This is a genomic window from Tsukamurella pulmonis (assembly GCF_900103175.1).
Classification (GTDB): domain Bacteria; phylum Actinomycetota; class Actinomycetes; order Mycobacteriales; family Mycobacteriaceae; genus Tsukamurella; species Tsukamurella pulmonis.
In genome coordinates this window covers 3,671,349-3,783,252 of record NZ_FNLF01000002.1, presented here as the reverse complement: position 1 = coordinate 3,783,252, position 111,904 = coordinate 3,671,349, and the positions used below count along the sequence as shown (strand labels likewise).

General features: G+C 72.1%; 111 protein-coding genes and 1 riboswitch (2 of these 112 only partly in view). Of the genes, 67 read left to right on the top strand and 44 right to left on the bottom strand.

Annotated elements, in window-relative coordinates; genetic code table 11:
- A protein-coding gene (locus tag BLQ62_RS18530) for a hypothetical protein (RefSeq protein ID WP_139184243.1) crosses the window boundary here: on the bottom strand, positions 1–639 show its start. Its footprint begins 699 nt before the window's first position; the window shows 639 of its 1,338 coding nt (coding positions 1–639); its start codon is at positions 637–639; the stop codon falls past the left edge of the window.
- Positions 640–928: 289 nt separating this feature from the next.
- Here BLQ62_RS18530 and rplM point away from each other — a divergent pair, with 289 nt between their 5' ends.
- From rplM to BLQ62_RS18495, 7 genes are all read left to right on the top strand, one after another.
- The gene (gene rplM / locus BLQ62_RS18525; protein ID WP_068528568.1) at positions 929–1,378 is read left to right on the top strand and encodes a 50S ribosomal protein L13; all 450 of its coding nucleotides are present in this window, start codon (positions 929–931) and stop codon (positions 1,376–1,378) included.
- Positions 1,375–1,878, top strand: coding sequence for a 30S ribosomal protein S9 (gene rpsI / locus BLQ62_RS18520; protein ID WP_068528571.1), 504 nt, complete (start codon positions 1,375–1,377; stop codon positions 1,876–1,878). The genes rplM and rpsI overlap by 4 nt, the downstream gene beginning before the upstream one ends.
- Positions 1,879–1,976: 98 nt before the next feature.
- The gene (glmM, locus tag BLQ62_RS18515) at positions 1,977–3,311 is read left to right on the top strand and encodes a phosphoglucosamine mutase (RefSeq protein ID WP_068528575.1); all 1,335 of its coding nucleotides are present in this window, start codon (positions 1,977–1,979) and stop codon (positions 3,309–3,311) included.
- Between the two features lie 41 nt (positions 3,312–3,352).
- A complete protein-coding gene (locus tag BLQ62_RS18510) occupies positions 3,353–4,042 on the top strand; it encodes an HAD family hydrolase (protein ID WP_082756804.1) in 690 nt (229 codons plus the stop codon).
- Between the two features lie 71 nt (positions 4,043–4,113).
- Positions 4,114–4,410, top strand: coding sequence for a hypothetical protein (locus tag BLQ62_RS18505; protein ID WP_068568070.1), 297 nt, complete (start codon positions 4,114–4,116; stop codon positions 4,408–4,410).
- A gap of 3 nt (positions 4,411–4,413) precedes the next feature.
- Positions 4,414–6,057 carry a hypothetical protein gene (locus BLQ62_RS23895; RefSeq protein ID WP_083350818.1) on the top strand — a complete coding sequence of 548 codons (1,644 nt, stop codon included), beginning with the start codon at positions 4,414–4,416 and terminating at the stop codon, positions 6,055–6,057.
- A 9-nt stretch (positions 6,058–6,066) separates the two neighbouring features.
- A complete protein-coding gene (locus BLQ62_RS18495) occupies positions 6,067–6,249 on the top strand; it encodes a hypothetical protein (RefSeq protein WP_068528588.1) in 183 nt (60 codons plus the stop codon).
- Positions 6,250–6,274: 25 nt separating this feature from the next.
- On the opposite strand, the gene BLQ62_RS18490 is transcribed toward BLQ62_RS18495, so the two are convergent.
- The gene (locus BLQ62_RS18490) at positions 6,275–7,120 is read right to left on the bottom strand and encodes a dienelactone hydrolase family protein (RefSeq protein ID WP_068568336.1); all 846 of its coding nucleotides are present in this window, start codon (positions 7,118–7,120) and stop codon (positions 6,275–6,277) included.
- Between the two features lie 37 nt (positions 7,121–7,157).
- On the opposite strand from BLQ62_RS18490, the gene BLQ62_RS18485 reads away from it, so the two are divergent.
- The 4 genes from BLQ62_RS18485 to tsaE are packed head-to-tail and all read left to right on the top strand — an operon-like array spanning position 7,158 to position 11,239.
- A complete protein-coding gene (locus tag BLQ62_RS18485) occupies positions 7,158–8,564 on the top strand; it encodes an NAD(P)H-hydrate dehydratase (RefSeq protein ID WP_068568074.1) in 1,407 nt (468 codons plus the stop codon).
- Between the two features lie 13 nt (positions 8,565–8,577).
- Positions 8,578–9,717 (top strand): alanine racemase, encoded by a 1,140-nt coding sequence (gene alr / locus BLQ62_RS18480; protein WP_082756807.1) that lies wholly within the window; start codon positions 8,578–8,580, stop codon positions 9,715–9,717.
- Positions 9,714–10,787 (top strand): alpha/beta fold hydrolase, encoded by a 1,074-nt coding sequence (locus BLQ62_RS18475; protein WP_068568078.1) that lies wholly within the window; start codon positions 9,714–9,716, stop codon positions 10,785–10,787. Before alr ends, BLQ62_RS18475 begins: the two co-directional genes overlap by 4 nt.
- The gene (gene tsaE / locus BLQ62_RS18470; RefSeq protein WP_068528606.1) at positions 10,784–11,239 is read left to right on the top strand and encodes a tRNA (adenosine(37)-N6)-threonylcarbamoyltransferase complex ATPase subunit type 1 TsaE; all 456 of its coding nucleotides are present in this window, start codon (positions 10,784–10,786) and stop codon (positions 11,237–11,239) included. Before BLQ62_RS18475 ends, tsaE begins: the two co-directional genes overlap by 4 nt.
- Before the next feature lie 54 nt (positions 11,240–11,293).
- Here tsaE and BLQ62_RS18465 read toward each other — a convergent pair whose 3' ends face one another.
- Positions 11,294–11,926 carry a VOC family protein gene (locus BLQ62_RS18465; protein WP_068568080.1) on the bottom strand — a complete coding sequence of 211 codons (633 nt, stop codon included), beginning with the start codon at positions 11,924–11,926 and terminating at the stop codon, positions 11,294–11,296.
- 90 nt (positions 11,927–12,016) lie between these two features.
- Here BLQ62_RS18465 and BLQ62_RS18460 point away from each other — a divergent pair, with 90 nt between their 5' ends.
- The gene (locus BLQ62_RS18460) at positions 12,017–14,152 is read left to right on the top strand and encodes an HNH endonuclease signature motif containing protein (protein ID WP_139184242.1); all 2,136 of its coding nucleotides are present in this window, start codon (positions 12,017–12,019) and stop codon (positions 14,150–14,152) included.
- 46 nt (positions 14,153–14,198) lie between these two features.
- Here the strand turns inward: BLQ62_RS18460 and BLQ62_RS18455 are convergent, their stop codons facing one another.
- Entirely contained in the window at positions 14,199–15,062 is an 864-nt protein-coding gene (locus BLQ62_RS18455; protein ID WP_068568084.1) for an alpha/beta fold hydrolase, read from the bottom strand.
- On the bottom strand, positions 15,059–15,415 hold the full coding sequence (locus tag BLQ62_RS18450) for a DUF2834 domain-containing protein (protein WP_068568086.1): 357 nt from the start codon (positions 15,413–15,415) through the stop codon (positions 15,059–15,061). Before BLQ62_RS18450 ends, BLQ62_RS18455 begins: the two co-directional genes overlap by 4 nt.
- Positions 15,416–15,495: 80 nt before the next feature.
- On the opposite strand from BLQ62_RS18450, the gene BLQ62_RS18445 reads away from it, so the two are divergent.
- From BLQ62_RS18445 to tsaD, 4 genes are read left to right on the top strand one after another with little or no spacing between them, the layout of a single operon-like run.
- Positions 15,496–16,122: a TetR/AcrR family transcriptional regulator gene (locus tag BLQ62_RS18445; RefSeq protein WP_068568088.1), complete on the top strand. Its 627-nt coding sequence runs from the start codon at positions 15,496–15,498 to the stop codon at positions 16,120–16,122.
- Positions 16,123–16,171: 49 nt separating this feature from the next.
- A complete protein-coding gene (tsaB, locus tag BLQ62_RS18440; RefSeq protein ID WP_068568089.1) occupies positions 16,172–16,747 on the top strand; it encodes a tRNA (adenosine(37)-N6)-threonylcarbamoyltransferase complex dimerization subunit type 1 TsaB in 576 nt (191 codons plus the stop codon).
- Positions 16,740–17,210, top strand: coding sequence for a ribosomal protein S18-alanine N-acetyltransferase (gene rimI / locus BLQ62_RS18435; protein ID WP_082756808.1), 471 nt, complete (start codon positions 16,740–16,742; stop codon positions 17,208–17,210). Before tsaB ends, rimI begins: the two co-directional genes overlap by 8 nt.
- On the top strand, positions 17,207–18,241 hold the full coding sequence (gene tsaD / locus BLQ62_RS18430) for a tRNA (adenosine(37)-N6)-threonylcarbamoyltransferase complex transferase subunit TsaD (RefSeq protein WP_068528626.1): 1,035 nt from the start codon (positions 17,207–17,209) through the stop codon (positions 18,239–18,241). The genes rimI and tsaD overlap by 4 nt, the downstream gene beginning before the upstream one ends.
- Positions 18,242–18,244: 3 nt before the next feature.
- Here tsaD and BLQ62_RS18425 read toward each other — a convergent pair whose 3' ends face one another.
- The gene (locus BLQ62_RS18425) at positions 18,245–18,673 is read right to left on the bottom strand and encodes a MarR family winged helix-turn-helix transcriptional regulator (RefSeq protein ID WP_068528629.1); all 429 of its coding nucleotides are present in this window, start codon (positions 18,671–18,673) and stop codon (positions 18,245–18,247) included.
- A 152-nt stretch (positions 18,674–18,825) separates the two neighbouring features.
- On the opposite strand from BLQ62_RS18425, the gene BLQ62_RS18420 reads away from it, so the two are divergent.
- The 3 genes from BLQ62_RS18420 (at position 18,826) to BLQ62_RS18410 (ending at position 21,650) form a co-directional block, all read left to right on the top strand.
- The gene (locus BLQ62_RS18420) at positions 18,826–20,259 is read left to right on the top strand and encodes an MFS transporter (protein WP_414929931.1); all 1,434 of its coding nucleotides are present in this window, start codon (positions 18,826–18,828) and stop codon (positions 20,257–20,259) included.
- 55 nt (positions 20,260–20,314) lie between these two features.
- Entirely contained in the window at positions 20,315–20,971 is a 657-nt protein-coding gene (locus BLQ62_RS18415; protein ID WP_082756811.1) for a TetR/AcrR family transcriptional regulator, read from the top strand.
- Positions 20,972–21,041: 70 nt separating this feature from the next.
- Positions 21,042–21,650: a hypothetical protein gene (locus BLQ62_RS18410; RefSeq protein WP_068528632.1), complete on the top strand. Its 609-nt coding sequence runs from the start codon at positions 21,042–21,044 to the stop codon at positions 21,648–21,650.
- Here BLQ62_RS18410 and BLQ62_RS18405 read toward each other — a convergent pair whose 3' ends face one another.
- Positions 21,651–22,109: a MarR family winged helix-turn-helix transcriptional regulator gene (locus BLQ62_RS18405; protein ID WP_068528636.1), complete on the bottom strand. Its 459-nt coding sequence runs from the start codon at positions 22,107–22,109 to the stop codon at positions 21,651–21,653. It lies immediately after the preceding gene.
- A 61-nt stretch (positions 22,110–22,170) separates the two neighbouring features.
- Here BLQ62_RS18405 and BLQ62_RS18400 point away from each other — a divergent pair, with 61 nt between their 5' ends.
- Complete coding sequence (locus tag BLQ62_RS18400) at positions 22,171–23,730, top strand: MFS transporter (RefSeq protein WP_068568091.1); 1,560 nt, start codon at positions 22,171–22,173, stop codon at positions 23,728–23,730.
- A 47-nt stretch (positions 23,731–23,777) separates the two neighbouring features.
- Entirely contained in the window at positions 23,778–25,568 is a 1,791-nt protein-coding gene (locus tag BLQ62_RS18395) for a DUF2339 domain-containing protein (protein WP_068568093.1), read from the top strand.
- Here the strand turns inward: BLQ62_RS18395 and BLQ62_RS18390 are convergent.
- Positions 25,532–25,975, bottom strand: a complete 444-nt coding sequence (locus BLQ62_RS18390; protein WP_068568095.1) for a hypothetical protein — start codon at positions 25,973–25,975, stop codon at positions 25,532–25,534. The genes BLQ62_RS18395 and BLQ62_RS18390 overlap by 37 nt on opposite strands.
- Positions 25,976–26,062: 87 nt before the next feature.
- On the opposite strand from BLQ62_RS18390, the gene BLQ62_RS18385 reads away from it, so the two are divergent.
- The 4 genes from BLQ62_RS18385 (at position 26,063) to groL (ending at position 30,526) form a co-directional block, all read left to right on the top strand.
- Positions 26,063–26,935 (top strand): MmyB family transcriptional regulator, encoded by an 873-nt coding sequence (locus BLQ62_RS18385; protein WP_231857707.1) that lies wholly within the window; start codon positions 26,063–26,065, stop codon positions 26,933–26,935.
- A 42-nt stretch (positions 26,936–26,977) separates the two neighbouring features.
- Positions 26,978–28,351 (top strand): DUF445 domain-containing protein, encoded by a 1,374-nt coding sequence (locus tag BLQ62_RS18380; RefSeq protein ID WP_068530321.1) that lies wholly within the window; start codon positions 26,978–26,980, stop codon positions 28,349–28,351.
- A gap of 169 nt (positions 28,352–28,520) precedes the next feature.
- Positions 28,521–28,820, top strand: coding sequence for a co-chaperone GroES (groES, locus tag BLQ62_RS18375; RefSeq protein ID WP_068528650.1), 300 nt, complete (start codon positions 28,521–28,523; stop codon positions 28,818–28,820).
- A gap of 98 nt (positions 28,821–28,918) precedes the next feature.
- Positions 28,919–30,526: a chaperonin GroEL gene (groL, locus tag BLQ62_RS18370; RefSeq protein ID WP_068528653.1), complete on the top strand. Its 1,608-nt coding sequence runs from the start codon at positions 28,919–28,921 to the stop codon at positions 30,524–30,526.
- 77 nt (positions 30,527–30,603) lie between these two features.
- On the opposite strand, the gene BLQ62_RS18365 is transcribed toward groL, so the two are convergent.
- On the bottom strand, positions 30,604–30,906 hold the full coding sequence (locus tag BLQ62_RS18365) for a WhiB family transcriptional regulator (RefSeq protein WP_068530324.1): 303 nt from the start codon (positions 30,904–30,906) through the stop codon (positions 30,604–30,606).
- Positions 30,907–31,282: 376 nt separating this feature from the next.
- Here BLQ62_RS18365 and BLQ62_RS18360 point away from each other — a divergent pair, with 376 nt between their 5' ends.
- The 3 genes from BLQ62_RS18360 to BLQ62_RS18350 are packed head-to-tail and all read left to right on the top strand — an operon-like array spanning position 31,283 to position 33,907.
- Positions 31,283–32,140 carry a hypothetical protein gene (locus BLQ62_RS18360; protein WP_068568097.1) on the top strand — a complete coding sequence of 286 codons (858 nt, stop codon included), beginning with the start codon at positions 31,283–31,285 and terminating at the stop codon, positions 32,138–32,140.
- A 20-nt stretch (positions 32,141–32,160) separates the two neighbouring features.
- A complete protein-coding gene (locus tag BLQ62_RS18355; protein WP_068528656.1) occupies positions 32,161–32,733 on the top strand; it encodes a sigma-70 family RNA polymerase sigma factor in 573 nt (190 codons plus the stop codon).
- 1 nt (position 32,734) lies between these two features.
- A complete protein-coding gene (locus BLQ62_RS18350) occupies positions 32,735–33,907 on the top strand; it encodes an anti-sigma-D factor RsdA (protein WP_068568098.1) in 1,173 nt (390 codons plus the stop codon).
- A 76-nt stretch (positions 33,908–33,983) separates the two neighbouring features.
- Here BLQ62_RS18350 and BLQ62_RS18345 read toward each other — a convergent pair whose 3' ends face one another.
- Positions 33,984–34,373, bottom strand: coding sequence for a DUF5319 domain-containing protein (locus BLQ62_RS18345; protein ID WP_068528661.1), 390 nt, complete (start codon positions 34,371–34,373; stop codon positions 33,984–33,986).
- A gap of 84 nt (positions 34,374–34,457) precedes the next feature.
- Here BLQ62_RS18345 and guaB point away from each other — a divergent pair, with 84 nt between their 5' ends.
- The 7 genes from guaB to BLQ62_RS18310 all read left to right on the top strand — a co-directional run bounded on the left by guaB (position 34,458) and on the right by BLQ62_RS18310 (position 42,803).
- Positions 34,458–35,999 carry an IMP dehydrogenase gene (gene guaB / locus BLQ62_RS18340; protein WP_068528664.1) on the top strand — a complete coding sequence of 514 codons (1,542 nt, stop codon included), beginning with the start codon at positions 34,458–34,460 and terminating at the stop codon, positions 35,997–35,999.
- A gap of 70 nt (positions 36,000–36,069) precedes the next feature.
- Positions 36,070–37,248, top strand: a complete 1,179-nt coding sequence (locus BLQ62_RS18335; RefSeq protein WP_068568099.1) for a GuaB3 family IMP dehydrogenase-related protein — start codon at positions 36,070–36,072, stop codon at positions 37,246–37,248.
- Between the two features lie 113 nt (positions 37,249–37,361).
- Positions 37,362–39,119 carry an FAD-dependent oxidoreductase gene (locus BLQ62_RS18330; RefSeq protein ID WP_068568101.1) on the top strand — a complete coding sequence of 586 codons (1,758 nt, stop codon included), beginning with the start codon at positions 37,362–37,364 and terminating at the stop codon, positions 39,117–39,119.
- 101 nt (positions 39,120–39,220) lie between these two features.
- Entirely contained in the window at positions 39,221–39,877 is a 657-nt protein-coding gene (locus tag BLQ62_RS18325; RefSeq protein WP_068568103.1) for a DNA alkylation repair protein, read from the top strand.
- A gap of 75 nt (positions 39,878–39,952) precedes the next feature.
- Entirely contained in the window at positions 39,953–40,333 is a 381-nt protein-coding gene (locus BLQ62_RS18320; RefSeq protein ID WP_068568105.1) for a hypothetical protein, read from the top strand.
- Positions 40,334–40,384: 51 nt separating this feature from the next.
- Positions 40,385–41,956, top strand: a complete 1,572-nt coding sequence (gene guaA, locus BLQ62_RS18315; RefSeq protein WP_068528680.1) for a glutamine-hydrolyzing GMP synthase — start codon at positions 40,385–40,387, stop codon at positions 41,954–41,956.
- A 40-nt stretch (positions 41,957–41,996) separates the two neighbouring features.
- Entirely contained in the window at positions 41,997–42,803 is an 807-nt protein-coding gene (locus BLQ62_RS18310) for an SDR family oxidoreductase (RefSeq protein WP_068568107.1), read from the top strand.
- Between the two features lie 167 nt (positions 42,804–42,970).
- On the opposite strand, the gene BLQ62_RS18305 is transcribed toward BLQ62_RS18310, so the two are convergent.
- Positions 42,971–44,371 (bottom strand): PspC domain-containing protein, encoded by a 1,401-nt coding sequence (locus tag BLQ62_RS18305; RefSeq protein ID WP_082756813.1) that lies wholly within the window; start codon positions 44,369–44,371, stop codon positions 42,971–42,973.
- A 325-nt stretch (positions 44,372–44,696) separates the two neighbouring features.
- Here BLQ62_RS18305 and BLQ62_RS18300 point away from each other — a divergent pair, with 325 nt between their 5' ends.
- From BLQ62_RS18300 to BLQ62_RS18290, 3 genes are all read left to right on the top strand, one after another.
- Positions 44,697–45,938: an ATP-binding protein gene (locus BLQ62_RS18300; RefSeq protein ID WP_068568341.1), complete on the top strand. Its 1,242-nt coding sequence runs from the start codon at positions 44,697–44,699 to the stop codon at positions 45,936–45,938.
- A 71-nt stretch (positions 45,939–46,009) separates the two neighbouring features.
- The gene (locus BLQ62_RS18295; RefSeq protein WP_082756816.1) at positions 46,010–46,384 is read left to right on the top strand and encodes a PAS domain S-box protein; all 375 of its coding nucleotides are present in this window, start codon (positions 46,010–46,012) and stop codon (positions 46,382–46,384) included.
- 169 nt (positions 46,385–46,553) lie between these two features.
- The gene (locus tag BLQ62_RS18290; RefSeq protein ID WP_068568113.1) at positions 46,554–47,225 is read left to right on the top strand and encodes a LuxR C-terminal-related transcriptional regulator; all 672 of its coding nucleotides are present in this window, start codon (positions 46,554–46,556) and stop codon (positions 47,223–47,225) included.
- A gap of 44 nt (positions 47,226–47,269) precedes the next feature.
- Here BLQ62_RS18290 and BLQ62_RS18285 read toward each other — a convergent pair whose 3' ends face one another.
- From BLQ62_RS18285 to BLQ62_RS18265, 5 genes are all read right to left on the bottom strand, one after another.
- Complete coding sequence (locus BLQ62_RS18285; RefSeq protein ID WP_068528695.1) at positions 47,270–48,442, bottom strand: serine/threonine-protein kinase; 1,173 nt, start codon at positions 48,440–48,442, stop codon at positions 47,270–47,272.
- A gap of 16 nt (positions 48,443–48,458) precedes the next feature.
- On the bottom strand, positions 48,459–49,007 hold the full coding sequence (locus tag BLQ62_RS18280) for a CGNR zinc finger domain-containing protein (RefSeq protein WP_170842924.1): 549 nt from the start codon (positions 49,005–49,007) through the stop codon (positions 48,459–48,461).
- A gap of 79 nt (positions 49,008–49,086) precedes the next feature.
- Complete coding sequence (locus BLQ62_RS18275) at positions 49,087–50,136, bottom strand: threonine aldolase family protein (protein WP_068568115.1); 1,050 nt, start codon at positions 50,134–50,136, stop codon at positions 49,087–49,089.
- Complete coding sequence (locus BLQ62_RS18270; protein ID WP_068528704.1) at positions 50,133–50,837, bottom strand: SDR family NAD(P)-dependent oxidoreductase; 705 nt, start codon at positions 50,835–50,837, stop codon at positions 50,133–50,135. Before BLQ62_RS18270 ends, BLQ62_RS18275 begins: the two co-directional genes overlap by 4 nt.
- Positions 50,834–52,951, bottom strand: coding sequence for a DUF6421 family protein (locus tag BLQ62_RS18265; RefSeq protein WP_231857708.1), 2,118 nt, complete (start codon positions 52,949–52,951; stop codon positions 50,834–50,836). Before BLQ62_RS18265 ends, BLQ62_RS18270 begins: the two co-directional genes overlap by 4 nt.
- Before the next feature lie 394 nt (positions 52,952–53,345).
- Here BLQ62_RS18265 and BLQ62_RS18260 point away from each other — a divergent pair, with 394 nt between their 5' ends.
- From BLQ62_RS18260 to BLQ62_RS18250, 3 genes are all read left to right on the top strand, one after another.
- A complete protein-coding gene (locus BLQ62_RS18260; protein WP_068568119.1) occupies positions 53,346–54,845 on the top strand; it encodes an amino acid permease in 1,500 nt (499 codons plus the stop codon).
- 382 nt (positions 54,846–55,227) lie between these two features.
- Positions 55,228–55,950 (top strand): hypothetical protein, encoded by a 723-nt coding sequence (locus tag BLQ62_RS18255; protein WP_139184241.1) that lies wholly within the window; start codon positions 55,228–55,230, stop codon positions 55,948–55,950.
- Positions 55,947–57,548: a DNA polymerase Y family protein gene (locus tag BLQ62_RS18250; protein ID WP_068568122.1), complete on the top strand. Its 1,602-nt coding sequence runs from the start codon at positions 55,947–55,949 to the stop codon at positions 57,546–57,548. Before BLQ62_RS18255 ends, BLQ62_RS18250 begins: the two co-directional genes overlap by 4 nt.
- 10 nt (positions 57,549–57,558) lie before the next feature.
- On the opposite strand, the gene BLQ62_RS18245 is transcribed toward BLQ62_RS18250, so the two are convergent.
- The 3 genes from BLQ62_RS18245 to BLQ62_RS18235 form a co-directional block, all read right to left on the bottom strand.
- Entirely contained in the window at positions 57,559–58,923 is a 1,365-nt protein-coding gene (locus tag BLQ62_RS18245; protein WP_068568124.1) for a serine/threonine-protein kinase, read from the bottom strand.
- A gap of 87 nt (positions 58,924–59,010) precedes the next feature.
- Positions 59,011–60,282: a serpin family protein gene (locus BLQ62_RS18240; RefSeq protein ID WP_068568126.1), complete on the bottom strand. Its 1,272-nt coding sequence runs from the start codon at positions 60,280–60,282 to the stop codon at positions 59,011–59,013.
- A gap of 23 nt (positions 60,283–60,305) precedes the next feature.
- Positions 60,306–61,214, bottom strand: coding sequence for an amidohydrolase family protein (locus BLQ62_RS18235; RefSeq protein ID WP_068528726.1), 909 nt, complete (start codon positions 61,212–61,214; stop codon positions 60,306–60,308).
- Between the two features lie 95 nt (positions 61,215–61,309).
- Here BLQ62_RS18235 and BLQ62_RS18230 point away from each other — a divergent pair, with 95 nt between their 5' ends.
- Entirely contained in the window at positions 61,310–61,768 is a 459-nt protein-coding gene (locus tag BLQ62_RS18230) for a MarR family winged helix-turn-helix transcriptional regulator (RefSeq protein WP_231857709.1), read from the top strand.
- On the opposite strand, the gene BLQ62_RS18225 is transcribed toward BLQ62_RS18230, so the two are convergent.
- Positions 61,769–62,809, bottom strand: a complete 1,041-nt coding sequence (locus BLQ62_RS18225) for an FAD-dependent oxidoreductase (protein WP_068568128.1) — start codon at positions 62,807–62,809, stop codon at positions 61,769–61,771.
- Positions 62,810–62,855: 46 nt separating this feature from the next.
- Here BLQ62_RS18225 and BLQ62_RS18220 point away from each other — a divergent pair, with 46 nt between their 5' ends.
- From BLQ62_RS18220 to BLQ62_RS18210, 3 genes are read left to right on the top strand one after another with little or no spacing between them, the layout of a single operon-like run.
- Complete coding sequence (locus BLQ62_RS18220) at positions 62,856–63,395, top strand: TetR/AcrR family transcriptional regulator (RefSeq protein WP_068528735.1); 540 nt, start codon at positions 62,856–62,858, stop codon at positions 63,393–63,395.
- A gap of 57 nt (positions 63,396–63,452) precedes the next feature.
- The gene (locus BLQ62_RS18215; protein ID WP_068568130.1) at positions 63,453–66,737 is read left to right on the top strand and encodes an error-prone DNA polymerase; all 3,285 of its coding nucleotides are present in this window, start codon (positions 63,453–63,455) and stop codon (positions 66,735–66,737) included.
- Between the two features lie 16 nt (positions 66,738–66,753).
- Complete coding sequence (locus BLQ62_RS18210; protein ID WP_068568132.1) at positions 66,754–67,155, top strand: nuclear transport factor 2 family protein; 402 nt, start codon at positions 66,754–66,756, stop codon at positions 67,153–67,155.
- Positions 67,156–67,233: 78 nt separating this feature from the next.
- Here BLQ62_RS18210 and BLQ62_RS23450 read toward each other — a convergent pair whose 3' ends face one another.
- Both BLQ62_RS23450 and BLQ62_RS23445 read right to left on the bottom strand, forming a co-directional pair.
- On the bottom strand, positions 67,234–68,109 hold the full coding sequence (locus tag BLQ62_RS23450; RefSeq protein WP_068568134.1) for a patatin-like phospholipase family protein: 876 nt from the start codon (positions 68,107–68,109) through the stop codon (positions 67,234–67,236).
- Positions 68,106–68,705, bottom strand: coding sequence for a CHAP domain-containing protein (locus BLQ62_RS23445; protein WP_068568136.1), 600 nt, complete (start codon positions 68,703–68,705; stop codon positions 68,106–68,108). The genes BLQ62_RS23450 and BLQ62_RS23445 overlap by 4 nt, the downstream gene beginning before the upstream one ends.
- Before the next feature lie 41 nt (positions 68,706–68,746).
- Between BLQ62_RS23445 and BLQ62_RS18200 the strand changes: the two genes are divergently transcribed.
- Positions 68,747–68,980, top strand: a complete 234-nt coding sequence (locus tag BLQ62_RS18200; RefSeq protein ID WP_068568138.1) for a DUF167 domain-containing protein — start codon at positions 68,747–68,749, stop codon at positions 68,978–68,980.
- A gap of 18 nt (positions 68,981–68,998) precedes the next feature.
- Here BLQ62_RS18200 and BLQ62_RS18195 read toward each other — a convergent pair whose 3' ends face one another.
- On the bottom strand, positions 68,999–72,385 hold the full coding sequence (locus tag BLQ62_RS18195) for a pyruvate carboxylase (protein WP_068568140.1): 3,387 nt from the start codon (positions 72,383–72,385) through the stop codon (positions 68,999–69,001).
- Between the two features lie 204 nt (positions 72,386–72,589).
- Here BLQ62_RS18195 and BLQ62_RS18190 point away from each other — a divergent pair, with 204 nt between their 5' ends.
- Positions 72,590–74,326: an alpha/beta hydrolase gene (locus BLQ62_RS18190; protein ID WP_068568142.1), complete on the top strand. Its 1,737-nt coding sequence runs from the start codon at positions 72,590–72,592 to the stop codon at positions 74,324–74,326.
- Between the two features lie 22 nt (positions 74,327–74,348).
- Here BLQ62_RS18190 and BLQ62_RS18185 read toward each other — a convergent pair whose 3' ends face one another.
- Together BLQ62_RS18185 and BLQ62_RS18180 are read right to left on the bottom strand one after the other, a co-directional pair.
- A complete protein-coding gene (locus tag BLQ62_RS18185; protein WP_068528760.1) occupies positions 74,349–74,813 on the bottom strand; it encodes a tRNA (cytidine(34)-2'-O)-methyltransferase in 465 nt (154 codons plus the stop codon).
- 49 nt (positions 74,814–74,862) lie between these two features.
- Positions 74,863–75,441 carry an HdeD family acid-resistance protein gene (locus tag BLQ62_RS18180; RefSeq protein WP_068528762.1) on the bottom strand — a complete coding sequence of 193 codons (579 nt, stop codon included), beginning with the start codon at positions 75,439–75,441 and terminating at the stop codon, positions 74,863–74,865.
- Positions 75,442–75,528: 87 nt separating this feature from the next.
- Between BLQ62_RS18180 and BLQ62_RS18175 the strand changes: the two genes are divergently transcribed.
- From BLQ62_RS18175 to BLQ62_RS18165, 3 genes are all read left to right on the top strand, one after another.
- A complete protein-coding gene (locus tag BLQ62_RS18175; protein WP_197467323.1) occupies positions 75,529–76,395 on the top strand; it encodes a bifunctional methylenetetrahydrofolate dehydrogenase/methenyltetrahydrofolate cyclohydrolase in 867 nt (288 codons plus the stop codon).
- A complete protein-coding gene (locus BLQ62_RS18170; protein ID WP_068568144.1) occupies positions 76,395–76,706 on the top strand; it encodes a DUF3017 domain-containing protein in 312 nt (103 codons plus the stop codon). Before BLQ62_RS18175 ends, BLQ62_RS18170 begins: the two co-directional genes overlap by 1 nt.
- A gap of 123 nt (positions 76,707–76,829) precedes the next feature.
- The gene (locus BLQ62_RS18165; RefSeq protein WP_068568146.1) at positions 76,830–78,233 is read left to right on the top strand and encodes a hypothetical protein; all 1,404 of its coding nucleotides are present in this window, start codon (positions 76,830–76,832) and stop codon (positions 78,231–78,233) included.
- An 18-nt stretch (positions 78,234–78,251) separates the two neighbouring features.
- On the opposite strand, the gene metX is transcribed toward BLQ62_RS18165, so the two are convergent.
- A complete protein-coding gene (metX, locus tag BLQ62_RS18160; protein ID WP_068568343.1) occupies positions 78,252–79,394 on the bottom strand; it encodes a homoserine O-acetyltransferase MetX in 1,143 nt (380 codons plus the stop codon).
- A gap of 14 nt (positions 79,395–79,408) precedes the next feature.
- Positions 79,409–79,525, bottom strand: a riboswitch (SAM riboswitch).
- 129 nt (positions 79,526–79,654) lie between these two features.
- Here metX and BLQ62_RS18155 point away from each other — a divergent pair.
- The 6 genes from BLQ62_RS18155 to yhjD all read left to right on the top strand — a co-directional run bounded on the left by BLQ62_RS18155 (position 79,655) and on the right by yhjD (position 84,615).
- A complete protein-coding gene (locus BLQ62_RS18155; protein ID WP_082756824.1) occupies positions 79,655–80,800 on the top strand; it encodes an MFS transporter in 1,146 nt (381 codons plus the stop codon).
- 10 nt (positions 80,801–80,810) lie between these two features.
- Complete coding sequence (locus BLQ62_RS18150; protein WP_068528774.1) at positions 80,811–81,251, top strand: guanyl-specific ribonuclease; 441 nt, start codon at positions 80,811–80,813, stop codon at positions 81,249–81,251.
- Entirely contained in the window at positions 81,248–81,676 is a 429-nt protein-coding gene (locus BLQ62_RS18145) for a barstar family protein (protein WP_068568150.1), read from the top strand. The genes BLQ62_RS18150 and BLQ62_RS18145 overlap by 4 nt, the downstream gene beginning before the upstream one ends.
- Positions 81,673–82,479, top strand: coding sequence for an exodeoxyribonuclease III (locus BLQ62_RS18140; RefSeq protein WP_068568152.1), 807 nt, complete (start codon positions 81,673–81,675; stop codon positions 82,477–82,479). The genes BLQ62_RS18145 and BLQ62_RS18140 overlap by 4 nt, the downstream gene beginning before the upstream one ends.
- 73 nt (positions 82,480–82,552) lie before the next feature.
- Complete coding sequence (gene trpS, locus BLQ62_RS18135) at positions 82,553–83,578, top strand: tryptophan--tRNA ligase (protein ID WP_068528783.1); 1,026 nt, start codon at positions 82,553–82,555, stop codon at positions 83,576–83,578.
- 38 nt (positions 83,579–83,616) lie between these two features.
- The gene (yhjD, locus tag BLQ62_RS18130) at positions 83,617–84,615 is read left to right on the top strand and encodes an inner membrane protein YhjD (protein WP_068528786.1); all 999 of its coding nucleotides are present in this window, start codon (positions 83,617–83,619) and stop codon (positions 84,613–84,615) included.
- A gap of 21 nt (positions 84,616–84,636) precedes the next feature.
- Here the strand turns inward: yhjD and BLQ62_RS18125 are convergent, their stop codons facing one another.
- Both BLQ62_RS18125 and BLQ62_RS18120 read right to left on the bottom strand, forming a co-directional pair.
- Positions 84,637–86,130 (bottom strand): APC family permease, encoded by a 1,494-nt coding sequence (locus BLQ62_RS18125; protein ID WP_068568346.1) that lies wholly within the window; start codon positions 86,128–86,130, stop codon positions 84,637–84,639.
- A 4-nt stretch (positions 86,131–86,134) separates the two neighbouring features.
- Complete coding sequence (locus tag BLQ62_RS18120) at positions 86,135–87,442, bottom strand: D-alanyl-D-alanine carboxypeptidase family protein (RefSeq protein WP_082756862.1); 1,308 nt, start codon at positions 87,440–87,442, stop codon at positions 86,135–86,137.
- A 31-nt stretch (positions 87,443–87,473) separates the two neighbouring features.
- Here BLQ62_RS18120 and BLQ62_RS18115 point away from each other — a divergent pair, with 31 nt between their 5' ends.
- The 4 genes from BLQ62_RS18115 (at position 87,474) to BLQ62_RS18100 (ending at position 91,017) form a co-directional block, all read left to right on the top strand.
- Positions 87,474–88,331 (top strand): ferredoxin family protein, encoded by an 858-nt coding sequence (locus BLQ62_RS18115; RefSeq protein ID WP_068568156.1) that lies wholly within the window; start codon positions 87,474–87,476, stop codon positions 88,329–88,331.
- A gap of 26 nt (positions 88,332–88,357) precedes the next feature.
- Complete coding sequence (locus BLQ62_RS18110) at positions 88,358–88,831, top strand: nitroreductase/quinone reductase family protein (protein ID WP_068568158.1); 474 nt, start codon at positions 88,358–88,360, stop codon at positions 88,829–88,831.
- Positions 88,832–88,937: 106 nt separating this feature from the next.
- Positions 88,938–89,519, top strand: coding sequence for a PadR family transcriptional regulator (locus tag BLQ62_RS18105; protein WP_068528795.1), 582 nt, complete (start codon positions 88,938–88,940; stop codon positions 89,517–89,519).
- Entirely contained in the window at positions 89,509–91,017 is a 1,509-nt protein-coding gene (locus BLQ62_RS18100) for a DHA2 family efflux MFS transporter permease subunit (protein ID WP_082756825.1), read from the top strand. The genes BLQ62_RS18105 and BLQ62_RS18100 overlap by 11 nt, the downstream gene beginning before the upstream one ends.
- A 67-nt stretch (positions 91,018–91,084) precedes the next feature.
- On the opposite strand, the gene BLQ62_RS18095 is transcribed toward BLQ62_RS18100, so the two are convergent.
- From BLQ62_RS18095 to sdhC, 9 genes are all read right to left on the bottom strand, one after another.
- Positions 91,085–91,855, bottom strand: a complete 771-nt coding sequence (locus tag BLQ62_RS18095; RefSeq protein ID WP_068568160.1) for an ABC transporter permease — start codon at positions 91,853–91,855, stop codon at positions 91,085–91,087.
- A complete protein-coding gene (locus BLQ62_RS18090; RefSeq protein WP_197467326.1) occupies positions 91,852–92,640 on the bottom strand; it encodes an ABC transporter ATP-binding protein in 789 nt (262 codons plus the stop codon). The genes BLQ62_RS18095 and BLQ62_RS18090 overlap by 4 nt, the downstream gene beginning before the upstream one ends.
- Before the next feature lie 31 nt (positions 92,641–92,671).
- Complete coding sequence (locus tag BLQ62_RS18085) at positions 92,672–93,526, bottom strand: DUF4097 family beta strand repeat-containing protein (RefSeq protein WP_068528804.1); 855 nt, start codon at positions 93,524–93,526, stop codon at positions 92,672–92,674.
- A gap of 95 nt (positions 93,527–93,621) precedes the next feature.
- The gene (locus BLQ62_RS18080) at positions 93,622–94,134 is read right to left on the bottom strand and encodes a toxin-antitoxin system HicB family antitoxin (protein WP_068568161.1); all 513 of its coding nucleotides are present in this window, start codon (positions 94,132–94,134) and stop codon (positions 93,622–93,624) included.
- A 103-nt stretch (positions 94,135–94,237) separates the two neighbouring features.
- Positions 94,238–95,392, bottom strand: coding sequence for a GDSL-type esterase/lipase family protein (locus BLQ62_RS18075; RefSeq protein WP_068568163.1), 1,155 nt, complete (start codon positions 95,390–95,392; stop codon positions 94,238–94,240).
- Positions 95,393–95,468: 76 nt separating this feature from the next.
- Positions 95,469–96,236 carry a succinate dehydrogenase iron-sulfur subunit gene (locus BLQ62_RS18070; RefSeq protein ID WP_068528814.1) on the bottom strand — a complete coding sequence of 256 codons (768 nt, stop codon included), beginning with the start codon at positions 96,234–96,236 and terminating at the stop codon, positions 95,469–95,471.
- Entirely contained in the window at positions 96,236–97,987 is a 1,752-nt protein-coding gene (gene sdhA / locus BLQ62_RS18065; protein ID WP_068528817.1) for a succinate dehydrogenase flavoprotein subunit, read from the bottom strand. Before sdhA ends, BLQ62_RS18070 begins: the two co-directional genes overlap by 1 nt.
- Before the next feature lie 25 nt (positions 97,988–98,012).
- On the bottom strand, positions 98,013–98,480 hold the full coding sequence (locus tag BLQ62_RS18060) for a succinate dehydrogenase hydrophobic membrane anchor subunit (protein ID WP_068528819.1): 468 nt from the start codon (positions 98,478–98,480) through the stop codon (positions 98,013–98,015).
- 14 nt (positions 98,481–98,494) lie between these two features.
- Positions 98,495–98,902: a succinate dehydrogenase, cytochrome b556 subunit gene (sdhC, locus tag BLQ62_RS18055; protein WP_068528822.1), complete on the bottom strand. Its 408-nt coding sequence runs from the start codon at positions 98,900–98,902 to the stop codon at positions 98,495–98,497.
- 241 nt (positions 98,903–99,143) lie between these two features.
- Between sdhC and BLQ62_RS18050 the strand changes: the two genes are divergently transcribed.
- Positions 99,144–99,542 carry a cytidine deaminase gene (locus BLQ62_RS18050; RefSeq protein ID WP_068568165.1) on the top strand — a complete coding sequence of 133 codons (399 nt, stop codon included), beginning with the start codon at positions 99,144–99,146 and terminating at the stop codon, positions 99,540–99,542.
- Between the two features lie 70 nt (positions 99,543–99,612).
- Positions 99,613–100,911, top strand: coding sequence for a thymidine phosphorylase (locus BLQ62_RS18045; protein WP_068568167.1), 1,299 nt, complete (start codon positions 99,613–99,615; stop codon positions 100,909–100,911).
- Here the strand turns inward: BLQ62_RS18045 and BLQ62_RS18040 are convergent.
- A complete protein-coding gene (locus BLQ62_RS18040; RefSeq protein ID WP_068568169.1) occupies positions 100,908–101,834 on the bottom strand; it encodes a D-2-hydroxyacid dehydrogenase family protein in 927 nt (308 codons plus the stop codon). The genes BLQ62_RS18045 and BLQ62_RS18040 overlap by 4 nt on opposite strands.
- A 97-nt stretch (positions 101,835–101,931) precedes the next feature.
- Here BLQ62_RS18040 and BLQ62_RS18035 point away from each other — a divergent pair, with 97 nt between their 5' ends.
- The 3 genes from BLQ62_RS18035 to BLQ62_RS18025 all read left to right on the top strand — a co-directional run bounded on the left by BLQ62_RS18035 (position 101,932) and on the right by BLQ62_RS18025 (position 105,050).
- Positions 101,932–103,194: a sensor histidine kinase gene (locus BLQ62_RS18035; protein ID WP_068568171.1), complete on the top strand. Its 1,263-nt coding sequence runs from the start codon at positions 101,932–101,934 to the stop codon at positions 103,192–103,194.
- Positions 103,195–103,260: 66 nt separating this feature from the next.
- A complete protein-coding gene (locus BLQ62_RS18030; protein WP_068528834.1) occupies positions 103,261–103,887 on the top strand; it encodes a response regulator in 627 nt (208 codons plus the stop codon).
- A 44-nt stretch (positions 103,888–103,931) separates the two neighbouring features.
- Positions 103,932–105,050, top strand: a complete 1,119-nt coding sequence (locus tag BLQ62_RS18025) for an adenosine deaminase (protein WP_068528836.1) — start codon at positions 103,932–103,934, stop codon at positions 105,048–105,050.
- A gap of 39 nt (positions 105,051–105,089) precedes the next feature.
- On the opposite strand, the gene BLQ62_RS18020 is transcribed toward BLQ62_RS18025, so the two are convergent.
- The 3 genes from BLQ62_RS18020 to BLQ62_RS18010 all read right to left on the bottom strand — a co-directional run bounded on the left by BLQ62_RS18020 (position 105,090) and on the right by BLQ62_RS18010 (position 107,949).
- The gene (locus tag BLQ62_RS18020) at positions 105,090–106,409 is read right to left on the bottom strand and encodes a primosomal protein (RefSeq protein ID WP_068528841.1); all 1,320 of its coding nucleotides are present in this window, start codon (positions 106,407–106,409) and stop codon (positions 105,090–105,092) included.
- Positions 106,410–106,471: 62 nt separating this feature from the next.
- The gene (locus BLQ62_RS18015) at positions 106,472–107,638 is read right to left on the bottom strand and encodes a C40 family peptidase (protein ID WP_068568173.1); all 1,167 of its coding nucleotides are present in this window, start codon (positions 107,636–107,638) and stop codon (positions 106,472–106,474) included.
- The gene (locus BLQ62_RS18010; RefSeq protein WP_133298575.1) at positions 107,635–107,949 is read right to left on the bottom strand and encodes a hypothetical protein; all 315 of its coding nucleotides are present in this window, start codon (positions 107,947–107,949) and stop codon (positions 107,635–107,637) included. Before BLQ62_RS18010 ends, BLQ62_RS18015 begins: the two co-directional genes overlap by 4 nt.
- A gap of 63 nt (positions 107,950–108,012) precedes the next feature.
- On the opposite strand from BLQ62_RS18010, the gene upp reads away from it, so the two are divergent.
- Entirely contained in the window at positions 108,013–108,642 is a 630-nt protein-coding gene (gene upp / locus BLQ62_RS18005) for a uracil phosphoribosyltransferase (RefSeq protein ID WP_068528847.1), read from the top strand.
- A gap of 4 nt (positions 108,643–108,646) precedes the next feature.
- Here upp and BLQ62_RS18000 read toward each other — a convergent pair whose 3' ends face one another.
- From BLQ62_RS18000 to BLQ62_RS17990, 3 genes are read right to left on the bottom strand one after another with little or no spacing between them, the layout of a single operon-like run.
- Positions 108,647–109,204 carry a hypothetical protein gene (locus tag BLQ62_RS18000; protein WP_139184240.1) on the bottom strand — a complete coding sequence of 186 codons (558 nt, stop codon included), beginning with the start codon at positions 109,202–109,204 and terminating at the stop codon, positions 108,647–108,649.
- A complete protein-coding gene (locus BLQ62_RS17995; protein ID WP_068568177.1) occupies positions 109,201–110,826 on the bottom strand; it encodes a phospho-sugar mutase in 1,626 nt (541 codons plus the stop codon). Before BLQ62_RS17995 ends, BLQ62_RS18000 begins: the two co-directional genes overlap by 4 nt.
- Positions 110,827–111,663 (bottom strand): purine-nucleoside phosphorylase, encoded by an 837-nt coding sequence (locus BLQ62_RS17990; protein ID WP_068528854.1) that lies wholly within the window; start codon positions 111,661–111,663, stop codon positions 110,827–110,829.
- 32 nt (positions 111,664–111,695) lie between these two features.
- Between BLQ62_RS17990 and BLQ62_RS17985 the strand changes: the two genes are divergently transcribed.
- Positions 111,696–111,904 carry the 5' end (the start) of an enoyl-CoA hydratase/isomerase family protein gene (locus tag BLQ62_RS17985; RefSeq protein ID WP_068530350.1) on the top strand. The gene runs 502 nt beyond the window's last position, so the window shows 209 of its 711 coding nt (coding positions 1–209); the start codon lies at positions 111,696–111,698; its stop codon lies beyond the right edge, outside the window.

The following is a 111,904-nucleotide window of genomic DNA, read 5'->3' as shown; positions in this document are numbered from 1 at the left end:
CTGCACCATGGAGACGATCGAACCGAGGGCGCCCAGGATCCAGGTGCGGCGGGAGAGCAGTAGGACGCCCGAGAGCAGTTCGACGAGGCCGGTCACGATGGAGTAGCCGTCCGAAGCGCCCATGAACCCCCACAGCATGTTCATGCGGTTGATGTCGCCGGCGGGCTGCAGTGCGTACGTGGGCAGCTCCATGAAGGCCATCTGCGTGGGAATGGCCTTGGCCATGCCGTAGAAGATCATGCCGCTGGCGAGCGCGATCCGGCCCACCTGCCAGAGCAACCCGCCGAGGCTGCGGTAGTCGGACCGGCCGCGATCGAGCATCGTCCATACCGCGGTGATCAGGACCGCGATCACCGCCCAACCGATGTGGTACTGCCAGATTCCCAAAGAATCGCCGGAGCTGTTCAGCTCGGGGAGTTGTACGTCGGTGCCGGTCGCGAGCGCGCCGACCCGCGCGAACGGGCCTTGGACGACCGACATCACGGGAGCGAACTGCAGGCTGCCGAAGACCGACAGGATCAGTAGTCCGCCGCCCGCGGTGAAGAGCAGTCGGAACGCGATCAGCTGGGCGGTGCTCCAGCGTGGGGTCGTGGTCTCGGGCTCGGGCGCTGGTGGCGCCGCCACGGTCGAAAAAGTCATACTGGGGACGCTATTTCGTCGAAAGACCACAACACATCGGGCAAGACCCGGGAGTAGACCCTGATTCCGGCACCCTCGGTCCCTGACCCCGTGCCGGGGTTTGCCCGCGCGCACCGTCGGCGACGTTTTGACCTGCGGGTGGGCACCCGCGTACTCTGGTCCGCTGGTGTGTGGCGTCGTGCTGCCCTTCGGGGGCGGTGCGGAGTCGAGTCCCGGGTCTCCGTTGGTCGCCGGGGGTGCTCTCGCCACGCATGGGACCGGCACCGAACCATCGAGCAGAGGATCTCCTGTGCCTACTTACACCCCGAAGGCGGGTGACGTGACCCACCAGTGGCACGTCATCGACGCATCTGACGTGGTGCTCGGCCGCCTCGCCGTCGCAGCTGCCAACCTGCTGCGCGGCAAGCACAAGCCGACCTACGCCCCCAACGTGGACAGCGGCGACTACGTCATCATCATCAACGCTGAGAAGGTCGCCCTCTCGGGCGCCAAGCTCACCGACAAGCGGCACTACCGTCACTCGGGTTTCCCGGGTGGCCTGAGCTCGCGCTCGGTCGGTGAGGTGCTCGGCTCCAAGAACCCGGAGCGCGTGGTGCAGAAGGCTGTTCTGGGCATGATCCCGAAGAACAAGCTGGGCAGCGCCATCGGCGGCAAGCTGAAGGTCTACGCCGGCCCGAACCACCCCCACACCGCGCAGCAGCCGGTTCCCTACGAGATCAAGCAGGTGGCGCAGCAGTGAGCGACACGATCGAGAACAACGAGTCCGACGCCGAGGTCGTTCCGAACGAGTACACCTCGGAGACCCCTGAGGCCGCTGCCGAGACCCGCGCCCCCCGTGGCCCGGTCGTCGTCGAGCGCCCCATCCAGACCGTCGGCCGCCGCAAGGAGGCCGTCGTGCGCGTGCGCCTGACCGCCGGCACCGGCAACTTCGTGCTGAACGGCCGCACCATCGAGGACTACTTCCCCAACAAGCTGCACCAGCAGCTGGTGAAGGACCCGCTGAACACCGTTGAGCGCCTCGAGTCCTTCGACATCGCCGCCAACCTCACCGGTGGCGGCCCGTCGGGCCAGGCCGGCGCCCTGCGCCTCGCCATCGCCCGCGCGCTGATCGAGGTCTCGCCCGAGGATCGCCCCGCGCTCAAGCGCGCCGGCTTCCTCACGCGTGACCCGCGTGCCGTCGAGCGCAAGAAGTACGGCCTGAAGAAGGCCCGTAAGGCTTCGCAGTACAGCAAGCGCTGATTGCAGGCTTTCACCAGGGCAGGCACCCGCATCCGTGCGGGCGCCTGCCCTGGTCTCGTTCGGTGACACTTTCTCTTTCTCTGCGAGGTACATGACCCATGGGGCGACTGTTCGGGACCGACGGTGTGCGCGGCCTGGCCAACAAGGATCTGACCGCCGATCTGGCGCTGCGCCTGTCCGCGGCCGCGGCGGCGGTGCTCGGCGCGCACGACCTCGACGGTGACTCCCGTCCGTTCGCCGTCGTCGGCTGGGACCCGAGGGCATCGTCGGAGATGCTCTCCGCAGCGGTATCGGCGGGCCTGACCAGCGCGGGAGTCGACGTGATGCTCGTCGGCGTCATGCCCACGCCGGCCGTCGCGCACCTGACGGCGGAGTACGACGCCGCGCTCGGCGTGATGATCTCCGCCTCGCACAACCCCATGCCGGACAACGGCATCAAGTTCTTCGCCCGCGGCGGGCACAAGCTCGAGGACGCGCAGGAGAACGCCATCGAGCTCGCCCTCGACGACCCGGCCCCGCCGCGCCCGACGGGTGCGAAGATCGGCCGCGTCACGCGCGCCTTCGATGCCGTCGACCGGTACGTCGCCCACCTCGAGGCTGCGGTGCACCACTCGCTCGCCGGCCTCACCGTGGTGGTGGACGCGGCGAACGGCGCCGCATCGACGGTGGCGGCCAAGGCCTACCGCGACGCCGGCGCCACCGTCGTCGCGATCCACGACGCGCCCGACGGCCTCAACATCAACCGCGACTGCGGCTCGACGCACCTCGAGAGCCTGCAGGCCGCGGTGCTCGAGCACGGCGCCGACCTCGGCCTCGGGCACGACGGTGACGCCGACCGCTGCCTGGCCGTCGACGCCGCCGGCCGCATCGTCGACGGTGACGCCATCATGGCGATCCTCGCCATCGCGATGGACGAGGCGGGCGAGCTCACCGATCACACCCTGGTCGCCACGGTCATGAGCAACCTGGGCCTGCACCTGGCGATGAAGGCCGCGGGCATCACCCTGCGCACCGCCGCGGTGGGGGACCGGTACGTGCTCGAGGAGCTGCGCACCGGCGGCTACGCCCTGGGCGGCGAGCAGTCCGGTCACGTCGTGCTGCCGGCGCTCGGCACCACGGGCGACGGTGTGCTCACCGGGCTCAAGCTCATGGAGCGGATGGCGCAGACGGGCTCGTCGCTGGCCGAGCTGGCCTCGGTGCTCACCGTGCTGCCGCAGGTGCTCGTGAACGTCAAGGTGATCGACAAGGCGGCGGCCATGGCCTCGTCCGATCTCGCGGCGGCGCTGGCCGCCGAGGAGGCCGCGCTCGGCGAGGCCGGCCGGATCCTGCTGCGCCCGTCGGGCACGGAGCCGCTGGTGCGCGTCATGGTCGAGGCGCCCACCGAGGAGGTCGCCCGCGGGACCGCGGAGCGGCTGGCCGGTCTCATTTCCTGAGCCCGCTCTCGAAACGTTTTCATAACCGGTAGCGTGTGGCTATGACCGGTTATGAGGGTGTGCTGTTCGACTTCTCGGGAACCCTGTTCCGCCTGGAGCCGGACCCGCAGTGGTTCGCCGGGCTCGTGGCCGACGACGGGCGACCGCTCGACGACGCCGCGCAGCGCGAGCTGCTGCACCGCATGACGGTGCCCGTCGGCCCGCCCGTCCCGATGGAGGGCGAGGCGCTGCGCACCTGGCACGCGCGGGACCTCTCCTCCGCCGACCACCGCGGCGCGTACCTGCACATCCTGGAGCACTCGGGCGTCGCCGACGAGGGCGAGCGCGAGCGTCTGTACGGCGAGTTCTCCAACCCGCTGAACTGGACGATCTACCCCGACACCGAGGTCGTGCTGCGCGCCGCCCGCGACGCCGGCCTGAAGGTGGGCGTGCTCTCCAACATCGGCTACGACATCCGCCCGGCCTTCGCGCGCGCGGGCATCGAGGACCTCGTCGACGAGTTCGTGCTCTCCTTCGAGGTGGGCCACGCCAAGCCCGACCTCGAGGTCTTCCGGGTCGCCTCGGCCGCCCTCGGGCTGCCGCCGGAGCGCGTGCTGATGGTCGGCGACAGCGCGGAGGCCGACGGTGCCTCACAGGAGATCGGGTGCGGGTTCGCGCAGGTCGAACCGCTGCCCGTCGACGCGCGCCCCGCGGGCCTGCTCGGCGCCGTCCGCGCCGCCGGCGTGATCTGAGAATCTCTCGGAACCGATCCGATCGCTCGTGCGTCCAATGAGTAAGGGGACTCGAGCGATGGGGGATCGCCATGGGCACGAAGATCGACACGGCCGCGGTCGCCAAGGCCGGCGGCAACTACTCCACGGTGGCGGACAACCTCGGCACCGTCGCGAGCCGGGTTCGCGGATTCACAGCGGAGGCCAGTGACTTCGGGCGGAAGTACCAGTCGCACGGGGCCGCCTACGCCTCCACGATGGAGAGTCTCGCGAAGGGTGTCGACGCGTGGCAAGTGGGTTCGCGTGCATGTGGGACCGGACTCACGGGTTCGGCGAGCGCCCACGTCACCACTGACGACAACGGTGCCGACACTGTCAACGGAGCGTGATCCGTGGCGGAGAAGACCGTTGATGCGATGCTCGACGGAGGATCGGCATGTCTGCAGTACTTCAAGGACATGCTGGACATCGCGAAATGGATTTCGTTCCGGACGTGGCCCGACTGGCGCGATCACGTCTGCCGCAATTACGACAACGAGCGGGGCATAAGCCTCGACTCGCTCCGCGGTGATGCGGTCATGCTGCGGCAGCAGGCGACAGCAGCGGGCCAGGCCGTGACCGACCAGGCGACGGCGCGGACCAATGTCCAGACCTCGTGGCCCGACAGCGCTGGCCGAGCCGCCGTCACCACGCTGAACACCCATCAGGCGCGCAGCGCAGGCGTCGCGGAAGTGCTGGACCGCACAGCGACGGCGGCGGAATCGGTCCCGGACGCGGTGGTTGCGGCAGTGGCGGCCAAGGTCGCGGCCCTCAGCGAATTCTCGACGAAGGAATTCAACATCGGCTGGGGGAGCGGCCTCAAGATGACGGTTCTGGGGGCGCTCACGAACGGCGTCATGACCGCGATCGAGCTCAACAATCTGCGAATTCGATTCGAGAACCAGTTGGGGAAGGATCTCGTCACGTTCAACAAGGCATGCGCGACCGCGAGCTCCGCGATCGAGGCGGCGTACGCCACCGTTCCCGCCGCGGCGAAGGGCGTCGACACATCGGCGTTCCCGGCACCGTCCTTCCAGCAGATCACCGGCACGGATGTTCCGACTGGCGGTGGTGGGAACGGCGGCGGCGGCAACGGCGGCGGTGGGAACGGCGGTGGCGGCACCGGAGGCGGTGGCACCGGCGGCGGATCGCCGTCGACGGGCTCCCCGTCCACCGCGACGCCCACCACCACGACACCCACGACGACGAGTCCGACGGCGACGAGTCCCACCACCAGCCCCACCACGACGAGCCCGACCACGACGCCCACGTCGACCAGCCCTGCGGCGAGCACCCCGTCGAGCGCGACACCGAGCTCGGGTACGGGCAAGGACTCCTCGTGGCTCTCGCAGCTCCTCCCGAAGATCGCGGAGCAGATGGGCCTGGGCGAGAAGGACAAGGACGGCAAGGACGCGGACAAGGACGCGGCCGGTAAGGACGGGGAGAAGGACGCGAAGGGCGAGAAGGTGCTGGGCACCGACGCGCTCGGCCGCACGATCACCGCGACACTGAGCCCCGACGGGAAGACCGTCGAGGTCACCGCCAAGAAGCCGGACGGCACGACGGAGAAGGTGACGCTCAAGGTCGGCGAGGACGGCAAGCTCACCCCCGTCGATCCGAAGACCGGTAAGCCCCTCGAGGGCACGGCCGAGGACGGCGCGGCCAAGAACGGCGAGACGAAGGACGGAGCGGGCAAGGACGGAGCTGCCAAGGACGACCCGAAGACCGGTGGCGCCACGCCGTCGGCGGGCGGCGCGACCCCCGCGACGACCACGGCGAACGGCACTGCCCCGGGCGCACCGTCGTCCTCGGAGGCGACGGGCTCGAACACCGGCGGCGCGACACCGTCGACCGTCGTGCCCCCGGCCCCGGCGGGTGCCCCGTCCAAGCCCCCGAACGGCGGCGGGCAGGGCTCGGCGCCGGCGGAAGAGCCGTGCCCGCCCGAGGCGCCGGCCGCACCGGGCACCGGTGCGGAGTTCGCGGTCAGTGGAACCTAGGAGGTCGAGATGAGCAGTAGGAACCCCGATCCGGAGGACCACGCCCGCGCGGTGCGGATCGCCGAGCGGCGCGACCTGTTCGACGAGTTGTTGCGCGTCACGGGCGTCGCGCCGGAACCCGCGGAGATCACCCAGCCGATCGCGGTGATCCCGCGCGCCGAGGAGCAGCGGTCCTGGCTCACCGCCTACTGACGCGGCGGGAGCCGAGGGAGGAGGATCAGACCAGGCTGCGCAGGCGCTGCAGTGCGCTGGGCTGCTCGGGCTCGGCGTTCGGATCCCAGACGAAGGAGCTGTCGCCCAGATCGGCTCCGACCTCGGTGAAGATCGCGTAGTCCTTGTCCTCGGCGAGCCCGCCGAGGAGGTAGCCGGTGAGCAGCGCGCGCACCATCTTCTGCGTCGACTTGTCGGACCCGCCGGCGCCGAGCGCCCCGCGCAGCGAGATGCCCTCCGCGAGCCCGCCGGGCTCGGCGCCCGGAACGATCCGCAGCTCGGTCGGTCCCGCGTAGCGCAGCGAGAGCACACCGGCGTTGGAGGACATCGAGTGCTCGTCGCCCGGTGCGCCGAGGATCTGCGCGTTCGCGTGCGTCTCGGTCGCGGCCTTCTCGGCCTGCGGCGACGTGGGCGCGGGGAAGAGGGCCGAGAGCCATTCGATGCGCGTGTCCGCGGCGGCGGCGATGAGTGCCGCGCCGGTGCCCCAGCCGTGGCCGACGACGGCCCGCTTGGCCTTGTTGACGGTGATGTCGCCGTCGCCGAGGCGGACCTCGGTGATCACGTCGAGCGCGGTGCCCAGGTCGATCGCGAGACGTCCGTCCGAGCCGAGCACGCCGCCCTCGGTGTCCGGGGCCGCGACCACCAGGCCCCACGAGGCGAGGTGCTGCAGCGTCTTGGCGTAGCGCTTGGGCGGGGTGAGCCAGTCGTGCGCGAACGCCACCGCAGGCAGGTTCGACCCGTTCTCGGGCGTGTAGATCACGCCGGGCAGACCCGCGACGCCCAGGTCGCCCTTGAGCACGCGGTGCGGCCCGCGGCGCTGCAACTGCTTCACCAGCTTGTTCGCATCCGTCACGCCGCTCACGTTAGCCGATCTGCCGTACCGTGGCGGCGTGCGGCACTATCACCATCCCGACTCCGTGCGTGCGGCGGAGGCTCCCCTCCTCGCCTCCCTGCCCGACGGTGCGCTCATGCGTCGCGCCGCGTACGGCCTGGCGCGGGTCTGTGCGCAGGAGCTCGTCGCCCGCACGGGCGGCACGGCCGGGCGCCGCGTGACCCTGCTCGTCGGCTCCGGCGACAACGGCGGCGATGCGCTGTTCGCGGGGGCCTACCTGCGTCGTCGGGGCGTCGCCGTCGAGGCTGTCCTGCTCGCCGCCGACCGCGCGCATCCCGCCGGGCTACGGGCCCTGCGCCGCGCGGGCGGCCGGGTGGTCGTCGCGCCGTCCCGTCCCGACCTGGTGATCGACGGCATCGTCGGGATCAGCGCCCGCGGGGCGCTCCGCCCCGGAGCCGCGGACCTCGTCGCGACGATCACCGCGCCGATCGTCGCCGCCGACACCCCGTCCGGCGTCGACGTGCGCACCGGCGTCGTGCACGGCCCGGCCGTCTCCGCCGCGGTCACCGTCGCCTTCGGCGTGCTCAAGCCCGTGCACGCGCTCGCGCCCGCTCACTGCGGCCGGGTGGAGCTCGTCGACATCGGGCTCGCACCCGGACCGGGCGAACTGCGCGCCTACGACGACGCCGACGTCGCCGCTCTCTGGCCCGTCCCCGGCCCCGCCGACGACAAGTACAGCCTCGGCGTACTCGGCGTCGTCGCCGGGAGCGACGCGTACCCGGGGGCCGCGGTGCTGGCCACCGGCGCGGCGATCCGCGCGACGTCCGGGATGGTCCGCTACGCCGGTTCCGCCCGTGAGGCGGTGCTCGCCGCCCGGCCGGAGGCCGTCGCGAGCGACGACGTCGCCGGTGCCGGGCGGGTGCAGGCCTGGGCCGCGGGCCCGGGGATGGGGACCGACGGTGCCGCCGCGGACCGTCTGGCCCAGGTGCTCGACCAGGACCTCCCGACGGTGCTCGACGCGGACGCGCTCACGCTGCTCGCCGAGCACCCGGGGTTGCTGGCCGGCCGCACCGCCCCGGCGGTGCTCACTCCGCACGCCGGTGAGTTCGCCCGGCTGGTCGGCCCGGTGGGCAACGACCGGGTCGCCGCCGCCCGCGAGGCGGCGCGCGAGTTCGATGCGACGGTGCTGCTCAAGGGGCACGTCACCGTGATCGCCACGCCCGACGGCGCCGCCGTGGCCGATACGGCCGGCTCGTCGTGGGCCGCGACGCCCGGCTCCGGCGACGTGCTCACCGGCCTGATCGGCAAGCTGCTCGCCTCGGGACTCGCGCCGCTCGACGCCGCCGCCTGCGCCGCGCGGGTGCACGGCCTGGCCGCGGCCCGCGCCGCCGACGGCGCCCCGACGCACGCTGCGGCGATCAGCGCCGCGGTGCCGGGCGTCCTGCGCGACGTGCTGCGCGGCTAGGCTGAGCAGCGCCATGAAGACATCGATTCCCGCGTCCGGCCTGGAGCACCTCACCGCGCAGATCGACCTGGGCGCGGTCGCGCACAACACGCGGATCGTCGCCGAGCACGCGCCGAGCGCCGCGACGATGGCGGTGCTCAAGGCCGACGCCTACGGCCACGGCGCGCTGCCCGTCGCCGGCGCGGTGCTCGCCGGCGGCGCCACCGAGATCGGCGTGACCACCGTCGACGAGGCCGTGGCTCTCCGCGAGGGCGGCGTCACCGTCCCGCTGCTGAGCTGGCTCAGCACGAGCGGGTACGAGCGGGCCATCGACGCCGACGTGCGACTGGGCGTGAGCTCGCCGCGCCAGCTCGCCGATGTCGTGGCCGCGGCGCGGGACGTAGGCCGGCCCGCCGTCGTGCACGTCAAGGTCGATACCGGACTCAGCCGCAACGGCGTCTCCGCCGCCGAGTGGGTCGAGGTCCGCGATGCCCTCGTCGCCGCCGAGCGCGCCGGCCACGTCCACCTGCAGGGCGTCTTCACCCACCTCGCGCACGGTGACGAACCGGAGCACCCGTTCCTCGACGTGCAGCGCGATGCACTCGCCGCCACCGTCGCCGATGCCCGCGCGCACGGCCTGGCGCCCACCCTCGTGCACGCCGCGAACTCGGCCGCGGCCCTCACCCGGCCGGACCTGCATTTCGACCTGGTCCGTCCCGGCATCGCGCTCTACGGCGGAATCCCGGTGCCCGGCAGGGACTTCGGACTCCGGCAGGTGATGACCTTCGCCGCGCCGGTGATCCTGATCAAGCGGATCCGCGCGGGCGACGGGGTCAGCTACGGGCACAGCTGGATCGCGCCCCGCGACACCGTGGTGGGACTGATCCCCGCGGGCTACGCCGACGGCGTGTGGCGACCGCTCAGCGGTCGTTTCGAGGTGGCGATCGGCGGCCGCCGCTTCCCGCAGGTCGGCCGGGTCTGCATGGACCAGAGCGTGATCGATCTCGGGCCCGACGGTGGCGGTGTCGCGGAGGGCGACACCGCCGTGCTCTTCGGCGACGCGCCCGCCGCGGACCGCGCGTCCGATTGGGCGCAGATGCTCGACACCATCGACTACGAGGTCCTCACCGGAGTGCGCGGGCGCTCGGTGCGGACGTACACGGGGGAGCCGTGAACGACGAGAGCCGTGGCCGCATCCACATTCCCGAGCGCATGCCCGGTCCCGCGCTGCTCGCGGGCCTGGGCACCGGTGTCGCCGTCGCGGCGCTGACCGGGATCGCCGCTGCAGCACGGGCTCTGGGCGTGCGCGGCGCGGGTGACGACCCCGTCGCGCCCGATGATCTGGTCTTCCGCGCCGACCGCGAATCGATCGTCATGAGCTCCGACGGAGTGCCGCTGCACGTCCGCGAAGTCGGCCCCCGCTCCGCCCCGATGACGGTGCTGTTCGTCCACGGGTTCACGCTGCGCACGGGATCGTGGGTCCTGGTGCGCAACGCTCTGCAGGCGCGGTGGGGCGACGACGTGCGCATGGTGTTCCCCGACTGCCGCGGGCACGGCGACTCCGGCGCGTGCACGCCCGAACAGAGCACCGTCGGCCTGCTGGGCGACGACATCGCCACCGTCATCCGGACCCTCGTCCCCGAAGGGCCCGTCGTGCTGGTCGGCCACTCGATGGGCGGGATGGCGATCTGCGCGCTCGCGACCGGGTTCCCCGAGCTGATCGGGCCGCGCGTCGTGGGCGCGTCGCTGCTGGGCACGGCCTCGCACGCGCTCACCGACGTGGGACTGGCTGCCGCGCTGCGTAATCCGGTTCTCGACGTGGTCCGCGCCGCGATCCGCTTCCTGCCCTCGGTCGTGGGCCGGGGCCGTGATGCGATCAGGCCGCTCGCGACGCCGTTCGTCACCGCCGGTGCCTACGCTCCGGGTGATCGCAGCGCGACGATGACCGACTTCTCCTCGACCATGAGCCTGTCCGCACCGCTCGGCACGTACGCGGGGTTCATGCCGGCGCTCGAGGACTACGACGAGCGCGCCGCTCTGCCGGTGCTGCGCCGCATCGCGACCTCCGTGGTCTGCGGCGACCACGACTGGATGACGCCGCTGCGCAAGTCCAAAGCGCTCGCGCAGGAGCTGGACTCGGAGCTGATCGTGCTCACCGAGACGGGCCACATGCTCATCCTGGAATCGGCGCCGCGGGTGGCGCGGGCGATCGCCGATCTGGTGGCGCGGGCGGTGCCCGCGTGAGCGCCGCGCTGCCGGGCGGAGAGCGGGTGCTGCCCGAGGTCGAGGACACCGAGGCGCTGGGCCGCGAGCTCGCCGCGCAGTTACGGGCCGGCGATCTGGTGATCCTCGACGGTCCGCTCGGGGCGGGGAAGACCGCGCTGACCCGCGGCATCGCGGCGGGACTCGGCGTGACGGGGCGGGTCTCCTCGCCCACGTTCATCATCGCGCGCGAGCACCGCGCCGGGACGCCGGGCGGCGCGGGGCTGGTGCACGTGGACGCCTACCGGCTCGGTGGTCTCGACGAGCTCGACGCGCTCGATCTCGACACCGATCTGGAGGACTGCGTCGTGGTCGTGGAGTGGGGCGAGGGCGTGGCCGAGCGCCTGACCGACAGGCACCTGATGGTGCGGCTGCGCCGCGCCGAGGGGACCGACGTCCGCACCGTCACCTGGGCCTGGTCCGACGGGGCCTGACCCGGCGCCCTCTCTTCTCGCGCGCAGGCGGGGGTGCCGTCGTGCGGGCGGGCCTCAGGACCGCCCGGTCGCGGTGCAGATGCACGCGTGATTGCCGTCGGGGTCCGCGAGCACCCAGAAACTGGGCGCGTGCTCGGCGGAGACGAGCCGGCCACCTGCGGCCACCGCGGCCTCGATGCGGCCCCGCGCCTCGCGCGGATCGACCCAGACGTCGAGGTGGAAGCGCTGTCGGGGCGTCTCATGCGGCTCGGTGTGCTGGAACCACAGGATCGCGTCGGCACCGTGCGCGCGGATCTCGAGATCGCCGTCGTCCTCCTGGATCTCGGCCCCCAGCACCGCCGACCAGAAGGGGGCGATCCGCGCCGCATCCGCGGTGTCCAGGCCGAGCTCGACCACCGACGACTCACCGGGGTTCGCGCTGACCTCCCGCTCGCGGGCGATCTCGGAGAACCGCGCGGCGAGCCGCCGGTCGCGGTCCGTGACGCCGCCGGCGTCGTGACTGTAGAGCAGCACGTCGACGGTGCCGTACCGGAGCGTGAGATCGGGGTGGTGGTTCGCCGCCTCCGCCTCGGCGGCGAAGGCCGTGACCAGCTCGAGCCCGGCGGCGAAGTCGCGGGTGCGGAACCGGGTGCGCAGTCCGTGGACGAGCGGTGCCCAGTCGGGGAGGGGGTCAGTGTTCTCGCTCATGACTCCATGGTGCTCCCCTGCACCGACAAGTTCGACGGATCTGCGATGTTCGCCCCTTGCTATTTCATCGAACTGACGTACGATGAAAACATGAACGGATCCGGCGCCCTGGCGAACCTCCCGGAGGCCTTGGTGCCCCGGGGGTTGCTGAAGGGCGCAGTGGGTTCGACGACGTTGGAGGCGGCGCTGCTCGAGCAACGACGGTGCGAGAACGTCGCCTTCTGCCGCACGATGACTGCGGTGTACGCGCTGTTCCGCGACCGGTACGGGGAGCGGGAGTCGGCGTTCCTGTCGTCGGACCCGATCGTCGGCGCGGACTTCTACGCCGTGCGCCGGGAGCTCTCGCTCGCGTACGAGGCGGTCAAGGCGGAGGTGTCGGTGGTGCTGCGGATCGGCCCCGCCGCGACCGAGACCGTCATCGAACAGGCGGTGGGTTTCGTCGAACGCCTGCCGCGCGTGTTCGCCCTGATCGGGCGGAACGTGCTCTCGCCGCGCGGTGGGATGGAGGCGCTCGGTCGCGCCCGCGCCCTGGCCTCGGGGCAGGCGATCGATTTCGACGAGCGGCTCGCTGCTCTGCTGACCGAGGATCCGCTGGCGCTGGTGTCGGTGCCGGCGTTGCGGGAGGCGGCGGATCGGATCGTGTACGAGATCGATCCCGTCGCGGCGGAGCGTCGCCGGCGCATGGCGGAGGAGGATCGTCGGGTCACGTTCCGCCCGGCGGAGGACGGAATGGCCGCCGCGTACGCGCTGCTGACCGCGCACGAGGGGCGTGAGCTCGGGGTGCGGGTGGACGACATCGCCGCCACGGTGTGCGAATCGGATCCGCGCACGGTGCCGCAGCGCAGGGCGGACGGGCTGATGATGCTGGCCCGCGGCTACGCGACGTTGGGCTGCTGGTGCGCGGTGCCGGGCTGCCCGCTGCAGGAGCCGCGCGCTGTCGGTGACGACGGGTTCGACGATGAGGGCGGGCGCGTGGTGATCCGGTACCGCACCCTGATCCAGGTGGTGGTCAACGAGAAGACCCTCGCCGATCCGCAGAACACCGATGCGGGGTACCTGATCGGGCACGGCCCGGTCACCGCTCAGCACGCCCGCGACCTCGCCGCCCGCGACGACGCGGTGCTCCGACCCTTCGGCGACGAGCTCCCCGCCACCGACGAGCCCGACGCGTCGCCGTCCGGTCCCACCGACTCGGATGCCACCGACCCGGGCGCCGTGCTGCCGGATGCCGTCCCGACGTCGACGCCCGCACCCGCGAGTCCGAATCGACCTCCGCGATCACCGCGCTTCCGTGGGGCCGGCGTCGACATCACCCACCGCGTGCCCGGTGGCATCCTGCTCGCCGCACGCTGCTGCCACGCGGGCGTCGTCGGGGTTGCCGACCGCCAGGGCACAGCTCTGCCCGCGACCGGCCGGGGCGGCGCTGGAGAGCCGACCGCAGTGCCCGATCAGACCGCAGTGCCCGATCCGATCGCAGCGCCCGATCCGATCGCAGCGCCCGACCAGACCGCAGCGCCCGATCCGATCGCAGCATCCGACCAGGCCGCATCGTCCGAGTCGACCGCATCGCTCGGGGTGGCGGAATCATCCACGCCGACTGTGGAACCCGCACGACCGTTCTCCGGCGCCGTGAGCCTGCGGGCGCTGGTGATCGCACGCGGCAGCGGTGGTTACCGCTTCTCCGCCGATCTGATCCGCTACCTCACGCTGCTCTACCCGCGCTGCGTGTTCCCGCTGTGCACCCGCCCCGCCTCCCGCTGCCAGATCGACCACTCCCGCGAGTACGACCACCGCGACCCGGCGCGCGGTGGCGCCACTACTGCGGGCAACGGCCAGCCGCTGTGCGTGCCGCATCACCAGCTCAAGACGGCGGGCCTGTGGACCGACGCCCGCCTGCCCGACGGCCGCATCCTCTGGATCGGACCCACTGGCCGGCGGATCGTCGTCGCACCCACGCGCACCGTCCTGGCGCTGTTCCCCGACCTGGCCCGCATCGCCTGGACTACGCCGCCCGCCCGAGGCGACGCCGGCGCACCTCCCGCGCCCGGCGGACCGACGCGGCTGCAGAAGGAGCACGACCGGCGCGAAGGGCTCCGCGCCGCGCACCTGGAGGCCCTCGACCGGCAGCGCGCGGCGGTCAGCACCGTCGAGCAGCGGCTCGAAGCGGTCCTCGCCGGAGGCGTCCCCGCACACCACCCGCCGCCGGACGGACCCCCGCCCTTCTGACGGGCGGCGCGATCGTGGTCATCGGGCGAGCCCTCCCGGGTGCGGCCTACCGCGCGGGGAGAGCGGCGATCCCGGTGATCGCCCGCGCCACGGCCTGCGGCTCGTCGAGGGAGACGAAGGTGCGGGCACCGTCGACCTCGACGAACAGGGCGCCGCCCGGCCGGGCGTCCCCGAACGCGGCGGCGAGCCGTCGGCCCAGCGCCGGCGTGAACGCGCGGTCGGCCATGCCCCAGACGAGGGTGACCGGACCGGGGAACTCGCGCATCGTCGGCGAGATCCGCGCCAGGTCCGACGGGTCGAGTCCGGCCAGGAGCGTCGCGAGGTCGGCACGGATCTTCGCGGCCACCTGCGTGGGACGGACCCACGAGGCGGTGACGCCCGGGTCGGGGTCGGTGACGAGCAGGCCGAATCCGATCGGCGAGTGCCGCAACGCGGTCGAGCGCATCGTGGACATCAACGGCCGGATGAGCGCGCGCCGCCGGAACAGGGCGAAGAGCGCTGCGAAGGGCTGCGGCGGGAAGACGTCGAAGGCGTCGCAATCGGTGAGCACGACCCGGCCGATCAGCTCGGGTCTCTCGTGCAGCAGGTACTGGCAGATCGCGCCCCCGGTGTCGTTGCCCACCAGGGTGCAGCCCTGCAGGCCCTGGTCCTCGATGAAGTCGGCGATCATGCGGGCGATGCCGCGCGCGCCGCCGGCCACGGCTGCGGGGCAGGCGATGCGGTGCGCGCCGAGCGGCCAGGTGACCGACCAGCAGCGGTGGCCGGCCGCGCCGAGGGCGCCCGCCACGCGGTCCCACAGCTGCAGGTCGACGAGCACGCCGTGCACGAACAGGACGGGCGGGTGGTCGGAGGTCTCGGGGCCGTAGACGTGGAAGTCGACGGTGCCGGTCGGTAGCGAGGCGAGGCTCATGCGGGAACTCCTGTCGGCGCGGCCGCGGCGGCGCCGGTGCCCTCCGGGCGGGGACGCGTCTCGCGCAGGTAGAGATACAGCGGGAACGAGAGTGAAAGCCCGACGAGGCACGTCGCGGGCAGCACCAGCCACCAGCGGCGCACACCGAGCCGGCGCGCGTCCGTCGCCGACCAGGCGAGGAAGACGACGATCGAGATCAGCACGTCGGCCGTGAACCCCGCCGCCGCGCCGTTCGGGAACAGGCTCGTCACGAACAGGGGCAGGTCGAGTCCCTCGGCGGCGAAGAAGCCGCCGAAGAAGATCCACGGCACCGCCGTGCCGATGACCATCATGACCAGGTAGAACCACCGCATGGCGCGCCCTTCGGGGAGTCGCGGGCTAGGGTCGGAGCGTCAGTTACGAGCACTCGGTATGAAAGTTACGTGCACCCTGTATGGAAGTCAATGGTGAGGGACGGGGAGGCCGCCGGACCCAGGCGGAGCGCACCGCCGCGACCCGCGCGGCACTCATCGTCGCGGCGCGCGCCCTGTTCGCCGAGCACGGTTACGCCGGTGTCGGTACGCAGGCGATCGTCGAGGCGGCGGGCGTCACCCGCGGCGCGCTCTATCACCAGTTCGGGGACAAGCGCGGCCTGTTCGAGGCGGTCTTCGATGCGGTCGAGGAGGAGACCATCGCCGGCGCCGCGCAGGCCGTCCTCGCGGCGGGGGAGCTGGATCCGGTGGAGACCATGCTGCTCGCGGTCGACGCCTTCATGGAGGCGATCGCGGCGCCCGGCATCACGCGGATCACGATGATCGACGCGCCCGCCGTCCTCGGCTGGGAGGGCTGGCGCGCCCGCGGTGAGAAGTACGGGCTCGCCGTGATCGAGGGGCTCATCGCCCGGGCGATCGAGCGGGACTGGATGGCCGCGCAGCCCGTCCGGCCGCTCGCCCACGTCATCCTGGGCATGCTCGACGAATCCGCGCTCTACGTCACCCGGGCCGACGACCGGGACGCGGCGCTGGCCGAGGTGCGCGCCGTGATCGCTCAGTTCGTCCGGGGACTGATGCGGCCGGGGTGAGCGTCCCGCGGATTTCGGGCGGGCGGCGGCGAGGCGGTAACCTGCAGGTATGTACGTCCTCGCCCTCGACACCGCCACGCCGGCGCTCACCGTGGGCATCGTCGACTCCGCGACCGGCGCGGTTCTCGCCCGCCGCGACCGCGTCCACGCCCGCGGCCACGCGGAGGTGCTCGTGCCGTATCTGCTCGAGTGCCTCGCCGAGGCGGGACTGCGCCGCGAGGACCTGGGCGCGGTCATCGTCGGCTGCGGCCCTGGCCCGTTCACCGGGCTGCGCGTCGGCATGGCCACCGGCGCCGCGTTCGGCGACGCGCTCGGCATCGAGGTGCACGGCGTGTGCAGCCTCGACGCCATCGCGCACGGGGAGGCGGGGGACGTCGTCGTGGTCACCGATGCCCGCCGCAAGGAGGTCTACTGGGCCCGCTACACCGACGGTGTCCGCACCGCCGGCCCGGGCGTGATCAAGCCCGCCGAGCTCGAGACCGAGGGCGCGCGCACCGTCGAGGGATCGCCGACCCCGGAGAGTCTCGTCGCGGTGGGCGCGCACCTGCTCGGGACCGAGCCGCAGCCGCTCGTGCCGCTGTACCTGCGCCGCCCCGACGCCGTCGAGATGGCCGCCCGTGCCTGACATCGTGATCGGCGAGCTGCGGCCCGACGAGGCGCAGCGCTGCGCGGAGCTGGAGACCGTCCTCTTCGAGGGTGACAGCCCCTGGCCCGCTTCGGCGTTCACGCCCGAGCGGCACACCCGCTTCTTCGCCGCGCGGGACGAGGCCGCGGACGGCAGGCTCGTCGGCTACGCGGGAATCGGATTGCTGGGCAACACCTTCTTCCCCGAGTCGGAGGTGCTCACCATCGGGGTCGATCCCGAGTACCAGGGCGGGGGAGTGGGGTACGCGCTGCTGCGCACCCTGCTCGACGAGGCCGACCGACACGGCGGCGCCGTCTTCCTGGAGGTGCGGACCGACAACGACCCGGCGCGGACGCTCTACGAGCGCAACGGATTCGCCACCGTCGGGGTGCGGAAGAACTACTACCGGCCCTCCGGGGCCGATGCCTACACGATGAAGCGGGAAGCGCAGGGACAGCGATGATCGTCATGGGTGTCGAGAGCTCGTGCGACGAGACCGGCGTCGGCATCGTGGAGTGGGATCCGCAGTCCCGCACCGCGCGACTGCTCGCCGACGAGGTCGCCTCCTCGCAGGACGAGCACGCCCGGTACGGCGGCGTGGTGCCCGAGGTCGCCTCGCGCGCGCACCTCGAGGCGATCGTCCCGACGATGCATCGCGCCCTCGCGAAGGCCGGTGTCGAGCGGCCGGACGCGCTGGCCGTCACCATCGGCCCCGGGCTCGCGGGCGCCCTGCTCGTGGGCGTCGCGGCCGCGAAAGCGTATGCGGCGGCGTGGGACGTCCCCTTCTACGGCCTCAACCACCTGGGCGGCCACGTCGCCGTCGACACCCTCGAGCACGGCCCGATGCCGCCGTGCGTCGCGCTGCTCGTCTCCGGCGGCCACACGCACCTGCTGCACGTGAGCGACCTGGGCGCGCCGATCACCGAGCTGGGCACCACCGTCGACGACGCCGCGGGGGAGGCCTTCGACAAGGTGGCCCGCCTCCTCGGCCTCGGTTATCCCGGCGGCCCGGTGATCGATCAGCTCGCGCGCGAGGGCGACCCGCAGGCGATCCGCTTCCCGCGGGCCATGACCCGGCAGCAGGACGCACGCCACGACTTCTCCTTCAGCGGGCTCAAGACGGCCGTCGCGCGGCACGTCGAGGCCGAGAACGCAGCGGGCCGGCCGCTGAACGTGCCGGACATCGCCGCCTCGTTCCAGGAGGCCGTCGCGGACGTGTTGACCTTCAAGGCGATCCGCGCCGCGCAGGACGTGGGTGTCGAGACGATGGTGCTCGGCGGCGGTGCCACCGCCAACTCCCGCATCCGCTCGCTGGCGCAGGAGCGGTGCGATGCGGCGGGCATCGAGCTGCGCGTGCCGAAGCCGCGGCTGTGCACCGACAACGGCGTCATGATCGCGGCGCTCGGTGCGCACGTCATCGATGCCGATCCCACGCCCACGGACCTCGGTGCCGCGACCGACCCGGGGCTGTCGGTCACCCTGACCAAGCTCTGAGGCTCAGGGCTCCCCGGCGCGGGCGGCCAGGGCCGCGTTCAGCGCGGTGAGGCCGGAGATCAGCGCTTCGCGATCGCTCTCCTCGAGGTCGGCCATGATCGAGCCGATGCCACGCAGCTTGACGTCGCGGTCGCGCTGGAAGGCCGCCCGCCCCGCCGCGGTCGCGCGGATGCGCTTCGGGCCGGAGAGCGCACCGTCGGCTTCGAGCAGCCCGTGCTCGATGGCCTTGTTGACCTGCCGGTTCACGGTGGACTGCTCCAGCTCGAGCTCGTGCGCGATCTCCTTGAGCGTGCTCGGCCCGGCGTAGTCGAGCAGCAGGAGGACGAGGTACGCGGACCGGTCGAGGTGCAGCTCCATCGAGCGCGGGCGCGCCCGCATGTGCCGCCCGAGGGCGTTGATCTCCCGCTCGAGGCGGCGCGCCGCGTCGTCCATGGTTCCTCCCTCGAGGCGTCGATCCGCCGATTCTGTCAGGCCGGTGGAATGTCCGTGTTGCACGGTGCGGACTCGAGGCATATGGTTGCACAGTTCAACGATATGTATGTTACACACATTCAATCGTTCCCCCACGTCGAGAGGCGGTCCTCGTGACCAGCACCGTTAGTACGGAGGAGGGCGCGCTCGCAGTGAGCGGCTCCCGCCGGAACCATCCGCTCGTGACCGTGATCATCCTGTGCTTCGGCGGCATGGTCGCGGCGCTCATGCAGTCGCTGGTGATCCCGATCCAGCCCGAGCTGCCGCAGCTGCTGAACACCTCGACGGCGAACGCCTCCTGGGTCATCACCGCCACGCTGCTCGCGGCTGCGGTGGCCATGCCCATCGGCGGCCGCCTGGCCGACATGATCGGCAAGCGCCGGGTGCTGATCCTCAGTGCCGTTCTGCTCGTGGGTGGTTCGCTCGCCGCCGCGCTCTCCGACGGCCTGCTGCTCATGCTGCTCGGCCGCGTGCTGCAGGGCCTGGCCATGGCGTTCATCCCGGTCGGCATCTCGATGATGCGCGAGGTCACCCCGCCTGCGATGACCGCGACCGCCGTCGCCGCCATGAGCGCCACTCTCGGTGTCGGCGGCGCCATCGGCCTGCCGCTCTCGGCGTGGATCGCGCAGACCTACGACTGGCACATGCTGTTCTGGGTCTCGACGGTGCTCGCCGCGCTCATCCTCGCCGCCGTCGTGTTCGTGCTGCCCGACGGTGCCCCCGGCGTCGGCGGCCGCATCGACGTGATCGGCTCGATCGGCCTCGCCGTCGGACTGGTCGCGACCCTCGTGGCGGTCTCCAAGGGCAACGACTGGGGCTGGACGTCCGGGACCACCCTCGGCCTGCTCGTCGGCGGCCTGATCGTGCTGCTCGCGTGGGGCTTCTACGAACTGCGCCACGACGATCCGCTGGTGGACCTGCGCACGTCGGCGCGGCCCCGCGTGCTCATCACCAACATCGCGACCGTGACCATCGGCTTCGGCATGATGGCGATGATGCTGTGCGTCCCGCAGATCATGGAGTACCCCACGTCGACCGGATTCGGCCTCGGCAAGAGCATGCTCGAGGCGGGGCTGTGGATGATGCCCGGCGGCATCATGATGATGATCTTCGCGCCGGTCTCGAGCATCCTGATCAAGAAGATCGGCCCCGCAGCGACTCTCGCGATCGGCGCCTTCGTGGTGGCCGGCGGTTACGTGCTCGCCTACTTCCTCATGGACGCCGCGTGGAAGCTCTCGCTCGCGTCGATCGTCGGCACCGTCGGCGTCGCGATCGCCTACGCCGCCATGCCGACGATCATCATGTCGTCCGTGCCGCAGAACGAGACCGGCGCGGCCATCGGCCTCAACGCGCTCATGCGCTCGCTCGGCACGACGATCTGTTCGGCCGTCGCCGCCGCGATCATCTCCGCCAAGTCCGTGACGATGGGCGGGCACGTGATCCCGACCCAGGGCGCTTTCGAGACGATCTTCGTGGTCGCCGCCGTGGCCGCGCTGCTCGCGGGTGTCATCGCGCTGCTGATCCCGAAGCCGGCGGCGCAGCAGTAGGCCGCTCCGCGCGTCGAGCCCGGTGCCGGCGGCCGTCGGCTGTGATACTGGCGCCATGAGCGATCGCGAAGGCGGGCAGCCGGGCACGGGCGAGGGCGGCGAGATCCGCCGTCGCTCCGGCGGGCGCAGTGCGCGCGTGCAGGCGGAGGTCTTCGCCGCGGTGCTCGCGGAGCTGGTGGAGGTGGGCTACGCGGGGCTCACCGTCCCCGGCGTGGCCCGGCGCGCGGGCGTGCACAAGACCACGATCTACCGGCGCTGGGAGGATCGCGACTCACTGCTGGTGGCCGCGCTCGCCGCGTTCACCGCCGTGCCCGTCGAACCGCAGGACACCGGGAGCCTGGAGCGGGATCTGCGGCGCTACGCGGAGGGGGTGATCGGCGTCGTCGCCGGTCCCTCGGGTCGCGTGCTGCGCGCTCTGTTCACGTCGGACGCCGGTGCGCTCGACGGCGTCTCCGCCGTGCGGGAGCAGATCTTCGCGAGCCGCCGTCCGCTGTCGGCGGCGATCATCGAGCGCGCCGTCGGCCGGGGTGACGTGCCGGCGGGGACGGATCCGTACGACACGATCGACTACCTCGTCGCGCCGATCTACTTCCGGCTGCTGCTCTCGGGCGGTGCGCTGGACGACGCCCTCGCCGGACAGGCCGCCGCGGCCACGGCCGCGGCCGCGCGTGCCGGGGCGTTCCGGCCCGGGGGTCCCGCGCCCGAAAGTTAATGCAACTCCGAGTTGCGATATGGTTCGAGTGCCGGCAGCCCCCTGTCCACTCGCTCATGAAGGAGCAACCATGTCCTCTCGGATCGTCAAGACCCTGGCCGCAACACTCGTGGCCGTGACCGCCCTGTCCGGTGCCGCGTGCAGCAGCACCAGCAAGGACACCGCGCCCACCTCCATCAAGGACGCCAAGGATCGGGCGGCGGACCGCACGGAGAAGGGCTTGACGGAGATCACCCCGGCGAGCCTGCGGAAGATCATCGACGCGGCGGCGACCAGGAGTGGGAAGAAGCCCGCGCGGATCACCGAGATCCAGCTCGCCGGAGGCGACATCACCGTCGACATCGTCGATCCGAAGAAGCCCTCCGAACTCAACTCCTGGCACGTGAGCAGCGACGGTGAGGTCAAGGGTGAGTCGACTCCCGTCGACTACGGTGGTGATGAGGAAGCACTGCGCCAGAACGCGTTCGGGTCCGACGAGGTGAAGACGCAGGCGGTCGTCGACGCGATCGCGGCGGCTCCCGGCGCGGCGAAGCTCGACGGCGGCAAGATCCTGGGCGTGTCGGTCTCCCGGCGCATCCCGGCCACCGAGGAGATCCGGAGCATGGTGACCGTGCAGAGCCCGCGCGGCACCAAGACCGTGTGGGCCGACATGACCGGCAAGGTCGTCACCGTGCGCTGATCACTCCTCGCCGCAGAGGTAGTCCCGCATCTCGCACTCGGCCGACTCGGTGCGCAATACCGCGCGCTGGGTCGGCCGCGCCGCGTCGTAGCGGCTCAGGCCGTCGTCGGTGATGGCGGTGAAGACCGACCGTCGATCGCTCTCGCACATGCTGCGGGTGGCGAGGCCGTCCTTCTCCAGGCGGGCCACCAGTCGCGACAGGGCCGACTGCGAGAGGTGCACGTGCTCGGCGAGGTCGGCCATGCGCACCTTGCCGCTCTGGGCCGTGCGAGCGCGGGCGAGCTGCTCGAGCACCTCGAACTCCGACGAGGTCAGCTCGTGCTCCGCCAGCGCTCGGTCGAGGGCGCAGGTCATCCGGGAGTAGTCGCGCATGAGCCGGTGCCACTGCTCCGCCAACGCGTCGTCCGCGGGGGTGCAGGTGCTCGCGCCGATCGTGTCGACGTCGCCGGTGGCGCTCATGCCCGCAGTCTACACCGGGCGGGCGCAATATATTCCTGAGAAATAAATGTAGACACATTTAATGCATACGCATAGAGTTGCCGACGTGACCACCACACACGAACCCCCGACAGCACCGTCGAACAGCGCGGACGCGCCCGCGGACCACGTCACCACCGCGAGCGGTTGGACCTCGAAGACCTGGCTCCTGCTGCTCGTGCTGTGCGGCGCACTGTTCCTCGACTCCCTCGACATCTCGATGGTCGGCGTGGCACTGCCCTCCATCAAGGCCGCGCTCGGCATGGATCCGTCCTCGCTGCAATGGATCGTCTCCGGCTACGTGCTCGGTTACGGCGGCCTGCTCCTGCTCGGCGGCCGCGCCGCCGACCTCATCGGCCGCCGACCCGTCTTCCTCGGCGCGGTCGCCGTCTTCGGCATCGCCTCCGTGGCGACAGCGTTCATCGACCTGCCCGCGGCGCTCGTCGCGCTGCGCTTCATCAAGGGCGTCGCGGCCGCGTTCACCGTGCCCGCGGGGCTGTCCATCATCACCACGACCTTCGCCGAGGGCCCGGCGCGCAACAAGGCGTTCTCCATCTACACCGTCTGCGGCGCTTCGGGATTCTCGCTCGGCCTCGTCTTCGGCGGCCTGCTCACCGAGGCCTCCTACCGGCTGACCCTGCTCTTCCCCGGCCCCATCGCGATCGCGCTCGTCGTCCTGGGCTGGAAGGTGATCCCGCGCACCGCACCGTCGGAGACCTTCTCCCTCAAGCGGTTCGACGTGGCCGGTGCCCTCACCTCGACCGGCGCGCTGTTGATCCTGGTCTACACCGTCGTCCAGGCCCCGCACCTCGGCTGGACGTCCCCGACGGTGCTCACCCTGTTCGCCGTGTCCGCGCTGCTCGCCGTGGCCTTCGTCGTCATCGAGGCCAAGCACCGGCACCCGCTGGTCCGGCTGGGCATCCTGCGCTCCGTGCGGCTGGTGCACGCCAACCTCGCCGGCTTCGTCATGTTCGGCGGGTACGCGGCCTTCCAGTTCCTGGTCACGCTGTACGTGCAGGACTCGCTGGGCTGGAGCCCCGTCGCCATGTCGCTCGCGTTCCTGCCCGCCGGCCTGCTGGTGGTGGCCTCCGCCACCAAGATCGACGCCGTCCTCGATCGGGTCAACAGCACCGTCCTCGTCGCCGTCGGCCTGACCGCCTTCCTCGGCGCGTACGTCTGGTTCCTCCGCGCGGAGGCCGGCGCCAGCTACTGGCTGTTCCTGTTCCCGACGATCCTGCTGCTCGGCGTGGGCTTCGCCCTCACCTTCCCGGCCGTGAACTCGCAGGCCACCGAGGGCGTCGACGACGACGAGCAGGGGCTGGCCTCCGGTCTGCTCAACACCTTCATCCAGGTCGGTGGCGCGGTGATGATGGCCGTGGTCACCGCGATCACCACCAGTGCCGGGACGCAGGCCCTGCCCGGTCAGTTACTGCCCGGGATGACCACCGCGATCGCCGTGGTCGTCGGGCTCACCCTCGTCGGTCTCGCCGGCACGGTGTCGGTGCTCGCCCTGGCCCGCCCGCGTCGCGCCGACGGTGCCGTTCCCACCGGACCGCAGGCCGACGCCTCGCCGGTGGGGGCGGGAAGTACCGCCGCGGACTGAGTAGTCCTACGCTGCCGCGCCGGCCTCCGGTGCGGCAGCGTAAGGGCATGCCACAGACCCTCGCGCAGACCGATCCCCGGATCGAGCGTCTCGCCACCGAACTCGACATCACCGTCCGGCGACTGCAGTGGATGCAGGCCCAGCTCGGCGCCCTCGCGCAGCCCGCCGCCGGACCCGTCCTCCTCGGCTCCGCGGCGCCCCGTCCGGCGGCGCCGCAGTCCCATCCGGCACCGCACCCGCGCCCCGCGCCGCAGCCCTTGTCGTGGTCGCCCGGGTCCGCCGCGCGCCGCCCCGTCGGGCCCGCGACACCGGAACCGCTCGCGCCCGTCCGCGCACCGTCGTCGTCGGTGTTCACCGTCGCGCGGGTCCTCGCCGGGGCGGGCGTGCTGGTCACCCTCATCGGCGTCGCACTGCTCCTCGTGCTCGCCGCGCAGGCGGGCCTGCTCGGGCCCGCCGTCCGGGTGGGCCTGGGCACCGTCCTTGCGGCCGGCCTGCTCGGCGCGGCGCTGTGGCTGCACCGCCGGCCGGGCGGCCGCATCGGTGCCACGGCTCTCGCGGCGACCGGCGTCGCCGCCGCCTACCTCGACACCGTCGCCGTGACCGGGATCTACGGGTGGGTGCACCCGGCGATCGGCCTCGCGCTCTCGGGACTGATCGCGCTGGCCGGGCTCGCGCTCGCCACCCGCTGGCGCAGCCAGTGGCTCGGGATCGCCCTGTACGCGCCGGTCTACGTGCTCGCGCCGCCCCTCGCCGACAACGCCCACCTGCTCGGCGGCTTCACCCTGATCCTCGCGATCGCCTCGATCGGCGTCTCCCGTCCCGCCGCCTGGCCGTGGCTGCACGTGGTCCGCGCGAGCGGCACCGCGCTCACCCTCGCGGTGCTCGCGCTCGCCGCCGGGCCGTCCGACGCCCTCCCGGTACTCGGAGCGACGGTGCTCGGCGCCGTCGTCGGGCTGCTCGCGGCCGCCGACGCGCAGGCCCGCGCGGGGCGCTCGTGGCCGCTGATCGCCGCCGGCGTCGTCACCGTCGCGCCCGTCCTGCTCGCGATGATCGGCGCGCCCGACTGGGCCGCGGCCTTCGCCGCATTCGCCCTCGTCGCCTCCCTGATCGCGCTCGCCCTGCTGCCCGGCACCACGCCCGCCGTGCGCGGAGTGTGGTTCGGCGTGGCCGCGTTCGCCGCCCTCCTCGGCGCCGTGATCACGGTGCCCGCGGCGTCGCTGCCCGCGGTCGTGCTCGTGCTGGGGATCGGCGCGCTGGTCGCGGCCCGGCGCGAACCGTCGGCCTGCTGGGCGGGCGCGGTGCTCGGCGGGGTCGGTCTCGCACTGGCACTCGAGCGCTACGGCGCGACGGTGGCCCTGCTCGACGAGGCCGGGCGGCGCGGCGCGGGCACCGCTCCCGCCCTCGTGACCGCGGCGCTCGCGCTGGTCTTCGCCGTCGTCGTCGCGTGGCGCCTCGTGCCGCGGGTGCCCGAGGAGAGCCGCACGCCGCTCGGCGTGGCCTGCGGCGTCGCGGCGCTCGGGGCGGCCACCGCGTTGTTGGCGAACGCCGGCTGGGCGATCGGCGGCGTCGACGGTGCGCGCTGGGGTCACGGGGCCGCCACCGTCGTCTGGATCGCGACCGGCGCCCACCTGCTGCTGCAGCGGCGCCACGACTGGGGTGCAGCGGGGAACGTCGCGGGACTGGCGCTCATCGGGGGCGCGGTGGCAAAGCTCTTCCTGTTCGACCTCGCGGCCCTCGACGGTGCGGTGCGCGTGATCGCCTTCCTGCTGGTCGGCGTGATCCTGCTCGGTGTGGGGGCGGCTTACGCGGCCCGGTCGGACCGCCCGCGTCGCGCCTGACGGGAGCGGGCGAGCCCGGCGGCGGCGTCCGCCAGCCCGACGGTCGCGTACGCACCGGTGATCGCCACCATCAGGCGTCCGGCGCGGCGCGACTGGGCGTCGTCCGCCGCGGCGAAACGGGCGAGCCCGTTGACGGTGTCCACCACGTCGATCAGCAGGCCGAGGCGGCGCCACCGGGCCCGGGTGGCGGCGTCGCCGGTGACGTAGCCGAGCCCGATCGCCAGCGCCCGCACCCCGAAAACGCCGATCAGGTAGTCCGTGTGCGGGGCGCCGAGCGACGGGGCGCCGGCGACGCGGAGGTTGGTCCGCGGCGCGAGGACCGCGGCGGCGCCCCAGGCGATGCGGCCGGCGGCCATTGCGGTGAAGGCGGGCGAGAGTCGGTCGGAGATGGTGATCGTGGTCGTCATGGCGACGAGTCTCGCGGCGAGCGGGTACGGCGTCGATTACCTCCGAGGTAATGCGGCCGCCTACCGAACGACGCTAGCGTCGAGATCGTGACCTGCGGCGAGATGATCCGGGACTGGCGCGTGCGGCGCCGCCGAACCCAGCTCGACGTCGCGTTGGCGGTGGGCGTCTCCGCCCGTCACCTGAGCTTCGTCGAGACCGGTCGCGCGCGACCGAGCAGGCGCCTCGTCACCGCACTGGGGGAACAACTCGACATGCCGCTCGGCGCCCGCAACGAGGCTCTGCTGGCCGCCGGGTTCGCCCCGGTGTACACGGCGCACGGCCTGGACGACGCGCCCATGCGCCCCGTGCGCGCGGCGCTCGAGACCGTCCTCGCCGCCCATGCGCCGTACCCCGCAATGGTTCTCGGTGCGGGATTCGACCTGGTGACCGCCAACACCGGGGCCGCGCTGTTCGTCACCGGTGTCGACGCGGCACTGCTCGAAGCGCCGCTCAACGTCATGCGACTGACGCTGCACCCCGATGGACTCGTGCCGCGCCTGCTCAACCACGCGCAGGTGCGCGATTCCGCACTCGCCAGGGTGCGGCGCAGCTACGAGCGCACCGCCGACCCCCGGCTCGGGGAGTTGTACCGCGAGCTGCGCGCCTACCCGGCGCCGCCCCGGGGCGGGCGCGACCCCGATCCCGCGCCCGGCGTCTTCGTCCCGTTCCGGATGCGCGACGACGACGGTGCCGAGCTCTCCTTCGTCAGCACCCTCACCACCTTCGGCGGCCCGCACGACGTGGTGCTCGAGAGCCTCGTACTCGAGGCCTTCTACCCCGCGGATCCGGCCACCCGCCGGCGTCTCGACGCCGGTGCCGGCCGGCGCCGCGAGCAGCTCGACGCCCTGCTGGCGCGGGCGCCGCACATTGCGTCCCATCTGCCGCAGGGGGAGTGGAACGGCGGCGGCCCGCTCATGTGATTCACATCACGTCGGGCGGGTGTCCTGCGTAGGGTGGCCGCCATGCAGTCGTGGGCCGAGATCACCGCGGACGTCCAGCGGAACTGGCTCATCTACGTCTCGATGCCGATCATCGCGGCCCTCATCGGGTACGGCACCAAGGTCGTGGCGATCCGGATGATGTTCCGGCCGCATCAGTTCAAGGGCATCGGCAAGCTCGGGTGGCAGGGCATCATCCCGAAGAGGGCGCCGCAGATGGTCGAGGTCCTCTGCGACACCCTCACCGACCGACTGGTCTCGGCCTCGGACATCCTCGAGAAGGTCGACGCCGACGAGTTGGGCGACCGGATGGAGCGGCAGCTGCGCCGCGAGGTCGCGCGGATCGTGCCGGTGGTCGCCGCGGAGTACCAGCCGGCGCTGTGGAACCTCCTCCCCGGCACCGCGCGTGATCTGGTGGTCCAGCGCGCGCAGGTGATCGCGCGCGATCTGGTCCCGAAGCTGGTGGTGGCGATCCGGGAGAACATCGACGAGGTCTTCGACCTCAAGGAGATGGTCACGCGGGAGGTGCTCGCCGACCCGGACGTGCTCGAGCGGATGTTCCTGGACGTCGGGCGACGGGAGTTCGCCTTCATCCGCAACAGCGGCCTGGTCTTCGGCTTCCTCATCGGCCTGCTGCAGGCGGCCTGCTGGGCCCTGTTCCGCAATCCGTGGATCATGCCGCTGTTCGGCCTGTTCACCGGCTGGTTCACCGACTGGGCCGCGCTGCGCTTGATCTTCAACCCGAAGGAGCCGACGAAGTACCTCGGCTTCATCCCGTGGCAGGGCCTGTTCCTCAAGCACCGCATCCCCGTCTCGGAGGAGTACGGCGCGCTCATCGCCACCCGCGTGCTCACCGCCGAGCGATTGGTGCGCTCGCTGTTCACCGGACCGCAGCGCGATCAGCTGGTGACCGTCGTCGCCGGGGTGCTGCGGGAGGCGATGGAGGACGAGCTGCCGAGCGTCGAGAAGGCGCTGCGCGGCAACGCGCAGAACCTCGGCCTCGACAAGGTCGGGGTCGGCCCGCTCACGGCGGGCAACCTCGTCGGGGTGGTGGCGGACGCCGTGGGCATGGTCGGCGGCGCGGTCGGCGGGCAGGTCGGGAAGGTCGCGGGCGGCCTGGACATGACGCAGATCGGCCCGATGTCGCGGGCGGGCGCGGACGACTTCGTCGCCGCGATGCCGGTCATGCTCGCCGACGCCAACGACTACCTCGACGCCAGGCTCGACATCCGCACGACGATGGTGCACAAGATGGCGGCGATGACCCCCGACGAGTTCGAGGGAGTCCTGCGTCCCGCGTTCCAGGCGGACGAGAAGACGCTGATCATGGTGGGTGCGATCCTCGGCTTCCTCGTCGGTGAGCTGCAGGTTCTGATGGTCGAGCATCTCACCCACTGATCTGTCGGAACACCGCCCTTGAGTGCTAGCACTCCCATCGGTAGAGTGCTAAGTGGTTCGTGCGAAGCGGGGTATCCCGCCCGCACAAGGTGACGCCGGCACCCGCGACGACGGCTGTGACTTTCGGGCCAGACAACATGACACCGATATCCATACATGGAGGCGAACTGTGGCAAGCGTGAACATCAAGCCGCTTGACGACAAGATCCTGGTCAAGGCCACCGAGGCCGAGACCACCACCGCGTCGGGCCTGGTCATCCCGGACACCGCCAAGGAGAAGCCGCAGACCGGCACCGTCGTCGCCGTGGGCGAGGGCCGCGTGACCGAGCAGGGCAACCGGGTTCCCACCGGCATCAACGAGGGCGACACCGTGCTGTTCAGCAAGTACGGCGGCACCGAGTTCAACTACGACGGCGAGGAGTACCTCGTGCTCTCCGCGCGCGACGTCCTGGCCGTCATCGGCAAGTAACGGCGCACACGTGCGAATTCCGGACCGCCCGGCCCCCTGGGAAACCGCCGGGGCCGGGCGGTCCGGCCGTTTCAGCAGAGCTTGAGGAGCTTTGAAATATGGCTAAGCAAATCGCATTCGACGAGTCGGCGCGCCGCAGCCTGGAGGCCGGTGTCGACCAGCTCGCCGACGCCGTCAAGGTCACCCTCGGCCCCCGTGGCCGCCACGTGGTGCTCGCGAAGGCCTTCGGCGGCCCCGTCGTCACCAACGACGGCGTGACCATCGCCAAGGAGATCGAGCTGGACGATCCGGTCGAGAACCTGGGCGCCCAGCTGGTGAAGTCGGTGGCCACCAAGACCAACGACATCGCGGGCGACGGCACGACGACCGCCACGGTGCTCGCGCAGGCGATCGTCAAGGAGGGCCTGCGCAACGTCGCGGCCGGCGCCAACCCGATGGAGTTCGGCAAGGGCATCGGCGCGGCCGCCGACAAGGCCTCCGAGATCCTGATCGCCCAGGCCACCCCGGTGGACGGCGAGAAGGCGATCGCCCAGGTGGCGACCGTCAGCTCGCGCGACGCCGAGCTCGGCGAGATGATCGGTTCGGCGATGACCAAGGTCGGCGCCGACGGCGTCGTCACGATCGAGGAGAGCTCGGGCGTGGAGACCGACGTGGTCGTCACCGAGGGCGTGCAGTTCGACAAGGGCTACATCTCCCCGAACTTCGTCACGGACCTGGAGTCGCGCAAGGTCGTCTTCGACGACGCCCTGGTGCTGCTGGTCCGCGAGAAGATCAGCTCGCTGCCCGACTTCCTGCCGCTGCTCGAGAAGATCGTCGAGACCGGCAAGCCGGTGCTCATCGTGGCCGAGGACGTCGAGGGCGAGCCGCTGTCGACGCTGGTCCTCAACACGCTGCGCAAGACGATCAAGGCCGTCGCCGTGAAGGCGCCGTTCTTCGGTGATCGCCGCAAGGCCTTCCTCGAGGACCTCGCCATCGTCACGGGCGGCACCGTCATCAACACCGACCTGGGCCTCTCGCTGGCCACGGCCGGCATCGACCTGCTGGGCAGCGCCCGGCGCGTCGAGGTGACCAAGGACGCCACCACCATCGTCGACGGTGCCGGCTCCAAGGACGCGGTCGTGCAGCGCACCCAGCAGATCAAGGCCGAGATCGAGAACAGCGACTCCGACTGGGATCGCGAGAAGCTCTCCGAGCGCCTCGCGAAGCTGGCCGGCGGCGTGGCCGTGATCCGCGTGGGCGCCAACACCGAGACCGAGCTCAAGGAGCGCAAGTACCGCGTCGAGGACGCCGTCTCCGCCGCGCGTGCCGCGGTCGAGGAGGGCATCGTCTCCGGCGGCGGCACCGCCCTGGTCAAGGTCAGCGCGCAGCTGGCCGACCTCGAGGACGGCGCCGAGGGCGACGTCAAGCTGGGCGTGCGCGCGTTCCGTCGCGCGCTGACCGCCCCGCTGTTCTGGATCGCCACCAACGCGGGCGAGGACGGCGCGGTCATCGTCAACGAGGTCACCGAGACCGGCAAGGGCTTCAACGCCGCCACGCTGGCCTTCGGCGACCTGATCGCCGACGGCGTCATCGACCCGGTGAAGGTCACCCGCAGCGCCGTGGTGAACGCGGCGTCGGTCGCGCGGATGATCCTCACCACCGAGGCCACCGTCGTCGACAAGCCGGCTGAGGAGCCCGAGGACGCGCACGCGGGCCACTCCCACTAGGAGAGGCCCGAGCGCGGCTCGGCAGCACGCACACGAGCGCCCCCGACCATTCGGTCGGGGGCGCTCGTCTGCGTCGGTCAGCCGGCGATCCGGCTGGTCTTCACGCGCGACTTGGCGGCCAGCGCGGCGCGCTCGGACTCGGAGAGCCCGCCCCAGATCCCGTACGGCTCGGCGACGCTGATGGCGTGTGAGCGGCACTGCGCGAGAACGGGGCACGTGCGGCACAGCTCCTTCGCGCGCCGCTCGCGCTGGGCGCGGGCGCGGCCGCGCTCCCCGTCGGGATGGAAGAACACCGAGCTGTCCACGCCGCGGCACACGCCATGCATCTGCCAGTCCCAGAAATCCGAGTTGGGACCGGGGAGCTCGTTGGGTTGAGGCATGCGCATTCTCCAGACACTCGGCGTTCTCGCGGGCGTGGAAACGTCGTTGTTCCTCTCGCGCTCTCACCGTAAGCAGTTCGCCAGACGAAGGTCAACCCGCTTAGACCTATCAGGGGGGTGTTTCGATCAGCGTGAGAATTTACGTCGTGTTCATTCATCCAGACGGTATGAACCTGAGGAATTGCGAACGTGAAGCATGCAGGTCGGCGGGGGTCTGCGCTGGTAGTGCTATGTTTTCAATTATCGTACGCCGTAACATCGTCGGTCCCCGGGTTCGGTGATGCACGGAAATCGTCTTACCTGGACGTTACGTCAGCGTCCGGGAACGACCATGGAGCACCATTGTGGCGGCTGCAAAACAAGGAAGGTTAAATCTTTGGAAACTGGACACTCGGACGCCGCGACGGAGGTTCTGCTCGCCGCGGCGTTCGGAGCGGACTGCGGTCCCGTCGGCCCGCTCGCGGCCCCCGGGGGCGCTGCGTGGCTGCGCGCGGTCGCGCTCGCGGGGGCCGGGCGGTTCGCCGCGGCGCGGACCGTGGCCGCCTCCGTCGGCGACGGGCCGTTCGCCGCCGCGGCGCGTTGCCTGGAGGCTTCCATGCTGCGCCAGTCCGGCCGGCACCGCACAGCGACCGGGCCCGACGGTGCGGCCCTCGCCCTTGCGGCCGCACAGCCCGGCGAACCCGCCTCGGGGTTGCGGACCGCGCTGATGGTCGACGCGACCGTCGGGCTGGCCGCGGATGCCCTCGGCACCGGGCGGTACCCGCTCAGTGCGCGGCTCCTGGCCCGCGCCGACGAGCATCTCGCCGCCCAGTGCGACGGGTCCGCGCCGGCATCGGTGCCGGAGCCCTGGTGGACGGTGCCCCGCGCGCGGCTGCGCCGCGACTGGGTGGCCGCGGAGCTGGCGGTGTACTCGGGCGACGCGGCCGGCGCGGGCGCGGCGGTGCCCGCCCTGCTCGCGGCCGATCCGGGGGAGTCCAGGCCCCGTCATCGTGCGAAGACCCTCCTCATAGCGGGTGCGGCGGCGATGGCCTCCGGCGACGGTGAGCGGGCGGAGGCTCTTGTGGGGAAGGCGTACCACGTCGCCACGGAGGCGGGGTTGAATCCTCTAAGGTGGGCCGGAGCGAAAATGATGAGTGGGTTGTCAGGAGCGGGGCAGGGGGCGCAGATGTCCCGCGTTGCAGCCGCCTTGGAGTCGGAATGGATTCGTGATGGCGCGGATCTGGCAGGGGTGTAACGGCGGAATGCAGGCTGGCGATGAATCTGACAGGTGAGGAGCTCGATCTGGCCGTGCGCGACGCTGCGCGCGGAGACCGGACCGCGCTCGCTGATGTTCTCGACACCATCCGACCCCTCGTCGTGCGGTACTGCCGCGCGCGGGTCGGCGGTGGCGAGCGTCACTCGCTGTCCGCAGAGGATCTCGCGCAGGAGGTGTGCATGGCTGTGATGACGGCTCTGCCCCGGTACGAAGACCAGGGGCGTCCGTTCATGGCGTTCGTGTACGGCATCGCCGCGCACAAGGTCGCGGACGGCTTCCGCAGCGCGACGCGTAACAAATCCGACCCCGTCGGCGAGATCCCAGAGAGAGCGTCGTTGGACGGCGGACCCGAAGGTCACGCGCTCGCCACGGAGGCGAGCCGGGACATGGCTCGCCTGCTCAGCACGCTCCCGGAGAAACAACGCGAGATCCTGATCCTCCGCGTGGTCGTCGGCCTCTCGGCCGAGGAGACCGCGGAGGCCGTCGGCGGCACCGCTGGTGCCGTCCGGGTCGCGCAGCACCGTGCACTGACCAAGCTGAAGAACCAGATCGCGAAAGAAGGTGAGAACTGACATGGCCGACGACGACCGACGGGGCGAGAACGGGTACACCGACCCGAACGACCCCGAACGCACGGCCGCTCACCGTCTGGGCCCGCCGATGCGCCCCATGCGCCCCGGCGCTCCTCGCGACATCGGCGCCGACGACACCGGCTTCGTGGATCGCGTCACCGACGACGGCGCGCCCGTCGACGTGGCCGCGGTGCGGCGCGACGACGACCTGATCGAGGCGCTCGCCGCCGGTGGTGCCGTCAGCACCGCCGATCAGACCGAGTTCGCCCTGGCCTCGCTGCTCGCGGACTGGCGCGACGAGATCGTCACGACGCCGGTTCCGTCCGGTCCGTCGGTCGACGAGCTGCTCGCCGCCACCGACGCGGGCCGCCGCGGCCGCGGTTTCCGGTCGTCCCGCTCGAGCCGCCAGGCCCCGCCTGCGGCTCCCGCGGCCGACGGCGGACCGTCGGGCGAGGGCGACGGCGCGGTCACCCCGATCGGCGATGCGCCCTCGCGGCGCGGCCGGCGCTTCGGCCTGGTGGCCGGGTCCGCCGCCGCGGCGGTGGCGCTCCTCGGCGGCGGCACCGTGCTGGTGAACTCCGCGAGCCCGGGCGACGGTGCGCTGTGGAGTGTCAAGGAGGTCGTCTTCTCGGACGCCGCATCGCAGACGATCGCCACCTCCGAGGCCAAGGCGCAGCTCGCCAAGGCCGACCAGGAGATCGACGGCAGCAACCAGGCCGCCGCGCAGACGGCGCTGGTCAGCGCCCGTCAGCAGGCGGCGAAGGTGAAGAACGAGAAGGACCGCGCCGCGCTCGAGGAGCGGATCCGCGCCGCGGAGGCGCGCGCCGGGCTGCCGGTCGGCTCGACCGACCTGCCCACGTCCACGCGTCCGTCGCCGTCGGTCCCGTCCACCACGCCGTCGGAGCCGACGATCACGATCCCGGTGCCCACGACGCCGACGACCCGGCCGACCACGCCGTGGCCCTCACCGACGACGACGGTGCCGACCACGACCCCGTCGCCGACGACGACGGAGCCGACCACGACGGAGCCGACGGAGACGACGACCAGCGGGTCGCCGTCGACCACGACGACCACGACGACCACGACGCGACCGCGGCCCACGTCCACCACGACGACCGCGGCGTCCACCTCGGTGCTGACCGTCGTGCCGGAGGAGTGGTTCCCGCGGTAGTCGCGCGGACGGACGAGCAAGGCCCCCACCGATCCGGTGGGGGCCTTCGTCGTCTCTCGATCGCGGCTGCGGCGCGTCACTCCTCGCCGGCGAGGTTCATCGCCGCGTCGGCGTAGCCGCGGCAGTAGTCCCACGTGACGTAGGCGTCGGGCGCGGGATCGTAGGCGGGCTCGTGCGGGCGGACGGTGCCGTCGACCAGCAGCTGCAGCAGGTTCGCGCGCAGCATGTCCCAGTCGTGGTAGTGGTCCTCCTGGCAGTCGTCGCAGCAGATCACCAGGCCGCGGACGCCGCGGTGGGCGAGCAGCGCCTCGTAGACGGACAGGTCCGCCAGGTCCTCCTCGACCGCCAGCCGCTCGGCCGGGTCGAGGGGCTGGCCGGGGTCGAGCGAGTCCAGCGCGGCCGTGGGATCGCTCGGATCGTCGGCGAACGGGTCCGGCGGGAGGCCGGGGGGAAGATTGTTGCGCACGCCTCCACGGTACGCAGAAACCGCCGGGGAAGGCCAGTCACACGCGCTGTGCGGGCGCAGGAATCCGCCGCGTACCATGGATACATGACGCGCTCCGCCTCTTCCGCGCCCGCATCCGGCAACGTTTTCATCGGGGGCGACGATCCCTCGAAGGTCGCCATGCTCGGTCTCACCTTCGACGACGTCCTGCTCGTTCCCGCCGCCTCCGACGTGATCCCGTCCGGTGTGGACATCTCCACCAAGCTCACCCGCGAGATCTCGCTCAAGGTGCCGCTCATCAGCTCGGCGATGGACACGGTCACCGAGGCCCGGATGGCCATCGCGATGGCCCGCAACGGCGGCATGGGCGTGCTGCACCGCAACCTGTCGATCGAGGCGCAGGCGCAGCAGGTCGAGACCGTCAAGCGCTCCGAGGCGGGCATGGTCACCGACCCGGTCACCTGCAGCCCGTCGAACACGCTCCGCGAGGTCGACGAGATGTGCGCCCGGTTCCGCATCTCCGGCCTGCCGGTCACGGACGACAAGGGCACGCTGGTCGGCATCATCACCAACCGCGACATGCGCTTCGAGGTGGACATGGACCGCCCCGTCGCCGAGGTGATGACCAAGGCGCCGCTGATCACCGCGCAGGAGGGCGTCACCGCCGAGGCCGCGCTCGGGCTGCTGCGCCGGCACAAGATCGAGAAGCTCCCCATCGTCGACGGCAGCGGCACGCTCACCGGCCTGATCACGGTCAAGGACTTCGTGAAGACCGAGCAGCACCCGAACGCCACCAAGGACTCCGACGGGCGGCTGCTGGTCGGCGCGGCCGTGGGCGCGGGCGACGAGGCGTGGGGGCGCGCGATGGCGCTGCGCGACGCGGGCGTCGACGTGCTGGTGGTCGATTCGGCGCACGGCCACTCGAGCGGCGTGCTCAACATGATCGAGAAGCTCAAGCTCGAGCTCGGTGACGACGTGCAGCTCATCGGCGGCAACGTCGCCACCCGCGACGGCGCCGCGGCGCTGGTCGCCGCCGGTGTCGACGGTGTCAAGGTGGGCGTGGGCCCCGGCTCCATCTGCACCACCCGCGTGGTCGCCGGCGTCGGCGCCCCGCAGATCACCGCGATCCTCGAGGCCACGGCGGCCTGCGCGCCGGCCGGCGTGCCCGTCATCGCCGACGGCGGCCTGCAGTTCTCGGGCGACGTGGCGAAGGCCCTCGCGGCCGGTGCCTCCACCGCCATGCTCGGCTCGCTGCTCGCCGGCACCGCCGAGTCCCCGGGCGAGCTGATCCTCGTCGGGGGCAAGCAGTTCAAGAGCTACCGCGGCATGGGCAGCCTCGGGGCCATGCAGGGCCGCGGCCAGGCCAAGTCCTACTCCAAGGACCGCTACTTCCAGGACGACGTCCTCTCCGAGGACAAGCTGGTGCCCGAGGGCATCGAGGGTCGCGTGCCGTTCCGCGGTCCGCTGAGCTCGGTGATCCATCAGCTCACCGGCGGCCTGCGTGCGGCCATGGGCTACACCGGCAGCCAGACCATCGAGGACCTCAACCGTGCCCAGTTCGTGCAGATCACCGCAGCGGGTCTGAAAGAATCGCACCCGCACGACATCACGATGACGGTCGAGGCGCCGAACTACACCACGCGCTAGGCCTGCTGAACAAGCTGCTGGACAGGCACACCCCGGGGCGCGCGCCCCGGCACCGGAAGGACTGAGCGCGTTGCGCGACATGGTTGAGATCGGCATGGGTCGTACGGCCCGGCGCACCTACGAGCTGCAGGACGTCAACATCGTCCCGTCGCGGCGCACCCGCTCCTCGAAGGAGGTGTCCACCGCCTGGCAGCTCGACGCGTACCGCTTCGACACCCCGATCCTCTCGCACCCCACGGATGCGATCGGCTCGCCGGACTTCGCGATCGAGCTCGGCAAGCTGGGCGGCCTGGGCGTGCTCAACGCCGAGGGCCTGTTCTCCCGCCATCGCGACGCGGAGGCGCAGCTCGAGCAGGTCGTCGAGCTGGCCGCGGGCGACATCACCGGGATCGCCGCCATCCGTCGCCTGCAGGAGCTGCACGCCGCGCCGCTGGACCCCGAGCTGCTGGCCGCGGCCGTCGGCCGGGTGCGCGACGCCGGCGTGACGGTGGCGGTGCGCGTCTCGCCGCAGCGCGCCCGCGAGCTGACGCCGGTGCTGATCAAGGCGGGCATCGACCTGCTGGTCATCCACGGCACGATCATCTCGGCGGAGCACGTCTCGGCCGAGGACTCGGCGGGGGAGCCGCTCAACCTCAAGACCTTCATCGGCGATCTCGACGTGCCGGTGGTCGCGGGCGGCGTGAGCGATCACCGCACCGCACTGCACCTGATGCGCACCGGCGCCGCGGGCGTCATCGTCGGGTACGGGTCGGCCGAGGGCGCCACCACCACCCGCGAGGTGCTCGGCATCGGCGTGCCGATGGCGACCGCGATCGCGGACGCGGCGGCGGCCCGTCGCGACTACCTCGACGAGACCGGCGGCCGGTACGTGCACGTCATCGCCGACGGCGACATCTACAGCGCCGGCGACGTCGCGCGTGCGATCGCGTGCGGCGCCGACGCCACGATGCTGGGCGCGCCGCTGGCCGTCGCGGCCGAGGCGCCGGGCAAGGGCTGGTACTGGCCGTCGGTGGCGGCGCACCCGTCGGTGCCGCGCGGCGCCGACGCGCCCGCGCAGCTGGGCGGTCTCGATGCGGGGGAGGACTCGCCCGCGGGTGCGGCCCCGTCGCTGCAGACCATCCTCACGGGCCCGTCGACGGAGCCGAACGGCCAGTTGAACCTGGTGGGCGGCCTGCGCCGGTCGATGGCCAAGGCCGGCTACAGCGAGCTCAAGGAGTTCCAGAAGGTGGGACTCAACGTCGCGTACTGAGCGCGAACCACTGTTATTGAGTGGTGTTTAGTAGTACCGTTACCCGTCAGTAGGGCCGTTTTCAGCCGCGGTCCGGTGACACATGTCCGTCGCGGACGGGTGAGGGGTGCCAGATGGCCAAGGCAGTCAAGCAGAAGTCGGGCGATCACTTCGACGTGCTCGTGATCGGTTCCGGGTTCGGCGGCAGCGTGACGGCGCTGCGCCTGACGGAGAAGGGCTATCGCGTCGGCGTGCTCGAGGCGGGGCAGCGCTTCGAGGACGAGGACTTCGCCGAGAACACCTGGAACCTCAAGAAGTTCGTGTGGGCGCCCGCGATGGGCCTCTACGGCATCCAGCGCATCCACCTGCTCAGCGACGCCGTGGTCCTCGCCGGCGCCGGCGTGGGCGGCGGCTCGCTGAACTACGCGAACACGCTCTACAAGCCGCCCGCGCCGTTCTTCAACGATCCGCAGTGGAAGCACATCACCGACTGGGACGACGAGCTCAGCCCGTTCTACGACCAGGCCCGGCGCATGCTCGGCGTGGTGAAGAACCCGCACGAGACGCCCTCGGACCGGGTGATCAAGCAGATCGCCGAGGAGATGGGCGTCGCCGACACCTACACCGAGACCCCGGTGGGCGTGTACTTCAACCAGCCCGGCCGCACCGATGAGGACCCGTTCTTCGGCGGCGCCGGCCCCGCCCGCACGGGCTGCACCGAGTGCGGCCAGTGCATGTCGGGCTGCCGCGTGGGCGCGAAGAACACCCTGATGAAGAACTACATCCACCTCGCCGAGGCCGGCGGCGCCCGGTTCATCCCGATGACGACGGTGACCGGTGTGCGCGAGGGCAGCAAGGGCGTGTGGGAGGTGCAGACCCGCCGGACCGGGGCGAAGGTGCGCAAGAACCGCACCGTCTACACCGCCGACAACGTGGTCTTCGCCGCGGGCACCTGGGGCACCCAGACGCTGCTGCACTCGCTCAAGGACACCGGCGCACTGCCGAAGCTCTCCGACCGCCTGGGCGTGCTCACGCGTACCAACTCCGAGTCGATCCTCGGCTCGGCGCGCACCGTCGCGGATCCGGTGGAGGATCTGTCGAAGGGCGTCGCGATCACCAGCTCCTTCTACCCGACCCCCGACACCCACATCGAGCCCGTCCGCTACGGGCCCGGCCGCAACGCGATGGGCATGCTGCAGTCCCTCCTGGTCGACGGGGGCCCGGGCCGCACCCGGCTCAAGGGGTTCGTGCGCGACCTCGCCAAGAAGCCCTCGGACCTCAAGCTGCTGCTCACGCAGAAGGATTGGGGCCAGCGCGTACTGATCCTGCTGGTGATGCAGAGCCTGGACAACTCGATCACCACGTACACCAAGAGGATTCCGGGCAGCAAGAAGCGGCGCATGGTCTCCAAGCAGGGCCACGGCGCCCCGAACCCCACCTGGATCCCGAAGGGCAACGAGGCCGCGCGGATCGGCGCGGAGAAGCTCAACGGCGTGGCCGGCGGCACCTGGGGCGACATCTTCAACGTGCCGATGACGGCCCACTTCCTCGGCGGTGCCGCCATCTCCGATTCGCCGGAGACCGGCGTCATCGACCCGTACCACCGCATCCACGGCTACCCGTCGCTGTTCGTCGTCGACGGTGCCGCCATCTCGGCGAACCTCGGCGTCAACCCGTCGCTCTCGATCGCGGCACAGGCCGAGCGCGCGGCGTCGCTGTGGCCGAACAAGGGGGAGCAGGACCGTCGCCCGGCGCAGGGCGCCGGCTACCAGCGCATCGACCCGACCGCCCCGAAGTCGCCGGCCGTGCCGGCAGGCGCGCCCGGCCAGCTGCTGCTGCCCCTGCCGAAGGTCCGGTCGCAGGCGCCGCAGGACGCGGACGCCCAGGCGTGAGCCGCACCCGGTCCCGAAATTCGGGTTCTGCTTGCCTCCGAGGCGGGATCTCGCGTCGCGGGTGATCAGAACCCGAGTTTCGGGATCGCTACCCTCGGGGCATGACGCGAGTCGATGAGGTCGTGGCCGAGCTGGCGGCGCTGGAGGATCCGAAGGCGCGGGCGGTCAACGAGCGGCACGGCGATCCGCACGGGGTGAACCTGACGAAGTTGCGCGCGGTCGCGAAGTCGATCGGCACCGACCCGGACCTCGCCCGCGCGCTGTGGGACTGCGGCGACGTGCCGGCGCAGCTGGTGGCGCTGCTCATCAGTAGGCCGAAGTCCTACACCGAGCACGTGCTGGACCGCATGCTGCGCACCACCCGCAGCGACAAGGCGCACGACTGGCTGCTCAACTACCTGGTGAAGAAGTCGCCGCACGCCGCCGCGCTGCGGGAGCGCTGGCTCGGCGACGCCGACCCGCGGGTCCGGGCCGCCGGGTGGACGCTCACCACGCACGCGGTGACGACGGCCGACCTCGACCGCGACGCGCTGCTCGACGAGATCGCGCGCGACATGCGCGACGCCGAGCCGAAGCTGCAGTGGGCCATGAACGAGACCCTCGCGACCATCGGCATCGAGGACGAGGCCCGCCGCGCCCGCGCCGTCGCGATCGGCGAGGAGTTGCAGGTGCTCGCCGACTACCCGGTCTCGAAGGGGTGCACCTCGCCCTTCGCGCCGATCTGGATCGCGGAGATCGTCCGCCGCCGCGAGGCCTGACGGCGCGACGGTTCAGGGGAGGAACGGGGAACAACCCCGATGCCCGACGGGCCCTGCGCTTCGTAGCGTGAGCGCATGAGCGCAGGATTCCCTCTCGTCACCGTCTTCCTCCGGCCCGCCGATGAGCCGCGCGTGCTCGCCGCGATCGGCGACCGCCTCGGCGCGGACGCGGACGCCTTCGCGTTCACGCCCTCACCCGACGATCCGTCGCTGCGGCTGCAATGGGTGCTCGAGCACCCGCAGTCGCCGCCCGCGGACCGTCGCTGCGCGGTGCTGTGGGCCCGGTTCGACGAGGCGGACCTCGAGCGCGTGGCGGAGGCCGCCATCGACGTGCTCTCGCCGCACGCCCGCACCGAGAACGCGGCGATCCTCGCGGGCCGCGAAGTGCGCGCCGTGCCCGACGAGTTCCCCTGGTACGCGCACGTCCCGCTGTGGGATCGGGTGGACGCCCCCTGATCACCGCCCTGATGTCGGGGCGGGGCGCCGCCCGCGACTAGACTGGCGCGGGTGACGGACTCCTCGCCCAACCCCGTTCTGGTCGTCGACTTCGGCGCGCAGTACGCGCAGCTGATCGCGCGCCGCGTCCGCGAGGCGCGGATCTACTCGGAGGTGGTGCCGCACACCATCACCGCCGAGGAGGTGCGCGCCAAGAATCCCGCCGCCATCGTGCTGTCGGGCGGCCCCGCGTCGGTGTACGCGGAGGACGCGCCGAACCTCGATCCCGCGGTCTTCGATCTCGGCGTCCCGGTCTTCGGTATCTGCTACGGCTTCCAGATGATGGCCCGGGCCCTCGGCGGCACGGTCGCCAACACGGGCGGGCGCGAGTTCGGCCGCACCACCCTGACCCCGACGGGCGACGGGGTGCTGCACCTCGGGCTGCCCGCCGAGCAGCCGGTGTGGATGAGCCACAACGACGCCGTGCAGGCCGCCCCGGAGGGCTTCACGACGGTGGCCTCCACGCCCGGCGCGCCGGTGGCCGCGTTCGAGAACGTCGACAAGCGGATGGCCGGCGTCCAGTACCACCCTGAGGTGCTGCACAGCCCGCACGGCCAGGAGGTGCTCACCCGCTTCCTCTACGAGGTGGCCGGACTCGAGCCCACCTGGACCGCGGCGAACATCGCCGAGCAGCTCATCGAGGACGTCCGCGCCCAGGTCGGCGACGGCCTCGCGCTGTGCGCCCTGTCCGGCGGCGTCGACTCCGCGGTCGCGGCCGCGCTGGTGCAGAAGGCCATCGGCGACCGGCTGACCTGTGTCTTCGTCGATCACGGCCTGCTGCGGCAGGGCGAGCGCGAGCAGGTGCAGCAGGACTTCGTCGAGGCGACGGGCGCCCGCCTGATCACCGTCGACGCCGAGGACACGTTCCTCGGTCACCTCAAGGGCGTCTCCGACCCCGAGGAGAAGCGCAAGATCATCGGCCGCGAGTTCATCCGCTCGTTCGAGGACGTCGTCTCCGAGGCGCTGGGCGCGCGGGCGGCCGAGGGCCACACCATCGACTTCCTGGTCCAGGGCACCCTGTACCCCGACGTGGTCGAATCCGGCGGCGGCGCCGGCACGGCGAACATCAAGAGCCACCACAACGTGGGCGGGCTGCCGGAGGACCTCGAGTTCACGCTCGTCGAGCCGCTGCGCCTGCTGTTCAAGGACGAGGTCCGCGCGGTCGGTCGCGAGCTGGGCCTGCCCGAGGAGATCGTCGGCCGGCAGCCCTTCCCCGGGCCCGGTCTGGCGATCCGCATCGTCGGCGAGGTCACCAAGGACCGCCTCGACCTGCTGCGCAAGGCCGACGCGATCGCCCGCGAGGAGCTCACCGCGGCGGGCCTCGACGGCACCATCTGGCAGTGCCCCGTCGTGCTGCTCGCGGACGTCCGCAGCGTGGGCGTCCAGGGCGACGGCCGCACCTACGGTCACCCGATCGTGCTGCGCCCCGTCAGCTCCGAGGACGCGATGACCGCGGACTGGACGCGCGTGCCGTACGAGGCGCTGGAGATCATCTCCACCCGCATCACCAACGAGGTCGAAGAGGTGAACCGCGTGGTGCTCGACGTGACGAGCAAGCCGCCGGGGACCATCGAGTGGGAATAGCGGTCACGTTCTGACCGGTGCTGCCGGTACCGTCGAAGCCATGACGATTCTGGTGACGGGTGCGACGGGCAACATCGGGCGGAAGGTGGTCGACGAGCTGGTGGCGAGGGGTGTCGGCGACATCCGGGCGCTCACCACGAACCCCGCGAAGGCGGCGCTGCCGAGCGGGGTGGAGGCCTTCAGCGGCTTCATCGGCAAGCCGGAGACGCTCGACGGTGCCTTCGAGGGCGTCACCGCGATGTATCTCGCGCCGTACGAGCCCACGGCCGCGGAGGTGCTGCGGCGGGCGAAGGACGCGGGCGTCGAGTACGTGGTCGCGACCTCGGGGAGCGCGCACTGGCAGGCGCTCACCGACGTCATCCTCGCGAGCGGTCTCGACGTGACCGTGCTCGGCCCGGGCGAGTTCATGGAGAACTTCGCGGGCTGGGCGGGGCAGGTCGCCGACGGTGTGGTCCGCGAGCCCTACCCGGATGCGGGCAGCGCGCCGATCGCCATGCACGACATCGCCGCCGTCGCCGCGGCGCTACTGGCGGCCGACGACCGCGCGCCGCACGTCGGCGAGGTCTACGAGCTCACCGGCCCGAGCTTCCTCACCCGGGTCGAGATGGCCGCGCAGATCGGCGCGGGCATCGGCCGGGAGGTGGGCTTCGAGCAGATCAGCCGCGCGGAGGCCGAGGAGGCGCTGCGCCCGGCGATGGGCGAGATGGCGGGCTGGTACCTGGACCTGCAAGACGCCTCCCGCCGGTACCGGCAGGAGGCGAACTCGCTGGTGGAGGAGCTCAGTGGCCGTCCGCCGATGAGCCTGGCGCAGTGGGCGGAGCGGAATCGGAGTCTCTTCGGGGCCTGATCAGCGTCACTCCGGCCACGACGACCGCACCGATCGCGAGGATCCCGATCAGGGTGCCGGCATCGATGAGGCGCGGGCCGCCGACGATCCCCCAGGCAGCGATCGCGAGGGCGGCGATTCCGGCCACGAGGAGCGCGGGGGAGACTGCGCCCCGGCTGGATTCGGTCTCAGCGGACACGATGCACCTCCACATTGCCCACGTTGCTCCGGGCCTCGATGGTCAGGGTGGGAGCGCCGGGGGTGACGACGGTGTTCAGGGCCTTGGGGCACGCGGAGTCACCGACGGACACCTGGCACTGCACGTTCACGTTCATCGCGGCGGGAACCTGGATCTGCGTGTCGCCCACGCCCATCCGTGTGGCCACGGTGCGGTCGTGATCCAGCGTGATCTGGCGCAGGTCGAGCTGGAGCGAGCCCACCTGCACGATGTACTCCTCCTGGAGGTCGGTCGCCGCGGGCACCGTGTACTTCATGTCGCCGATCGGCGCACCGGCGAAGCCGCTCATCACGTTCTGCGCCATGGTGCCCACGATCACGAAGCCCGCCAACGGGATCGCGACGGCGAGCAGGCCGTATCCACCCCGCCGGAAGGCCCCCACCACCAGTCCGGCGCCCACCACGGCGAGCACGATCGCGGCGGCCACGACGGGGGAGATGGGCGCGCCGAAGAACAGGTTGACGCCGGCGATCGCGGCGGCGGTGAGCAGGGCGATGCCGAGGGTCACCGGGGTCACCCGGGTGCGACGCTTGGGCGCCGTCGGAACGGGGGCGTTCGCCGCGGCGGGCTCGGGTAGATCCCACGCGAACGGCGCTGCGCCCAACGGATCCCAGCGCGGCGGCTGGATCTCCTCGGTCACCTGATTGCGGCTCTGGCTCTGCATGCGCGGCGTCGCTTCCGCGGGCTTGCTCAGATTCAGCGGCGCCGGCGATGCCGGCTCCGACGGGCTCGGCTCCGACGGATTCGGCTCCGACGGAGCCGGCGGCGTCGGCGCAGCGTCCTGCGGTGCCCGCTCCGGCGTCGGCGCGGAGGCCTGCGGGGCCGCGGGGCCCTGCGCGTCGGTGGGCGGGGTCCACACGGGCTGCCACGGGAATTGCGCGGCGGGCGGCTGCCAGGCTCCGACGGGCGCGGCCGGCGCGAGCCGGGTGGAGACGGCGGTCCCCGGCGGCGGTACCGGGACGCGCTGGTGCAGCGCGTACCAGCCGGCCAGCAGGAGCGCGACGCTGATCACGCCGGCGCCGGGCCAGGAGGCGCCGAGTCCGCCGCCGAACGCGACGGCGAGTCCCGCCGCGAGGACGAGGGCGAAGGTCGGCGGACCCGAGCGCTGCACGGGGGTGCCGTAGGCGTACTCGGATTCCTTGGGAAGCACGAAGAGGCCGACGATGTAGACGGCGAGGCCGAGCCCGCCGAGCACCGTCGCCCCGATGAAGGCGGCGCGCACCAGCGCGACGTCCACCTGGTAGCGACGCGCGAATCCCGTGCACACGCCGGCGATCGGCGCGTGCCGGGCCCGCAGCGGCCGGGTCTCCCACATCTGCCGCACTTGGCTGGAGAGAGTTGTCGTATCCATGCCTTCGATCCTGCGGGGCGCGGGGTTCCCGGTCCATCGGGATCTACCCTGAAATCACCGGGGCGGGACTCGGGGTGGGGCCGGGATGTCAGGGGCTTCCCCGATACCCGCGAGCGTCGATCCGTGTCACCATCGAGGGATCATGAGCAGACGATCGCAGCGCCGACGGGCGTGGCACCAGGCGCGCCAGCAGGCCTGGCAGCAGGGGTGGCAGAACTGGCAGCAGGGTGCGCAGGCCCCGGCCGCCGGCTACCGTGCCCCCGCGCCCGGCCCGGCCGTGCTCCCGCCGCCGGCGACCCCCGCGCCCGCACCGTCCTACCCCCGCATGCATCGCCGCAACGGCGGCGCGGTGATCGGCGGCGTGTGCGGCGGCATCGCCGATCACCTCGGGGTCGACGCCACCAAGGTCCGGATCGCCTTCACCCTGCTCGCGCTGCTCGGTGCGGGCGTGGTGATGTACGCCCTGCTCTGGTTCATGTGCCGTCCGGGCACCGACACCGCGCGCCCCGATCCGGCGGAACGCAGACAGGGGCTCGCGCTGGCGGTGCTGGGCGTGGTCGGCGCGGCGACGCTGGCCTCGGTGGCGAGCAACAGCAGTGCCGGCTTCGTCGTGCCGGTCATCGTCATCGGAGTGGGCGCCGCCCTGGTCTGGCGCGAGGCCGACTCCGCCTCCGGTGATCCCTCGGGCGCGCTCGGCGGGAGTTCGCGCCTGATCACCTGGTTGCGGATGCTCGGCGGGGTCACGCTGGTGGTCGTCGGCCTCGCGGTGGTCTTCCTGGGCCGGGTCGACGTGGCGGCGATCCCGACGGCGCTCGCCGCCGTCGTCCTGACACTGGTGGGCGTCGCGCTGCTCACGGTGCCCGTCTGGGTGCGCATGTGGCGCGACCTCGGCGCGGAGCGCGCCGCCCGTGTCCGCACCATCGAGCGGGAGGAGATCGCCTCGCACCTGCACGATTCCGTGCTGCAGACCCTCGCCCTGATCCAGAAGCAGTCCGCCGACGGTGCCGCCGTCAAGCGTCTGGCGCGCAGCCAGGAACGCGAGCTGCGCGAGTGGCTCTTCGGCGGCGCACAGGCTCCGGCGCAGTCGCTGGTGGCGGCGCTCAAGGCCGCGGCGGCCGATGTCGAGGACGCGCACTCGGTGGCGGTGGGCGTGATCACCGTGGGCGACGTCGAGGGTGACGAGCTGGGCGTCGACGACCGGTTCTCCGCGCTCCTGGGTGCGGCCCGGGAGGCGATGGTGAACGCGGCCAAGCACTCCGGGTGCGAGAACGTCGACACCTACGCCGAGGTGGGCGACCGGACGGTGTCGGTGTTCGTCCGCGATCGCGGCGTCGGCTTCGACCCCGATGCTGTGCCCGCGGACCGGCAGGGACTGGCGAAGTCGATCCGTTCCCGGATGGAACGCCGCGGCGGCGAGGTCGGTGTGCGTTCTGCGCCCGGGCGCGGCACGGAGGTGCGGCTGACGATGCCGCGCCTGTGCGCGGACGAGGGGGCGGGCGTGCCCGTCGGGGCGGGCGAGGGGAGTCTCGATTCGTCGTCGCAGGCGGGACCTGCGAGCGGCGGTTGAGGGGGGAGTGAGGGCACTCAGGCTGGGCGAGATCGGCGCCGCCAGGAGGAGTCGCGCCGTACACTCTTTGCGTGAACAACAACAGCCCAACTCATGCCACCATTTTCGTTGATCCCAAGGGATTCGTGCAGTTCTGGAACGATGTTGCCGAGCAGATCTTCGGTCACTCCGTGGACGAGATCATCGGTCGGTCGATGGAAATCATCATTCCGCCGGCGTACCGCGAGCGCCACTGGAAGGCCTTCGACGCGACGATGGCGAGTACGGGGGACCGGATCGACACCGGTTCCAACGCGCTTCCGGGCTTGCACAAGGACGGTTCGATGCTCGATCTCGAAGTCCGCCTGCTGCGTATTCCCGACAGCCGGAACAACTCCGCCGGCGCATTCGCGGTCTTCTCCCCGGTGTCGGCGACGTTGCCGCCGTTGGACTCCCTGTACGACTGATCGGCCCCTCATTCGCCGACGGCCCGGTGGAGTGAGGAGGCTGGCGGTCGAGGAGCCACCACGCGAGCACGATGCGTAGTGGCTCGCTGCTGTGTGCGCCGGGTACGGTCGACTCAACGCTGTCGCGAAGCCGCGGCAGGGTTCGCGCTAGGAGACTGAGGGAGAGCACGTGACTTATCGGGTGTTCCTGGTCGACGATCACGGGGTGTTCCGGTCCGGCGTTCGCGCCGAGCTGGCCCGCGAGGATTCCATCGAGGTCGTCGGTGAGGCCGGCACCGTCGGCGAGGCGGTGTCCGGGATCCTTTCCGCCGCCCCCGATGTGGTGCTGCTCGACGTGCACATGCCCGACGGCGGGGGTGTCGCGGTGCTGCGCGGCGTGGCCGACAACGTCCCGCGGGTCAAGCTGGATAAGGCGCCGGTCTTCTTGGCGCTCAGCGTCTCCGACGCCGCGGAGGACGTGATCGCCACGATCCGGGCGGGCGCGCGCGGTTACGTCACCAAGACCATCTCCGGGCAGGAACTGGCCGACGCGGTACGTCGCGTCGCCGAGGGCGATGCGGTCTTCTCGCCGCGGCTCGCCGGGTTCGTGCTCGACTCGTTCACGGGTCGCTCGCCCGTCCCGGAGCCCGCGCTCGACCCCGAGCTCGACTCACTCACGCCGCGCGAGCTCGAGGTGCTGCGCCTGCTCGCCCGCGGCTACACCTACCGCGAGATCGCCGAGGACTTGTTCATCTCGGTCAAGACGGTGGAGACGCACGCCTCGAACGTGCTGCGCAAGACCCAGCAGAGCAACCGCAACGCGCTCACCCGCTGGGCGCACACCCGCCACCTCGCCGACTGAGGGCCCGACCGCTGAGGTCGTGGCCGCGCGCTGCCGGTATCGCGTCAGCCCAGCGCGAGGATGACGCCGGCGATGATCGCGGCGAGCACGATGAAGCCGCCGATGATCCAGGCCGCCAGCACGATGTTCGACATCCCCGACGGGGGCGCCACCGGCGGCGGTGTGTAGGCGCTCGGCCGCGGCGCCGGCGGGGTGGGCCGCGTGCGTTCGATCGGGCCCGACGGTGCCGTCCGCGCCGCGTTCGCGCGTTCGGCCGGGCCGCGCTCGCCGGCGGACCGTCGCAGCCAGACCGCGGGCGCGCCCTCGGAGGCCTGCAGCGGCGCGGCGAGGATCGCATCGGGATTGCCACCCCCGGCCGCGACGGTGGCGAGCCGGTCGCGCGCCTCGGTGAGCGACGGCCGGCGCTTCGGGCTCGGCTGCAGCATGTCCAGGATGACGTGGATCAACGGTCCGTCGTGTTTCGGCGGATTGATCTGTCCCAGTGCGACTTTGTGCAGCAGTGCGATGGAGTCCTCATCGACGCCGAAGGGCGGAGCGCCCTCCAGGGCGGTGTAGAGGGTGGCGCCCAGGGAGTACAGGTCGGAGGCCTCGGAGGGCTCGCCGCCGCGGGCGACCTCCGGGGCGAAGTAGGCGGGCGTGCCGGTGATGATCCCGGCGGGGCCGGCGTCGTCGCCCTCGGCCCGGGCGATGCCGAAGTCGGAGAGCTTCACCGTGCCGGAGGCGCGGCCGCGGTTCGCGATCAGGATGTTGCCGGGCTTGATGTCGCGGTGGATGATCCCCGATTCGTGCGCCTCGGCCAGGGCGTCGGCCACCTGTGCGCCGATCTGGGCGACCTGCCGCTCGGGGAGGGTGCCGGTCATGTGCAGCACCTGGGCCAGCGAGCGCGAGGGCAGGTACTCCATCACGAGCCAGGGCTCGCCGCGGTCGAGGGCCACGTCGTACATCGCGACCGCGTTGCGGTGCTGCAGCCGGGCCGCGAGCCGGCCCTCGTGCAGGGCGCGCCGGCGCAGCTCGTCCGCCTCCTCCTGCGTGAGGCCCTCGGTCGAGATGACCTGCTTGGCGGCCACGTCGCGGTCCAGGCGCTCGTCCCGGGCCAGCCACACGGCGCCCATGCCGCCGCCGCCGATCTTGGAGGTCAGGCGGTAGCGCCCCGCCACCAGGTGATCGGGCCCGGGCACGCCCCTGATCGCACCGCCCGTACCCGTCGATTCAGCCACGTGTCGATCCTAGAGGTCAGGCCCGGCGCGCGCGGTACGCGGCCACATTGAGCCGGTTGTTGCAGCCGTCGTCGCAGAACCGGCGGGAGCTGTTGCGGCTGAAGTCGACGAGCACCCCGGCGCAGTCCGGTGCGGCGCAGCGGCGCAGCCGGTCGAGGGCCCCGGCGCGCACCACGTCGACCATGCCCATCGCGGGCTCGGCCAGGAAGCGCTCCGCGATCGGGGTGGCGTCGTTCCAGCCGTGCAGGTGGTACGGCCAGTCGTCGTGCCGGACCAGCTGCGGCAGCACCGCCGCGTCGCGCAGCATCCGGTTCACCAGGTCGACGGTTCCGGCCTCGTCGTCCGCGAGGTCCCACAGGCCGCGCAGCACCCGGCGCACGGCGTGCACGCGGCTGAGCTCGTCCTCGCGGAGCGGGATCGGGCCGGTCCACCCCCAGCGTTCGACGAAGGCCCGCAGCGCCTCGACGTCGGGCAGGCGCTCCGCGCGCTCGGTGCGCGCATCGGGGGCGGTGTTCACCAGATCGGCCGCGCTGGCGAGCGCGGAGCGGGTGTCGTACGAGAACATGATCCTGCGAATGCTAGTGGTGGCGCGACCGGGACCGCCAATCCCGCGGTCCGGCGCGATGATCGGGCGGACGGGCCGCTCAGGACAGCTGCCGGGCGACCGCGTCGGCGAACGAGCGCACGTCCTCCTCGGTGGTGTCCCACGCGCACATCCAGCGCACCTCGCCGCGGATCTCGTCCCAGAAGTAGAACGGGACCCGCTCCATCAGCGCTTCGCTCGCGGCGCGCGGGAGCTCGGCGAAGACGGCGTTGGACTGCACCGGCTGGGTGATCACGACGCCGTCGATCGCGCCCACCAGCTCCGCGAGCAGCCGGGCCATCGCGTTCGCGTGGCCCGCGACCCGCAGATACAGATCGTCGGTGAACAGGGCGAGGAACTGGGCGGCGAGGAAGCGCTGCTTGGAGGCCAGCTGCATCGAGAGCTTGCGGACGTACTCGACACCGCCGGCGGTGCCCTCGTTCAGCACCACCACGAGCTCGGCGCTCAGCAGGCCGCTCTTGGTGCCGCCGACGCTGAGCACGTCCACGCCGACGTCGGTGGTGATGGCCCGCAGGCTCGTCCCGAGGCTCGCGGCGGCGTTGGCCAGCCGGGAGCCGTCGACGTGCAGCAGCCACCCGCGCTCGTGCGCGTACTGCGCGAGGGCGCGCAGCTCGTCGGGGGTGTAGACGGTGCCGAGCTCGGTGGACTGCGCCACCGACAACACCCGGGGCTGGGCCCAGTGCACGTCGCCCGCGCGGTCCGGGACGGCCGCGGAGATCGCCTCCGGCGTCAGCTTGCCGCCGTCGGTGGGCACCACGAAGAGCTTGAGGCCGGCCACCTTCTCGGGTGCGCCGCCCTCGTCGACGTGGATGTGGCCGGTGTCGGCGCACACCACGGCGGACCAGCGATCGGACACGGAGGAGAGCGCGACGATGTTGGCGCCGGTGCCGTTGAACACCGGGAACGCCCGTGCGGCGTCGCCGAACAGCTCGCGGATGCGCTCGCCGAGCGCCGCGGTGTAGACGTCGGCACCGTAGGCGCCCTGGTGGCCGAGGTTGGCCTCGGCCACCGCCTCGAGCACCTCCGGCAGCACCCCGGCGTAGTTGTCGCTCGCGAAACCGCGCTGCGCGGGATCGTGCAGTCGTGTCACTTCGTCACCTCCGGGACCAGTGTCGTCACCGTGCCGTTGATCTGCTCGGCGGGGGCGTCCCACAGCCCCGCCAGGTGCGCCGCCACGTCGGCGACGGGCGTGTACCGGGGGAACTTCCGTTCCGGTGCATCGGCCCGCATCCGCGGCGTCAGCAGCGCCATCACCCGGACGATCACCGCGGCCGATCCGGTGCCCGCGAAGGCGTCCGCCAGTGCCAGCGTCCAGGTCTCGGAGGCGGCCTTGGCGGTGGCGTACATCGCGTTCTTCGCAGTCGGCTTCGCCACCGAGGTGGACGAGATGATCGCCACGCGCGCGGACGCGCTCGCCGCCAGCGCGGGGTAGAGGGCCTGGGTCGTGTTCTGCAGGCTCCGGATGAGCCCCGCCTCCAGGAAGTCCCAGTCCGCGGGGTCGGCCTCCTCGATCGGGACGCCGCCGCGCCAGCCGCCCACCAGGTGCAGCAGGCCGTCGACGCGCCCGTGCTCGGCGGTGATGGCACGGGCGGCCTCGTGCGCACCCTCCCGGTCGGCGAGATCGGCGCGGTAGTGCGTGACGCCGCCGATCGCGGCGAGCTCGGCGGTGGGCTCGTCGCGATTGACGGCCGCCACCGCGGCGCCGGTCTCGACGAGGCGGCGCACCACCTCGGTGCCGAGGCCGCCGTTCGCGCCGGTGACGACGACCAGGCGTTGTGCCTGCGCGCTCACGCGCCGGCTCCCGCGAGGGTGGGGGCGGAGTCCGCGGTGATGCCGCGCGTCGAGTCGATGACGTCGCGCAGCTTGCGCTGCAGCGCCTCGAAGAAGACGTTGAGCGGGAACTCGTCGGGGAGCACCAGGTCGACCAGCGCGCGGGGCTCGCCGTCGAGCGGCAGCGCGTCGGCGCCCTTGGCCCACGTCGACCCGGGCCCGGGTGCGACGTAGGAGGAGACGAACTCGTAGCTGGCGAGCCACTGGCCGACCTTGGAGCGGTCGATGCCCGTGCGGTAGAGCTCCTCGACCTCCTCGGTCAGGCGGATCACCTGGAGCGGCAGCTCCTTCCAGTCGAAGGAGAGCCGGTTGTCGCGCCAGCGCAGTGCGCCGTGCCGGTGCAGGTAGGCGAACAGCAGCTGGCCGCCGAGGCCGTCGTAGTTGCGCACCCGGTCACCGGTGATCGAGAACCGGAAGAGCCTGTCGCACAGGATGGCCAACTGCACGGGGAGGCCGTACGGGTGGCCCTCCTGCTCGAGCCGGTACGCCTCGCGGAAGGTGGTCAGATCACAGCGCAGCTCCTCGAGGGCGTACTGCCAGTAGGGCATCCGCTGCTTGATCATGAACGGGTCGAAGGGCAGATCGCCGCGGCTGTGGGTGCGGTCGTGGATCAGGTCCCACATCGCGAAGGTGGACTGGGCCAGCTCCTGCGAGGCGACCAGGCGCTCACCGTCGGGCGGGAGCTGCAGCGAGAGGACCTCGGCGGCGGCGCCCGTCACACGGCGGAAGCGTGCGGCCTCCCGGTCGCAGAAGATGGCTCCCCAGTGGAACTCGGGGGTCTGCGCCACCGTCACGGTCTCGGGGAACAGGACCGCGGAGTTGGTGTCGTAGCCGGGGGTGAAGTCCTCGAAGGCGACCGAGAGGAACTGGCGGTTGGTGTACCGGCGCTCGACGTCGGCGAGCCACTCGGGCCACACGACGTGCAGCAGCACCGCCTCGAAGACCTTGCTCGCGTTGCCGTTCTGCGTGTACATGGGGAAGACCACGAGGTGCTCGGCGCCGTCGGTGCGGCTGAGATCGGGCCGGAAGGCGGCCAGGGACTCGCCGAAGTCGGGCTTGCCGAAGCCGCCCTCGGCCCAGCGCCGGAAGTCGCGGGGCAGCGCAGCGAGGTAGTCGGCGTCGTGCGGGAACAGCGGGGCCAGCGCCGCGATCCGGGCGACGATCTCGTCGGTCAGCGCGCCGGCGCGGGCGTGGTCGGCGGTCTCGGGCACCGAGCCGTCCTTGCTCTGCAGGGCGCGCAGTTCCTCGACGGCACCCTTGAGGGCGGCCCAGTCGGCGCTGCGGGCCGCGGCGGAGACGGTGCCCTCGGCGGCGGCCTCCTGCGTGCCCGAGGCCCAGGTGACCACGTTGGTCCACAGGGTGCGGTGGTCGAGCTCGCCGATCGAGTCGTCGCCGAACAGGTCGGAATCGGCGAAGACGACGACACGTCCGCGGCCCACGCGCAGCGCCGCGGCGAGCGGACGGTCGGCGGGCGAGGCGGTGGCACTGGTGCGGGCGAGCACCGTGGCGTCCTGCGCGTCGGAGAGGTCGAGCACGCCGGTGCGGTAGAAGCAGGCCTCCTCGACGGCGGAGACCAGGCCCTGCCCGCCCAGCTCGGGGGCGACGACGGAGCGCACCCAGGTCGCGTTGTCGTGCCAGCGGCGATCGCCCGCGGGCTCCTGCACCACGAGGGACTCGACGCGCACGCCGAAGCGGGCGAGCAGCTCGTCGAGATTGCTGCCCGAGGTGGCGGTGTCGCACTCGGCGAGGACGACGAGGCCACCACCGGTACGGACGTACTGTTCGATGGCGTCCAGCTCCGCGGGCGCGAAGACGGGCGGCAGATCGCCGGTGGTCCGCTCGAGGCCGGGGCGGGCCAGGTGCGGCACCACGTAGACGTCCGCGGCGGCCAGAGATCCCGGATTCACCTGCGGCGCTTCGTGATCGGTGACCGTCATGCCGCGGCGGCGCAGCAGGTCGACGGCGGTGGCGAGGCTCGAATCCGCCGGGTTCGCCGGCGCGATCTCGCGTGCCCGCTCGAGTGAGGTGGCCCACGCGCAGCTGCGGGCCTGCTCGATCTGGACGCGGGGGAACACCGCACCATCCGACATAGACGTACCTACCTTTTGCCTCTTACGAAATCTTGATGCAACTTTAACGCCTCCGCGCCGATTCCGGTAGCGGAATCGGTGGGAGTGCCCCCGTCGGACGTTGTGGAGGCCGGTGTTCGCGCAGGTCGCCGGCGGTGGGGACGATCGTTGGCCGCCGTGGGTGCGGCCGCGCGGAAAGGGGCCCGCGAGGTGTGGCCCGGCGGCGGGAGGTGGTCGTGCACCTCCCGCCGCCGGGGGGCGCCGTCCGGGGCCTCCGGGGGCCCGTCGTGCGGGCGTGCCGCCGCGTCCCGCCGATGCGTTCGAGAGCTTTATCCGGTTGCTCGAAAACAGAATTCGGAAAAGCTGGCGTAATCGATGTGCGGTCGCTACTGTCCGTCGCGTGTCCAGTCCACTCGGTATCACCCCGGATCCCGCCCTGCGCAAGGGCCTGCAGAGCCGGCACATCAGCATGATCGCCCTGGGCGGCGCCATCGGCACCGGCCTGTTCGTCGCCTCGGGCGCCACGATCCACGACGCCGGGCCCGGCGGCGCGCTCGTGGCCTACGCGGTCATGGGCATCATGGTCTTCTTCCTCATGCAGAGCCTCGGCGAGATGTCGGCGTACATGCCGTGCAGCAACCCGTTCGAGGAGTACGGCAGCCGGTTCGTCAGCAAGTCCTTCGGCTTCGCCGCCGGGTGGAACTACTGGTTCAACTGGTCGATCACGCTCGCCGCGGAGGTGGTGGCGGCGGGCCTGATCATGAAGTTCTGGCTGCCCGACGTGCCCTCATGGGTCTGGTCGCTGATCTTCCTGGGCGGCCTGCTCGCCCTGAACCTGTTCGCGGTGAAGGCCTTCGGCGAGGCCGAGTTCTGGTTCGCCTCGATCAAGGTGATCGCCGTGGTCGTCTTCCTCATCGTCGGCGTGCTGATGGTCTTCGGCGTGATCGGCGGCCCGTCGCCCGGCTTCGAGAACTGGACCATCGGCGATGCGCCCTTCGTGGACTGGCCGCTGGGCATGCTCTCGGTCTTCCTCATCGCCGGCTTCGCCTTCCAGGGCACGGAGATGGTCGCGGTGGCGGCCGGCGAGGCGATCGAGCCCCGCAGCGCGATCCCGCGCGCGGTGCGCACGGTCTTCTTCCGCATCCTGCTCTTCTACATCGGCACGCTCACCATCATCGCCTTCCTCATCCCGTACACCAGCCCCGAGCTGCTGGACGCCTCGGACGAGAACGTCGCGGTGGCGCCCTTCACCCTGGTCTTCAAGCTGGCCGGCATCGACGCGGCGGCCTCGATCATGAACGCGGTCATCCTCGTCGCGATCCTCTCGGCGGGCAATGCCAGCCTGTACGCGGCCACCCGCGCCCTGTACGGCCTGGGCGTCGAGGGCAACGCGCCCCGCATCTTCGGCAAGGTCAGCCGGACGGGCGTGCCCGCGGCGGCGGTCGCCGCCACCGCGGCGATCGGCGCGCTGTGCTTCGTGGCCAGCCGGGTCGGCGACGGTAAGGCCTACACGGTGCTGGTCACCGCCTCCTCGGTCGCGGGCTTCGTCACCTGGGTCGGCATCGCCTGGGCGCACTACCGGTTCCGCCGGGCGTGGAACCTGCAGGGCCGCGACCTCAAGGAGCTGCCCTACAAGGCGTGGCTGTACCCCGCGGGCCCGATCGTCGCGCTGCTCATGTGCGTCGCGGTCATCGCCGGCCAGTACTACCTCGCGGTGGAGGGCGGCGAGGACGGCGGCCTGGGGCTGTGGCTCACCTCGTACGCCGCGCTCATCCTGTTCGTCGGCCTGTGGTGGGGCCACAAGCTCATCACCAAGACGCCGACCGTCGACCTGCGCACCGCGGACCTCTCGCCCATGGCGGCGGCCTCCGCGCACCGCGATCCCGACCCCGTGGGCTGATCGCCCGACCACTCGACGACGGCGGATCGCCCGGCTTGCGGGCGATCCGCCGTCGTTCGTCCGCGTGCGCCGCGACGTCTCGGGAGTGATGACCTTCGCGCACTCGAATGCGTGTCATGGCGAGGACGGTGCCCGGCCGGCGCGGTGATGCGCGCGACACACCACCGCGCCGCAGAAGGTGGGTGTGACCTGCGGTGATCAGGCGATGCGCTGAGCGCATCGCGCTGCGGAACCGCTCTCACCTCGGCGCTTGACGCCGCTCCGGTACCGGTCTTACGCTGAGACCAGATCGAACAGAAGTTCTAGTCATGCCTTCCCCGTGGCTCGGCTTCCGCACTGATCGAACAACGCGGAGTCCGACGGTAGGGGAGGGGTGTGACACGTGTCCGCACGTATTCAGGCGGTGTCCGGCAACCGCGAGGAGAAGCTCGCGGAGCTGCGCAAGCGGCTCGCGGCGCTACCGGACAAGCATCGTCCGGCGAAGGCGCAGGCACTCGTGCAGGCGCCGCTGCAGGAGGAATCGTCGCAGCTCGGCATGGGTGTGCTGCCGGTGCACGCGGAGCTGGCCCGGCTGCTCCCGGGCGGCGGCCTGCCGCGCGGCACCGTCGCCGAGATCGCGGGTGCCGGCTCGCTCGCCGTCTCGCTGGTGGCCACCGTCTCCGGCGCGGGGTCGAGCGTCGCGCTGTGCGGCGTCACCGGCTTCGGCATGGCCGCCGCACTCGAACAGGGGGCCGATCCGGAGCGCATCGCGCTCATCGAGGGCCCGCTCGCGGATCCGGTGGCCGTCGCCTCGATCCTGCTCGACGGCGCCGACGTGGTGCTGTGCGAGCTCGGCGGCATCGCGGTCCCACCCAGCAGGGGCCGGGCCATCGCCGCCCGGGCCCGCTCCCGGGGATCGGTGCTGCTGGTCACCGGCGGCCGCTGGGAGGGCGCCTCGCTGCACCTCGGCGCCCGCGTGCAGGGCTACACCGGCCTGGGCGCCCGGCCGGGCCGCGGCCGGATCCGCGGGATCGACCTGGTCTTCTCCGCCCGCGGCCGCGGCTGCGTCAATCCCCACCGGGGCGCGGCCCAGGGCGGACCGTCGGGCCTGGCGGTGGCCCGATGAGCGCCGCACGCGAGCAGCGCATCCTCGCCCTATGGTGCCCGGACTGGCCGGCGGCCGCCGCGGCCGCGGATGCGGATCTGCCGCCGGATCACCCCGTCGCGGTACTGCACGGCAACCGCGTCGTCGCCTGCAACGCCGCGGCCCGGGTCGACGGGGTGCGCCGCGGCATGAAGCGGCGCGAATCGCAGGCCCGCTGCCCGGGGCTGCACGTCGCCCAGGCCGACGAGGGCCGTGACGCGCGGCTCTTCGAGCCCGTGGCGGGGGCCGTGGCCGCGCTGATCCCGCTCATCGAGGTGCTGCGCCCGGGCCTCGTGGTGATCCCCGCGCGGGGTGCTGCGCGCTTTTTCGGCGGCGAGGAGCAGGCGGCCGAGCGCCTCGTGGACGCGGCCTCCTCGGTGGGCGCGGAGTCGCTCGCCGGCATCGCGGACGAGGTCTTCACCGCGGCCCTGGCCGCGCGGCGCGGCGTCGTCGTGCCGCCGGGGGAGTCGGCGGCCTTCCTCGCGCCGCTGCCCATCGCCGAGCTGGGGGCCGAGCCGGCGCTCGCCGCCGGGGAGCGCTCCGAGCTGCTGGATCTGCTGCGCAGGCTGGGGTTGCGCACCGTCGGCGCCTTCGCGGAGCTCTCGGCGGCCGATGTGGCGACCCGGTTCGGGACCGACGCGATCGCCGCGCACCGGCAGGCCCGCGCGATCGCGGACCGGCCGCCGTCCACCGCGGCCCTGCCGCCCGGCCTGGAGGTGGAGCTGCGGCCCGATCCGCCCATCGATCGGGTCGATGCGGCGGCCTTCGCGGGGCGCGCTCTGGCGGCGCAGCTGCACGGGAAGCTCTCCGCGGCGGGGGTGGCCTGCCTGCGACTGGAGGTCTCCGCGATCGCTGAGAACGGGATGCGGCACAGCCGCATCTGGCGGTGCGCGGAGCCGCTGACCCCGGAGGGCACCGCCGACCGGGTGCGCTGGCAGATCGACGGCTGGCTCACCGGCGGCCGGTCCGCGAAGCGGGGCGGGGAGAACGGCCCTGGCGCCCCGATCTCCCTGCTGCGGCTCGAGCCGGTGGAGGTGGTCGACGCGGGTGCGTTGCAGGCGGGCATGTGGGGCGACGATGCCGATGCCGCCGCCCGGTTCCGCCGGGCGCTGGTGCGGGTGCAGGGACTCCTCGGCGGCGAGGCGGTGCGCGTGGGCGTGCGCAGCGGCGGCCGCGGCCCGGCCGAGCGGGTCACCTGGGTGCCGCTGGGCGACGAGGTACTCCCGGCCCGGGATCCGGCGGCGCCGTGGCCGGGCCGCATGCCGGAACCGGCGCCGTCGGTACTGATCACGGGCGCCGCGGTCACCATGACCGATGCCGCCGGGGCCGCCGTGCGGGTCACCGACCGCGGCGCCTTCACGGGTGAGCCCACGCATCTCGCGTGGGGCTCGCGCGACTGGGCGCTGCGCTGGTGGGCGGGGCCGTGGCTGATCGACGAGCGGTGGTGGGCGCCGGACGCTGCCGCCGAACTCCGCGCTCGCGCCCAGGTGCTGCTCGAGCCGGCGCCCGGCCGCGACGACGGGCGTGCCCTGCTGCTGCAGTACGCCGGGAGCTGGGAGGTCGAGGGTGTGTACGAGTAGCGGCCGAGCGTCAGCCGGCGCTGCCCGAGAAGGCCACCGACAGATAGGGGTTGGTGTCGTCCGCCGGGGCGGGCCGGAACCGGTTCCGGCGGTGTCGCGCCCGCTGCCCGGAGGAGGCCGACGACGCCTCGCCCGCCGGCGTCTGCGCGCCGGGGGCCGCCGCCTCGGGCTCAGTCTGCGGTTCCTGCTCGGCCTCCTGCTCGGCCTCCGGTTCCGGCACGGTCTGCGGTTCAGTCTCCGACGCCGGTGCGGCGCCATTCGCCTCCGCCTCCGCCGGCACCGCGCCGTCCTCGGTGTGCGGCGGCAGCACCCGGTCGTGGCCGAGCCCGGCGATCTCCGCCGGGGCGCTCTCGACGGTGGTCACCACCGCCGGCTCCGTGCCCGCGACGGCCCCGGTCCCGGCGTCCGCCCGGCGGCGCAGCCGGTGCGCGACGCCCAGTGCGAGCAGGTAGGTCACCGCGCCCGCGGCGCCGCCGACCACCAGGCCCCAGGCGAGCGGGCGCGCGATACCGGGGTCCGGCGCCGGCGCGGGGGCGCTGGTCACCGAGCGCAGCCGCGTCTGGGTCAGGGCCAGCTGGCCGTCGATGGCGCCCAGGGCGGTCTTGAGCTGCCCCACGCCGGTGGTCAGGTTGGCGACGGAGGCGGTGACGTCCTTGCGGGCCGAGGCGAGCTCGGTCAGGCCGTCCCGCAACTGCCGGGCGGCGCTCCGCGCGGAAGTGAGCGAGGCGTCCGCAGTGGCCGAGGCGCTGCTCAGGCTGCCCGTCATGGTCGAGAGGGTGCTGCGCAGGCCGGCCACGTCGTCGAGCGCGCCCACACCCTTCGAGCCGGCCAGCGCGCGGTCGAGCTGCGCGATCGCCTCTGCGGAGCCGGGCGAGGGGTGCTCGATCAGCCGCCCCCGCAGTGCCACCAGCGTCGCGCGGGTACCGGCCGCCACCTGCTGCAGCCCCTGCGTCCGCTCGAGGGCGCCGCCGAGCGTCGCGGTCGCCCGGTTGACCTGGTTCAGTGCGGCGGAGAGTGAGGAGGCCTCGTCGAGCCCCGAGACCAACTGCTGGGCACCTGTTTTCGCGGTGTCGATGCTGTCGAAGATCTGCGGCACGGAGTTCGCCGAGGTGTTCAGCCCGTTCCCGGCGGAGACCACGGCGTTGGAGAGCAGGCCGAACAGCGCGCGCGACTCGTCGGCGGCCTTGAGGGCGACGCGGGTGTTCTCGGCGTTCTCCCGTTCCTGGGCCGGCGCGGGCGGTGTGGTCCCCGCGGCCACGAGGAAGGCGGCGCCGCCCGCGACGAGCGCGATCAGCACGGCCAGCAGCGCGGTACCCGTGAGGGCCCACGCGGAACGAGCCGCCGCGCGGAGCGGGCGGGCAGGCGTCGAGGTCATGCCTCAACCTTAACGTGAAGTCGAGACTTTGGCGAAAAGATAACCCGGGGAAGAGTTTCGATGCGACAGCGTCGCCGGACTCGCGCGTCAGGCGCCGGGGCGGTTGACCGTCCCCATCAGGAGCGGCAGTCCGGTCGCGGTGTCCACCACGGAGTACGCGAACGCCCGGTCCACGACGAACGGGGCCGGCCCCGGCCCCGGCTCGGGCGTCGCGGGTGTCGTCGCGGTGTCCGAGGCGGTGCCCTTCTCGCCCACCGTGAGCACGGCCGCGGCGCGGGCGTCGGTCACCGTCGGCGATCCCGGGGCGATGCCCTCGAGGCCCGGGCCTGCGAAGAGTCCCGTCAGGCCGGCGTCGCGCAGCGGCTCGACCAGCCCTGTCCAGGTGGTGCTGCGCCACTTCGGCAGGCTCACCTCGTGCGGCGCCGACGGTGCGCCCGCCAGCGCGATCCGCGCCGCCGTGAACCTGCCCTCGCCGGCCGCATCGGCGAGCGGCGTGCCCGGGGCGGGCAGCACGATCTGCAGGGCGAGCGTGGTCCCGTAGTCGAGCTGCAGCGCCGAGAAGCCCTCCCCGGCCGCGACGCGCGCGGGCACCGTGCCGCGCATGGTCAGTGGATCGAGGACCGCGCCGTCGGCGGCGGTGAACGGTGCCGGTCGCGTGCGAGCGGCGTCGAACGGGAAACGCCAGGCGGCGGCGAGGTAGGCCGTGGTCGCGGCCGCGAGCCGGGTGTCGGCGTCCGTGCGCAGTGGAGCGGAGCGGAAACTGCTGCCGGTGTTCACCGCGACCCACTCGCCGAGCGGCGCCCCGATGCCGCGGCCGAAGTCCGCGGGGTAGACGCCCGTGTCGTAGGAGGTGGAGAGAGCGTCGAGGTAGGCCGGCCGGACGCGGTCCTCCTCCGGCCCTTTCGCGGTCAGGAGCGCGACCTGCGACTGGAACAGCGGTGTCGCGGGCGGGGTGCCGGTGGGCACGGTGCCGGGATCGCCGGCCCACTGCGCGGTCTGGCCGGTGAGGGCGGCCATCGCGCGCGGCAGGTCCTTCGCCGCGCCGAGCCCGGCACCGTCGAGCTGCGCGGCGGTCTCGCCCTGCGCCCCGGCGCGGAGCATGCCGAGCAGGCTCAGGGCGGACCACGGCGAGACGGCGGTGCTCGCCGCGGCCGTGTCGCCGGTCGCGAGCCGCGCACCGAGGCGGGTCGCGGTGTTGACCAGCGCGGTGACGTCGTCGCGCGTCTCGTCGACGCCCACCTGCTCGAAGTGCTCCTTCGAGCGGTCGAGGGAGAGGGTCTCCGGCTTCGGCGGGGCGCCACCGCACGCGGCGAGGGTCCCCGCGACGATCAGCGCCGTCACGGCGCGCCGGATCTGCATGAGGGCCATCGTACGGCCCGCGCTCAGGCGCCCGCGCGCTCCAGCAGCGCGCGGCCGTTGTGCCACAGCACCTTGCGCATCCACTCGTCGCCCAGGCCCAGGCGAGCGAGCCCGAAGAGCTGGTGCGCGTACTCGTAGGGGATGTTGGGGAAGTCGCTGCCCAGCACCACCTTGTCGGCGAGCGCGCCGAGCCGCTCGACGTACCCGGGCGGCATCGGCGCCGTGCGCTCGGTGAAGTCGGTCGCGGCCATCGTGGTGTCGAGGTACACGTTCGGGAAGCGCTCGGCGAGATCGGCGAACCGGTCGTACTCGGGCATGCCGAGGTGTGCGATCACCAGCGTCAGGTCCGGGTGGCGCCGGAGCACGGCCTCGACCCGGTCGGGCCCGGTGTACGGGCCCTCGACGGGGCCGGATCCGGCGTGGATCACCACGGGGATCCTCGCGTCCGAGAGCAGCTCCCAGGCGGGATCGAGCAGCGGATCGTCGGGCGCGAAGACGCCTACCTGGACGTGCATCTTGAACAGGCGCGCACCCTCGGCGACCGCCCGCGCGACGTACTCGCCGACCCCGGGCTCGGGGTAGAGCGTGGCGCAGTGGATGCCGTCGGGCACGCGGCGCGCGAACTCGGCGCACCACTCGTTGAGCCAGACCGCCATCCCGGGCTTGTGCGGATAGGTGAGCGCGGGGATCGCCGTGACGCCCATGCCGCGGATCAGTGCGAGCCGGGTGTCCTCGTCGAACCGGTAGCGGATGGGCCACTCCCGGCCGTACTCGCTGCTCGCGCGGTCGAAGAAGTCCCACACCTTGATCAACATCGGCTCGGGCAGGAAGTGCACGTGGACGTCCGCGAGGCCGGGGATGCCGAGGGCCTGCAGGTAGGCGGGGATCTCCTCGTCGGAGGCCGGCCCCGGCGTCGTGCTCGGACTGCTCATACCGGTCAATGTACCCACGTCGGTGAGGCACCGTTCACCGAAATGCGGAGCCGGTAAACTGGGGGCGACGTGATGTTCGGGGGTACGAGATGGTTGTGGGCGCGGGGGACCCCCGGTGGTTGTCGACCGAGGAGATGGCGGCCTGGCTGCCGTTGATCCACGTCGCGATGCGGTTGCCCGCCAAGCTGGACACGCAGTTGCGCTCCGATGCCGGCATCACCCACTACGAATTCATGGTGCTCTCCCAGCTCTCGCAGGCCCCCGAGCGCACGCTGGGACTCTCGGCCCTCGCCGAGGCCGCCAACTCCTCCCCGTCGCGCCTCTCGCACGTCCTGCGCAAGCTGGGCGACCGCGGCTGGCTGGTGCGGCACGCGCAGGGGCGCTCCGCGTACGCGGAGCTCACCGATGCGGGCTTCGCCGCCCTCGACGGAGCTGCCCGCGGCCACGTGGAAGAGGTGCGGCGCCTCGTCTTCGACCACCTGGCGGACGAGGACGTCGCCGCGCTGCGCACCGCGCTCGGCAAGATCACCCCGGGGCTCGCCGGCGAGGCCTGATCAGGCCACCGCGGCCACCGCGCGCAGCACCAGGTCCCGCGGCGTGCGCAACCGCGCGGTGAGCGCCGTGTGCCGCATCATCCGGGAGAGCAGCATGGTGCGCTGTCCGGCCCGGCGACGCTCCGACTCATAGGCGCGCAGCGCGTCCGCGTGGTCGCGCCCGGCGCCGGCCGGCCCCAGCGCCGTCGCCAGTGCCGCCGCGTCGAGCAGGGTCTCGCAGGCGCCGCGGCCCAGATTGGGCGCCATGGCGTGCGCGGCGTCGCCGATCAGTGCGACGTTGCCGCGCACGATCCGCGGCAGTCGCGGCAGGTCCCGCGAGTGGTAGTGCAGCGCCGATGCGGCCTCGATACCCTCGATCGTCCGGGCCACCCGCCGATCCCAGCCGTGGTACATCGCGCGGAGGAAGTCCCGTGGGTCGGTGCCGGGGTCCGGTGTGCCCGCGGGGATCGCGCGCGGATCGAACTCGGAGTACCAGTTGATGTAGTCGCCGTCGCGCGGTGTCACCCCGAACAGCCTTCCGGGGCCCCAGTATTCGGTGAAGGTGTCGGTCTCGCCGGGGCAGCGGCCGATGAGCACGTCCACACCCAGCGGGCGCGGCTGCACCACGCGGCCGAGGACGTGGGTGCGCACGACGCTGCCGATCCCGTCGGCGCCGATGACGACGTCGTGCTCGAATCCGTCGATGCCGGTACAGGGTTCGCCGAAGCGGACCGCCGGCGCGCACGCGGCGAGGGCTTCGAGCAGCCGGGGCCGGGAGAGGAGGACGGTGGCGCCGCGCGCCCTGATCTCGGGGCCGAGGCGGTGCCCGGAGGCGCTGCGGATCTCGGCGATCCGCTGGTCGATGCCGATCGCGCGGACCGCGTCCGCGGCGCCCACCTGTTCGAGCACCGCCATGGCTTCCGGCCACATCCCCAGGGCGGTACCGGTGTCCGGCAGGCGGGCGGCCCGTTCGAGGACCTCCACCTCCCACCCCTGCCGCGTCAGGAGGGCCGCCGTGGCCAGTCCTCCGATTCCTCCGCCGATGATCGCTGCCGTGGACATGTCTCCGACGCTACTACGTGTGTAGTATTGGGTAAAGTGCTCGCCCATGGGACGGCGCGACGAGGTGTTGGACGGGGCGGTCGAGGTGCTCGGCACGCTCGGGCTGCGGGGTCTGACGCACCGTGCCGTCGATGCTGCCGCCGGCGTGCCCGCGGGGACGGCCTCGAACTACTTCCGCTCGCGCGCGGCCCTGGTTCGGGGCATCGTCGATCGCATGGTCGAGGAGGATCTCGCGTTCTGGGCCGCGTTCGACGGGGTGGAGACGTCGACGCCCGAGGAGGTGGCGGACCGGCTCGCCGAGTTCGTCCGGTGGTCCGTCGGCGACGGGAGGGTGCGGGGCGTGGCCCGGCTCAACCTGTTCGCCGCCGCCTCGGTGGAGCCGGACCTGCGCGAGCCGCTGCGCCGCGGCCGGCGCGCGGTCGAGGTGGTCGGCGAACGCATCGGCGCCGCCATCGGTCTCGGCCTCGCGGAATCGGCGCTGGTCATGGACGCGACCGATGCGCTGGTCATGCGGCAGCTCGCCATGCCCGTCGAGGACTTCGATCCCCGGCCCGCGCTGGAGATCCTGCTCACGCGCCTCGCCTGAGCCGCCATCCGTTCGATCAACGCTCACATGTCGAACGTGTGAGCGTATAATCGAGGTGTGGGTTGGGGAAACGGGCCGCGCAGCTGGTCGGAGATGGAGCGGGTGCTCTCCGGGCGGGCGCCGGTGCGCCGCGAGGAGCCTCCGGGCGACGGGGGCGATTCCCCGGCGTGGTCCCGCAAGCGCGAGCCCTACGTTCCGGCCGGTGCCGGGCCGGGCGTCTCGCGCGTGCCCTATGCCGAGCTGCACGCGCACACGGCGTTCAGTTTCCTCGACGGTGCCGCCCAGCCCGAGGAGATGGTCGAGCAGGCGCACGCCCTGGGGCTCAAGGCTCTCGCGGTCACCGATCACAACGGCTTCTACGGGGTGGTCCGATTCGCCGAGGCCGCACTGGAACTGGGTGTTCCCACGGTCTTCGGGGCCGAGCTGTCGCTGGAGCGCGATGCCGAGCGCACCGGCGCGGAGGATCCCGCGGGGGAGCACCTGCTCGTGCTCGCCCGCGGGCAGGAGGGCTACCGCCGCCTCTCGCGCGCGATGGCCGAGGCGCACATGGAGGCGGGGGAGAAGGGGCTGCTGCGCTTCCATCCGGATCGCCTGGCCGAGTGGGCCGGCGGCCACTGGCACATCCTCACGGGCTGCCGCAAGGGCGCCGTCCGGCGCGCGCTCGCCGACCGCGGTCCCGACGGTGCCGCCGCCGCCCTCGCGCAGCTCGTCGACCGGTTCGGGGAGGAGCGGGTGAGCGTGGAACTCACCGTCCACGGCGTGCCCGAGGACGACGAACGCAACCACCTGCTGGCCGGTGTGGCGGCCCGGATGGGGGTGGGCACCGTCGCCACCACCGGGGCGCACTTCGCCCGGCCCGACCAGCGGCGCCTGGCCTCGACCCTCGCGGCGATCCGGGCGCGCCGCAGCCTCGACGAGCTGGACGGCTGGTTGCCCGCGGCGGGCGGCGCGCACCTGCGCTCGGGCGACGAGATGGCGCTGCTGCTGCCCGAGCACCCGGGGGCCATCGCGGCCGCCGCCGAGCTCGGCGCCGAGTGCGCCTTCAGTCTCAAGCTGATCGCGCCGAACCTGCCGCCCTTCGACGTCCCGCCGGGCCACACGGAGGCCACCTGGCTGCGCGAGCTGACCCGGCGCGGCGCGCTGGAGCGCTACGGACCGCCGGAGCGGAACCCGAAGGCCTATCGGCAGATCGAGCACGAGCTGAACGTGATCGAAACGCTCACCTTCCCCGGCTACTTCCTCATCGTGCACAGCATCGTCACCTTCTGCCGGCGCAACGACATCCTGTGCCAGGGCCGCGGCAGCGCCGCCAATTCGGCCGTGTGCTTCGCGCTGGGCATCACGGCGGTGGACCCGGTGCGCAACCAGTTGCTCTTCGAGCGCTTCCTCGCCCCCGAACGCGACGGTCCGCCCGACATCGACGTGGACATCGAGTCCGATCGCCGTGAGGAGGCGATCCAGTTCGTCTACCGCACCTACGGCCGCGAGTACGCGGCGCAGGTCGCCAACGTCATCACCTACCGCGGCCGGTCCGCGGTGCGCGACACGGCGCGGGCGCTGGGCTACTCGCAGGGGCAGCAGGACGCCTGGAGCAAGCAGATCTCCAGCTGGGGATGGCGGAACGATCCCGTGCCCGAGGGGATTCCGGAGCGGGTCGTCGAGCTGGCCACGCGGATCGCCGATCTGCCCCGGCATCTGGGCATCCACTCCGGCGGCATGGTGATCTGCGATCGCCCCATCGCCGATGTCTGCCCCACCGAGTGGGCCCGTATGGAGGATCGCAGCGTCCTGCAGTGGGACAAGGACGACTGCGCCGCCGCGGGCCTGGTCAAGTTCGACCTGCTCGGCCTCGGCATGCTCAGCGCGCTGCACTACGCGAAGGACCTCCTCGCCGCGCACAAGGGCATCGACGTGGACTTCGCGCAGCTCGACCTCGCGGACGAGAACGTGTACGAGATGCTCTGCCGCGCCGATTCCGTGGGCGTCTTCCAGGTGGAGTCCCGCGCGCAGATGGCCACGCTGCCCCGCCTGAAGCCGCGGAACTTCTACGACCTGGTGGTCGAGGTCGCCCTCATCCGGCCCGGCCCCATCCAGGGCGGCTCGGTGCACCCGTACATCCGCCGCCGCAACGGCCAGGAGGAGCCCGCCGTCGAGCATCCGTCGATGTGGAAGGCCCTCGAGCGCACACTGGGGGTGCCGCTGTTCCAGGAGCAGCTCATGCAGCTCGCCACCGACGTCGCCGGCTTCTCCCCGGCGGAGGCCGACCAGCTGCGCCGCGCCATGGGCTCCAAGCGCTCCACCGAGAAGATGGAGCAGCTGCGGCAGCGCTTCTACGACGGTGCGCGGCGCCGGCACGGCCTCGAGGGCGAGGTGGCCGACCGGATCTTCGAGAAGCTGGCCGCGTTCGCCAACTTCGGTTTCCCCGAGAGCCATTCGCAGTCGTTCGCCTCGCTGGTGTTCTACTCGTCGTGGTTCAAGCTCTATCACCCGGCGGCGTTCTGCGCGGCGCTGCTGCGGGCGCAGCCGATGGGCTTCTACTCGCCGCAGTCCCTCGTCGCCGACGCGCGGCGGCACGGCGTCCTCGTGCACGGGCCGTGCGTGAACCGCAGCCTGTCGTGGGCGGATCTGGAGAGCGCGGGGGAGGAGGTCCGGCTCGGGCTCGCCGCGATCCGCACCATCGGCGACGATCTGGCCGAACGCATCGTCGGCGAGCGGGAGGCGCACGGCGCGTACACGAGTCTCACCGATCTCACCGGCCGCGTCGAGCTCACCGTCGCGCAGTCCGAGGCGCTCGCCACCTCCGGCGCGCTGGACTGCTTCGGCCGGGACCGGCGGCAGGCGCTGTGGGAGGCGGGCGCCGCCGCGCGGGAGCGGCCGGGCCGGCTGCCGGGCACGGCCACCGCGGGCGCGCCGCCCGCACTGCCCGGGATGAGCGAGACGGAGCTCGCAGCGGCGGACGTGTGGGCCACCTCGGTCACCGTCGGCAAGTACCCGACGGAGTTCCTCCGACCCACCCTCGACCGGCTCGGGGTGATCCCGGCAGAGCGGCTGCTCTCCCTGACCGACGGGGACCGCGTGCTGGTGGGCGGGGCTGTGACGCACCGGCAGCGGCCCGCCACCGCGGGCGGCGTCACCTTCCTCAACCTCGAGGACGAGACCGGCATGGTGAACGTGGTGTGCAGCCAGGGGCTGTGGGCGCGCTACCGGAGGCTGGCGCAGTCGGCGCCCGCGCTCCTGGTGCGGGGAAAGCTGCAGAACGCGGAGGGGGCCGTCACCGTCGTCGCCGACAGGCTGCAGCGCATGGACCTCTCGGTGCCCTCGCGGTCCCGCGATTGGCAGTGAGGGTAGCCTTAGGCAAGTGATCGAGGAGGAACCGGACCGGACCACCGCCCCCGAGCTGCGCGGGGTGCTCGAAGAACTTCGTCGGCGCGAGCCCGTCTTCCACGGCCCGGCGTGGCGGTCCCTCGCCGATTTCGACGATGCGGTCGCGCCGGACTTCTGGGAGGTCGGCGCCTCGGGGCGGCGCTACAGCCGCGAGTACGTCCGGTCGGTGGTCGCGGAGCGGCTGGCGGCTCCCCCCGACGAATCGGACTGGGAGACCAGCGAGTTCCAGGTGCGAGCCACGGGGGCGTCGGTCTACCTGCTCACCTACACCCTGGCGCAGGGGGCGCGCGTCACCCGCCGGCTCACCGTGTGGCGCCGCCGCGAGAACCGGTGGTCGGTGCTCTTCCATCAGGGCACGCCGGTCGTCGACCGCTGACCCCACCGCCCCCCCGATCCGTTCTCTCCCCACCGATTCGCCGGGCGTTCCGGTGGGGAGGGAACGGATCGGGGGGAGTCACGCCGTGAGTGTGGCGAGTGCCGCCTCGCGGCCGATCTCGACGGCGCGGGTGATCAGCGGACCGTCGCTCGAGAGCCGGCCGACGGGCGGGCTGCCCGGCGGGACCCAGACCTGCAGGACCTCGGCCGAACCCGGCTCCGGCGGCTGCGGGGCGGGCGCGGCCCGGCGGGCGGTGAAGTAGGCGCCCAGGATCCACTGCTCGGCGCGGGAGGACCGCGGCGGTGTCGCCGCTTCGACGGTGCGCAGCATCAGCAGGTGCGTGGCACCCTGCTCGATCGGCGTCGCGAGCGGGACCTTCTCGGCGAGGCCGCCGTCGAGGAACTCCCGCCCGGCCAGGCGCACCGGTGGCCCGGCGAGCAAGGGCAGCGCGGTCGTCGCGCGCAGCGCGGTCCGCACCGACCCGGCGTCGGTGAGGTAGGGCGCGAGATCGGCGACGCGGCGGGTGTGCGCATCGACGGCCAAGGGGTGCAACGTGATCGGGTTGGCGAGGATCGCGGTGAAGTTCATCGGCGTGACGTCCGTGTAGACCCGTTCCACCAGGTGCCGGGTGTCCACCACCGCCCCGCCGCGCAGCGCCCGGCGCGGGTGCACCACGCGTTCGGCCAGCACTTCCTCCCAGCCCCACGACGGCAACCACCGCCGGCCTTCGCCGGAGACCAGCCAAGCGGCGTTGAGGCCGCCGCCGGAGGTGCCGTACACCGCGTCGACGGCGGGGAGCAGGCCCAGCTCGTCGAGAGCCAGCGCCATCCCCGCCGAGTACGCCGAGCGCGAGCCGCCGCCCTCGATGCACACGGCGATCCGCAGGCCGTCGGTGCGACTTCCGGGCAGGCTGCCGGCGGCGATCCGGGCGCGCAGCGCGTCGAGGACGGTCACCGGACCGGAATCCCGTACCCGACGATGCCGAAGGTCTCGGGCAGGCGGTAGCGCCACGCGCTGATGCCGCCCTCCTGGTTGCCGCCCACCGTGGTGACCTCGTCCCCGGAGACCGCGACGACGAAGTTGGTGTGCTGGCGCATCGCCGGGTGCTCGGGCGCGTACAGGACCACGTCGCCGGGCGTGGGGCGGTGATCCGCGGGGCGCAGCCGGCCCTCGCGCTGGAAGTACTCGGTCAGCGTGTACACCCCGGGGATGCGCCACGTACCGGAGTTCGGATTGTGCAGCGCCAGATCGGAATCGCGCAGCACCGTCGAGACGAAGTCGGCGCACCACGGCTCTTCGACGCCCTCGGAGAAGTACGTCCCGGGCCGGTTCGCGTCGAACTCGCGACGCACGTTCTCGAGGATCCGCACGCGCGCCGGATCGAGACCCGTCATGTCGACCGCCGGGTAGACGCGCGGCTTCAGCTCCGCCGGCAGGTGTTTCGTGAGCGGCGTCTCGTACGCGCTCGAGAGCCATACGATCCCGGCCGCGAGCACCACGAGCGCGGCGATCATCGCGGCGACGGCGATCCCGGCCTTCCTCAACCCCATGAATCCACTGTACTCAGTGGTGAACCTGTCATCATGGGGCGATGAGCCCCCGCACCGTCGCCTGCACGATCAAGCCGGGGAGCCGCAAGGGGCCCGCGGTGGAGGTCGACGACGCCGGCGCGCTCACCCTGTTCGTGCGCGAGCCCGCCACCGAGGGGAAGGCGAACAAGGCCGCCGTCGCACTGCTCGCCTCCCACCTCGGGGTGCCGAAGTCGCGCGTGCGGCTGGTCGCCGGGCAGACCAGCCGCCTCAAGCGCTTCGCCGTCGACGACTGACGCACCCCGGCTCGGGGCTCAGCCCTCGATGACCGCGACCAGATCGCCACCGTCGACCTGGGTCGGCCCGGCGAGGGCGACCCGGCCGACCGTGCCGGCGACGGGCGCGGTGATCGCGGCCTCCATCTTCATGGCCTCGATGGTGGCGATCTGGTCGCCCACCTCGACGGTGGAGCCGGCGTGGACCGTCGGAGTGACCACGCCGGCGAAGGGCGCGGCGACGTGGCCGGGGTTGCTCCGGTCGGCCCGCTCCGCCGCCGGCACCTCGGCCTGGACGGCGCGGTCCCGCACCGAGACGGTGCGCAGCTGCCCGTTGAGCGTGCAGACGAGCGTGCGGTTGCCGTGCTCGTCGGGTTCACCGACGCCCTCGAGCTTGATCAGCAGCTCGACGCCCGTCGCGAGTTGCACGCGGTGCTCCTCGCCCTGCCGCAGGCCGTAGAGGAACTGGTTGGTCGAGAGCTTGGAGACGTCGCCGAACTCCGCGAGGTGCTCGGTGAACTCGCGCATAGGCCCCGGGAAGAGCAAGCGGCTCAGGGCCGCTCGGCGCTGCTCGGGCGTGCCCGCCAGCTCGGCGGCCTCGTCGGCCGGGACGTCGCTGATCGGCGCGGCATCCGCGCGGCCCTCCAGCGCGCGGCTGCGCAACGGTTCGGGCCAGCCACCGGGCGGGGTGCCGAGTTCGCCGCGGAGGAAGCCGATCACCGAGTCGGGGATGTCGAACCGGCCGGGGTCGGCGGCGAACTCGTCGGGGCGCACGCCCGAACCGACGAGCGCGAGGGCGAGATCGCCCACCACCTTCGACGAGGGGGTCACCTTCACCAGGCGGCCGAGCATGCGGTCGGCGGCGGCGTACGCGTTCTCGATGTCCTCGAACCGCTCCGCCAGGCCCAGCGCGCCGGCCTGCTGGCGCAGGTTCGACAGCTGCCCGCCGGGGATCTCGTGGTGGTACACGCGTCCCGTCGGCGCCTTGAGCCCCGATTCGAACGGGGCGTAGGCGCTGCGCACGGCCTCCCAGTAGGGCTCGAGCGAGCACACCGCGTCGAGGTCGATCCCGGTGTCGCGCTCCGTGTGCGCGGTCGCGGCGACGATCGACGACAGCGACGGCTGGCTGGTCGTACCGGACAGGGGAGCGGCGGCACCGTCCACGGCGTCCGCGCCCGCGGTCCACGCCGCGAGGTACGTCGCGAGCTGCCCGCCGGGGGTGTCGTGCGTGTGCACGTGCACGGGAAGGTCGAACTCCTTGCGCAGCGCGGTCACCAGCTTCGTCGCGGCGGCGGGGCGCAGCAGGCCCGCCATGTCCTTGATCGCCAGGACGTGCGCGCCCGCCGCGACGATCTTCTCCGCCACGCCCAGGTAGTAGTCCAGCGTGTAGAGGTCCTCGGCCGGGTTCGCGAGATCGCCGGTGTAGGACAGCGCCCCTTCGGCGACGGCGGTGTTCGTGGCGAGCACCGCCTCGATCGCGGGCCGCATCTGCTCGACGTCGTTGAGCGCGTCGAAGATCCGGAAGATGCCCACGCCCGTGGCGGCGGCCTCGGCCACGAAGGAGTCCGTCACCTGCTGCGGGTACGGCGTGTAGCCCACGGTGTTCCGCCCGCGCAGCAGCATCTGCAGGCAGATGTTCGGCATCGCCTCGTGCAGCGTCGCCAGCCGCTCCCACGGGTCCTCGTGCAGGAAGCGCAGCGCCACGTCGTAAGTGGCGCCGCCCCACGCCTCCACGGAGAGCAGCTGCGGCGTCAGTCGCGCCTCGTACGGGGCGATCGTGGCGAGTGCGGAGGTGCGCACGCGGGTCGCCAGCAGCGACTGGTGCGCGTCACGGAAGGTGGTGTCGGTGACCGCGAGCGCGGTCCGCGCGCGCAGGTCCGCCGCGAAGCCGGCAGGGCCCAGGCGCTCGAGGCGCTGCTGCGAGCCCTCCGGCGCGGGGGCGCTCAGATCGACGGCGGGCAGCTTGTCGTTCGCGTACACCGTGGTGGGACGGGTGCCGTGCGGCTTGTTGACGGTGACGTCCGCCAGGTAGCGCAGGATCTTCGACGCCGTGTCCTGCGAGCCGCGCGCGGTGAGCAGCTCGGGCCGTTGCTCGATGAAGGAAGTGGTCACCCTGCCCGCCACGAAGTCCGGGTCGCCCAGGACGGCCTGCAGGTACGGGATGTTGGTCGCGACGCCGCGGATGCGGAACTCCGCCAGGGCGCGTCGTGCGCGGACGATCGCGGTCTCCCGGTCGCGCCCGCGGGTGGTGAGCTTGACCAGCATCGAGTCGAAGTGCGGGCTGATCTCCGCGCCCACCGAGGTGCCGCCGTCGAGCCGGATGCCGGCGCCGCCCGGCGTGCGGTACGCGCTCACCCGGCCGGTGTCCGGCCGGAAGCCGTCGGTCGGGTCCTCGGTGGTGATGCGGCACTGCAGCGCCGCGCCGTTGAGCCGGATCGCGTCCTGCGTCAGCCCCAACTCGGGCAGGGTGGAACCGGAGGCGACCTTGAGCTGCGCGGCGACGAGATCCACGTCGGTGACCTCCTCGGTCACCGTGTGCTCCACCTGGATCCGCGGATTCATCTCGATGAAGACGTGCCGGCCCTCGGGGTCCACCAGGAACTCCACGGTCCCCGCGCACGAGTAACCGATCTGCCGGGCGAAGTTCACCGCGTCGGTGCACAGGCGCGCCCGCAGCTCCTCCGAGATGTTCGGCGCGGGCGCCATTTCGATCACCTTCTGGTGCCGGCGCTGCAGCGAGCAGTCCCGCTCGAAGAGGTGGATGACGTTGCCCGCGGTGTCGGCCAGGATCTGCACCTCGATGTGCCGCGGATCGATCACCGCCTCCTCGAGGAAGACCGTCGGGTCGCCGAACGCGGATTCCGCCTCCCGCGAGGCGATCTCGATGGCGTCCCGCAGGTCGGCGGGCTCGGCCACGCGCCGCATGCCGCGGCCGCCGCCGCCCGCCACGGCCTTGACGAAGACCGGGAAGTGCATGTCCTGCGCGGCGGCCAGCAACTCGTCGACGTCGGACGACGGCGCCGTCGAGGTGAGGACCGGCAGGCCCGCATCGCGCGCCGCGGCGATCGCGCGGGCCTTGTTGCCCGTCAGCTCCAGCACCTCGGTCGGCGGGCCCACGAAGGTGATGCCCCGCTCCGCGCACGCCGACGCGAGATCCGGATTCTCCGAGAGGAATCCGTAGCCGGGGTACACCGCGTCCGCGCCGGCCTTCTCGGCGATGCGGATGATCTCGTCGACGCTGAGGTACGCGCGGACGGGATGTCCCTCCGCACCGATCTGATAGGCCTCGTCGGCCTTCTGCCGGTGCGGGGAGTTGCGGTCCTCGTACGGGTAGACGGCGACGGTGCGCGCACCGCTCTCGACCGCGGCGCGGAATCCGCGGATCGCGATCTCGCCGCGGTTGGCCACCAGAACTTTGTTGAACATATTGGTCATACCACCGGTCTTCGTGGGACGGACGACGGGCACGCGTGCGGCCCGGGAGTGCTGGAGCCGCTGCGCTGTCGATGATATTGGCGTCGCCACCGCGGCGCGGCCCATAGCGCCGAGATGCGTCCCCGCTTTGCGAGCGCATTCCGCCCGAACCGGGCATGATGAGCCAGCAGTTGTTCCGCAGCAGGGGAGACGTGGATGAGTGAGGCAGTCGAGGGCGCGGTCGAGACGCCGGCCGAGGAATCGGTGCGCGGGCTGGACCGGTTCGGTGCGTGGTGGTCGCACCGGTACACGTTCACCGGGACCGCGGTGGGCCTGGTCTTCCTCTGGCTCTCGCTGACCCCGTCGCTGCTCCCGCGCGGACCGCTGTTCCAGAGTCTGGTCAGCGGCGGCGCCGGTGCGATCGGCTACATGCTCGGCGTCTTCGGCGTGTGGCTGGTGCGGTTCATGCGCTCGCAGGACTCCACACCGCCCGCCCCGAGGAAGGCGTGGTGGGTGCTGATCGGCGTCGGCCTGCTCGGCACGCTCGGCATGATCCTGTTCTTCGACGCCTGGCAGACCCGGCTGCGCGACCTGATGGAGGTCGAGTACCTGCGGTTCGTCGACTACCTCGAGATCGGCGTCCTGTCGATCATCCTGCTCTACGTCTTCGTCGAGATCGGCAAGGGCGTGCAGGCCCTCGTGCGCTGGCTCACCGGCCGGCTCCGCGGCGTCTGCCCGCCCCGGGTCGCCGCAGTGGTCGCCGTGGGCCTGGTGCTGCTGGTCTCGATCGGCGTCGTCAACGGGGTCATCGTGCGCGGCGCGATGGACGCCATGAACACGGCGTTCGCGAAGGTCAACCGCGAGGGCGGCAACGACCGGCCCGCGCCCACGAGCGCCTTCCGCTCGGGCGGTCCCGGCTCCCTCGTCGAGTGGTCCTCACTGGGCAAGCAGGGCCGCGTCTTCGTCTCGAACGCCCAGACCGTCGAGCACCTCTCCGCGTTCAACGGCGCCCCGGCCATGGAGCCCATCCGCACGTACGCGGGGCTGGGCTCGGTGGACTCCGACGATCCGAACCGCTACCGGGTGATCGCGGAGAAGACCGCGCAGGAGCTCGAACGCACCGGCGGCCTGCAGCGCAAGATCGTGGCCGTGGCCATGACTACCGGCACGGGCTGGGTCAACGAGGCCGAGGCCGGCGCGCTCGAGTACATGTACAACGGCGACTCGGCGATCGTGAGTATGCAGTACTCGTACCTGCCGAGCTGGCTGTCCTTCCTCGTCGACAAGCAGAACGCGCTCGACGCCGGCCAGGCGCTGTTCGAGGCCGTCGACAAGCGGATCAGGGCGATGCCCGAGGCGCAGCGGCCCAAGCTGGTCGTCTTCGGCGAGAGCCTCGGCTCGTTCGGCGGGGAGGCCCCCTTCCTCTCGCTCAACAACCTGCTCGCCCGGACCGACGGTGCGCTGTTCTCCGGCCCGACGTTCAACAACGAGATGTGGGTCAAGCTGACCGAGCAGCGCGACGCGGGCTCGCCCGAGTGGCGGCCGATCTACCAGGACGGCGAGAACGTCCGGTTCGCCGCCCGCGCCGAGGACCTGTCGATCCCGACCGGCCCGTGGAACGGCCCGCGCGTGGTCTACCTGCAGCACGCCTCGGATCCGATCGGGCGCTGGACGCCGGACCTGGCGTTCAGCAAGCCCGACTGGCTGCGCGAGGAGCGCGGCGTCGACGTGCTGTCGTCGGTCTCGTGGGTGCCGATCGTGACCTTCCTGCAGGTCTCCGCCGACATGGCGGTCGCCGTCAACGTGCCCGACGGGCACGGCCACTCCTACGTCAAGGCGGCGGCGGACGCGTGGGCGGCGATCCTGGAGCCTCCCGGCTGGACGGCGGAGAAGACGGCCCGGCTGCGGCCGCTGCTCAACAGCCAGACCGGCTACAACGAGCCCCAGGGCTGAGCCCGGGGCGGGCCGGGCGGGGTCAGAGGGCCCCGTCGAAACCGTTCTGGCGCCAGGCCTCGTAGGCGACGATGGCGGCGCTGTTGGCGAGGTTGAGCGAGCGCCGGCCCGCGAGCATGGGGATGCGCAGCGCCTCGGTGACGTGCGGATCGGCGAGGACCTCGGGCGGGAGCCCCGTGGGCTCGGGGCCGAAGAGCAGGACGTCGCCGGGCGTGTAGGCCACCTCGTGATGATGGCGCGTCGCGTGCGCGGTGTAGGCGTAGACGCGCTGCGGATCCAGCGCCGCCCAGGCGGCGTCGAGATCGGCGTGCACGCTCACGTGCGCGAGATCGTGGTAGTCGAGCCCGGCGCGGCGGAGCTTGGGCTCGGAGAGGTCGAAGCCCAGTGGTTCGACCAGATGCAGCTCGCACCCGGTGACGGCGGCGATGCGGATCGCGTTGCCCGTGTTGGGGGCGATCCGGGGCTCGAAGAACAGAATGCGGAACACGGGTGACGATCCTGTCACCCGTGTCCCGCATTCATCGGACGAGGGGCGGTCAGCCGACCGGGGTGGAGATGCGCTGCTGCACCTTCTTGGCGGTGCTGCGCAGCTGGAAGGCCGAGATGACCTGGACGACGCCGAGGGCGACGGCCCAGATTCCGGCGACCAGGACCAGCACCTCGACCGAGAACGGGTAGGCGATGAGCACGGCGCCGCCGACGAGGCTGAGCAGGCCGAGGAGAACGACCCACACGCGGTTGGGCAGCTGCTTGTCGGAGATGCCGATCGTGATCGACGTGACGCCCTGGAAGATCCAGCTGACGCCGATCCAGATGCCGAGGATGGCGACCGAGTTCACCACGTCGTCGCGGAAGGCGGAGACGCCGAGGACCAGCGCGAGCGCGCCGCTGATGACGGTGAGCACGCGGTGCTGCGTCTCACCGATCAGGCCGGCGATCACCTGGTAGGCGCCGGAGATGAGCAGGAAGATGCCGAACAGGATGCCGACGACCAGGGTCGTCGGTCCGGGCCAGGCCGCGATGATGATGCCGAGGACGATCGACAGCACGCCCATCGCCAGGATCGCCTGCCACGTCGCCTTGACACCCTGCTGGAGGGGATTCGGATTGGTCATGGGTTCAGTATTGATTGGAATCCGAACAAAAGCGACTCGAACCGTGGAAGTCGTGGGGCGTGATCGGCGGCAGATAGGATGTTCGCCGTGACGGCGCTTGTACTGGACGGTAAGAAGACCCGCGACGAACTCTTCGAGAGCTTCCGGGAGCGGGTGAGCGCGCTGCGCGAGCGCGGCGTCGTCCCGGGGCTGGGCACGGTGCTGGTCGGCGACGACCCGGGCTCGCACTCGTACGTCAAGGGCAAGCACGCCGACTGCGCCAAGGTCGGAATCGAATCGATCCGGCGCGACCTGCCCGCCGACATCACTCAGGCCGACCTCGAGGCAGTGATCGACGAGCTGAACGCCGATCCCGCCTGCACCGGCTACATCGTGCAGCTCCCGCTCCCGAAGCACATCGACGAGAACGCGATCCTGGAGCGGATCGATCCCGCGAAGGACGCCGACGGGCTGCATCCGACCAACCTGGGGCGCCTGGTACTCGGAGCCGAGGGGCCGCTGCCCTGCACCCCGCACGGCATCGTCCACCTGCTGCGGCGCTACGACGTCCCGCTCGACGGGGCGCACGTCGTCGTCATCGGTCGTGGTGTGACCGTCGGCCGTCCCATCGGTCTGCTGCTGACCCGCCGCACCGAGAACGCCACGGTCACCCTGTGCCACACCGGTACCCGTGATCTCGCGGCGGAGGTCCGGCGGGCCGACATCGTGATCGCCGCAGCCGGCGTGCCCGGCCTGATCACCGCCGAGATGGTCAAGCCCGGCGCGGCCGTGCTCGACGTGGGCGTCAGCCGCACCGCCGACGGCCTGCGCGGGGACGTCGCGCCCGGTGTCGCCGACGTCGCCGGCCATCTCTCGCCGAACCCCGGCGGCGTCGGACCGCTGACGCGGGCGTTCCTGCTGGGCAACGTGATCGACGCCGCGGAACGCGATCTCGCCCGTTCGGACGAGGCGTAGTGACCGAACCCGCGGTCGGGCAGTACCGCCGCGCCAGGATGGTGCGCGCGGTGGTCGCGAACGCGGGGTACGTCGCGGTCGTCGCGGTGCTGACGGTCGGGATGGTGTTGATCGGCCTGGAGTACTGGCGGCGCGGGCTCTTCGTCTTCGGCGCGGGGACGGGGTTCGCGGCGATCCTGCGGGCCTGCCTGCCCGAGCGCAGGCAAGGGCTGCTTCGGGTGCGCAGCCGCTGGTTCGACGTCACGGTGCTGGCGCTGGCGGCGGCCTCGATCCTCCTGGTCTCGTGGGGCATCAGCCCGCTCGACACCTGAGGACAGCGCAGAAGAAATGTACATACTTGAAACGTAGAGTTCTGATTGTTGTATGTAACATTTCGGCTTCGGGTACGATGTGCTGAGGTAACGGCTCGTCGAGCGACCCGAATCGGAGGTGCCATGAGGATCTCGTCCTTCGGCGCGTCCGTGGGCTCCGGGCCCGTGCACTGCGTCCTGCTCGACATCGAGGACGGTCACGTCGTCGGGAGCCAGGCGCGCACCATCGACCCCGGTCCGTACCGTCTCGGACGGCGCGGCAACCTGCTCTCCTCGGGTTTCGACCTGCTCGCCAGCCACGCGGAGGGCGCCGTCGACGCCTCCGCGGTGACCGTGCGGACCCGGCGCGACCTGCTCTCCGTCCGGCTCGGCGCCCGCGGCGAGGTGCGCAGCGCCGCGATCGTGCGGGACGCGGAGGCCGCCCTGCGCGGTCTCAGCGAGCGCGGGACCCTCGCGCGGTACGAGAGCGCCCTCGTCGCCGATCTCACCCCCGAGGGCACGCGCCTGTACACCGTGCGCGACGGGGCCCTCGCCGCCGAGCAGCGCACGCACGCCGTCGTCGGCGGCCACGGGGGCGCGGACGCCGAGCACCTGGCGGCCCTCGTCCGCTCGGCGGTCGCCGGCTCCCCGGCTCCCGAGGCGATCGCGTTCATCGGCCCCGGTGCCCAGAACCCCGTTGTGCGGGAAGCGGTCTCCGCGATCGCGCGCGACGCGGGTATCGAATCCGTCCCGGTCGACGAGCCTGAGATGGTCGCGGCCACCGGCGCCGCGCTGCTCGCGGCCGACCGTCGGGTGGCCGGCGTCGTGCCGTCCTCCGGCGTCAACAGCGGCATCGGCGTGCTCGGCGGGCACAGCGTGCGGCTCACCGCGGCGATCCTCCCCCTCTTGGTGGTGGCCGCACTCACCGGCGCGGTTCTGGCCACCGGCTACGCGACCGGGATCATCGGACCGGCCTCGCGGAGCACCGAGGAGGTCGTACCGACCTCGTCCGACACGCTCACCAGCGCGTCGCCGACGTCGGAGGAGGAGACCACCACGACCACCTCCGCCGTCACCTCGACGCTGCCGCCGGAGACGTCCGTGGTGCCCACCGCCGTGCCCCGGGAACCGGTTCCCGGTGGGGAGGTCACTCCCACCATGACCACGTTCGCGCCGGTGCCGCCGCCCACGACCACCCGGCCCCCGCTGCCCCCGACGACGTCGCCCTCGCCCACGTCGCCGACGGGCACGCTGCCGACCACGATCCTGCCGTCGATCCCGACCGTTCCGCCGTCGGAGAGCACGCCCGTCCGGCCGTCCGAGGGCACGGCCACGCCGTCGCCCACGGCGGAGTCGCCGCGGCCCGGGCCGGGGAACGGACTGGTCCTGCCGCCGCAGGGCGCGACCGCACCGGGATCGGGCACGACGAGCTCGAACCGGGTGAACACCGGAGCGGCGCAGTCGGATCAGGAGAGCGTCGAGGTGCTGCCCGAGGAGGCGGAGGCCCCCGCCGCACCCGAGCCGACCGTCACCGCCCCCGCGCTCTGACGGGACGCGCGGCGCGGATCAGCGCCGCGCGAGATCGAGGGTCCGCCGGAGCAGCCCCGCCACGGCGTCCATCTCGGTGAGGAATCCGTCGTGCCCGTCGCGGGAGTGGACGACCACCGGCTCGCCGCTGCCCGGGAGCAACGCCGCCAGCTCCTGCTGCAACCGCAGCGGATAGAGGCGATCGGAATCGATGCCGCCCACCACGACCGGGACCGGGCACGCGCGCAGCGCCGCCTCGACCCCGCCGCGGCCGCGGCCGACGTCGTGGTGGTTGAGCACGTCGGTGAGCACCACGTAGCTGCCCGCGTCGAACCGGCCCACCAGCTTGTCGGCCTGATGATCGAGATAGGACGTCACCGCGTAGCGGCCGTCCGCGTGCGGATCCTCGTCGCCCTGCGGCCGGTTCTCGAACCTGCTGTCCAACTCGATCTCGGTGCGATAGGTCAGGTGCGCGATGCGGCGCGCGATGCCCAGCCCGGCCGTGGGTGCGCCGTCGGCGTCGTAGTAGTCGCCGCCCCGCCAGTGCGGATCGGCCTTGATGGCGGCGATCTGCGTGGTCTGGGTGCCGATCTGGTCGGCCGTCGCGCGGGCGCCGACCGCGAGGACCAGCGCCGATCGGACGAAATCGCCGTACATGAGGGCCCACTCCAGGGCGCGGGCGCCGCCCATCGAGCCGCCGACGACGGCGGCGATGTCGTGCACGTCGAGGGCGCGCAGCAGTGCCGCCTCGGCCTCCACCTGATCACGGACCGTGATGACCGGGAAGCGGGAGCCGTAGGGCCGCCCGTCGGGCGCGAGCGAGGCCGGACCCGTCGATCCCGAGCAGCCGCCCAGGACGTTGGCGGAGACGACGCACCACTCGTCGGTGTCGACGGCGGCACCCGGCCCGATCAGTCCGTCCCACCAGCCGGCGGAGCGGTGTGCATCGTCCGGCGGGCCGGTGACGTGCGAATCGCCCGTGAGCGCGTGCAGGGTGAGCACGACGTTGTCGCGTGCGGCGTTGGGGCGCCCCCACCGCTGGAAGGTCATGGTCACGTCCGGCAGGACGACGCCCGACTCGAGCACCAGGGGACCGAGCGACAGGGACTGCAGCGCACCGTCGGGTACCCGGGCCCAGTCCCCCGGGGGACTGTCGATGGGGTGTCCTGTGCGGGTGCTGATGGTCACCGAACCTCTCCTCGCGCTTGCCACCCGGCCCTGAGGCCGGGAAACCAGGTCATCACCCGGGGCACCCCACCGCGGTGGAGGGTTGCCGGTCAGCAAGCCGGGGCTGCGCGCTGACACTCATGACCTCGGTCCGATCATAACGGAACGTTTTCCGGTGAACGAGGTCACAGGTACGGGCGGGAAGCGGGGAAGGGGCGGGGGCGTTGCAGTGTCCCGTGGACTCCTCTACCCGGACCAGACTCGCGGTCGGCGCCATGGCGCTCGGCGGCTTCGGCATCGGCACCACCGAGTTCGCGGCGATGGGGCTGCTCCCGGACATCGCCGCCGACCTCGGGATCACGGAGCCGGTCGCCGGGCACGTGATCTCGGCGTACGCCCTCGGCGTGGTCGTCGGCGCGCCCCTCATCGCCGCGGCGTTCGCGCGGGTGCCGCGCCGGATGCTGCTGATCGGACTGATGGTCGCCTTCACCGCGGGCAACGCGCTGTCGGTGTTCGCGCCGACCTATGGCACCCTCATGGCCGCCCGGTTCGTGGCGGGCCTGCCGCACGGCGCCTTCTTCGGCGTCGCGGCGCTGGTGGCGGCCCACCTGGCCGGCCCGGCCGGTCGGGGCCGCGCCGTCGGGCAGGTGCTGATGGGGCTCTCCGTCGCGAACGTGATCGGCGTGCCGGTGGTGACCTGGCTCGGGACGGCGCTGAACTGGAGGTACGCGATGGCGGTCGTCGTCGTGATCGGCGCCGTCACGGTCGCGGCACTCGTCGCCCTCCTTCCCGCGGTGCAGATCCCCGTCACCAACCCGCTCACCGAGCTCGGGGCGCTGGCCCGGCCCCAGGTGTGGTTCGCGCTGCTCACCGGCATCGTCGGCTTCGGCGGCATGTTCGCCGTGTACACCTACATCTCCACCACGCTGACGTCCGTCTCGGGGCTCAGCGCCGCCTCGGTGCCGGCGGTCCTGGCCGCGTACGGCGTGGGCATGGTGATCGGCAACGCGGTGGGCGGACGCGCGGCCGACGGCTCGGTGACCCGCTCGATCGCGGTGACGCTCGCCGCACTGGCCGTCCTGCAGGCGCTGTTCTCCCTGTTCGCTCCGCAGCCCTTCGCCGCGATCACCCTCTTCTTCCTCATCGGGCTCACCGCGTCGGCGCTCGTGCCCGCGCTGCAGACCCGATTGATGGACGTCGCGGGGGAGGCGCAGACGCTGGCCGCGACACTGAACCACTCGGCGCTCAACATCGCGAACGCGCTCGGGGCGCTGCTCGGCGGCGCGGTCATCTCGGCGGGCGGCGGCTACACCGCGCCGGCGCTCGCGGGCAGCGCGCTCGCACTCGCGGGGCTCGCGATCTTCGGGATCGGCATGCTGGTGGCGCGCCGGAGCGCAGAACCCGTCAGTGCTCCTCGGTAGGGTCTGAGCCATGCGAAGGATTCTCGCGCTGTGCGCGATCGCCCTGCTCGCGGTCTTCGGGCTCGTCGCGTGCGGTCAGTCAACGGACACCTCCGGTTCCACGGCGAAGCCCGCCGCCGGCTCCGCGACGGCGAAGCCGGGCCCGGCCCGGGCGTCGGCGTCGTCGGATTCCGCAGCGCCGCAGCGCGTGCTCGCGACGCTCGCCCGGATCGATGCGGGCACCTGGCCCCCGAAGGACGGCTCGGGCACGCAGGGCGGCCGCCACTTCGGCAACTTCGAGGGGCGCCTGCCCAAGACCGATGCGCAGGGCAAGCGGGCCAAGTACACGGAGTGGGACGTCAACGTCAAGAAGTCCGGCCGCGGCCGCGACGCCGAGCGCATCATCACCGGGGCCGACGGCGGCGCCTGGTACACCCTGGACCACTACGAGACCTTCACGAGGATCCGATGAGCACTCTCCCGCAGTTCCTCTCCGCCGGCTCCGGCGCCGCGCTGACCGGCGTCGATCTGGACTCCGTCAAGCGGCAGGAGCGCCCGCGCGTGCTCGTCGCGCGGGGCAGCCGGATGCGCACCAAGGCCGCCCTGCTCGACGAGGTCTCCGCGGTGCTGCAGTTCCCGCTCGACTTCGGCGGCAACTGGGACGCCCTGGCCGACAGCATCGGTGACCTCGACTGGCTCGGCGGCCCGACGGCCGTGGTGCTCGGCGTCGCCCAGGCCGAGCAGGTCATGGCCGACGAGGACGGGCTCGGCGTCTTCGTCGAGATCCTGGCCGATAGGGGAGTGAAGGTCCTGCTCGGCGTCTCCGACGACGATGCCGTACCCCGCGTCCGCTCCGCGTGGGCCGGCGCGGGCATGACCGTGGAGGCGCTCGCATGATCATCACCTCGATCAACGTCAACGGCATCCGCGCCGCGGTCAAGCAGCGCTCCGAGGAGAACCTCGGCATGCTGCCCTGGCTGCGCGAGAGCAAAGCCGAGGTGGTGCTCCTGCAGGAGGTGCGCGCCACGCACAAGCAGACGCTGACCGCACTCGCCCCGGCGCTGGAGGAGGGGTGGCACCTGGCCGCCGCGGAGTCCTCGACCGCGGGGCGCAACGGGGTCGCGGTGCTCTCCCGGCGCGAACCGGACGCCGTCCGCATCGGTTTCGGCAGCGAGGAGTTCGATCACGCGGGCCGGTACATCGAGGCCGATTTCGACGGGCTCACCGTCGGCTCGCTCTACCTGCCCTCGGGTGACGTGGGGACCGAGCGGCAGGACGAGAAGGACCGCTTCCGCGCCGAGTTCGGTGCCTACCTGGCGAAGCTGGGCCGGCGCCGCCGCGAGGTCCTGGTGTGCGGCGACTGGAACATCGGCCACACCGAGCTGGACATCAAGAACTGGAAGGGCAACGTCAAGAACTCGGGCTTCCTGCCCGAGGAGCGGGCCTGGATGAGCGAGTACATCGGTGAGGGGCGCGCCTTCACGGACGTCGTGCGCGAGCTGCACCCCGGGCAGCCCGGGCCCTACGCCTGGTGGTCCTGGCGCGGCAAGGCCTTCGACAACGACTCCGGCTGGCGCATCGACCTGCAGATCGCCAACAACGCCCTCGCGAAGCGGGCCGTGTCCGCGCACGTCGAGCGGGCGGCGGCGTACAACCTGCGCTGGTCCGATCACGCGCCGGTCACCGTCGAGTACGCCTGAGCGGAGGGCATGAGTCGCGGCCGGGCCGATACTCGGGCGACGGCGGCGAACGTGATCGATAGACTCGTACCTCGTGACCGGAACCGCACCCACCCCCGCGAAGCGGCAGCGCGCGCTGTCGGGCATCCAGCCGACCTCGGACTCGTTCCATCTCGGCAACTACCTGGGCGCGGTGCGGCAGTGGGTGCAGTTGCAGGACGAGTTCGAGACCTTCTACTTCATCCCGAACATGCACGGCATCACCACGCCGCACGATCCCAAGGCGCTGCGTGAGCGCACCGTCTTCGCCGCGGCGCAGCTGCTGGCGCTGGGCGTCGACCCCGCGCGGTCGACGATGTTCGTCCAGTCGCAGGTGCCCGAGCACGCCGAGCTGACCTGGGTCCTCAACTGCCTCACCGGCTTCGGCGAGGCGAGCCGGATGACCCAGTTCAAGGACAAGTCGGCCAAGAACGGTACCGACAGCTCCTCGGTGGGCCTGTTCACCTACCCGATCCTCATGGCCGCCGACATCCTGCTCTACCGCCCCCAGCTGGTGCCGGTGGGCGAGGACCAGCGGCAGCACCTCGAGCTGACCCGCACGCTGGCGCAGCGGTTCAACACCCGGTTCAAGAAGACCTTCGTGGTGCCCGAGGCGTACATCGTCGGCGACACCGCCAAGATCTACGACCTGCAGAACCCCACCGCCAAGATGAGCAAGTCCGCCGAGTCCGACGCGGGCCTGATCAGCATCCTCGACGATCCGAAGGTGATCGCGAAGCGGGTCCGCTCGGCGGTGACCGACACCGAGCGGGAGATCCGGTTCGACCGCGAGGCCAAGCCGGGCGTGTCCAACCTGCTCACCATCGAGTCGGCGCTCACCGGCACCCCGATCCCGGAACTGGAGCTCGCCTACGAGGGCAAGGGCTACGGCGATCTCAAGACGCAGGTCGCCGACGTCCTCGTCGACTTCGCCACGCCGCTGCGCGGCCGGGTGCAGACCTACCTCGACGATCGCGCCGAGCTGGACAAGGTGCTCGCCTCCGGCCGCGAGCGGGCGCGGGAGATCGCCTCCCGCACCCTGGCGGACGTCTACGACAGGGTAGGGTTCCTGGCGCCGTAGCCACTGTGCAGTAGCGAACAGCAGGAGGACGTCCCCCCATGCTCCAGAAGTACCGCGACAAATGGCCGTGGTTCGACCACCTCGTGGACGCGGGGATGCGGTACCAGGACAAGAAGGGCGACTACTTCGGCGCCGGGATCACCTACTTCAGCGTCTTCGCGCTGTTCCCGCTGATCATGGTGGCCTTCGCCATCGGCGGCTACGTCCTGATCAACGACGCCGAGCTGCTCGCGGAGATCAAGAACCAGATCAACACCGTGATCAGCGAGGAGAGCCTGCGCAAGTCGGTGAGCGACCTGATCGACCAGGCCATCGACTCGCGCAGCACGGTCGGCATCATCGGTCTCGCCGGTGGCCTGTGGGCGGGCCTCGGCTGGATGGCCAACGTGCGCGCCGGCCTGACCGAGATGTGGGACAGCGAGGTCCCGGAGCAGAACTTCGTCAAGACGAAGATCGCGGACCTCGGTGCGCTCGCGGGACTGTTCGTCGCGCTGGTCGCGTGCATCGCCCTGATGGCGGCGGGCAGCAGCCCGCTGACCGGCAAGCTGCTCAAGGCGGCGGGCCTGGACGACATGCCCGGCCTGCACTTCCTGATCTCCGGCGCGACCCTGCTCGTGACGCTCCTCGCTATGTGGCTGCTGTGGACCTTCGTCATCGCACGACTGCCCCGCGTGCAGTTCCCGTGGCGCAACGCCACCCGCGCCGGGCTGCTCACCGCGGTGGCCTTCATGATCCTGACGCAGTTGGCGACGCTGCTCATCGGGAGCGCGATGCGCAGCCCCGCGGGCGCGACCTTCGGCCCCATCCTCGGCATCATGCTGTTCATCTACTTCACCGCCCGGATCGTGCTCTTCGCGACCGCCTGGGCGGCGACCGATCCGCGCAACCAGCGCTACGTGATCCCGGCGGCCCCTGAGCCCGTGGTGATCTCGCCCGTCGTGCGCGCGGAGCCGGATTCCGGCCGGACGGCGATCGCCGGTGCGGCGGGGTTGGTCGCGGGTCTCGGCATCGGCTCCCTGCTGCGCCGCAAGCGCTGACGCCGCCCGATCTCCCGCGGCTCAGGCGTCCTCGGGCGCCGTCGCCCGCGACAGCGTGCGGCCGCGGAAGAAGGCGGGCCGGGTCACCGCGCACGCGATCATGAGCGGGACACCGAGCACCAGCATGCCGACGCCGATGACGAACACGCCCCCGACGCCGCCGATCACGGTCTGCCCGTAGTCGGGCGAGAGCATGTCGACGGTGCTCCGGCCGAACGCCCAGATCATCGCGATCCCGCCGAGCACGGGGAAGATCAACCGCAGCACCAGGTTCCGCAGCGACCGGCGGACGGTGCGCCGGAAGTACCACGCGCACGCGAACGCCGTGATCGCGTAGTAGAAGGCGACGGCGAGGCCGAGCGAGCTGATCGAGTCCTCCAGGGTGTTGCGGCTCAGGAGGGCGAGGGTCAGGTAGAAGGCCAGCGCGGAGCCGCCCATCACGACGGTGCCGAACGACGGCGTCAGGTACTTCGGGTGCACCCGCGCGAAGCGCTCGGGGACAGCCCGGTAGATCGCCATCGCGAGCGTGCCGCGCGCGGTGGGCAGCACGGTCGACTGGGTCGAGGACAGCGCCGAGAGTGCGACCGTGAGCACCAGCAGCCCCGCGAGCACGGCGCCCCCGACGGGACGGCCCAGCACGGTGAGCACGTCGTCGTGGTTGTCGGTGTTGCCCAGCCCCAGGCCGGTGTCTCCGAACCCCGAATAGGCCTGCACGGCAACGGCGACGAGCACGTAGGTGCCCATCAGCACGACCGTGGCGAGGACAGCGGCGCGGCCCGGCGTCGAGGACGAGTCCCTGGTCTCCTCGCCGACTGCGAGGCAGGCGTCCCAGCCCCAGTAGAGGAAGATGCACAGGATCACCGCGGCCGCCACCTGCGAGGAGCTCAGCCCCGTCGGATCGAGCCAGTCCCAGCTCGGCCGCACCGCCTGCGGCCCCGCCGAGCCGCGGTACACGGCCCACAGCGCCGCGACGGCGGCCACTCCGAGCACCGCGAACTGGATCGTCATGAGCACGTTCTGCATCCGCTCCGAGACGACGATGCCGCGGTAGGAGACCCACGTCATCGCGACGATGAGCGCGCAGCCGAAGAGCACCACCACCAGCCGGTCCTCGGCGAGCGATTCCAGGCCCACGAACCGCAGCAGGTACGACGCCGAGATCTCCGCGACGTTCGCCAGGCAGATGATGGCGGAGACGGCGAGACCCCATCCGCCCATCCATCCGATCCACGGCCCGAACGTCCTACTGCCCCAGGTGAACGTGGTCCCCGCGTCCGGGGTGTCGGCGGCCAGCTCCTTGTAGGCGACGGCCACCATGAGCATCGGCAGGAAGGCCACGACGAACATCGCCGGCGCCTTGCCCTGTACGTGCCCCACCACGCCGCCGAGCGTGGCCGCCAGGCTGTACGCCGGCGCGGTCGACGACAGCCCGATCGCCATGTTGCTCACCAGGCCCAGGGAGTTCGAGCGCAGCCCCTTGTCCGGGACGGAGGAGGTCCCGAGCGGTGCGGTCACCACCTCAACGGCCCCGGTTGGTGCGCATCGCCGCGCCCACCAGTACGGCGATCAGCGCGAGCCCGCCCAGGCCGATCAGCAGCCGGGTGCCACCCGACATGCCCGACGGTCCGCTCTCCACGACCAGGTCCTCGCCGCCGTCCGGGCGCTGCGCCGGGGCGTCGGGGGTGACCAGGGTGCCCACCGATGTGCCGCGCAGCGCCACGCCGTAGTCGAGCAGGCGGCGGTACTGGTCCCAGTACGTGTTGCCGGTCTGCGACAGGCCGAACATCTGCACGATCAGGTAGCGCCGGCCGTCCCGGTCGACGGCGCCCACGAAGGTCTTCTTCGCGTCGTCGGTGTAGCCGTTCTTGCCCGCCACGGCGCCGGGGAAGTCGGTGAGCAGGCGGTTCTCGTTGACGATCGGGTAGGGCGCGACGGACGTCGGCGCCGGCGGCGGGCTCTGGCCGGGGGCGGGCGGGGTCGACGGGGCGGTGGTCGGCACGGGCGGGTGGCCGGGGAAGACGACCTGCGGCGTCGCGGCGATCCGCACGAACCGGTCGTCCCGCAGGGCGGCGCGCAGGATGAGCGCCATGTCGTACGGGCTCGAGCTCATGCCCGGTCCGTCCAGGCCGGACGGCGAGGCCGTCCGCGTGTCCCGGGCGCCGAGGGACTCCGCGAGCTCGTTCATCTTCGCCAGCGTCGTCTCGATCCCGCCGAGCTGCCGGGCGAGCGCGTGCGCGGCGTCGTTGCCGGAGGCCAGCAGGAGGCCCTCGAGGAGCTGCTCGACGGTGTAGCGGCCGCCGACGTTCACGCCCGCGCCGTTGCCCTCCTGCGCCGCGTCCTCCGCCGTGCCCTCGACCACCGTGTCGAGGTCGAGATCGCGCAGCACGACCTGCGCGAGCAGCACCTTGATGGTGCTCGCGGGACGGTACCGGCCGTGCGGGTCCTTCGCCGCCAGGACGACGGGGGCGCTCCCGTCGGTGACGTCGGCGATGAGCCAGCCGGCCGAGTCGATGCCGGGCGGGACGGGCGGCGCACCGTCGGGCAGGACGAGGCCGCACCCGGCGAGCTTCGCGCCCCCGACGGGCGGGTCCGGCACGGGCAGCGGCGTCGGGGAGGGCTGCCCGGGGCGGGGTACTTCGGATGCGTCGACGGCCGGCGGCGGGAGCCGCTTGTGCGGGCAGGAGTCCGTCACCAGTGTCTTCACCGCCGGGCCGGGCGTGGGCGAGGGCGGCGGGACCGGCGTCGCGGCGGCCGGGGCGGCGAGGGCGCCCAGCAGGCCGGCGGTGGCGAGGACTCGGCCCGCGGTCGTCAGAGTGCGCGCGATCATCGCGCTCATGGTAGTCGGCTACGGTGGCGGAATGACGGAGCGTTGTTCGAGTTTCACCGATGAGCCGCTCCCCGGTACCGCGACCACGGAGACCGGCTGGCTCTGCATCGAGAACGAGTCGGGCTGGGGCCGCGACCCGTTCTCGGGCGAGGCCTTCGTGCCGGCCGTCGGCGCGGCGATCGAGCGGTTCGCCGCGGAGCGCGACCTGCGGGTGCTGCTGATCCGCCGTCCGGGCCGGCTACCGGCCCCCGGCCGGCTGCGGGTCTTCGTGGCGGACTCGGTGCCGGGGGCGACGTCCCTGCGGATGTTCACGGTCACCGATCACGCCGAGATCCCCGCGCTGCCCGTCGACGAGCCGGCGGCGGGGGAGCCGGCCGAGCCCATCGCCCTGGTGTGCACCAACGGCAAGCGCGACGTGTGCTGCGCCGTGCTGGGTCGACCCATCGCCGCGACGCTCGCCGCCCGGTACCCCGAGCCCGTGGTGTGGGAGTGCTCGCACACCGGCGGTCACCGGTTCGCGCCCGTGCTCATCGTGCTGCCGTCGGGGTACACGTACGGGCGGGTGAGCGACCCGCAGGCGCAGGAGGCCCTCGACGCCGCCCGCGCCGGCGTCGTCTCCACGGCCGGGCTGCGCGGCCGCTCGTCGATCCCGCCCGCCGAGCAGGCCGCGGAGGTCGCGGTCCGGGAGCTGCTCGGTCCCGTCGGGCCGGACGTCCTGCGCACCGCGTCCGACGGCGCCGGCGCCGTCACCGTCCGGCACGAGGACGGGCGGGTGTGGACGACGACGGCGACCGCCGAGGAGCTGCCGCCGCGGATGATGTCCTGCGGCAAGAAGCCCTCGTCGGCCCGGGCGTGGCGGATCTCCGATCTGAAAGCGGACGGGAACTGACACCAATTCCCGCGAGAGTCGTGGGTATGACTGAGAAGACACCGGAACCGGGCTCCTACGACGACCCGGAGATGCCCTGGAACACGCTGACCGAGGAGACCATCGGCGACTGGAACCGGACCGTGATCGACGAGTTCCGGGCGAACGCGGGTGCGGTCGGCGGCGCCTACCAGGGCGGTTCGCTCCTGCTGCTCACCACGACGGGCGCCCGGTCCGGGCGCCCGCACACCGTGCCGCTGGGCCCGCTGCATCGCGGCGAGCAGATGTACGTCAGCTCCTTCATCGAGAGGGCGTACCCGGCGTGGTGGCACAACGCGCGGAAGAACCCGGACGTGGTCGTCGAGATCGGGGCGCGCACCGTGCCCGCGACGGCTCGGGTGCTCGAGGGCGAGGCGTACGCCGAGTTCGCCGCGTGGGCGCTCGCGGACAACCCCGATCTCGCGGCCTTCCAGGCGAGGGTGGACCGGCCGATCCCGCTGATGACGATCACGCCGCGCTGACGCCGGGGCGTTTCGCCCCGGTTCGCACGGTTCGCCCGACCCGAATATTCCATCTGGAGTATTTCCGGGGTAGCGTGACCGGCGAACGCGGAGACGGAGGTGGCGCATGGCGCGGGAGAGGGCCCTGACCCCACTGGCGATCGCCGCGCTGGCTCTGCTCACCGAGCGGGACATGCATCCCTACGAGATGTTCACCACGATGACCGAGCGGCGAGAGGACCTCGTGGTCAAACTCCGCGCGGGCTCGCTCTACCACACCGTGAACCGGCTGGCCGAGGACGAACTGGTCGCCGAGACCGGTACCGAGCGCGACGGCAACCGGCCCGAGCGCACCACCTACACGATCACGGCGACGGGGCGGGAGCGCTTGCAGGACACCGTCGCCGCGCTGCTCGCCGAACCCGCCGAGGAGTATCCGAGCTTCCCGCTCGCCGTCTCCGAGGCGCACAACCTCGACCGCGACCGGGTGCGCGAGCTGTTCGCGGCGCGGCTGCGGCGCATCGAGGCCGACACGGCGGCGATGCGCGCGGGCCACGCCCGTGCGCTCGGCCACGCCGCCGCGATGCACCTGCTCGACCTGGACTACCTGATCGCGATGCGTACCGCCGAGGCCGACTGGCTGCGGCGCACCATCGCGCGACTCGACGACGAGACCCTGGAATGGAAGGCGACCTGTCATGACGAATGACGCCACCACCGCGAAGCAGTACGACCCCGGCGCGCTGCCCGGCCTGCCCTCGGGCTACCGCCCCTGGCCCGCCCTGTGGGCGCTGGTCGTGGGCTTCTTCATGATCCTCGTGGACTCGACGATCGTCTCCGTCGCGACCGACGCGATCTGGATCGACCTGACCAACGGCACCGACCTCAACGGCGTCATCTGGGTGACCAGCGGCTACCTGCTCGCGTACGTGGTCCCGCTGCTGCTCGCCGGACGCCTCGGCGACATGTACGGCCCCAAGCGCCTCTACCTGGCCGGCCTCGTGGTCTTCACCCTCGCGTCGGCGTGGTGCGGGCTCTCCGGCTCGATCGGCATGCTCATCGCCGCCCGCGTCGTGCAGGGCCTCGGCGCGGCGCTGATGACGCCGCAGACGATGGCCGTCATCACCCGCACCTTCCCGCCGAACAAGCGCGGCACCGCGATGGCCCTGTGGGGCTCCGTCGCCGGCGTCGCGATCCTCGTCGGCCCGCTGGCGGGCGGCGTGCTGGTGGACCGCCTCGGCTGGGAGTGGGTCTTCTTCGTCAACGTGCCCGTCGGCATCGCCGCGTTCATCGCCGCCGTGATCCTGGTGCCGAACCTGCCCACCCACAAGCACAAGCTGGACTTCCCCGGCATCGTGCTCAGCGCGCTCGGCCTGTTCCTGCTCACCTTCGGCCTGCAGGAGGGGCAGAAGGAGAACTGGTCCTCGATCATCTGGACGATGATCGTCGGCGGACTGGCGCTGCTCGTCGCCTTCGTGTGGTGGCAGTCCAAGGCGGCCGAGCCGCTGATGTCGCTGACGTTGTTCAAGGACCGCAACTTCTCGCTCGCCAACGCCGCGATCGCCTGCATGGGCTTCTCCGTGACCGGCATGTCGATCCCGCTGATGCTGTTCGCGCAGAAGTCGATGGGGCTCACGCCCACCCGGTCGGCGCTGCTGCTGATCCCGCTGGCCGTGATCTCCGGGGCACTGGCGGCACCGTCGGGCAAGCTGGCCGACAAGGTGCATCCGAAGTACCTCACCGGATTCGGTTTCGCGGCCAACGCGATCGCGCTGTTCTGGCTCGCCTTCGTCGCGCACGACACCACCCCGGTGATCGGCATCCTCGCGCCGATCGGCCTCATGGGCGTCGGCAACGCCTTCATCTGGGGGCCGCTGGCGGCCACCGCGAACCGTAACCTGCCCCTGCCGCTGGCCGGCGCGGGCTCGGGCGTCTACAACATGACCCGACAGGTGGGCGCCGTGCTCGGCAGCGCCGCGGTCGGTGTGCTCATGCAGCACCAGATCGAGGAGAAGTTCACCGCCGCCACCGGTCACGCGACCAGCGGCGGGGGCGCCATGACGACCGGCGGCCTGCCGGAGATGCTGCGCGGCCCGTTCGCCGACGCGATGGGATCGACGATCCTGCTGCCCGCCGCGGCGCTCGTCGTCGCCTTCGTGGTGGTGCAGTTCTTCGCGATCCCGACGCACCAGAAGAAGCCGGCCTGACCGCTCGACACCGAAGGCCGCGGCCGGCGCCCCGAGTGGGCGCCGGCCGCGGCCGTTGCGGTGCGGCTCAGCCGATCCGGCGGCGGTAGGCGAGCATCGCGGCGCCGTAGGCGAGGACCAGGATGCCGGCGCTCCAGGCGAGCGCGGAGACGAGATCGGCGGTGTCGACGGGACGCTCGGCGAGCAGCGCGGAGATCGTGTTCACGATCGAGGTGACCGGCTGGTTCTCCGCGAAGGCGCGCACCGGGCCGGGCATGGTCGCGGTGGGCACGAAGGCGGAGCTGATGAACGGCAGGAAGATCAGGGGATAGGAGAAGCCGGTCGCGCCGTCCACCGACTTCGCCGTGAGGCCGACGGCCACCGCGATCCACGTGAGGGCCAGCGTGAACAGCGCCAGGATCCCGGCGACACCCAGCCACCCGAGTGGGCCCGCGGACGAGCGGAAGCCCATGATCAGCCCCACCCCGATGATGATCACCACCGTGATGGCGTTCGCCACCATCGACGTGAGGACGTGCGCCCACAGCACCGACGACCGCGCGATCGGCATGGACTGGAAGCGCTCGAAGATGCCGCCCTGCATGTCGTTGAACAGTCGCAGCGCGGTGTACGCGATGCCGGACGCGATGGCCATCAACAGGATTCCCGGCAACAGGTAGTTCACGTAGTTCGCGTCGCCGGTGCTGCCCTTGATCGCCCCGCCGAAGACGTAGACGAAGAGCAGCATCATCGCGATCGGAGTGATCGCCGTGGTGATGACGGTGTCGGCGCTGCGGGTGATGTGCTTGAGCGAACGCCCCAGGAGGGCGCCGGTATCGGAGACGGCGTAGGTGGTCATGATCGATCCTCGGAGGTCGTGGTGGAATCGGAGCGGGTGCCGGTGAGGGCGAGGAAGATCTCCTCGAGGGTGGGCTGCTTCTCGACGTACTCGACCTTCGCCGCGGGCAGCAGGCGCTTGAGCTCGGCGAGGGTCCCGTTCGCGATGATCCGACCCTCGCGCAGGATGGCGATGCGGTCGGCGAGCTGCTCCGCCTCCTCCAGGTACTGCGTGGTGAGCAGCACCGTCGTGCCCTGCGCGGCCAGTTCTTTCACGACGTCCCACACCTCGATGCGGGCCTCGGGGTCGAGGCCGGTGGTGGGCTCGTCGAGGAAGATCACCGCGGGGTCGCCGATGAGGCTCATCGCGATGTCCAGGCGCCGGCGCATGCCGCCGGAGTACGTGCCCACCTTGCGGCCTCCCGCCTCGGTGAGGCGGAAGCGCTGCAGGAGTTCGTCGGCGACGGCGCCGGGGTCGCCCAGGTGCCGCAGCCGCGCCACCAGCACGAGGTTCTCGCGGCCGGTGAGGATCTCGTCGACCGCGGCGAACTGCCCCGTGAGACTGATGGATTCGCGGACCTGTTGGGCCTCGGAGGTTACGTCGTAGCCGTGCACGAGCGCGGTGCCGGCGTCGGCGCGCAGCAACGTCGACAGGATGCGGACCAGGGTGGTCTTGCCCGCGCCGTTCGCGCCGAGCAGGGCGAAGACGCTGCCGGGGGCGACGGCGAACTCGACGCCCCGCAGCACCGGCAGATCGCCGTAGGACTTCTCGATGCCGCGCACCTCGATGGCGGCTGTGGTGGTCATGGTCATGGTGTCCTCCTTCAAGGATGCGCGCTCAGCGGGCGCGTCGGATGTCGATGTCGCCGAACGTGGTCCGGGCGCGGACGGCCACGTGCTCGCCGTCGGGGGAGTCGGGGAGGCCGTCGTCGAGATGGTTGCGGACGCGGCCCTCCTTGGAGGAGAGGTCGAGCCATGCGGGGACGCCCTCGGCCACACCGACGGTGAGCTTGCCGTAGCTGCTCTCGATGTCGACGACCCCGCCGGAGACCTCGTGCAGGGTGATCGCGCCGTAGGCGGTCTTCGCGGCCACCGACGCGGCGGCGTGGTCGATGTCGAGGTCCCCGTAGGACAGGTTGGCCGAGACGCCACCGAGCGTCTCGCCGAGGCGGATGCTGCCGTGGGACGCCTTGAGGACGGCGTCACCGGCGACCGAGTCGATCCGGATCTGGCCGTGGTCGGCGGTGACCTCGGCGGAGCCGTCGACCGCACCGGCGGTGGCGTTGCCGTGCGCGGCGCGCAGCCAGAGGTCGCCGGTCGACTCCAGCTCGACGGTGCCCGTGGTCGCCTTGATCCGGGTAGCGGCCAGGCGCCCCTCGGTGCGCACGCTGCCGACGGCGCTCTCGGCGGTGAACCGGGAGCCGGCGGGCAGCTCGACGGTGACGTCCACCGATTCGGTGGGGCCGATGAGGCTCTGGAGACCGAACTTCGGCTTCGGGCCGATCACGGTGAGCCGCGTGCCGTCGAACTCGACCCGGGTGGCCTCCGCGCCGCGCCGGTCCGCGGCCTTGTTGGGGGAGCTGGGGGTGATGGTGACGACGGTGTCGGCGCGCTCGCCGGCGATGACGTCGATGTCGCCGACCTGGAGGTTGATCGCGAGGTCGATGGGCTCGGGGGTGGGGAAGACGGGCATGGCGGGACCTTTCGGAGGGTGCACTGGGCCGACCCCGCGGGGTGCGGGGTCCTGATCGGGCTGTGCGGTTATGGGGTGTTCGGTGGTGGGGCGGGTCAGCGGGCCCAGCCGGCGAAGTCGTCGCCGGTGCGCAGGGCGCGCGGCGCGGATCGTCGCTTGCGCGGGACGAGGGCGGCCGCGACGGCGCGCACCAGCCACGTGTTGACGGAGACGCCCTCGGCCGCCGCGGCCTCGTCGACCTGCGACTTGAGCGCATCGGGCAGGCGCAACGTGGTGCGGGAGGTGCTGGTGTCGTCGAAGTCGACGCCGGCGGTGGACGTGGTCTCGTCCTCCTGCTCGGTGCGCGCGGCGGCGACCACGAATTCGACCTCGCGGCCGCGCAGGCGCAGGTCGACGGAGCCGGGGACCAGGTCGCGGGTGATCTCAGCGGCCGCGGCGGACAGGGCGTCGAGCAGCACCAGCCGGGTGGCGGCGTCGAGGCCGGAGGCCAGGCGCTCGGCGCTCTCGTGGGCGTCGTCCACCCCGTTGTCGCCGGCGTCGTCGAAGTCGCGCTCGGCGGCCGCGATCAGTTGGCGCTGGAGGTCGGTGACGAAGGGCGTGATGTCCATGGCGTCAACTATGACACCATTGTGGTGTCACGTCAATGATGTGATGCGATAATCATGTGAAAGCAGTGCTCAAACGTGGTGTCAGGGTGGTGCGTCGCGGTGCTCACAGGGCGAAGAAGCCGCCCGGGCCGAAGGCGATATCGCCGAAACGGGTGCCGATCAGGTGGTGCGTGGCGGCGTCGGGATGCAACCCGTCGGGCAGCGGTAGGCGCACGTTGTCGTCCGCGCCGTACAGGGCTCGTCCGTCGAGGAGGTGCAGGTTCGGATCCTCGCCGGACCGGTCCGCGACGATCCGGGCCAGTTCCTCGCGGATGACCGTCAGCGTGAGCTTGCCCATGCGCACCTCGGCGGGGTCGCCCGTGGCCTCGAAGCGCAGTCGCTCGGCCGACGGCACGGGCATGACGGGGCCGGGCGTGTGCTCCTGGATCGGGCACAGGATCGGCGAGAGCACCAGCAGCGGCGTGGTGGGGTGTCCGTCGCGGATGGTGTCCAGGAAGCCGTGCACGGCCGGGGTGAACGCGCGCAGGCGCATCACGTCGAGGTTGGCGAGGTTGATGCCGATCTTGAGGCTGATCAGGTCGGCGGGGGAGTCGCGGATCGCGCGGGCGACGAACGGGTCGAGCACCGCGCTGCCGCCGAAGCCGAGGTTGAGCAGGTCCACGCCGCCGGCCGCCGCGGCGATCGCGGGCCAGGTCCCGGTGGGGTGAGTCGCGTTGGAGCCGTGGCTGATCGAGCTGCCGTGATGCAACCACACGCGATCCTTGGGCCGCTGCGGGCTCACCGGGGCGTTCGTGCGCAGCGCGATCAGCTCGGTGATCTCGTTGTGGGGCAGCCAGATCTCGACGTCCTTCTCACCCGCCGGCAGGCCCGCGAAGCGCGCGGTGCCCGGCGTGCCCGCGGTGCGTTCGGACCGCTGGGTCAGCATGTCGACGACGGTGTCGACGTTCCCGCCCGGCACCGTCGTCTGCGAGAGGAGGCGGCCGTCCACGACGAGGTCGTAGACGCCGTCGGGCTGCGCGGGCAGGCCCGCGTGGGCGCGCTTGGTCGGCAGCGTCTCCAGCTCGATCACCGTCGCCGCCGTGCGGAACACCAGGCGCACGCCGGACGGCTGCGCCTGCGCGCCGGCGAGCCGCGCGTCCGGGATGCGGCGGCGGGCGGCGACGGGGAGCCGGTGCGGCAGCAGGCCGTCCGCCGTCCGCTCGAGGTCGAGGTGGCCGCGCACCAGGGTGCCGTCGATCGGGGTGTCGATCAGGTCCATGGGCGGCCTCTCGTCGAATGAGGAACGCCCCGGACCTCGGGTGAGGTCCGGGGCGTTCCGGGCTGCAGTAAAGGTTCTAGCGGCTGAACAGGAGGGCGCGCTTGACCTCCTGGATGGCCTTCGTCACCTGAATGCCACGGGGGCACGCGTCGGTGCAGTTGAAGGTGGTGCGGCAGCGCCACACCCCGTCGACGCCGTTGAGGATCTCGAGGCGCTCGGCGGCGCCCTCGTCACGGCTGTCGAAGATGAAGCGGTGGGCGTTGACGATGGCCGCGGGGCCGAAGTACGAGCCGTCCATCCAGTACACGGGGCAGCTGGTGGTGCAGCACGCGCAGAGGATGCACTTGGTGGTGTCGTCGAAACGCTCGCGGTCCGTGGGGGACTGGATGCGCTCGCGGGTCGGCTCGTTGCCCGAGGTCATCAGGAAGGGCTTCACGGCGCGGAAGGCGTCGAAGAAGGGCTCCATGTCGACGACGAGGTCCTTCTCCACCGGCAGGCCGCGGATGGGCTCGACCGTGATGGTGATGTCCTTGCCCTCCTGCAGGAAGTCCTTCATCAGCATCTTGCAGGCGAGACGGTTGACGCCGTTGATGCGCATGGCGTCGCTGCCGCACACGCCGTGGGCGCAGGAGCGGCGGAAGGTCAGGGTGCCGTCCAGGTAGCCCTTGATGTAGAGCAGCAGGTTCAGGAAGCGGTCCGAGGGGAGCGCGGGGACCCGGTAGCTCTGCCAGCCGGCCGCGTCGGGATCCTCCGGGTTGAACCGGTAGACCTTGATCGTGACCATCGTGGAGCCGGGCGGGACCGGCGGCTGCACGGACGCGGGGGTGTCAACTGCGGCGGTCATCAGTACTTACGCTCCATCGGCTCGTAGCGGGTCTGCACGACGGGCTTGGTGTCGAGACGGATCCCGGACTCCAGGCCCTCGCCCTCCTTGTACGCCATGGTGTGCACCATGAAGTTCTCGTCGTCACGGTTCGGGTAGTCCTCGCGGGCGTGGCCGCCGCGGGTCTCCTTGCGGTTGAGGGCGCCGACGACGGTGACCTCGGCCAGCTCGAGCAGGAAGCCCAGCTCGATGGCCTCGAGCAGGTCGCTGTTGAACCGCTTGCCCTTGTCGGTGACGGTGACGTGCTCGTAGCGCTTCTTGAGGGCGCGCACATCCTCGAGGGCCTGCGTCAGGGTCTTCTCGGTGCGGAAGACGGCGGCGTTGTTGTCCATCGTCTGCTGCAGCTCGGTGCGGATCGCCATGACGTTCTCGTCGCCGTGATCGCTGAGCATCGCGGCGACCCAGTTCTCGACCAGCTCGGACGGGTTCTCGGGCAGCGGCACGAAGTCGTGCGACTGCGCGTACTCCGCGGCGGCGATGCCGGAGCGGCGGCCGAAGACGTTGATGTCGAGCAGCGAGTTGGTGCCCAGGCGGTTGGCGCCGTGCACCGAGACGCAGGCGCACTCGCCGGCCGCGTACAGGCCGGGGACCACGTTGTCGTTGTCGCGCAGCACCTCACCGTGGATGTTGGTGGGGATGCCGCCCATGACGTAGTGGCAGGTGGGGTAGACGGGCACCAGCTCGGTGACGGGGTCGACGCCGAGGTAGGTGCGCGAGAACTCCATGATGTCCGGCAGCTTGGCCATCAGGGTCTCCTCCGGGATGTGCGTGACATCCAGGAGCACGTAGTCCTTGTTCGGGCCGGCGCCGCGTCCTTCGAGCACCTCGAGCACCATCGAGCGGGCGACGATGTCGCGCGGCGCGAGGTCCTTGATGGTGGGGGCGTAGCGCTCCATGAAGCGCTCGCCGTCGACGTTGCGGAGGATGCCGCCCTCGCCGCGGACGCCCTCGGTGATGAGGATGCCCAGGCCCGCGAGGCCCGTCGGGTGGAACTGGTGGAACTCCATGTCCTCCAGGGGCAGGCCCTTGCGGAAGACGATGCCCATGCCGTCACCGGTGAGGGTGTGGGCGTTGGAGGTGGTCTTGTACATGCGACCCGAGCCGCCGGTGGCGAAGATGATCGCCTTCGCGTGGAAGACGTGGATCTCGCCCGTGGCCAGCTCGTAGGCGACGGCACCGGTCGCGACGGGGCCGTTCTCGGTCTCCGTCAGCGCGATGTCGAGGACGTAGAACTCGTTGAAGAACTCCACGTCGTGCTTGACGCAGTTCTGGTACAGCGTCTGCAGGATCATGTGGCCGGTGCGGTCGGCGGCGTAACAGGCGCGGCGCACGGGCGCCTTGCCGTGATCGCGGGTGTGACCGCCGAAGCGGCGCTGGTCGATCTTGCCCTCCGGCGTGCGGTTGAAGGGCAGGCCCATCTTCTCCAGGTCGAGCACCGCGTCGATGGCCTCCTTGGCCATGATCTCCGCGGCGTCCTGGTCGACGATGTAGTCGCCGCCCTTGACCGTGTCGAAGGTGTGCCACTCCCAGTTGTCCTCCTCGACGTTGGCGAGGGAGGCGCACATGCCGCCCTGCGCCGCGCCGGTGTGGGAGCGCGTGGGGTAGAGCTTGGTGAGCACTGCGGTGCGGGCGCGCGGCCCGGCCTCGATGGCCGCGCGCATTCCGGCGCCGCCGGCGCCGATGATCACCACGTCGTAACGATGTTCCTGCATGATGCGGGTGAGTCCTTCCTGGCCGCTACTGGGCGGTGGGCACGGAGGCCGGATCGAACGAGAGCAGCGCGTACGAGCCGAGTCCCACGGTGAGGATCATCGACAGCACGAGCAGGGTCTTGAGCCAGAACCGCGTGCGGTCCTTACGGGCGTAGTCGTCGATGATCACGCGCAGGCCGTTGCCGCCGTGCAGCTGCGCGAGCCACAGCATCGTGATGTCCCAGATCTGCCAGAAGGGGCTGGCCCAGCGCTGCGCGACGAAGGCGGCACTGATCCGGTGCACACCCTGGCTGTCGAGCGCGAGCATGATGAAGACGTGCCCGAAGACGAGCACGAGGAGTGCGACGCCGGAGAAGCGCATGAACAGCCAGGCGTACTTCTCGAAGTTGCCCGCGGCCGGACGGTGCGGCGAGCGCGGGTTGTCGAGCGAGGCGGGGCGGTCGTACTGCTTGAGCAGCGTCTTGGCGAGCTTGGGTTCGTTCGCGGTAGTCATATCTCTTCGTCCCCCTAGGCGTGCGAGATCATGATGTAGAGGAGACGCGCTGCCATGCCCGCGCCGGTGATGAGGAAGACCGTCCAGACGATGATCGACATCGCCTTCTGGTACTGCACGCCCTTGCTCCAGAAGTCCACGAGGATCACGCGGACGCCGTTGAGCGCGTGGAACAGGATGGCCATGACGAGGCCGATCTCCAGCAGGCCGATGATCGGCGTCTTGTACGTCTTGATGATCGCGTCGTACGCCTCGGGATCGATGCGGATGACCGCGGTGTCGAGGACGTGGACGAACAGGAAGAAGAAGATGGTGACGCCGCTGATGCGGTGCAGCACCCAGTTCAACATGCCCGGATCGCCCTTGTAGAGGGAGACGCGGCGCGGCTCCTCGGCGGCCGCCACCTCGGTACTACTGCTCATCGAGTCCTGCCTTCGACATCGTTTCTTGGATACGGCCGGACATCGGTCGACGGAGGGGAGCTGAGCCCTCTCGTCGGCGTCGATCGCGACGTATACCTGAACCCACGCCTTGACCTTAAACCCACCGGAATGTGGAATCGAAACCACGGTCCCGATCCGTTGGGGCCGAACAGATTTAGTTAGGTTTGCCTGACCGATATTGATCCGGAATCAACAAGCCTCCGGAAAGGAGTGATCGGCTGTGTCCGACATCGACTGGGAGGCATTGCGGCGCACCGCCGTCGACGCCATGGGGAGGGCCTACGCCCCCTATTCGAAGTACCCCGTGGGGGCGGCCGCGGTGACGGACGACGGTCGCGTCGTGTCCGGTTGCAATGTGGAGAATGTCTCATACGGGTTGACCCTGTGCGCCGAATGCGGACTCGTGAGCGCGCTGCATTCCTCGGGCGGCGGGAGACTGCGCGCCTTCACGTGCACCAACGCCAACGGCGACGTCCTGTTGCCGTGCGGTCGCTGCCGGCAGCTGCTCTACGAGCACGGCGGTGGCGAGCTCCTGATCGACCACCGCGCCGGGCCGATGCCGCTGAGCCGGCTCCTGCCCGACGCCTTCGGGCCCGACGACCTCGACGAGGTCCGATGACCACCGACCACGATCCGGCCGACCGCGGTCGCGCCGACGACGATCCCGCCCACGAGAAGAGGAACACCCGATGACCGAAGTCTTCGACGCCGTCTCCGTCATCGCGACCAAGCGCGACGGTAAGGCCCTGTCCGACGGGCAGATCGATTGGGTGATCGACCGGTTCACCGCCGGCGAGGTCGCCGATTACCAGATGTCCGCGCTCGCGATGGCGATCTATCTCAACGGGATGGACCGCCGGGAGATCGCCCGCTGGACCGCCGCGATGATCGCCAGCGGCGAGCGCCTGGACTTCACGGAGCTCCGCCGTGCCGGCCGCGCGCTGGCCACCACCGACAAGCACTCCACGGGCGGCGTCGGCGACAAGATCACGTTGCCGCTCACACCGCTCGTCGCCTCCTACGGCATCGCGGTGCCGCAGCTCTCCGGCCGCGGACTCGGCCACACGGGCGGCACCCTGGACAAGCTCGAGGCGATCCCCGGCTGGCGCGCGGATCTCACCAACCAGCAGATGTTCGACCAGCTGGAGAAGGTGGGCGGCGTGATCTGCGCGGCCGGCTCCGGCCTCGCGCCCGCCGACAAGAAGCTCTACGCGCTGCGCGACGTCACGAGCACCGTCGAGGCCATCCCGCTCATCGCCAGCTCGATCATGAGCAAGAAGATCGCCGAGGGCACCGCCTCGCTCGTGCTCGACGTCAAGGTCGGCAAGGGCGCCTTCATGAAGACCGCGGCGCAGGCCCGCGAGCTCGCCGAGACCATGGTCGCGCTCGGCCACGACTCGGGCGTCGACACCGTCGCGCTGCTGACGGACATGTCCACCCCGCTCGGCCGCAGCGCCGGCAACGGCCTCGAGGTCGCCGAGTCGCTCGAGGTGTTGGCCGGCGGCGGACCGTCGGACGTGGTGGAGCTGACGCTCGCCCTGGCGAAGGAGATGCTCACCCTCGCCGGCGTCGACGCCGACCCCGCCGAGCACCTGGCGAACGGTCGGGCGATGGACAGCTGGAAGGCGATGATCGCCGCCCAGGGCGGCGACCCCGAGGCGCCGCTGCCCGTCGCGCAGCACACGCGCACCGTCGCCGCGCCCGCCTCGGGCGTGCTCACCGAGCTCGACGCGATGGGCGTCGGCATCGCCGCCTGGCGCCTGGGTGCGGGCCGCGAGCGGCAGGGCGAGCCCGTGCAGGCCGGGGCGGGTGTCACCTGGCACGCGAGCGTCGGGGACACCGTCACCGCGGGGGAGCCGCTGTTCACGCTGCACACCGACACGCCGGAGAAGTTCGACGGTGCCGTCGCCGCTCTCGACGGAGCGGCCGTCATCGGCGAGTCCGCCGCGCCGCGAGGCTCCCTCGTCCTGGACCGGGTGACGATCTAGGGAGTGAGGACGCGGACGGGGGCGCCCGCGAGGAACGCGCGGACGTCCTCGGCCGCGTCCGCGTAGAACAGCCGGTACTGCTGCTCGGTGACGTAGCCGATGTGCCCCGTGAGCACCGAGTTCGGCAGGTCGCGGAGCGGATCGCCGGCGGGCAGCGGCTCGACGTCGAAGACGTCGAGCGCGAGCCGGATCGCGCCGCGCCGGGCGGCGTCCGCTGCGGCGGGGGTGTCCAGCACGCCCGCCCGGGAGGTGTTCACGAGCAGGGCGCCCGGCTTCATGGCGGCGATCTCCGCCGCGCCGACGAGGCCCCGTGAGCGGTCGGAGAGCACGTAGTGGATCGAGACCACGTCGGCGCGGGCGAACAGCTCGTCCTTCGGCACCGCCGTCACGCCCGCCTCGGCGGCGCGCGCCGGATCGAGGTTCGACGACCAGGCGATCGTCTCCATGCCGAAGGCGGCGCCGACGCGCGCCACTCGGCGCCCCAGATTGCCCAGGCCCACCAGGCCGAGCACCGCACCGTCGAGCTCGGTGCCGACGGTGCTCTGCCATCGCCCGGCGCGGATGTTGCCGTCCTCGACGGGGACCCGGCGCAGCGCCGCGAGGATCAGCGCCCAGGTGTGCTCGGCCGCCGCGGCGGGACGGTACCCGGTGTGGCACACCGTGATCCCCAGGTCCGCGGCCGCGACGAGGTCGATCGCGGCGTTGCGACGGCCCGTCGTGACGAGCAGCCGCAGCCGCGGCAGCGCGCGCAGCACGTCCGCGGGGAAGCGGGTGCGCTCGCGCATCGCCACCACCGCCTCGAACTCGGCGAGCTGCGCCGCGACGTCGGTCAGCGGGACCGTGAAGACGGTGACGTCCAGTCCCGAGAAGTCGCCGTACTCGCGGGAGACGGCCTGGAAATCGTCGAGGATCGCGATGCGCATGGCTTCACGCTAGCGGCCGGGGGTAGTGCTGGCACCACCCCGGATTCTCCCGCTCGGGCCAGGGACCGGACGCCGCGACGGACCTAGCGTCTACGGCATGATCGATACCGTGACCCCGTCCCCGGTGCAGCGCGAGCCCGACCGCGGTGCGCTCGACGCTCCGCTGCGCGAACCGCTGCGCTTCCTCACCACGTCCGCGCCGTGGCGCGGCCTGGCCTACTTCACCGTCTCGATGGTCATCGGCTGGGTGCTGTTCTTCCTCTACGCCGTGATCGTGCTGCTGCCCTTCGCGCCGGCCTGGTCGTACGGGCTGGCGAAGTTGGAACGCCGCCGCGTCGCCTGGCTCGGCGCGCCCGAGATCGGCGATCCGCATCCGCCGGTCAGCGGCACACTCTCCGCTCGCGCGGGTGCGAGGCTGGGCGAGCGCGCCACGTGGCGCGAGGTCGCCTACTCGTTGCTGCTCGCCGTGCTGACCCCGATCGTCTTCCTCGGTGCGTGCCTCGGGTGGGTCATCGGCCTCGGCCTCGTGGTGGCGCCGTTCCTGGACGAGCAGGTCACGGTGATGGGCGCGACCGTCGACGGTGTCGTCAGCCAGGCGTTCTGGGGCGCGGTGGGCGCGGTGCTGTGCGCGGTGGCCCTCTACATCACCTACGCGGTGGCCGCCCTGCAGGCGGCCGGCGCGCGGCTGCTGCTCAGCCCCACCGAGGAGGAGCTGCTCCGCCGCGTGGACGTCCTCGAGGCCTCGCGCGGCGTCCTGGTGAACTCCTTCGAGGGCGAGCGCCGGCGCATCGAGCGCAACCTGCACGACGGGCCGCAGCAGGACCTGGCGAGCCTGTCGCTGCAACTCGGCGAGCTGCAGCAGAGCCTGGCCGCGAACTCCTCGGACGAGACGCTCGGGGAGCAGGTCGCCGAAGCACAGGCCCGGCTCGAGCGCGCCATGTCGGGTCTGCGGGACACGGTCCGCGGCGTGCACCCGCAGGTGCTCGACGACGCCGGCGTCGAGGCCGCGTGCGCCGAACTCGGGGGCGCGATCCGGGTCGACGTGATCGCCGGGGACGGCTGGGAGCGGGGCCGTCGCCTGCCCGCCGAGATGGAGCAGGCGATGTACTACACGGCCAGCGAGGCCGTGACCAACGCGATCAAGCACGGTGGCGCGCAGCAGGTGTGGATCACCTTCGCCGCGGGCGTGCTCGGGGTCTCCATGACCGTCATGGACGACGGTGCCGGCGGCGCGGACCCCGCGCGCGGCACCGGGCTGGCCGGCCTCGTCGAGCGCGCCGAGGCGATCGGCGCGACGCTCACGATCCTCAGTCCTCCCGGCGGCCCCACCACGCTCTACTGGGCGAAGGCCGTGTCGTAGTCTGCGTGCGATGCGACTCGTCGAGCGCAGGAGTGGGCACGTGCGGACGGAAGGCGGCTCTCAGTCGTGCGGATCGTGATCGCCGAGGATTCGGTGCTACTGGCCGAGGGGTTGCAGCGGATCGTCGAACGGGCCGGCCACGAGGTGGCCGGCCTGCTCGGTGACGCCGCCGCCCTGCGGGCGCTCGACCCCGGCACCGTCGACCTGGTGGTGACGGATGTGCGGATGCCGCCCGGGCACGGCGACGACGGCCTGCGGGCCGCGCTGGACCTGCGCGCCGGGCGGCCGGACCTGCCCGTGCTCGTGCTCTCGCAGTACGTGGCGGCCGCGTACGCGCGGCGGCTGCTCGAGTCGGGCGGCGGCGTCGGTTACCTGCTCAAGGAGCGGGTCGGTCGGGTCGGGGACTTCCTGCGGGCGCTCGACACCGTCGCCGGTGGCGGCGTGGTGGTCGACCCGGAGGTCGTCGCGAAGATGTTCACCCCGACGGTCCTCGACCGGCTCACGCCGCGCGAAGGGGAGGTGCTCGCGCTCATGGCGGAGGGGCGCGGCAATCCCGAGATCGCCGCGGCCCTGGTGGTCTCGGACGCGGCGGTCGCCAAGCACGTGGCGAACATCTTCGCCAAGCTGGACCTGCCGCCCGAGGAGGGCAACCGCCGTGTGCGCGCCATCCTGACCTATCTCACGGAGCGCTAGCGCCGGCGCCGGTGTTACGCGCCGGTAGCCGGTAGTTTGACCGTATGGCGAATCCCACCGGCCCCACCCCCATCGACCTGCCGGCGCTGCGGCGCGCGCCCAAGGTGCTGCTGCACGATCACCTCGACGGCGGGCTGCGCCCCGCGACGGTCCTCGAGCTGGCGGAGGAGACCGGCTACGCGAACCTGCCCGCCGGCACCGAGCCCGAGCTGGCCGCGTGGTTCCGGGACGCCGCCGACTCCGGCTCGCTGGTGAAGTACCTCGAGACCTTCGAGCACACCGTCGGCGTGATGCAGACCCCCGCGGCGCTGGCCCGGGTGGCCCGCGAATGCGCGGAGGACCTCGCGGCCGACGGCGTGGTCTACGCCGAGGTGCGGTTCGCGCCCGAGCAGCACCTCGAGGGCGGTCTGTCGCTCGACGAGGTGATGGAGGCCGTGCTCGGCGGCTTCGCCGAGGGCGAGGCCGCGGCACGGGCGGAAGGCCGTCCGATCGTGGTGCGCTGCCTGGTCACCGCGATGCGGCACGCGGCCCGCTCGCGGGAGATCGCCGAGCTGACGGTGCGCTGGCGCGACCGCGGCGCCGTGGGCTTCGACATCGCCGGCGCCGAGGCCGGCTTCCCGCCCAGCCGTCACCTCGACGCCTTCGAGTACATGCGGGATCACTCGGCGCCCTTCACCATTCACGCGGGGGAGGCCTTCGGCCTGCCGTCGATCCACGAGGCGCTGGCCTTCTGCGGCTGCGACCGCCTGGGCCACGGCGTGCGGATCGTCGACGACATCACCGGCGTCACGCCCGGCGCGAGCGACTTCTCCGGCGCGCAGCTCGGTCGCGTCGCCGCCCGGGTGCGCGACGCGCGCATCCCGTTGGAGCTGTGCCCCAGCTCCAACGTGCAGACCGGCGCCGTGGCGTCGATGGCCGAGCACCCGTTCGATCTGTTGGCGCAGTTGCGCTTCCGGGTCACCGTCAACACCGACAACCGGTTGATGAGCGACACCACGATGAGCGCGGAGATGCTCAAGCTGGTGGACACCTTCGGCTACGGCTGGAGCGATCTGCAGCGCTTCACGATCAACGCGATGAAGTCCGCGTTCCTGCCCTTCGACGAGCGGCTCGCGCTCATCGACGACGTGATCAAGCCCGGCTTCGCCGTGCTGATCGGCTGACGCCGCAGCGCCCCGCGGCGCCGCCGCCGCGGGGTCCGGTCACTTGGAGGTGAGCCGGTCCTCGAAGTCGTGCTCGAGGGCCCGCCACGCCTCGGCCTCGTTGTCGAACGGGCCCGACGGTGCCAGCCGCCGCGGCTGGGGATCGAGCGCGTAGGAGACGAAGAAACCCAGCGGGGTGGTGGGGCGCAGCGCGTCCCGCACCGAGGCGTCGTCGGCGAAATCCGCCGCGTCGAGCAGCAGCTCCACCGCGAGGTCGAGCTGGTCGCGGTCGATGCGCCGCGGACCGTCGGCGATGTCCTCGCCGATGCCGGGCAGCACGTAGACGTTGTCGTCGTAGACGTCGATCTCCAGCGAGCCGTCGGTCGCGGCGACACGCACCTCGTCGTAGGTCGAGACCGCCGACAGGTCGGTGTCCTCGTCGTCCGCGAGGTAGCGCGCCAGGGCGCCTTCGGAGTCGAAGACGTAGATGCTGCCCTTGCGGCCCAGGAAGATCGGGTTGTCGTCGAGGTAGCAGCGCAGCGTGTAGTACTCACCGGTCGAGGTGATGATCTTGATCGGGTCGATTCCGACCTGGCCCCAGAAGGAGTCGTCCTCCTCGAACTCGGCGTCCTCCTCCACGGCCTCGATCTCGTCGGCCGCCGCGTCGTCGCCGAGGTACTCGTCGTCGTCCTCGTCGAGGTCGTCGGTGTCCAGGCCGGGCACGTCCTCGAGGTCGTCGTCGAGGTCGTCGGCGTCGGTGGCGAGCGAGGCGGCCTGCTCCTCCGCGGCCGCGAGCTCCTCCTCGGCAGCCTCCGTCAGGGTGGCCGAGACCTTGGGCGCGCTGACGACGCCCTCGATCGCGTCGATGACGTCGTCCCACTTGCGGCCGACGATCTGCCCCACCTTGTGCCACATCTCGGCGCCCTCGCGGCCCTCGAAGTTGCGGGTGCCGATGCGCACGGTGCCGAGCACCGGGTTGCCGTTGAAGAACTTGGTGACGTCGATCAGCTCGCACACCTCGCCGATCAGGCCGACGATCTCGAGGGTGTCCTCGAGCTCGGCGATCACCTCGGGCGTGGGCTCCTCGGCGGCCAGCTCGGGCACCGAGATCAGGTCGAAGCTGCGGTCGTCCCGCGGGACGAAGGCCTCCGCCGGCAGGGTGGTCAGGGCCTCCCACGCCGGGTGGTCGTCCAGGTCGTTCGGCTTGCCGCTGCGGGCGAAGGCCACCAGTTCCGCGACCGACGAGAAGCCGTACAGATCCTCGTCGAGGCCCAGGAAGGCCTCCCATTCGTCCTCCCCGTCACGCCAGCGGGGTGCCCAGAGGGTGTACACCGGGCCGTCGGTGAGGCCCAGTTCGATCGGGACGATGTCAGACGCCATGGCGCCCAGCGTAGTGCACCGGGCCACCTCCGCGTCGGCTGGAGGACGCCGCCGCGCCGGGCTCAGCCGGTCGGGCGGAAGAAGCCGTAGAACTGCTGCCCGATGTTGTCCGTGCGGATGGCCGAGATCTGCACCGGATCACCGGCCTCCACCATCCGGCCGTCGCCGATCACCATCGCCACGTGGCCCTCCCAGACGGCCAGATCGCCCGGCTGCAGTTCCCCCGCGCCGACCGACGCGCCGACTCCCTGCTCGTTGGCGAGCCGGGGCAGTTCGATCCCCGCCTGCCGGTAGGCCCACTGCGTGAAGCCGCTGCAGTCCAGGCCGACCCCCGGCGTCGTCCCGCCCCACGAGTACGGCACGCCGAGCTGCGTGAGGGCGGCCTGGACCGCGGCGGCCGCCTTGGCGTTCGGCGCCTTCACCACGGTGCCGTCGGGCAGGCGCACGTTGTAGCCGCCCTTGCCGTCGGCGCTCACCGTCGCGCTGCCGGACCGGCCCGCGGCGGACGCCGTCTTCGCGCCCCCGCTCCTGCCCGCGCCGCCGCCCTTGCCGGCGGAGGTCAACGCCGAGGCGAGGCCGCCGATCGGGGAGCCGCTGCCGCCGCTGCCGCCGCCGCTCGAGCCCGAACCGGTCCCGGTCGGCGAGGACGCGGTCGGGGTCGCGGACGCGGTGGTCGAGGCCGGGGTGGTCGCCGCCCCGCCGTCGACGGTGGCCGGCGCGGTCGGGGTGCTCTCCGCGAGCCCGGAGACGGTGCCGGTCTCGCCGTCGAGCTCCTCGCGCACGGTGCGCAGCACGTCCAGCGCCTGCTGCAGGTGATCGGCCGCGAGGGTGAGCACGGCGATGAGCCCGGTCGGATTGATCAGGGACGGGTTCGCCGCCTCCGCCTTGCTCACGAACGAGTCGAGGATCGCCTGCAGCCGCTCGCGGCCACGGCTGACGATCTGTGCGGCCGTCGTCACCGACTGCCTGATCGCCCCGGTGTGCTGCGACAGGGCGCTCGCGGCGGTGCCGCCGTCGCCGAGGGTGGCCGTCGCCGTCGTGGCGTCGACGCCCGTCCACTCCCGACCGACGGAGACGGTGGTCGAGTCCGTCTGCGCGCTGACCCGCGCCAGCTCGGTCTCGATGGTGCGGATCGCTGCGTCGACGCCGGCGGTCGTGAGATCACCGGAACCGAACGCGTCGATCAGCGCGCGCAGCGGCGCCGCCAGCGCCGCGACGATGCCGCTCACGGCGTGCCCAGCAGACCGAGCAGCGCCCCGGCGCCGCCCGCGTCGGCGGCGACCGCGGACGCGACCGTCCGTGCGGCTCCCACCGACGCCGACGTGTAGAACGCGGCCAACCGTGCCAGCTCGGCATCGGTCGCGGTGACGGCCCCCAGCAGCTCCGTCAGGTAGTCGCCGCCGACCACCCCGAACACCGGTGCGAGCGCCGCGGCCGAGACGGCGCCCGCCCCCGCGGCCGCCGTCACCGCCGTGGCCAGCGAACCCAGCTCGCCTCCGGCCGCCGACACCGCACCGGTCGTCATCAGAAACGGTTCCATCGCAATACCCCCTCATTGATTGGACGTCTCAGGGCCCCGCGCGGTTCCCGATACGCTGACCGCATGCAGATCACCGTGGTCGACCACCCCCTGGCCGCCGTCCGGCTCACCGCGCTCCGCGCCGAGGCCACCGACAACGCCTCGTTCCGCGCCGCGCTCAAGGAGCTCACCCAGATGCTGGTTTACGAGGCCATGCGGGAGGCGGTCGTCGCGCCCGTCACGGTGACCACGCCGCTCGAGGAGACCGGCGGTGCCGCGCTCGCAGCGCCGCCGCTGCTCGTGCCGGTGCTGCGCGCCGGGCTCGGCATGGTCGATCAGGCGCACGCGATGCTGCCGGAGTCGCAGGTCGGGTTCGTCGGTATGGGGCGCAACGAGGAGACGCACGTCCCCGAGCCGTACTTCCAGTCGCTGCCCGCCGATCTCGCGGGGCGCCCGGTCTTCGTGCTGGACCCGATGCTCGCCACGGGCGGCTCGATGGTGGAGACGCTGAGCCTGCTCGCGCAACGCGGCGCGACCGACGTGACCGCGGTGTGCGTGGTGGCGGCGCCGGAGGGCGTGCAGGCGCTCGCCGACTGCGGGCACCCCGTCCGCCTGGTCACGGCCACCGTCGACCGTGGCCTGGACGAGAACGCCTACATCGTTCCCGGCCTCGGCGACGCCGGCGATCGCCAGTTCGGTCCGCGCTGGACCTGAGTCGCTACGGCGCGGCCCAGAAGCCCGTCGCGGGCTCGGTGAACTCGCCCGCGGCGGTGCTGATCACCAGGCCCGACGGCGTGATGTTGATCGTGGCGTCGGGGGCCCGGGCCACCCAGCCGGGACCGGCGGGCAGCACACCCTCGATCCGGGTGCCGGAGCCGGTGTCCGTGCGGTGGCCCGCGTAGTACAGCGCGCCCGCGCGGTCGCACACGACGGCCTGGGAGGTGTTCGTCAGCACCATCATCCGGGCCCGGTCGCCATCGGCGCAGCGGGCCTGGGTGCCGACGAAGCCGAGCGCGTCCGTGCCGGGGATCGACGGTGCGGGGGCGGCGGGCGGCTCCGGGGGCGGCGGTGGGGCCGACGGCGTCGTCGACTCCGAGGACGGTGCCGGCGAACCGGACGGCGGCGCGGCGACGGGGGCCGGCTCCGTGCGGCGGTCGCCGCTCACGTACGCCGTCGCCGCCACCGCGGCGGCGATCACGATGAGCACCCCCACCAGGACCGACCCGGCGATCACTCGACGGCGCCCGGGGTCGGACGGGCCCACTGGCCGGCTCACCCGAAGGCCGCCCACTTACGCACGGTCTCGGTCACCGCGGTGAGCCGCTGCCGGGCGCGCGCCTGCGCGTCCGTCGTGTCGTCGTCCGTGGTCACGCGCTCGATCACCTCCAGGTAGAACTTCGCCTTCGGCTCGGTTCCGGAGGGGCGCACCGTGACCCGGACGCCGTCGCCGCGGAACACCAGCGCGTCCGTCGCTGGGCGGGCCGTCAGGAGATCCTCACAGCCCACGGCGGTGTTTGCAACCTCAACGGGAGGATCGGCGCGCAGGGCGGCCATGATCGCCCCGATCCGGGCGACGTCGTCCACGCGCAGCGCGTACTGGCTCGACAGGTACACGCCGTGCCGGCGGTACAGGGCGTCCAGGGCGTCGGGAAGGCCGCTGCCACCGGCCTTGAGCGCCGCGGCGTAGCCGGCGGCGACCACCGCGGCGGAGATCCCGTCCTTGTCGCGCACCGTCGACGGATCGACGCAGAGCCCGAGCGCCTCCTCGTAGGCGAAGACGAGTCCCTCGCCCGCCCGGACGAGGTTCTTGAAGCCGGTCAGGGTGCGCGCGTAGCGGGCCCCGCGACCCTGCGCGATCGCGCCGAGCAGCTCGGAGCTGACGATCGTCGTCGCCACCAGTGGGTCCGACGGCGCGCCCGCCAGCGGCTCGTCGAGCAGGTGCGCGCCGAGCAGGGAGCCGGCCTCGTCGCCGGTGAGCATGCGCCAGCCGTCGGGGAAGCGGGCGCCGAGGGCGCAGCGGTCGGCGTCGGGGTCGAGCGCGACCGCGAGATCCGCGTCCACCCGCTCGGCGAGTGCGAGCAACAGGTCCGAGGCGCCGGGCTCCTCGGGGTTGGGGAAGGTCACCGTCGGGAACTCCCCGTCCGGGGCGAACTGCTGATCCACGACGTGCACATCGTCGAAACCGCTGCGCCGCAACGCCTCGAGCGCGACCGCGCCGCCCACGCCGTGCATGGGCGTCAGGGCGATCCGCAGGCCCGTCGCGGGTGCGGGCCGCAGCGATGCGACCCGGTCCAGGTAGGCGGCGACCACCTCGGTCGCCCGCGGGTCCGCGGGCACCGGCGCCCGGTCGATCTCCTTCGCCGGGGGAGCGGCGACGATGAGCCGCTCGATCTCGGCGTCGGCGGGCGAGACCAGCTGGGCCCCGCCGTCGAGGTAGACCTTGTAGCCGTTGTCGGCGGGCGGGTTGTGCGAGGCCGTGATCTGCACGCCCGCCACCGCGCCGAGCGCCCTGGTCGCGAACGAGACCCACGGGGTGGGGCCCGGTTCCGGGAGCGCCACCACGGCGAATCCCTGCGCCGCGAGCACCTCGGTGGCGGCGGCGAAGAACGCCTCGGAGCCGCGGCGGGCGTCGCGCCCGACGACGACGGTGCCGCCGCCCAGGCACGTGGCCTTCAGCCACTCGCCGAGTGCCCAGGTCGTGCGGGTCACCACCGCCACGTTCATGCCCGACGGTCCGCCGCGCACCGGACCCCGCAGGCCGGCGGTGCCGAAGGACAGCGGGGCCGCGAAGCGCTCGGCGAGCTCGTCGCCGCTGAGGGCGTCGAGCTCGGCGCGCGTGGCGGGGTCGGGGTCGCCGTCGATCCAGGCCAGGACCTGGGCCGCGAGTTCGCCGCTCACCTACATCGCCTCGATCACGTCGGCGAGCAGGCCACCCATCCGGGTGGCCGCCTCGCGCCCCGCCTCGAGCACCTCCTCGTGGTTGAGGGGCTCGCCGGTGATGCCCGCGGCGAGGTTGGTGACCAGCGAGATGCCCAGCACCGCGGCGTCCTCCGCGCGGGCCGCGATGGTCTCGTGCACCGTGGACATGCCCACGAGGTCGGCACCGAGGGTGCGCAGCATGCGGATCTCCGCAGGCGTCTCGTAGTGCGGGCCGGGGAGGCCGGCGTAGACGCCCTCGCCGAGCGACGGATCGACCGTGCGCGCCAGCGCGCGCAGCGCGGGCGAGTAGGCGTCGACGAGGTTGACGAACTGCGCGCCGACCATCGGGGAGCGGGCCGTCAGGTTCAGGTGGTCGGCGATGAGCACGGGCTCGCCGACGAACATGCCCTCGCGCAGGCCTCCGGCCGCGTTGGTCAGGATCACCGTGCTCGCGCCGGCGGCGCAGGCGGTGCGCACGGGGTGCACCACGCGCGAGAGGTCGTGCCCCTCGTAGGCGTGCGTGCGGCCGAGCAGCACCAGCACACGCTTGTCGCCGACGACGACGGCGGAGGCCGTGCCCTTGTGGCCGGCCGCGCTGGGCGGGGCGAAGTGCGGCAGGTCCGCCATGGGGATGGAGCCGACGGCGGTGCCGCGGGCGATGAGTGCGTCGGCCGCGGGCGCCCAGCCGGAGCCGAGGACGACGGCCACGTCGAAGGGCTCACCCCCGGTCGCCGCGAGCAAGGTCGCGGCAGCCTCCCGGGCCGCCGCGGAGGGATCATCGATGCCGAAGTCACGTGCTGCCGGATCTTGCGCCATGGCTCCCGATGCTAGCGGCTATCGTGATGCCCATGCCCTACGTCACGCGCACCGACGACATCTTCACGCTGTACCTCGGAGACGAGGGGGTCGAGCTCTCGGAGACCAACCCGGAGAACCGGTTCTCACCCGATTGGGTGGAGGCGGTGCACGCCCGGCTCGACGAGATCGAGCAGCAGGCCGCGGGCTCGGCCGCGGCCCTGGTGGTGACCGCGACGGGCAAGTTCTTCTCCAACGGCCT

Coding starts and splice junctions, on each gene's coding strand:
- glmM (WP_068528575.1), top strand. CDS start 1,977: ATGGGGCGACTGTTCGGGACCGACGGTGTGCGCGGCCTGGCCAACAAG.
- BLQ62_RS18510 (WP_082756804.1), top strand. CDS start 3,353: ATGACCGGTTATGAGGGTGTGCTGTTCGACTTCTCGGGAACCCTGTTC.
- BLQ62_RS18505 (WP_068568070.1), top strand. CDS start 4,114: ATGGGCACGAAGATCGACACGGCCGCGGTCGCCAAGGCCGGCGGCAAC.
- BLQ62_RS18495 (WP_068528588.1), top strand. CDS start 6,067: ATGAGCAGTAGGAACCCCGATCCGGAGGACCACGCCCGCGCGGTGCGG.
- alr (WP_082756807.1), top strand. CDS start 8,578: ATGAAGACATCGATTCCCGCGTCCGGCCTGGAGCACCTCACCGCGCAG.
- BLQ62_RS18465 (WP_068568080.1), bottom strand. CDS start 11,926: ATGAGCGAGAACACTGACCCCCTCCCCGACTGGGCACCGCTCGTCCAC.
- BLQ62_RS18460 (WP_139184242.1), top strand. CDS start 12,017: ATGAACGGATCCGGCGCCCTGGCGAACCTCCCGGAGGCCTTGGTGCCC.
- BLQ62_RS18455 (WP_068568084.1), bottom strand. CDS start 15,062: ATGAGCCTCGCCTCGCTACCGACCGGCACCGTCGACTTCCACGTCTAC.
- BLQ62_RS18450 (WP_068568086.1), bottom strand. CDS start 15,415: ATGCGGTGGTTCTACCTGGTCATGATGGTCATCGGCACGGCGGTGCCG.
- BLQ62_RS18445 (WP_068568088.1), top strand. CDS start 15,496: ATGGAAGTCAATGGTGAGGGACGGGGAGGCCGCCGGACCCAGGCGGAG.
- tsaB (WP_068568089.1), top strand. CDS start 16,172: ATGTACGTCCTCGCCCTCGACACCGCCACGCCGGCGCTCACCGTGGGC.
- tsaD (WP_068528626.1), top strand. CDS start 17,207: ATGATCGTCATGGGTGTCGAGAGCTCGTGCGACGAGACCGGCGTCGGC.
- BLQ62_RS18425 (WP_068528629.1), bottom strand. CDS start 18,673: ATGGACGACGCGGCGCGCCGCCTCGAGCGGGAGATCAACGCCCTCGGG.
- BLQ62_RS18415 (WP_082756811.1), top strand. CDS start 20,315: ATGAGCGATCGCGAAGGCGGGCAGCCGGGCACGGGCGAGGGCGGCGAG.
- BLQ62_RS18410 (WP_068528632.1), top strand. CDS start 21,042: ATGTCCTCTCGGATCGTCAAGACCCTGGCCGCAACACTCGTGGCCGTG.
- BLQ62_RS18405 (WP_068528636.1), bottom strand. CDS start 22,109: ATGAGCGCCACCGGCGACGTCGACACGATCGGCGCGAGCACCTGCACC.
- BLQ62_RS18400 (WP_068568091.1), top strand. CDS start 22,171: ATGCATACGCATAGAGTTGCCGACGTGACCACCACACACGAACCCCCG.
- BLQ62_RS18395 (WP_068568093.1), top strand. CDS start 23,778: ATGCCACAGACCCTCGCGCAGACCGATCCCCGGATCGAGCGTCTCGCC.
- BLQ62_RS18390 (WP_068568095.1), bottom strand. CDS start 25,975: ATGACGACCACGATCACCATCTCCGACCGACTCTCGCCCGCCTTCACC.
- BLQ62_RS18380 (WP_068530321.1), top strand. CDS start 26,978: ATGCAGTCGTGGGCCGAGATCACCGCGGACGTCCAGCGGAACTGGCTC.
- groL (WP_068528653.1), top strand. CDS start 28,919: ATGGCTAAGCAAATCGCATTCGACGAGTCGGCGCGCCGCAGCCTGGAG.
- BLQ62_RS18365 (WP_068530324.1), bottom strand. CDS start 30,906: ATGCCTCAACCCAACGAGCTCCCCGGTCCCAACTCGGATTTCTGGGAC.
- BLQ62_RS18355 (WP_068528656.1), top strand. CDS start 32,161: ATGAATCTGACAGGTGAGGAGCTCGATCTGGCCGTGCGCGACGCTGCG.
- BLQ62_RS18350 (WP_068568098.1), top strand. CDS start 32,735: ATGGCCGACGACGACCGACGGGGCGAGAACGGGTACACCGACCCGAAC.
- guaB (WP_068528664.1), top strand. CDS start 34,458: ATGACGCGCTCCGCCTCTTCCGCGCCCGCATCCGGCAACGTTTTCATC.
- BLQ62_RS18330 (WP_068568101.1), top strand. CDS start 37,362: ATGGCCAAGGCAGTCAAGCAGAAGTCGGGCGATCACTTCGACGTGCTC.
- BLQ62_RS18325 (WP_068568103.1), top strand. CDS start 39,221: ATGACGCGAGTCGATGAGGTCGTGGCCGAGCTGGCGGCGCTGGAGGAT.
- BLQ62_RS18320 (WP_068568105.1), top strand. CDS start 39,953: ATGAGCGCAGGATTCCCTCTCGTCACCGTCTTCCTCCGGCCCGCCGAT.
- BLQ62_RS18310 (WP_068568107.1), top strand. CDS start 41,997: ATGACGATTCTGGTGACGGGTGCGACGGGCAACATCGGGCGGAAGGTG.
- BLQ62_RS18305 (WP_082756813.1), bottom strand. CDS start 44,371: ATGGATACGACAACTCTCTCCAGCCAAGTGCGGCAGATGTGGGAGACC.
- BLQ62_RS18300 (WP_068568341.1), top strand. CDS start 44,697: ATGCATCGCCGCAACGGCGGCGCGGTGATCGGCGGCGTGTGCGGCGGC.
- BLQ62_RS18280 (WP_170842924.1), bottom strand. CDS start 49,007: ATGTTCTCGTACGACACCCGCTCCGCGCTCGCCAGCGCGGCCGATCTG.
- BLQ62_RS18250 (WP_068568122.1), top strand. CDS start 55,947: ATGAGCGCCGCACGCGAGCAGCGCATCCTCGCCCTATGGTGCCCGGAC.
- BLQ62_RS18245 (WP_068568124.1), bottom strand. CDS start 58,923: ATGACCTCGACGCCTGCCCGCCCGCTCCGCGCGGCGGCTCGTTCCGCG.
- BLQ62_RS18240 (WP_068568126.1), bottom strand. CDS start 60,282: ATGCAGATCCGGCGCGCCGTGACGGCGCTGATCGTCGCGGGGACCCTC.
- BLQ62_RS18235 (WP_068528726.1), bottom strand. CDS start 61,214: ATGAGCAGTCCGAGCACGACGCCGGGGCCGGCCTCCGACGAGGAGATC.
- BLQ62_RS18225 (WP_068568128.1), bottom strand. CDS start 62,809: ATGTCCACGGCAGCGATCATCGGCGGAGGAATCGGAGGACTGGCCACG.
- BLQ62_RS18220 (WP_068528735.1), top strand. CDS start 62,856: ATGGGACGGCGCGACGAGGTGTTGGACGGGGCGGTCGAGGTGCTCGGC.
- BLQ62_RS23445 (WP_068568136.1), bottom strand. CDS start 68,705: ATGGGGTTGAGGAAGGCCGGGATCGCCGTCGCCGCGATGATCGCCGCG.
- BLQ62_RS18200 (WP_068568138.1), top strand. CDS start 68,747: ATGAGCCCCCGCACCGTCGCCTGCACGATCAAGCCGGGGAGCCGCAAG.
- BLQ62_RS18195 (WP_068568140.1), bottom strand. CDS start 72,385: ATGTTCAACAAAGTTCTGGTGGCCAACCGCGGCGAGATCGCGATCCGC.
- BLQ62_RS18190 (WP_068568142.1), top strand. CDS start 72,590: ATGAGTGAGGCAGTCGAGGGCGCGGTCGAGACGCCGGCCGAGGAATCG.
- BLQ62_RS18180 (WP_068528762.1), bottom strand. CDS start 75,441: ATGACCAATCCGAATCCCCTCCAGCAGGGTGTCAAGGCGACGTGGCAG.
- BLQ62_RS18165 (WP_068568146.1), top strand. CDS start 76,830: ATGAGGATCTCGTCCTTCGGCGCGTCCGTGGGCTCCGGGCCCGTGCAC.
- BLQ62_RS18155 (WP_082756824.1), top strand. CDS start 79,655: ATGGCGCTCGGCGGCTTCGGCATCGGCACCACCGAGTTCGCGGCGATG.
- BLQ62_RS18150 (WP_068528774.1), top strand. CDS start 80,811: ATGCGAAGGATTCTCGCGCTGTGCGCGATCGCCCTGCTCGCGGTCTTC.
- BLQ62_RS18145 (WP_068568150.1), top strand. CDS start 81,248: ATGAGCACTCTCCCGCAGTTCCTCTCCGCCGGCTCCGGCGCCGCGCTG.
- BLQ62_RS18140 (WP_068568152.1), top strand. CDS start 81,673: ATGATCATCACCTCGATCAACGTCAACGGCATCCGCGCCGCGGTCAAG.
- yhjD (WP_068528786.1), top strand. CDS start 83,617: ATGCTCCAGAAGTACCGCGACAAATGGCCGTGGTTCGACCACCTCGTG.
- BLQ62_RS18120 (WP_082756862.1), bottom strand. CDS start 87,442: ATGATCGCGCGCACTCTGACGACCGCGGGCCGAGTCCTCGCCACCGCC.
- BLQ62_RS18115 (WP_068568156.1), top strand. CDS start 87,474: ATGACGGAGCGTTGTTCGAGTTTCACCGATGAGCCGCTCCCCGGTACC.
- BLQ62_RS18110 (WP_068568158.1), top strand. CDS start 88,358: ATGACTGAGAAGACACCGGAACCGGGCTCCTACGACGACCCGGAGATG.
- BLQ62_RS18105 (WP_068528795.1), top strand. CDS start 88,938: ATGGCGCGGGAGAGGGCCCTGACCCCACTGGCGATCGCCGCGCTGGCT.
- BLQ62_RS18100 (WP_082756825.1), top strand. CDS start 89,509: ATGACGAATGACGCCACCACCGCGAAGCAGTACGACCCCGGCGCGCTG.
- BLQ62_RS18095 (WP_068568160.1), bottom strand. CDS start 91,855: ATGACCACCTACGCCGTCTCCGATACCGGCGCCCTCCTGGGGCGTTCG.
- BLQ62_RS18090 (WP_197467326.1), bottom strand. CDS start 92,640: ATGACCACCACAGCCGCCATCGAGGTGCGCGGCATCGAGAAGTCCTAC.
- BLQ62_RS18085 (WP_068528804.1), bottom strand. CDS start 93,526: ATGCCCGTCTTCCCCACCCCCGAGCCCATCGACCTCGCGATCAACCTC.
- BLQ62_RS18080 (WP_068568161.1), bottom strand. CDS start 94,134: ATGGACATCACGCCCTTCGTCACCGACCTCCAGCGCCAACTGATCGCG.
- BLQ62_RS18075 (WP_068568163.1), bottom strand. CDS start 95,392: ATGGACCTGATCGACACCCCGATCGACGGCACCCTGGTGCGCGGCCAC.
- BLQ62_RS18070 (WP_068528814.1), bottom strand. CDS start 96,236: ATGACCGCCGCAGTTGACACCCCCGCGTCCGTGCAGCCGCCGGTCCCG.
- sdhA (WP_068528817.1), bottom strand. CDS start 97,987: ATGCAGGAACATCGTTACGACGTGGTGATCATCGGCGCCGGCGGCGCC.
- BLQ62_RS18060 (WP_068528819.1), bottom strand. CDS start 98,480: ATGACTACCGCGAACGAACCCAAGCTCGCCAAGACGCTGCTCAAGCAG.
- sdhC (WP_068528822.1), bottom strand. CDS start 98,902: ATGAGCAGTAGTACCGAGGTGGCGGCCGCCGAGGAGCCGCGCCGCGTC.
- BLQ62_RS18045 (WP_068568167.1), top strand. CDS start 99,613: ATGACCGAAGTCTTCGACGCCGTCTCCGTCATCGCGACCAAGCGCGAC.
- BLQ62_RS18040 (WP_068568169.1), bottom strand. CDS start 101,834: ATGCGCATCGCGATCCTCGACGATTTCCAGGCCGTCTCCCGCGAGTAC.
- BLQ62_RS18035 (WP_068568171.1), top strand. CDS start 101,932: ATGATCGATACCGTGACCCCGTCCCCGGTGCAGCGCGAGCCCGACCGC.
- BLQ62_RS18025 (WP_068528836.1), top strand. CDS start 103,932: ATGGCGAATCCCACCGGCCCCACCCCCATCGACCTGCCGGCGCTGCGG.
- BLQ62_RS18020 (WP_068528841.1), bottom strand. CDS start 106,409: ATGGCGTCTGACATCGTCCCGATCGAACTGGGCCTCACCGACGGCCCG.
- BLQ62_RS18010 (WP_133298575.1), bottom strand. CDS start 107,949: ATGGAACCGTTTCTGATGACGACCGGTGCGGTGTCGGCGGCCGGAGGC.
- upp (WP_068528847.1), top strand. CDS start 108,013: ATGCAGATCACCGTGGTCGACCACCCCCTGGCCGCCGTCCGGCTCACC.
- BLQ62_RS17990 (WP_068528854.1), bottom strand. CDS start 111,663: ATGGCGCAAGATCCGGCAGCACGTGACTTCGGCATCGATGATCCCTCC.